General features: G+C 33.8%; 96 protein-coding genes and 12 pseudogenes (1 of these 108 cut by a window edge). 77 read left to right on the forward strand and 31 right to left on the reverse strand.

Annotated features, from left to right (window positions below; translation table 11 throughout):
* Positions 1-168: 168 nt before the first annotated feature.
* The 7 genes from P5P87_RS00545 to P5P87_RS00575 all read left to right on the forward strand — a co-directional run bounded on the left by P5P87_RS00545 (position 169) and on the right by P5P87_RS00575 (position 5,238).
* Positions 169-966 (forward strand): TonB-dependent receptor, encoded by a 798-nt coding sequence (locus P5P87_RS00545; RefSeq protein ID WP_278021142.1) that lies wholly within the window; start codon positions 169-171, stop codon positions 964-966.
* Positions 935-2,476 carry a TonB-dependent receptor domain-containing protein gene (locus P5P87_RS00550; RefSeq protein ID WP_278021143.1) on the forward strand — a complete coding sequence of 514 codons (1,542 nt, stop codon included), beginning with the start codon at positions 935-937 and terminating at the stop codon, positions 2,474-2,476. Before P5P87_RS00545 ends, P5P87_RS00550 begins: the two co-directional genes overlap by 32 nt.
* Before the next feature lie 24 nt (positions 2,477-2,500).
* Positions 2,501-2,902 (forward strand): DUF4374 domain-containing protein, encoded by a 402-nt coding sequence (locus tag P5P87_RS00555; protein WP_278021144.1) that lies wholly within the window; start codon positions 2,501-2,503, stop codon positions 2,900-2,902.
* Positions 2,886-3,734, forward strand: a complete 849-nt coding sequence (locus tag P5P87_RS00560) for a DUF4374 domain-containing protein (protein WP_278021145.1) — start codon at positions 2,886-2,888, stop codon at positions 3,732-3,734. Before P5P87_RS00555 ends, P5P87_RS00560 begins: the two co-directional genes overlap by 17 nt.
* A 133-nt stretch (positions 3,735-3,867) precedes the next feature.
* Complete coding sequence (locus tag P5P87_RS00565) at positions 3,868-4,146, forward strand: PepSY domain-containing protein (RefSeq protein ID WP_278021146.1); 279 nt, start codon at positions 3,868-3,870, stop codon at positions 4,144-4,146.
* The gene (locus P5P87_RS00570; protein WP_278021147.1) at positions 4,124-4,312 is read left to right on the forward strand and encodes a hypothetical protein; all 189 of its coding nucleotides are present in this window, start codon (positions 4,124-4,126) and stop codon (positions 4,310-4,312) included. Before P5P87_RS00565 ends, P5P87_RS00570 begins: the two co-directional genes overlap by 23 nt.
* Positions 4,313-4,320: 8 nt before the next feature.
* Positions 4,321-5,238, forward strand: a complete 918-nt coding sequence (locus P5P87_RS00575) for a PepSY-associated TM helix domain-containing protein (RefSeq protein ID WP_278021148.1) — start codon at positions 4,321-4,323, stop codon at positions 5,236-5,238.
* An 84-nt stretch (positions 5,239-5,322) separates the two neighbouring features.
* On the opposite strand, the gene P5P87_RS00580 is transcribed toward P5P87_RS00575, so the two are convergent.
* Positions 5,323-6,261, reverse strand: coding sequence for an alpha/beta hydrolase (locus P5P87_RS00580; RefSeq protein WP_198857977.1), 939 nt, complete (start codon positions 6,259-6,261; stop codon positions 5,323-5,325).
* A 407-nt stretch (positions 6,262-6,668) separates the two neighbouring features.
* Between P5P87_RS00580 and P5P87_RS00585 the strand changes: the two are divergent.
* The 8 genes and pseudogenes from P5P87_RS00585 to P5P87_RS00620 all read left to right on the forward strand — a co-directional run bounded on the left by P5P87_RS00585 (position 6,669) and on the right by P5P87_RS00620 (position 16,647).
* A pseudogene (locus P5P87_RS00585) lies at positions 6,669-8,139 on the forward strand (MFS transporter).
* Positions 8,140-8,237: 98 nt separating this feature from the next.
* Entirely contained in the window at positions 8,238-9,077 is an 840-nt protein-coding gene (gene kduI / locus P5P87_RS00590; RefSeq protein WP_111377125.1) for a 5-dehydro-4-deoxy-D-glucuronate isomerase, read from the forward strand.
* Position 9,078: 1 nt separating this feature from the next.
* Positions 9,079-9,871 (forward strand): annotated as a pseudogene (locus tag P5P87_RS00595) (gluconate 5-dehydrogenase).
* A 24-nt stretch (positions 9,872-9,895) separates the two neighbouring features.
* Positions 9,896-11,296, forward strand: a complete 1,401-nt coding sequence (uxaC, locus tag P5P87_RS00600; RefSeq protein WP_198857982.1) for a glucuronate isomerase — start codon at positions 9,896-9,898, stop codon at positions 11,294-11,296.
* Positions 11,297-11,408: 112 nt separating this feature from the next.
* A pseudogene (locus P5P87_RS00605) lies at positions 11,409-12,433 on the forward strand (PfkB family carbohydrate kinase).
* Positions 12,434-12,445: 12 nt separating this feature from the next.
* Positions 12,446-13,114 carry a bifunctional 4-hydroxy-2-oxoglutarate aldolase/2-dehydro-3-deoxy-phosphogluconate aldolase gene (locus P5P87_RS00610; protein WP_111425578.1) on the forward strand — a complete coding sequence of 223 codons (669 nt, stop codon included), beginning with the start codon at positions 12,446-12,448 and terminating at the stop codon, positions 13,112-13,114.
* 221 nt (positions 13,115-13,335) lie between these two features.
* Positions 13,336-14,785 (forward strand): annotated as a pseudogene (locus tag P5P87_RS00615) (tagaturonate reductase).
* Positions 14,786-15,024: 239 nt separating this feature from the next.
* A complete protein-coding gene (locus P5P87_RS00620) occupies positions 15,025-16,647 on the forward strand; it encodes a UxaA family hydrolase (protein ID WP_278021149.1) in 1,623 nt (540 codons plus the stop codon).
* Positions 16,648-16,952: 305 nt separating this feature from the next.
* Here the strand turns inward: P5P87_RS00620 and P5P87_RS00625 are convergent, their stop codons facing one another.
* Positions 16,953-17,981: a LacI family DNA-binding transcriptional regulator gene (locus tag P5P87_RS00625; protein WP_278021150.1), complete on the reverse strand. Its 1,029-nt coding sequence runs from the start codon at positions 17,979-17,981 to the stop codon at positions 16,953-16,955.
* Positions 17,982-18,269: 288 nt separating this feature from the next.
* Here P5P87_RS00625 and P5P87_RS00630 point away from each other — a divergent pair, with 288 nt between their 5' ends.
* From P5P87_RS00630 to P5P87_RS00705, 17 genes and pseudogenes are all read left to right on the forward strand, one after another.
* Positions 18,270-19,709, forward strand: coding sequence for a glycoside hydrolase family 28 protein (locus P5P87_RS00630; RefSeq protein ID WP_278021151.1), 1,440 nt, complete (start codon positions 18,270-18,272; stop codon positions 19,707-19,709).
* A 30-nt stretch (positions 19,710-19,739) separates the two neighbouring features.
* Positions 19,740-20,177, forward strand: coding sequence for a carboxypeptidase-like regulatory domain-containing protein (locus tag P5P87_RS00635; protein WP_278021152.1), 438 nt, complete (start codon positions 19,740-19,742; stop codon positions 20,175-20,177).
* 13 nt (positions 20,178-20,190) lie between these two features.
* On the forward strand, positions 20,191-21,234 hold the full coding sequence (locus P5P87_RS00640) for a TonB-dependent receptor plug domain-containing protein (RefSeq protein ID WP_278022838.1): 1,044 nt from the start codon (positions 20,191-20,193) through the stop codon (positions 21,232-21,234).
* Positions 21,212-21,898 (forward strand): TonB-dependent receptor, encoded by a 687-nt coding sequence (locus P5P87_RS00645; protein WP_278021153.1) that lies wholly within the window; start codon positions 21,212-21,214, stop codon positions 21,896-21,898. Before P5P87_RS00640 ends, P5P87_RS00645 begins: the two co-directional genes overlap by 23 nt.
* Positions 21,855-22,871, forward strand: a complete 1,017-nt coding sequence (locus P5P87_RS00650; protein ID WP_278021154.1) for a SusC/RagA family TonB-linked outer membrane protein — start codon at positions 21,855-21,857, stop codon at positions 22,869-22,871. Before P5P87_RS00645 ends, P5P87_RS00650 begins: the two co-directional genes overlap by 44 nt.
* A gap of 44 nt (positions 22,872-22,915) precedes the next feature.
* Positions 22,916-24,571 (forward strand): RagB/SusD family nutrient uptake outer membrane protein, encoded by a 1,656-nt coding sequence (locus P5P87_RS00655; RefSeq protein ID WP_278021155.1) that lies wholly within the window; start codon positions 22,916-22,918, stop codon positions 24,569-24,571.
* A 99-nt stretch (positions 24,572-24,670) separates the two neighbouring features.
* Positions 24,671-24,931, forward strand: coding sequence for a hypothetical protein (locus tag P5P87_RS00660; protein ID WP_278021156.1), 261 nt, complete (start codon positions 24,671-24,673; stop codon positions 24,929-24,931).
* Between the two features lie 2 nt (positions 24,932-24,933).
* Entirely contained in the window at positions 24,934-25,431 is a 498-nt protein-coding gene (locus P5P87_RS00665; protein ID WP_278022839.1) for an alpha/beta hydrolase, read from the forward strand.
* Positions 25,385-25,609 (forward strand): hypothetical protein, encoded by a 225-nt coding sequence (locus P5P87_RS00670; RefSeq protein WP_278021157.1) that lies wholly within the window; start codon positions 25,385-25,387, stop codon positions 25,607-25,609. Before P5P87_RS00665 ends, P5P87_RS00670 begins: the two co-directional genes overlap by 47 nt.
* 49 nt (positions 25,610-25,658) lie before the next feature.
* The gene (locus P5P87_RS00675; RefSeq protein ID WP_278021158.1) at positions 25,659-26,882 is read left to right on the forward strand and encodes a glycoside hydrolase family 88/105 protein; all 1,224 of its coding nucleotides are present in this window, start codon (positions 25,659-25,661) and stop codon (positions 26,880-26,882) included.
* A gap of 22 nt (positions 26,883-26,904) precedes the next feature.
* A pseudogene (locus tag P5P87_RS00680) lies at positions 26,905-28,130 on the forward strand (glycoside hydrolase family 88/105 protein).
* 163 nt (positions 28,131-28,293) lie between these two features.
* On the forward strand, positions 28,294-29,052 hold the full coding sequence (locus P5P87_RS25680) for a glycoside hydrolase 43 family protein (protein ID WP_340696605.1): 759 nt from the start codon (positions 28,294-28,296) through the stop codon (positions 29,050-29,052).
* 125 nt (positions 29,053-29,177) lie between these two features.
* Complete coding sequence (locus P5P87_RS25685; RefSeq protein WP_340696606.1) at positions 29,178-29,882, forward strand: beta-xylosidase family glycoside hydrolase; 705 nt, start codon at positions 29,178-29,180, stop codon at positions 29,880-29,882.
* Between the two features lie 439 nt (positions 29,883-30,321).
* Positions 30,322-31,101, forward strand: a pseudogene (gene pelA / locus P5P87_RS00690) (pectate lyase); the annotation flags it as partial.
* Between the two features lie 60 nt (positions 31,102-31,161).
* Positions 31,162-32,121: a pectinesterase family protein gene (locus tag P5P87_RS00695; RefSeq protein ID WP_278022840.1), complete on the forward strand. Its 960-nt coding sequence runs from the start codon at positions 31,162-31,164 to the stop codon at positions 32,119-32,121.
* Between the two features lie 262 nt (positions 32,122-32,383).
* On the forward strand, positions 32,384-33,739 hold the full coding sequence (locus P5P87_RS00700; RefSeq protein WP_278021159.1) for a glycoside hydrolase family 28 protein: 1,356 nt from the start codon (positions 32,384-32,386) through the stop codon (positions 33,737-33,739).
* 674 nt (positions 33,740-34,413) lie between these two features.
* Positions 34,414-35,157: a rhamnogalacturonan acetylesterase gene (locus tag P5P87_RS00705; RefSeq protein WP_278021160.1), complete on the forward strand. Its 744-nt coding sequence runs from the start codon at positions 34,414-34,416 to the stop codon at positions 35,155-35,157.
* A gap of 48 nt (positions 35,158-35,205) precedes the next feature.
* Here the strand turns inward: P5P87_RS00705 and P5P87_RS00710 are convergent, their stop codons facing one another.
* On the reverse strand, positions 35,206-35,376 hold the full coding sequence (locus tag P5P87_RS00710; protein ID WP_278021161.1) for a hypothetical protein: 171 nt from the start codon (positions 35,374-35,376) through the stop codon (positions 35,206-35,208).
* 548 nt (positions 35,377-35,924) lie between these two features.
* Between P5P87_RS00710 and P5P87_RS00715 the strand changes: the two genes are divergently transcribed.
* From P5P87_RS00715 to P5P87_RS00790, 16 genes are all read left to right on the forward strand, one after another.
* Complete coding sequence (locus tag P5P87_RS00715) at positions 35,925-37,361, forward strand: hypothetical protein (RefSeq protein ID WP_278021162.1); 1,437 nt, start codon at positions 35,925-35,927, stop codon at positions 37,359-37,361.
* Complete coding sequence (locus P5P87_RS00720; protein WP_278021163.1) at positions 37,339-37,686, forward strand: hypothetical protein; 348 nt, start codon at positions 37,339-37,341, stop codon at positions 37,684-37,686. Before P5P87_RS00715 ends, P5P87_RS00720 begins: the two co-directional genes overlap by 23 nt.
* Positions 37,671-37,904: a hypothetical protein gene (locus P5P87_RS00725; protein WP_278021164.1), complete on the forward strand. Its 234-nt coding sequence runs from the start codon at positions 37,671-37,673 to the stop codon at positions 37,902-37,904. Before P5P87_RS00720 ends, P5P87_RS00725 begins: the two co-directional genes overlap by 16 nt.
* Positions 37,882-38,175: a hypothetical protein gene (locus P5P87_RS00730; protein WP_278021165.1), complete on the forward strand. Its 294-nt coding sequence runs from the start codon at positions 37,882-37,884 to the stop codon at positions 38,173-38,175. Before P5P87_RS00725 ends, P5P87_RS00730 begins: the two co-directional genes overlap by 23 nt.
* 37 nt (positions 38,176-38,212) lie before the next feature.
* Positions 38,213-38,446, forward strand: a complete 234-nt coding sequence (locus P5P87_RS00735; RefSeq protein WP_278021164.1) for a hypothetical protein — start codon at positions 38,213-38,215, stop codon at positions 38,444-38,446.
* On the forward strand, positions 38,424-38,717 hold the full coding sequence (locus P5P87_RS00740) for a hypothetical protein (protein ID WP_278021166.1): 294 nt from the start codon (positions 38,424-38,426) through the stop codon (positions 38,715-38,717). Before P5P87_RS00735 ends, P5P87_RS00740 begins: the two co-directional genes overlap by 23 nt.
* On the forward strand, positions 38,695-38,988 hold the full coding sequence (locus tag P5P87_RS00745) for a hypothetical protein (protein WP_278021167.1): 294 nt from the start codon (positions 38,695-38,697) through the stop codon (positions 38,986-38,988). The genes P5P87_RS00740 and P5P87_RS00745 overlap by 23 nt, the downstream gene beginning before the upstream one ends.
* Positions 38,966-39,259: a hypothetical protein gene (locus P5P87_RS00750; protein WP_278021168.1), complete on the forward strand. Its 294-nt coding sequence runs from the start codon at positions 38,966-38,968 to the stop codon at positions 39,257-39,259. Before P5P87_RS00745 ends, P5P87_RS00750 begins: the two co-directional genes overlap by 23 nt.
* A complete protein-coding gene (locus tag P5P87_RS00755) occupies positions 39,237-39,794 on the forward strand; it encodes a hypothetical protein (RefSeq protein ID WP_278021169.1) in 558 nt (185 codons plus the stop codon). Before P5P87_RS00750 ends, P5P87_RS00755 begins: the two co-directional genes overlap by 23 nt.
* A 677-nt stretch (positions 39,795-40,471) precedes the next feature.
* Positions 40,472-41,416: a hypothetical protein gene (locus P5P87_RS00760; protein ID WP_278021170.1), complete on the forward strand. Its 945-nt coding sequence runs from the start codon at positions 40,472-40,474 to the stop codon at positions 41,414-41,416.
* 184 nt (positions 41,417-41,600) lie between these two features.
* Entirely contained in the window at positions 41,601-42,206 is a 606-nt protein-coding gene (locus tag P5P87_RS00765; protein ID WP_278021171.1) for a hypothetical protein, read from the forward strand.
* A gap of 14 nt (positions 42,207-42,220) precedes the next feature.
* Positions 42,221-43,699 carry a PKD domain-containing protein gene (locus tag P5P87_RS00770; RefSeq protein ID WP_278021172.1) on the forward strand — a complete coding sequence of 493 codons (1,479 nt, stop codon included), beginning with the start codon at positions 42,221-42,223 and terminating at the stop codon, positions 43,697-43,699.
* Between the two features lie 36 nt (positions 43,700-43,735).
* Entirely contained in the window at positions 43,736-44,341 is a 606-nt protein-coding gene (locus P5P87_RS00775) for a hypothetical protein (RefSeq protein ID WP_198857479.1), read from the forward strand.
* A 264-nt stretch (positions 44,342-44,605) separates the two neighbouring features.
* Complete coding sequence (locus P5P87_RS00780) at positions 44,606-45,889, forward strand: T9SS type B sorting domain-containing protein (RefSeq protein ID WP_278021173.1); 1,284 nt, start codon at positions 44,606-44,608, stop codon at positions 45,887-45,889.
* A gap of 29 nt (positions 45,890-45,918) precedes the next feature.
* Positions 45,919-46,836 (forward strand): PorP/SprF family type IX secretion system membrane protein, encoded by a 918-nt coding sequence (locus P5P87_RS00785; RefSeq protein ID WP_278021174.1) that lies wholly within the window; start codon positions 45,919-45,921, stop codon positions 46,834-46,836.
* A gap of 20 nt (positions 46,837-46,856) precedes the next feature.
* On the forward strand, positions 46,857-48,830 hold the full coding sequence (locus P5P87_RS00790; RefSeq protein ID WP_278021175.1) for an OmpA family protein: 1,974 nt from the start codon (positions 46,857-46,859) through the stop codon (positions 48,828-48,830).
* Between the two features lie 58 nt (positions 48,831-48,888).
* On the opposite strand, the gene P5P87_RS00795 is transcribed toward P5P87_RS00790, so the two are convergent.
* From P5P87_RS00795 to P5P87_RS00815, 5 genes and pseudogenes are all read right to left on the reverse strand, one after another.
* On the reverse strand, positions 48,889-49,926 hold the full coding sequence (locus tag P5P87_RS00795; protein ID WP_278021176.1) for a helix-turn-helix domain-containing protein: 1,038 nt from the start codon (positions 49,924-49,926) through the stop codon (positions 48,889-48,891).
* Between the two features lie 33 nt (positions 49,927-49,959).
* Positions 49,960-50,940, reverse strand: coding sequence for a helix-turn-helix transcriptional regulator (locus P5P87_RS00800; protein ID WP_278021177.1), 981 nt, complete (start codon positions 50,938-50,940; stop codon positions 49,960-49,962).
* A 78-nt stretch (positions 50,941-51,018) separates the two neighbouring features.
* Positions 51,019-51,171, reverse strand: coding sequence for a hypothetical protein (locus tag P5P87_RS00805; RefSeq protein ID WP_198857473.1), 153 nt, complete (start codon positions 51,169-51,171; stop codon positions 51,019-51,021).
* Between the two features lie 172 nt (positions 51,172-51,343).
* Positions 51,344-52,672: a sigma-54-dependent transcriptional regulator gene (locus P5P87_RS00810; RefSeq protein WP_278021178.1), complete on the reverse strand. Its 1,329-nt coding sequence runs from the start codon at positions 52,670-52,672 to the stop codon at positions 51,344-51,346.
* 7 nt (positions 52,673-52,679) lie between these two features.
* Positions 52,680-53,770 (reverse strand): annotated as a pseudogene (locus P5P87_RS00815) (sensor histidine kinase).
* A 355-nt stretch (positions 53,771-54,125) separates the two neighbouring features.
* Between P5P87_RS00815 and P5P87_RS00820 the strand changes: the two are divergent.
* From P5P87_RS00820 to P5P87_RS00830, 3 genes and pseudogenes are all read left to right on the forward strand, one after another.
* Positions 54,126-54,659, forward strand: coding sequence for a YcxB family protein (locus P5P87_RS00820; protein WP_278021180.1), 534 nt, complete (start codon positions 54,126-54,128; stop codon positions 54,657-54,659).
* A 149-nt stretch (positions 54,660-54,808) separates the two neighbouring features.
* The gene (locus P5P87_RS00825; protein ID WP_278021181.1) at positions 54,809-55,270 is read left to right on the forward strand and encodes a hypothetical protein; all 462 of its coding nucleotides are present in this window, start codon (positions 54,809-54,811) and stop codon (positions 55,268-55,270) included.
* 723 nt (positions 55,271-55,993) lie between these two features.
* Positions 55,994-56,171: pseudogene (locus P5P87_RS00830) on the forward strand (histone H1).
* A gap of 293 nt (positions 56,172-56,464) precedes the next feature.
* Here the strand turns inward: P5P87_RS00830 and P5P87_RS00835 are convergent.
* Positions 56,465-57,220, reverse strand: coding sequence for a response regulator transcription factor (locus tag P5P87_RS00835; protein WP_278021182.1), 756 nt, complete (start codon positions 57,218-57,220; stop codon positions 56,465-56,467).
* Positions 57,221-57,433: 213 nt separating this feature from the next.
* Here P5P87_RS00835 and P5P87_RS00840 point away from each other — a divergent pair, with 213 nt between their 5' ends.
* On the forward strand, positions 57,434-57,709 hold the full coding sequence (locus P5P87_RS00840; protein WP_278021183.1) for a hypothetical protein: 276 nt from the start codon (positions 57,434-57,436) through the stop codon (positions 57,707-57,709).
* On the forward strand, positions 57,675-58,613 hold the full coding sequence (locus P5P87_RS00845) for a serine hydrolase domain-containing protein (RefSeq protein WP_278021184.1): 939 nt from the start codon (positions 57,675-57,677) through the stop codon (positions 58,611-58,613). Before P5P87_RS00840 ends, P5P87_RS00845 begins: the two co-directional genes overlap by 35 nt.
* Before the next feature lie 86 nt (positions 58,614-58,699).
* On the opposite strand, the pseudogene P5P87_RS00850 reads toward P5P87_RS00845, so the two are convergent.
* Positions 58,700-59,741 (reverse strand): annotated as a pseudogene (locus tag P5P87_RS00850) (GntR family transcriptional regulator).
* A gap of 386 nt (positions 59,742-60,127) precedes the next feature.
* Here P5P87_RS00850 and rhaT point away from each other — a divergent pair.
* The 21 genes and pseudogenes from rhaT to P5P87_RS00955 all read left to right on the forward strand — a co-directional run bounded on the left by rhaT (position 60,128) and on the right by P5P87_RS00955 (position 89,783).
* The gene (gene rhaT / locus P5P87_RS00855; RefSeq protein ID WP_278021185.1) at positions 60,128-61,177 is read left to right on the forward strand and encodes an L-rhamnose/proton symporter RhaT; all 1,050 of its coding nucleotides are present in this window, start codon (positions 60,128-60,130) and stop codon (positions 61,175-61,177) included.
* Positions 61,178-61,207: 30 nt separating this feature from the next.
* Positions 61,208-63,353 (forward strand): annotated as a pseudogene (locus P5P87_RS00860) (bifunctional aldolase/short-chain dehydrogenase).
* 202 nt (positions 63,354-63,555) lie between these two features.
* Positions 63,556-64,830, forward strand: a complete 1,275-nt coding sequence (locus P5P87_RS00865; protein WP_278021186.1) for a sugar isomerase — start codon at positions 63,556-63,558, stop codon at positions 64,828-64,830.
* Positions 64,831-64,968: 138 nt separating this feature from the next.
* On the forward strand, positions 64,969-66,330 hold the full coding sequence (locus P5P87_RS00870) for an FGGY-family carbohydrate kinase (protein WP_278021187.1): 1,362 nt from the start codon (positions 64,969-64,971) through the stop codon (positions 66,328-66,330).
* Positions 66,331-66,426: 96 nt separating this feature from the next.
* The gene (locus tag P5P87_RS00875) at positions 66,427-67,167 is read left to right on the forward strand and encodes a (Fe-S)-binding protein (RefSeq protein WP_111425602.1); all 741 of its coding nucleotides are present in this window, start codon (positions 66,427-66,429) and stop codon (positions 67,165-67,167) included.
* 164 nt (positions 67,168-67,331) lie between these two features.
* Positions 67,332-68,732 carry a lactate utilization protein B gene (locus P5P87_RS00880; protein WP_278021188.1) on the forward strand — a complete coding sequence of 467 codons (1,401 nt, stop codon included), beginning with the start codon at positions 67,332-67,334 and terminating at the stop codon, positions 68,730-68,732.
* Positions 68,725-69,312, forward strand: a complete 588-nt coding sequence (locus tag P5P87_RS00885) for a LutC/YkgG family protein (RefSeq protein WP_198857460.1) — start codon at positions 68,725-68,727, stop codon at positions 69,310-69,312. The genes P5P87_RS00880 and P5P87_RS00885 overlap by 8 nt, the downstream gene beginning before the upstream one ends.
* 423 nt (positions 69,313-69,735) lie before the next feature.
* Positions 69,736-73,668, forward strand: a complete 3,933-nt coding sequence (locus tag P5P87_RS00890) for a two-component regulator propeller domain-containing protein (protein WP_278021189.1) — start codon at positions 69,736-69,738, stop codon at positions 73,666-73,668.
* A 637-nt stretch (positions 73,669-74,305) separates the two neighbouring features.
* Positions 74,306-75,481 (forward strand): cadherin repeat domain-containing protein, encoded by a 1,176-nt coding sequence (locus P5P87_RS00895; protein ID WP_278021190.1) that lies wholly within the window; start codon positions 74,306-74,308, stop codon positions 75,479-75,481.
* Complete coding sequence (locus P5P87_RS00900; protein ID WP_278021191.1) at positions 75,366-75,704, forward strand: hypothetical protein; 339 nt, start codon at positions 75,366-75,368, stop codon at positions 75,702-75,704. The genes P5P87_RS00895 and P5P87_RS00900 overlap by 116 nt, the downstream gene beginning before the upstream one ends.
* Before the next feature lie 250 nt (positions 75,705-75,954).
* Positions 75,955-77,166 (forward strand): TonB-dependent receptor plug domain-containing protein, encoded by a 1,212-nt coding sequence (locus P5P87_RS00905; RefSeq protein ID WP_278022841.1) that lies wholly within the window; start codon positions 75,955-75,957, stop codon positions 77,164-77,166.
* Positions 77,135-78,784 carry a SusC/RagA family TonB-linked outer membrane protein gene (locus P5P87_RS00910; protein WP_278021192.1) on the forward strand — a complete coding sequence of 550 codons (1,650 nt, stop codon included), beginning with the start codon at positions 77,135-77,137 and terminating at the stop codon, positions 78,782-78,784. Before P5P87_RS00905 ends, P5P87_RS00910 begins: the two co-directional genes overlap by 32 nt.
* 11 nt (positions 78,785-78,795) lie before the next feature.
* On the forward strand, positions 78,796-79,407 hold the full coding sequence (locus tag P5P87_RS00915; protein WP_278021193.1) for a RagB/SusD family nutrient uptake outer membrane protein: 612 nt from the start codon (positions 78,796-78,798) through the stop codon (positions 79,405-79,407).
* On the forward strand, positions 79,352-80,398 hold the full coding sequence (locus P5P87_RS00920) for a RagB/SusD family nutrient uptake outer membrane protein (protein ID WP_278021194.1): 1,047 nt from the start codon (positions 79,352-79,354) through the stop codon (positions 80,396-80,398). The genes P5P87_RS00915 and P5P87_RS00920 overlap by 56 nt, the downstream gene beginning before the upstream one ends.
* Position 80,399: 1 nt before the next feature.
* Positions 80,400-82,037, forward strand: a complete 1,638-nt coding sequence (locus tag P5P87_RS00925; protein ID WP_278021195.1) for a glycoside hydrolase — start codon at positions 80,400-80,402, stop codon at positions 82,035-82,037.
* Between the two features lie 235 nt (positions 82,038-82,272).
* Positions 82,273-83,856 carry a glycoside hydrolase gene (locus tag P5P87_RS00930; protein WP_278021196.1) on the forward strand — a complete coding sequence of 528 codons (1,584 nt, stop codon included), beginning with the start codon at positions 82,273-82,275 and terminating at the stop codon, positions 83,854-83,856.
* A gap of 80 nt (positions 83,857-83,936) precedes the next feature.
* On the forward strand, positions 83,937-85,901 hold the full coding sequence (locus tag P5P87_RS00935) for a glycoside hydrolase family 2 TIM barrel-domain containing protein (protein ID WP_278021197.1): 1,965 nt from the start codon (positions 83,937-83,939) through the stop codon (positions 85,899-85,901).
* Positions 85,849-86,310 carry a DUF4982 domain-containing protein gene (locus P5P87_RS00940; RefSeq protein ID WP_278021198.1) on the forward strand — a complete coding sequence of 154 codons (462 nt, stop codon included), beginning with the start codon at positions 85,849-85,851 and terminating at the stop codon, positions 86,308-86,310. The genes P5P87_RS00935 and P5P87_RS00940 overlap by 53 nt, the downstream gene beginning before the upstream one ends.
* A gap of 166 nt (positions 86,311-86,476) precedes the next feature.
* Positions 86,477-87,373, forward strand: a complete 897-nt coding sequence (locus P5P87_RS00945) for a glycoside hydrolase family 27 protein (protein ID WP_278021199.1) — start codon at positions 86,477-86,479, stop codon at positions 87,371-87,373.
* Positions 87,328-87,846 carry an alpha-galactosidase gene (locus tag P5P87_RS00950; RefSeq protein ID WP_278021200.1) on the forward strand — a complete coding sequence of 173 codons (519 nt, stop codon included), beginning with the start codon at positions 87,328-87,330 and terminating at the stop codon, positions 87,844-87,846. Before P5P87_RS00945 ends, P5P87_RS00950 begins: the two co-directional genes overlap by 46 nt.
* Positions 87,847-89,783 (forward strand): annotated as a pseudogene (locus tag P5P87_RS00955) (glycoside hydrolase family 43 protein).
* Between the two features lie 75 nt (positions 89,784-89,858).
* Here the strand turns inward: P5P87_RS00955 and P5P87_RS00960 are convergent.
* From P5P87_RS00960 to P5P87_RS00970, 3 genes are all read right to left on the reverse strand, one after another.
* On the reverse strand, positions 89,859-90,191 hold the full coding sequence (locus tag P5P87_RS00960) for a YegP family protein (RefSeq protein WP_278021201.1): 333 nt from the start codon (positions 90,189-90,191) through the stop codon (positions 89,859-89,861).
* Between the two features lie 145 nt (positions 90,192-90,336).
* Entirely contained in the window at positions 90,337-90,483 is a 147-nt protein-coding gene (locus P5P87_RS00965) for a DUF1349 domain-containing protein (protein WP_278022850.1), read from the reverse strand.
* Positions 90,467-90,997, reverse strand: a complete 531-nt coding sequence (locus P5P87_RS00970; RefSeq protein WP_278021202.1) for a DUF1349 domain-containing protein — start codon at positions 90,995-90,997, stop codon at positions 90,467-90,469. The genes P5P87_RS00965 and P5P87_RS00970 overlap by 17 nt, the downstream gene beginning before the upstream one ends.
* Before the next feature lie 226 nt (positions 90,998-91,223).
* Here P5P87_RS00970 and P5P87_RS00975 point away from each other — a divergent pair, with 226 nt between their 5' ends.
* Positions 91,224-91,703: a hypothetical protein gene (locus P5P87_RS00975; protein ID WP_278021203.1), complete on the forward strand. Its 480-nt coding sequence runs from the start codon at positions 91,224-91,226 to the stop codon at positions 91,701-91,703.
* Positions 91,648-91,968, forward strand: a complete 321-nt coding sequence (locus tag P5P87_RS00980) for a response regulator transcription factor (protein ID WP_278021204.1) — start codon at positions 91,648-91,650, stop codon at positions 91,966-91,968. Before P5P87_RS00975 ends, P5P87_RS00980 begins: the two co-directional genes overlap by 56 nt.
* Before the next feature lie 75 nt (positions 91,969-92,043).
* On the opposite strand, the gene P5P87_RS00985 is transcribed toward P5P87_RS00980, so the two are convergent.
* The 17 genes and pseudogenes from P5P87_RS00985 to P5P87_RS01065 form a co-directional block, all read right to left on the reverse strand.
* A complete protein-coding gene (locus P5P87_RS00985; protein ID WP_278021205.1) occupies positions 92,044-92,574 on the reverse strand; it encodes a DUF2911 domain-containing protein in 531 nt (176 codons plus the stop codon).
* A 159-nt stretch (positions 92,575-92,733) separates the two neighbouring features.
* A complete protein-coding gene (locus tag P5P87_RS00990) occupies positions 92,734-94,134 on the reverse strand; it encodes a glycoside hydrolase family 2 protein (protein WP_278021206.1) in 1,401 nt (466 codons plus the stop codon).
* The gene (locus P5P87_RS00995; RefSeq protein WP_278021207.1) at positions 94,109-94,516 is read right to left on the reverse strand and encodes a hypothetical protein; all 408 of its coding nucleotides are present in this window, start codon (positions 94,514-94,516) and stop codon (positions 94,109-94,111) included. Before P5P87_RS00995 ends, P5P87_RS00990 begins: the two co-directional genes overlap by 26 nt.
* Positions 94,517-94,718: 202 nt before the next feature.
* On the reverse strand, positions 94,719-96,173 hold the full coding sequence (locus P5P87_RS01000; RefSeq protein ID WP_340696701.1) for a glycoside hydrolase family 2 TIM barrel-domain containing protein: 1,455 nt from the start codon (positions 96,171-96,173) through the stop codon (positions 94,719-94,721).
* The gene (locus P5P87_RS01005) at positions 96,073-97,047 is read right to left on the reverse strand and encodes a glycoside hydrolase family 2 protein (RefSeq protein ID WP_278021208.1); all 975 of its coding nucleotides are present in this window, start codon (positions 97,045-97,047) and stop codon (positions 96,073-96,075) included. The genes P5P87_RS01000 and P5P87_RS01005 overlap by 101 nt, the downstream gene beginning before the upstream one ends.
* A 154-nt stretch (positions 97,048-97,201) precedes the next feature.
* Positions 97,202-98,395, reverse strand: a complete 1,194-nt coding sequence (locus tag P5P87_RS01010) for a glycoside hydrolase family 88 protein (RefSeq protein WP_278021209.1) — start codon at positions 98,393-98,395, stop codon at positions 97,202-97,204.
* Between the two features lie 255 nt (positions 98,396-98,650).
* The gene (locus P5P87_RS01015) at positions 98,651-99,040 is read right to left on the reverse strand and encodes a RagB/SusD family nutrient uptake outer membrane protein (protein WP_278021210.1); all 390 of its coding nucleotides are present in this window, start codon (positions 99,038-99,040) and stop codon (positions 98,651-98,653) included.
* Positions 99,027-100,172, reverse strand: coding sequence for a RagB/SusD family nutrient uptake outer membrane protein (locus P5P87_RS01020; RefSeq protein ID WP_278021211.1), 1,146 nt, complete (start codon positions 100,170-100,172; stop codon positions 99,027-99,029). The genes P5P87_RS01015 and P5P87_RS01020 overlap by 14 nt, the downstream gene beginning before the upstream one ends.
* Positions 100,173-100,184: 12 nt before the next feature.
* Positions 100,185-103,187, reverse strand: a complete 3,003-nt coding sequence (locus P5P87_RS01025; RefSeq protein WP_278021212.1) for a SusC/RagA family TonB-linked outer membrane protein — start codon at positions 103,185-103,187, stop codon at positions 100,185-100,187.
* Positions 103,188-103,403: 216 nt separating this feature from the next.
* Positions 103,404-107,495, reverse strand: coding sequence for a two-component regulator propeller domain-containing protein (locus P5P87_RS01030; RefSeq protein WP_278021213.1), 4,092 nt, complete (start codon positions 107,493-107,495; stop codon positions 103,404-103,406).
* A 241-nt stretch (positions 107,496-107,736) separates the two neighbouring features.
* Positions 107,737-109,365, reverse strand: coding sequence for a hypothetical protein (locus P5P87_RS01035; RefSeq protein WP_278021214.1), 1,629 nt, complete (start codon positions 109,363-109,365; stop codon positions 107,737-107,739).
* A 240-nt stretch (positions 109,366-109,605) separates the two neighbouring features.
* A pseudogene (gene uxuA / locus P5P87_RS01040) lies at positions 109,606-110,792 on the reverse strand (mannonate dehydratase).
* A 78-nt stretch (positions 110,793-110,870) separates the two neighbouring features.
* Positions 110,871-111,287: an SDR family oxidoreductase gene (locus P5P87_RS01045; RefSeq protein WP_278022843.1), complete on the reverse strand. Its 417-nt coding sequence runs from the start codon at positions 111,285-111,287 to the stop codon at positions 110,871-110,873.
* Complete coding sequence (locus P5P87_RS01050) at positions 111,181-111,726, reverse strand: SDR family NAD(P)-dependent oxidoreductase (RefSeq protein ID WP_278021215.1); 546 nt, start codon at positions 111,724-111,726, stop codon at positions 111,181-111,183. Before P5P87_RS01050 ends, P5P87_RS01045 begins: the two co-directional genes overlap by 107 nt.
* Before the next feature lie 33 nt (positions 111,727-111,759).
* A complete protein-coding gene (locus P5P87_RS01055) occupies positions 111,760-112,038 on the reverse strand; it encodes a beta/alpha barrel domain-containing protein (RefSeq protein WP_278021216.1) in 279 nt (92 codons plus the stop codon).
* A complete protein-coding gene (locus P5P87_RS01060; RefSeq protein ID WP_278021217.1) occupies positions 112,016-112,423 on the reverse strand; it encodes a bifunctional 4-hydroxy-2-oxoglutarate aldolase/2-dehydro-3-deoxy-phosphogluconate aldolase in 408 nt (135 codons plus the stop codon). The genes P5P87_RS01055 and P5P87_RS01060 overlap by 23 nt, the downstream gene beginning before the upstream one ends.
* A gap of 3 nt (positions 112,424-112,426) precedes the next feature.
* Positions 112,427-112,876: a NanQ anomerase/TabA/YiaL family protein gene (locus tag P5P87_RS01065; protein ID WP_278021218.1), complete on the reverse strand. Its 450-nt coding sequence runs from the start codon at positions 112,874-112,876 to the stop codon at positions 112,427-112,429.
* Positions 112,877-113,103: 227 nt separating this feature from the next.
* On the opposite strand from P5P87_RS01065, the gene P5P87_RS01070 reads away from it, so the two are divergent.
* Positions 113,104-114,066, forward strand: a complete 963-nt coding sequence (locus P5P87_RS01070; RefSeq protein WP_278022844.1) for a substrate-binding domain-containing protein — start codon at positions 113,104-113,106, stop codon at positions 114,064-114,066.
* Positions 114,067-114,366: 300 nt separating this feature from the next.
* On the opposite strand, the gene P5P87_RS01075 is transcribed toward P5P87_RS01070, so the two are convergent.
* Positions 114,367-115,343: the 3' portion of a DUF4861 family protein gene (locus P5P87_RS01075; protein WP_198857435.1), read on the reverse strand. The gene runs 187 nt beyond the window's last position; only the last 977 of its 1,164 coding nucleotides appear in the window; the start codon falls outside the window, past its right edge; the stop codon is at positions 114,367-114,369.

Below are 115,343 nucleotides of genomic sequence, written 5' to 3' on the forward strand. Positions count from 1 at the left end.
AATAATCCGTTTTTCCCTATCTTTTTTGAAGACGTTGATGGTACTTTTGCAGCAAAGTTATTTATAATTAGTCTAATTAAAGATATGTCAACTCAAAAATTTTTATTTGCCAGTTTATTTTTTCTATCCACGTTCTTATCATTTTCCCAGCAAAATCAAGGTTTTGCAGTGACTGGTCAAGTCGCTGAAAAATCTGGAGCAACGATTCCGTTTGCGACAGTATTTATTGAAAAAACGAATTTAAGTATGATTTCCGACGAAAACGGGAACTTCACTTTCAAAAATGTTCCATCTGGAAAACACACTTTGAAAATTTCTGCAATAGGATTTTCAACTTTAAAAAAAGCGATAGAAGTTTCTGGCAATCCTGTCAATGTTTCCATTCATTTAGAAAGCGAATTAAATGAATTAGAAAGTGTTACAGTGATGGGCCGTACTGCAACCGATAAAGTAAATAAACAAGCCTATAGTGTTACTGCAATTGATGCTAAAAAACTTCATAATACAACATTAGATCTTTCGCATGCTTTAGACAGGGTTTCGGGAGTTCGTGTTCGTGAACAGGGTGGAGTAGGTTCTCAGTCAGAACTTTCTATTAATGGTTTCTCTGGAAATCAAATTAAGGTCTTTATTGACGGTATGCCGATGGAAAACTTTGGTTCTTCTTTTCAGCTAAACAATATTCCAATCAACCTTGCTGATCGTGTAGAAGTTTATAAAGGTGTAGTGCCAATCTGGCTTGGAGGCGATGCTTTGGGAGGTGCTGTAAATATTGTTACAAACACAAAACCAAGAACCTATTTTGATGCTTCTTATTCATTTGGATCTTTTAATACGCATAAAACTGCTATCAATGCTGGGTATACTGCAAAAAGTGGTTTTACAACTGAGATTAATGTTTTTCAAAACTATTCAGATAATAATTACTGGGTAAATGTTGAAGCGAGCAGATTTAAAAACGGGTGAATATTTTCCAAATGCAAGACTAAGAAGGTTTCATGACACCTACCATAACGAAACTGCAATTGTAAATATTGGTATCACTGGAAAAAAATACGCCGATAAATTAATGATTGGTTTTACAGGAGGACAAAATAAAGCAGATATTCAGACCGGTGCTAGAATGAAAGCTGTTTTTGGCGACCGTTATAGACAAGGTAATATCTTAATGCCTACTATTAAATATCAAGTAAAAGATTTGTTTACAAAAGGCTTAAATGTAAACGTTAATGGTAATTACAATTTTGGTGAAGAACAAACTGTAGATACTGTATTTATCAAATATAATTGGTTTGGAGATTACATTAAATATAACGGAGAAGGAGGTGAAAAGCAAAGAACCTTAATGAAAATGCGTGATCATAATGGTATTGTAAATGCTAACGCAACTTATAGTCTAGGCGAACGCCACTCTTTTATGCTTAATAACACTTTTACGACTTTTGATCGTAAGCAGGAAGATGAATTAGTGCCTGAATCTATTGCTTATCAGCAGCCTAGAAAAACACAGAAAAATATTTTAGGTCTTGGTTATAAGTTCGATTATAACAAAAAATGGAGTACTTCTGTGTTTTTAAAAAACTATGATTTATATACCAAATATTCAAGAAGTTATAATCCAAGTGGAAATGCTGGAGATATAGCGTATCAACAATTTGAAGATAAAACTTCTACGCTAGGATATGGACTTGCAAGTAGTTATTACTTAAAACAAAATTTGCAGGTAAAAGCTTCTTTCGAAAAAAGTTATCGTCTTCCAAACTCTCAAGAACTTTTTGGAAGTCCAAACGATAATATTGCGTCAAATATTGATTTAAAACCAGAATCTAGCTACAACTATAATTTAGGAGCTAGCTACCAGACGAACTTTAATAAAGTGAATGCATTAACATTTGACATCAACTTTATGTATCGTGATGCCAGAGATTTTATTCGTAACACATTGTTTACAAATCAGGTAGATAGTTATTCTGTAAATCTTGGAAAAATGACCAATTACGGTGTTGATGGAGAGATAAGATATTCGTACAGAAAAAGGTTTACAAGTGGTTTCAATATGACGTATCAAAATTTGCGTAATATGACTAAATACGAGCCAGAACAAACAATTGTATCTTGGTTTTATAAAGACAGAATTCCAAATATACCCTATATGTTTGGTAATGTTGATGCTACCGTATTTTTTAACGATGTATTCAGACAAGGCAATAATTTATCTGTTGGGTATAATCTACTTTATGTACATACCTATTATTTGTCATGGCCAAGTATGGGAACAAAGGACGGAAAATTAGAAATTCCAGTGCAGTATAATCATGATCTTAATTTAGTTTATACAATGGCAGATGGTAAGTATAATATCGCTTTAGAATGCAAAAACGTCCTAGATAATAAGCTATACGATAATTTTTCACTACAAAAACCAAGCAGAGCTTTCTATATAAAATTCAGATATTTTTTCACCAAATCAAATTAATAAAATTTTAAATCCATAATAATTATGAAAAGAGGTAGCAAATTAGCTTTATTCGCAGCTTTTATAGCTTTTACAACATTCTCATGTAGCAGTGACGAAAATTCAGGAAACGGAACTGGTGGCGGAGTTGATACTGGTAAAACGAAATATATCATTACAGCAACTACTGGAGCGGTTGGAATTGCAGATTATTTATTAACTGCAGACGATGTAACAACAGGTACAGTAAGTACAATTGGTAATGGTATTGAACAAGACGGAACTTACCGTTATTATATTACAGCTGAAAATAACTTTTTTAGTTTATTATACGGACAAGGAAATCCAGGTGCTGTTACTACTTACAACTTAACCGCTGAAGGTAAATTGCAGAAAAAATCTGATTTTCAGGCAGAAACTGTACATGTTTTTGCAGACTGTAAATAAAGATATCTTAACCGTAAAAGTTCCAAGAAGCGGGGCTGCATCTATTGCTCAAATGTATAAAATTGATGCTACAAAATCACTAATTACAGGTGAGGCTCAACAAGATACTAAAATATTGGCTGGAAACGGAGAAAGGGCTTTCTTTACTTGGGCAACTCAAGTAGGAGACAAAGTATTTATGCCTTATATGAGTATTAAAGGAGACGGACTTGATAACTTCGGGACAGCAAATCCAGACAGTACTTGGGTAGCAGTTTACAACTATCCAGAACTTAAATTAGAGAAAGTAATCAAAGATAACCGTACAAGTTATTTAGGTGCTTACTTTACAAACGGATTATTTCAAGATGAAAATGGAGATGCTTACGGATTCTCTGGAGCAATTGCAACAAGCAATACTGTGATGACTTCTACAAAACCATCTGCAGTTGTAAAAATCAAAAAAGGAACTACAGAGTTTGATAAATCTTATTTCTTTAATGTTCAAGAAAAATCAGGAGGATACAAAATTTCTTCTACAACTTACATTTCTAAAGGTAAATTCTTATTGTTAATGTATGGAAACGTTGGGAAAAATAATGGCGCAGTTAAAATGGCTATTGCTGACGTTTATAACCAAACTTTTACATGGGTAACAAATACGCCTGAAACATTAACTTCTGTTACAAGTCGTTACAACATTACTACAGAAGATGGAAATTCTGCTATTATTGGAGTTAATACTCCAGAGGGAAGCTGGATTTATACTGTTAACGGTACTACTGCTGTAGCAACAAGAGGTATGAAAGTTGAAGGAGGTCAAATTACTGCAATTCAGAAATTAAAATACTAATTTTTTTGCCGTAAGTCCTCATTTTATGAGGGCTTGCGGTTTTTTTATTTATCCTATTTATCTATCCAATTATGTTTTCTTCTTCAAAACCAAATAATAAGAAAAAAGTAAAAAGTCGCTTTTTAAGCGTATCATGGCCTGGCTGCATTTGTGGCTTGGTTTGGCATCAGGAATTATTGTAGTTATTGTCAGTCTTACAGGTTGCATTTATGTTTTCGAAAATGAAATCAAAGATTTTATTGAAGATTGGCGTTTTGTAAAGCCTCAGAAAGAGGCATTTTTACTTCCGTCTCAATTGGTTTCGATTGCAGATAAAAAAATGAAAGATAAGAAAGCTACAAGTGTAACTTTTGGTGCAAAAGATGAAGTCTGCGATTGTAGGTTATTTTGTGGAGAAAAAAGAAGAAGGTGAAGGAGGCAAAGGTGAAAGAGGAAATAAAAGAGGTGAGCATAAAAAAGATTTAGCTCAAAATCAGGAAAAAGCAAAATCTGATTTGAAGCCTCAAGGGAAAAAAGGTGAAAAGGGTAAGGAAAAGGAAAAAAAGGTAAAGGAGGAAGAAGATCTGGAACTTTTATAAGCGTTTACATGAATCCGTATACTGGAGAAATATTAAATGTAAAGACTTTTTCGAGAGGAGATTCGCCAGATTTTTTCAGATGGATTTTAAACGGACACCGCGCATTATGGCTTCCATATGATATTGGAAGACCAATTGTTGGAGTTGCTGTTTTAATTTTTGTCGTATTATTAATATCGGGCATCGTTTTGTGGTGGCCAACAAAATGGATTAAATCCATTATTGATAAAAGTTTTAAAATTAAATGGGATGCTAGTTTTAAACGTGTCAATTATGATATGCATAACGTATTCGGTTTTTACAGCCGCATCTTCCTGTTTTTTATTGCCATAACTGGTTTAGTATGGAGCTTTGGATGGTGGAGTAAATCTTTATATTGGATTACATCTGGAGGAAAACCGTTGACAGAAAGTCGCGAATCTCCAAAATCGGATACAACCAATGTAAAAACATTCAATATCACTACAGCTGATAAAGTTTTATTGAATTTAAGAAAAGAAAATCCTCAAGTCGCAGGAATTATGATTAGTATTCCAGGAAAGCCGGCAGATCCAATTGGTGCTTTTGTTTACAAGCAAAGACACACTTTTTATAATATGGATAGATATAGTTTTGATCAGCAGAGTTTGAAAGAAATTTCGATTAAAACACCTTTTTCAGGAAAGTATATTGAAGCGAATATTCCAGACAAAATCAGACGTATGAATTACGATATTCACGTAGGAAGTGTACTGGGGCTTACAGGGAAAATTATTGCATTTTTGGCTAGTTTAATTTCGGCCAGTTTGCCCATTACAGGATTTATTATTTGGTGGGGAAAACAGAAGTTTGGTAAAAAGAAACCTGCCGCAAAACCAAAAGTGGCTAGTAAAGCAATTCCCGTTCCTAAACTGAAAAATACAGCAGAGCAAGAAATCACTGCTTAAACATATAAAATTGGTTTTTATAATTCCTTTTTTGTTTTTTTTTGATAAAAGGCAAAACTTGTAAAAGTTTTGCCTTTCTTTTTTTTAATTATATCCGTTTGCTTTTAGCCATTCAGCACAATCTCTAGTCCAGAATTTATTGGTGTCGCTTACACCTAAACCAAATCCGTGGCCTCCTTTTTCATAGATATGCATCTCTGCCGAAACTCCATTCTTCTTTAAAGCTAAATAGTAATTAATACTGTTTTCTGGTATAACAACAGTATCATCTGTAGCATGAATTAAGAAAGTAGGAGGCGTTTTAGAAGTCACTCTCTTTTCGTTTGAATAAGCATCTATTAACTCTTTTGAAGGATTGTTTCCAAGTAAATTGGTTTGAGAGCCTTTGTGGGTAATTGCATTTTCCATTGAAATTACTGGATAAATCAACAATGAAAAATCGGGACGAGCACTAACCTTATAATCAGATTCATAAACTTTATCGTCATAATGAGTCGATGCGGTCGAAGCCAAATGCCCTCCAGCTGAAAAGCCTAAAATTCCAACCTTGTTTGGATCAATATTCCATTTTGCCGCATTTTGCCTTACATAGCGAATAGCCTCCTGTGCATCTTGCAATGGTCCAACGGTTTTATTTTTCATGGTTAAATCAGTTGGTATTCTGTATTTTAAAACAAATGCAGTGATCCCTAAACTATTAAACCATTCAGCGACTTTTGTTCCTTCTTTATCAAATGCTAAATGTGTGTAACCTCCGCCTGGGCAAATTACAACTGCAGTCTGATTTGGTTTTGTTTCTTTCGGAATAAAAATGCTTAAAGTAGGAACAGAAACCTGACTTGTACTTTGCATTTTTCCATCTTTTAGTTCTGGCTTTTCTTTATACTCTGGTGCTTTTATTTCGTCTGGAATTTTATTCCAAAGCGCAATCACTTGATTTTGTGCATTCATAGAAAATAGTCCTGAAAAAAGAAGAAAGCTAGTAGCGATTCTTTTTAACGATTGTGTTTTTATTGTTTTCAATTTTACTTTTAATTAATTGTTTTACAGTTGGTTATTTGGTTTTATGATAGAAATTCAATATTTAGAATTTAAAAGATAAAAATAAGGAGAAATATAATTGCAAAACATGTGTTTTGGGACAATTTTACCCCATAAAAAGGATGAATTTTACCTATTAGCTTTTAACAAATATATTGTTTAATGTGTAATTTTGTATTCTTTTTTTATGTATTATGTTTATTTTAGAAGCTAAAATATTTTTTTACATAATATTATTTGGATTATACAGATTAAAAACTATATTTGTGCAATCGATTACATTATTTCTTTTTAAAGGTGTTAATATATTGATTGTATTATTTTTAGAAAGCAGTAAATATAGTCTTTTAAGATTACCAAAAATTACAAAACTATAATACCCACTTACTATGAATCAAACCGAAACTGTTGCTGTAAATCAAGGCATCAAAACAACTGGAAAATACCGTTGGAGTATTTGTGCATTGCTATTTTTTGCAACTACAATTAATTACCTAGATCGACAAGTACTGTCGTTAACATGGAGCGATTTTATTGCGCCAGAATTTCACTGGACCAATAACGACTACGGAAATATTACCGCTTTGTTTTCTATCTTTTATGCAGTGTCATTATTATTTGCAGGTAGATTTGTAGATTGGTTGGATACTAAAAAAGGATTTCTTTGGGCAATCGGAATCTGGTCAGTTGGAGCCTGTCTTCATGCTTTCTGCGGAATTGCAACTTCAGGAATTATTACAGGAGAATGGTTTGTAGGCTTTCATGGTTCAAAAGAAATAATTAGTACAGTAAGCGATACAGCATTGGTTATCAATGTAAGTGTTGCTTTATTTATTTTTGCTCGTTTCGTTCTAGCAGTTGGAGAAGCAGGAAACTTCCCTGCAGCGATTAAAACTACAGCAGAATACTTTCCTAAAAAAGACAGAGCTTTTGCAACTAGTATTTTCAACGCTGGAGCAACTGTTGGAGCTTTAGCAGCGCCAATTACAATTCCTTTTATTGCAAAATCATTCGGATGGGAAATGTCATTTATCATCATCGGAGCCTTGGGATTCGTTTGGATGGGATTCTGGATGTTTATGTACGATAAACCAGAAAGACATTCTAAAGTTACATCAGAAGAATTAGCTTATATTCAGCAAGACGATATTGCAGACAGCAAATTGGTTGGTTTTGTACCAGAAACAAGCACAAAAGTTTCTTTGGCAGACTGTTTTAAGTACAAACAAACATGGGCTTTTGCATTTGGTAAGTTTATGACAGATGGTGTTTGGTGGTTCTTCTTATTCTGGACTCCAGCGTATCTAAGTTCTGTATACGGAATGGATTCTACAGAAGCAAGCATTCCCATTATTTGTACTTTATTTAATTACATTATTATCAATTATCGGAGGTTGGCTACCAACTTATTTTGTAGAGAAAAAAGGAATGAATCCTTACGAAGGAAGAATGAGAGCGATGTTGATTTTTGCTTTTTTTCCATTGTTGGCCTTAATCGCGCAGCCATTAGGATATATCAGTTACTGGGTTCCAGTAATCATTATCGGAATTGCTGGTGCGGCACACCAATCTTGGTCGGCAAATATTTTTACAACAGTAGGAGATATGTTTCCTAAAAAAGCAATTGCAACAATTACAGGGATTGGAGGATTAGCAGGTGGAGTTGGTTCAACATTAATCAATAAAGGATCAGGAGTTTTGTTTGATTACGCTAAAGATACAAATATGGCTTTTATGGGATTTAAAGGAATTGAAGCAGGATATTTTATTATTTTCTCAATTTGTGCAATTTGTTACTTGACAGGTTGGATTGTAATGAAATCATTGGTTCCTAAATATGCTCCAATAACAGATCTTTAAAGAAAAATTAGCATAATTGAAATATTTTTCTCGTTTCAATTATGCTATTTAAATATAAAAATATAATTTTGTGCAATCGATTACATTAATTTAAAATTATGACAAAATATAGTTCAAGATACGCGTCAAGCCCCGAAGCTGTAAAAAAATATGATACACAGCAATTGAGAGAAGAATTCTTAATTGATGACTTAATGCAGGAAGATGAAGTTGTATTGGTTTATTCGCATTACGACAGATACATTGCAGGTTCTGCAGTTCCTGTAAAAGGTGATTTAGCTTTAGAAACGATCGATCCTTTAAAAGCGCCTTATTTTTTAGAGCGTAGAGAATTAGGAATCATCAATGTTGGAGGAAGCGGTTCTGTTGTCGTAGAAGGAACAACTTATGAGTTAGGTTTTAAAGATGCTTTGTACATCGGAGCTGGAAATAAAGAGGTGGTTTTTAAAAGTGATGACAAAAACAATCCTGCAAAATTCTATTTAAACTCTGCACCAGCTCACACGACTTACCCAACTAAGAAAGTAAGTTTAGCTGAAGCTAATAAATTACAATTAGGAACTATGGAAACGGCAAATCACCGTACCGTAAACCAAATGATTATTGGAAGCGTAGTAACAACTTGCCAATTGCAAATGGGAATGACAGAATTGAAACCAGGAAGTGTTTGGAATACCATGCCAGCTCACGTTCACGATCGTAGAATGGAAGTCTATTTTTATTTAGATATTCCACAAGATCAGGCAGTTTGCCACTTCATGGGACAACCACAGGAAACAAGACATATCTGGATGAACAATCATCAGGCAGTAATTTCTCCGCCTTGGTCTATTCACTCTGGTTCAGGAACCAGCAATTATACTTTTATCTGGGGAATGGCTGGTGAAAACTTAGATTACGGAGATATGGATGTTTGTAAAATCACTGATTTAAGATAAGATGACAAATTTATTTGATATAAAAGGAAAAGTTGCCTTAATAACAGGAAGTACACACGGACTGGGAATGGCAATGGCAAAAGGATTAGGTCAGGCGGGTGCAACAATTGTTGTGAACGGAAATTCTTCTCAAGAAAAAATTGATAATGCTGTAGCTGAATTAAAAAGTGAAGGTATTAATGCAGTGGGCTACAAATTTAATGTAACTGAAGAGCAGGAAGTAAAAGAAGCAGTTGCTAAAATTCAGAACGAAGTTGGACCAATTGATATCTTGATCAACAATGCCGGAATTATCAAAAGAATTCCGTTGCTAGATATGGAAGTATCAGATTTTAGAGAAGTAGTTGATATCGATCTTGTAAGTCCGTTTATAGTTTCTAAGCATGTTGCAAAAAGAATGATTGAAAGAAGACAAGGAAAAATCATCAACATTTGCTCTATGATGAGTGAATTGGGAAGAAATACAGTTTCTGCTTATGCTTTGCGCAAAAGGTGGTTTGAAAATGCTAACTAAAAATATGGCAACAGAATGGGCAAAATACAATGTTCAGATCAACGGAATCGGCCCTGGATATTTTGCGACAGAACAAACCAAACCAATTAGAGTTGATGGGCATCCATTTAACGATTTTATCATCAGCAGAACGCCAGCCGCAAAATGGGGAGATCCAAGCGATTTGGCTGGAGCGACAATATTTTTATCATCTAAAGCGAGTGATTTTGTAAATGGACACATTTTGTATGTTGATGGTGGAATCCTTGCGACAATCGGAAAACCTTCAAACGAAGAATAATTTTCAAATTATATTTTAAAAGACATGAGCCAGAAATTCATACACGATAATTTTTTATTAGAAAATAAATATGCTGAAGAGTTATACCACAATTACTCTAAAAATCAGCCCATTATTGATTACCACAATCACTTAAATCCGCAGTTTATTGCAGAAGATAAAATCTTTGACAATATCACGCAAGTTTGGATTAATGGTGATCACTACAAATGGCGTGCAATGCGTACTTTAGGAATCAACGAACAGTTTGTAACAGGAAATGGTTCAGATAAAGATAAGTTCTTAAACTGGGGAAAAACTGTTCCGTACACAATGCGTAATCCGTTGTATCACTGGACGCATTTAGAATTGGCTCGTTATTTTGATATTTATGATTTATTGAATGAGAAATCTGCAGAGAAAATTTATATCGAAACTTCTGAGAAAATAAATTCTCAAGCGTACAGCACACAAAACCTTCTTAAAAAAGTAAACGCTGAATTAGTTTGTACTACAGAAGATCCAATCGATTCTTTAGAATTTCACCAAAAATTCGCAAATAATTCGACTGGAATTAAAATGAGTACAGCTTTCAGACCTGATAAAGCCATCTTAATTGCTAATGATGGTTATAATGCATATCTGGACACATTAGGGGATGTGTCCGGTATTGCAATTAACACATATGCTGATTTACAGTCTGCTTTAAGAAAAAGAATCGAATTCTTTAACGCAAACGGATGTAAATTAAGTGATCATGGATTGAATCAAATTGATTTTGAGAACTATACAGAAAGTGAAGTAAATGCTATTTTCAAAAAGAAAAGAGAAAATGGCGAATTATCTCCAGAAGAAGTTTTAAAATTCCATAGTGCTATTTTAGTTTTCTTATCAGAAACTTATCATGAGTTTGGATGGGTGCAGCAGTTTCACTTAGGTGCATTGCGTAACAATAATGCTCGTATGCACAGAATCTTAGGTCCAGATACAGGATGGGATTCTATTGGAGATTATCCGCAAGCGCAAAAATTATCAGCTTTCTTAAACGCTTTAGACAGTAAAGATAAATTGACTAAAACGATTATCTATAACCTAAATCCTGCTGATAACGAAGTTATGGCAACGATGATTGGAAACTTCAACGACGGAAGTGTTCGCGGAAAAGTACAATTTGGCTCTGGATGGTGGTTCTTAGATCAGAAAGATGGAATGACAAAACAATTGAACGCGCTTTCAAACATGGGCTTAATTAGCTGTTTTGTTGGAATGCTTACAGATTCTAGAAGTTTCTTATCGTTCCCAAGACACGAATATTTCAGACGTATTTTATGTAATCTTTTGGGAGACGAAATCAAACGTGGTGAACTTCCAAATGATATGGAATGGATTGGAAAATTAGTTTCTGATATTTCATACAACAACGCTAAAGAATATTTTAAGTTTTAAATAAAAAATTAACCGCAATCCCGATAGCTATCGGGAGTAAAGATTACGCAAGGCTCGTTAAATGAAATCCTTTTTAATCATTGTAATCTGTGGCAAAAAATATATATAAATAATGAGTAGAGTAGTTGCATTTGGAGAAATCATGCTTGCGTTTATCGACAGAAAGACATTTGCGTTTTTCGCAATCTACAGCATTTGGTGCTACGTATGGTGGCGGTGAATTTAATGTATGCGTTTCGTTGGCTAATTATGGCGTAAATGCTGAATTTGTTACCAGATTACCTGAAAATGAAATTGGTTTTTCTGCATTAAAAGAAATCAGAAAGATGAATGTCGAGTCTAAAAACATTGTTTATGGAGGAGAACGTTTAGGAATCTATTTCTTAGAAACTGGAGCAGGAACTCGCGGAAGCAATGTGGTTTACGATCGTGCGCACAGTGCCATGTCGACCATAGCAAAAGGACAGGTTGACTGGGATAAAGTTTTGGAAGGTGCAGAATGGTTTCATTGGAGCGGAATTACACCAGCAATTTCTGAAAGTGCGGCTGAAGCTTGTTTAGAGGCAATTAAAGTCGCTCATAAAAAAGGAATTAAAATTTCATGCGATTTAAACTATAGATCAAAACTTTGGCAATACGGAAAAACTCCAAGTGAGGTTATGCCAGAAATGCTAAAATACAGCAATGTGATTTTGGGAGATATAGATACGGCGTATTTCATGTTAGGAATCCCGAAAGTAAATCCGAATTATCAGGACGAAAAATCACTTCCAGCAGTTTATGATAAATTGTTTGAATTGATTCCGAGCTTAAAAATTGCGAGCAACGACACTTCGTTATTCTGTTAGTGCATCTCACCAGAGAATCGGCGGAATTTTATATGACGGAAAAGCGATTTACAGTGCAGCCGTAAAAGAAGTTACTCCAGTTGTTGACCGTGTAGGAAGTGGTGATGCCTTTATGGGTGGATTAATTTATGGTTTATTAGAATATCAAAATAATAATCAAAGAGCATTAGATTTTGCAGTTGCGACTTGTTGTTTAAAACATACAATTGCAGGAGATTATAACTTGGTTACTTTAAAAGAAGTTGAAAATATGATTGATGGTGATGGTTCTGCATTAGTATCAAGATAATTTTAAATAAAAATGGCAAAATATTCAAGAATAGAAGTAGCTCAGACAATGAAGGAGAACGGTATGGTTCCGTTGTTTTTTCATTCTGACATTGAGCTAAGTAAAAAAGTTTTAAAAGCATGTTATGACGGAGGTTCCAGATTAATGGAATTTACTAGTCGAGGCGATTTTGCTCACGAGGTTTTCGGAGCTTTAAACAAATATGCTTTGGCAGAACTTCCAGGAATGATTCTAGGAGTTGGTTCTATTACAGACGCAGCTTCTGCTTCATTATACATGAGTTTAGGAGCAAATTTTATTGTAACACCAGTTTTTAGAGAAGATATAGCTATAGCTTGTAATCGCAGAAAAGTATTATGGTCACCTGGTTGTGGTACTTTGACGGAAATTGCTAGAGCCGAAGAATTAGGCTGTGAAATCGTAAAATTATTTCCAGCTGATACTTACGGGCCAGAGTTTATTAAAGCGATAAAAGGTCCATGTCCGTGGACGAATATTATGCCTACAGGTGGTGTTTATCCAACAAAAGAAAGTTTGAGTTCTTGGTTAAATGCGGGAGCAACCTGCGTTGGTTTGGGCTCACAGTTAATTTCAAAAGACATACTAGACAATAAAGACTTCGACGGACTTACTGCAAAAGTGAAACAGGTTCTTGACATTATAAAAGATATTAGAAAATAGATTAAGGGGTAATCATGCCTAACTCCTTATTTTATAAGTTTTTTTAGATTTTTAGAGATTGTAATTGAACATTACGCTTGAAAAATTTAGCTAGCCATTCCTCACAGCCGGCTTTATTTTACTCAATCGGGTGTAATGTTTCATTTACAATTTAAAAGGCAGAAATAACGAAATAAGGTTTGTAAATGGTTATTTATAAAACAATAAAGTAGAAAATCAAAATGGAAAAAATAAACAGATCAAACGCAGGACTTACAGAAAAACTTCCAGTTAAAATCGTACAATTTGGAGAAGGAAACTTCTTGAGGGCTTTTGTTGAATATGCAATCCAAAAATTAAATCAAAATACTGATTTTAATGCTGGTATTGCAGTAGTTCAGCCAATTGACAAAGGTTTAGTAAACATGATCAATGCGCAAGACGGATTGTATACTTTGTTTATGAAAGGGGTTAAAAAAGGTGAGGAAATTCAAGAAAAAGAGTTGATTACTAATATTGTAAGAGCGATTGATCCTTATGCTTCTTTTCAAGATTATTTAGCTTTAGCTAAAGAAGAAGAATTGGCTTTTATTATTTCTAATACAACTGAAGCTGGTATTGAGTACATCGCTTCAGATTTGCCAACAATGCAGCCGCCGGTTTCTTTTCCTGCTAAATTGACTGTTCTTTTGCATGAAAGATTCAAACACTTTAAAGGTGCTGCAGATAAAGGTTTAACGATTATTCCTTGCGAATTAATCAATTATAATTCAGATACTTTAAAAGAAATTATTTTGAAGTATTGTGTAGATTGGAAATTGGAGCAAGAATTTATTTCTTGGTTATTAAATGACTGTTCTTTCCACAATACTTTGGTAGATAGAATTGTTCCAGGTTATCCGAAAGATCAAATTGAAGAATACAATGCACAGCTTTCATATAAAGATGATTTGATTGTAAGTGCAGAAACTTTCTTCTTATGGGTTATTGAAGGAGATGATGAATTAAAAGCAAAACTTCCATTTCATAAAACAGATTTAGATGTAAAAATCATTTCTGACATGCAGCCGTACAGAACTCGTAAAGTTAGAATCCTTAACGGAGCACATACAGCAATGGTGCCATTTTCTTTGCTTTACGGAAACGAAACTGTAAAAGAAACGGTTGATAATGCTTTTACTGGTGATTTTATCAATAAAGCATTATTTGAAGAAATCAATGAAACTTTAAATATGGATAAAGCAGAATTGGCTAGTTTCTCTGAAGAGATTTTAGACCGTTTTAGAAATCCATTCGTGAAGCACTTATTGTCTTCGATCGCTTTAAATTCAATTTCTAAATTTAAAGTTCGCGTATTACCAAGCTTAACAGGTTATGTTGATGTTCACGGAAAACTTCCTGTTCATTTAACTTTCGCTTTTCTCTGCATTAATTCGTTTTTATAAAGGAACTTGGAACGGACAAGATTTACCAGTTAATGACAGTGAAGATATTACAACATTCTTCAACGGGCTTTGGAAATCTGATGATTACGAAAAAATCGCTCGTTTAACATTACAAAACAAAGGTTTTTGGGATGAAGATTTGACTGAAATTCCAGGTTTAACTAAAGCGATCACGATTGCTTTAGAAGAAATAGATTCAAACGGAGTTGAAGCTGGTTTTGCTAAGTTTCAAGAAAGAATAAAATAAATTCATTTTGGGGATTGGACTAAGAAATAGTTTGATTCAATAAATAAAAATCTAATTAAATCTGCTAAAATCTTTTGAAATCTGCGTGAAATTTTTTTGCGTATTGATTTTCACGCAGATTTATACAGATGAAAGCAGATTTGCACAGATTTAAATCTAAGCTCATGAGTAAAATTTAATTTTACTCAACGGCTTGAAAATAAGAGAAAAACAAAAAGAACAAAGAACAAAGGTTAATTATGGCAACGCAGAAAAAATTAATAAAAGTTCATCCTACAGATAACGTAGCGGTGGCTTTGGTAAATCTGACCGCAGGCGAAGTAATTGATTTTGAAGGACAATCAATTACCGTTGAGTCTGATGTGAAAATGAAACATAAGATTGCAATGGTTCCTTTTAATGTAGGAGACAGAATCATTATGTATGGTGTTTTGGTAGGTAAGGCGAGTGCAAGAATCGAAAAAGGAGGATTGCTTTCTACTGCAAACGTAAAACACGAAAGTGATAAAGTTACGGGTAAAACTGAAACTATCGGCTGGACGGCTCCAAATGTTGACAAATGGAAGGACAGAACGTGGCAGGGCTATCATAGAGAAGATGGACAAGTTGGAACAGAAAATGTTTGGTTGTTTTTTCCACTAGTATTTTGTGAAAATAGAAACATCGAAATCTTAAAAGATATTTTTGAGAAAGAGTTGATGAAACCTAAAGAAAACGATTATCAATTATTGTTGCGTTCTTTAGTGAAATCAGAAACGGGTGGCGCAGGAAATCAGGAAGCTTCAAACGACGCTAACTTATTCAATAATATTGAAGTAAAATTCATCACACACCAAGGTGGTTGTGGTGGAATTCGTCAGGATTCTCACAGTTTAGCGAAGCTTTTGGCGGGTTATGTAAATAATCCGAATGTTGCTGGAGCAACTGTATTGAGTTTAGGATGCCAAAATCTTCAAATTTCAATTTTCAAAGAAGCTTTAGATGCAATTAATCCAGAGAGTAAAAAGCCTGTTTTAATTTACGATCAGCAATCTATAGGAACAATTGAAGCGATGTTGAGCAGTGTTGTAAAAGATACTTTCGAAGCTATTAAAAAAGCAAATGAAATTAAGAGAGAGCCAGCTCCATTATCTAAATTAAGAATTGGTTTGGAGTGTGGTGGATCTGATGGATTCTCTGGAATTTCTGCAAACCCAACTTTAGGAGTATTGTCTGATAAGTTGGCGGCATTAGGTGGAACAACAATTCTTTCTGAATTTCCAGAATTGTGTGGTGTAGAGCAGGAATTAGTAAACCGTTGCGTTGATGACGAGGACGGAAAACGTTTCTTGGATTTGATGAAATGGTACGAGAAAACAGTTGTTGATGCAGGTTCAGGATTTGATATGAATCCTTCTCCAGGAAACATCAAAGACGGTTTGATCACTGATGCTATGAAATCTGCTGGAGCGACTAAAAAAGGAGGAACATCTCCAATTGCGGGTGTTTACGATTATGGAGAGTATATTAACGAGCCAGGATTAACATTGCTATGCACGCCAGGAAATGATGTTGAGTGTACAACCGCAATGGTAGGCTCAGGAGCTAATATGGTATTGTTTACAACAGGTTTAGGAACTCCTACAGGAAATCCAATTGCGCCGGTTGTAAAAATATCTTCTAACTCAGAGTTAGCGGCAAAGATGTCAGATATTATAGATATTGACACTGGTGGAATCATCAAAGGTGAAAAATCTATTGAAGAAATGTCTGATGAAATGCTTGAATTTATTATAGATATTGCTAGCGGAACTGTTAAAACTAAAGTCGCAATTTTAAATCAGAACGATTTTATTCCTTGGAAAAGAGGAGTTTCACTTTAGTTTTTTAGGTACAAAGGTACAGAGATACAAAGTGGCAAAGGTTTATATGTAGAGACGCACAGTAGTGCGTCTCTTTTTTTGAGAAAGCTTCGGAGAAGCAAAATATTTATAGCAAAAGATTAATCGGTTACAATATAAAGCTCCAGAGGGGCGACATATATTTAGGTTGTGAAAAAATATGTGTCGCCCCTCTAAAGCTTTATTCTCGATGACTAATTTTGATCTATAAATATTTCGCTTCTCCGAAGCTTGCATAAAAAAAGCCCATTCTAAAATGGACTTATATAACTTATATGGTAAAAAAATTAAAAATTAGTTCTTGTAGAAGATTTTCGAATATGTAATTCTGGTGCAAGGACTACCTTTTTTTCGATTTTAATTGTATCTGTTTTATCAACCTGTTCTAAGAAAACACGGGCAGACATTTTACCCATTTCTAGTGGAGACTGATCGACAGAAGTGATTGATAATTCCATGAATTTGGTAAAAGGCTCGTTACTAAATCCTGCCACGCAAAACTCATTTGGAATGCTGATATTTCTATTTTGAAGTTCCTGAATTGCTCCTAATGCGGCGAAGTCACTTGAAGAGAATATGGCATCTGGCGGAGTTTGTAAAGCTAATAATGCACTTGCTGCTTCTTTACCAGCTTCGACGCTACTTTTTACATGAATAACATATTCTTCATTAAATTGAAGCCCACTATCTAATAAAGCTTGTTTGTAGCCTAAAAACCTGTTTTTGAAGATATCTAAAGACTGATCTCCAGAAAAATGAGCAATATGTCGGCAACCTTCATGAATTAAATGTTTGGTAGCTAAATAACCTCCTTTAAAGTCATTAATGGTAACAGAACTTACACCATCAATATGCTTGCTTCTATCAAAAAATATTAGAGGCACATTTTTTTCCAATACATTTCTGAAAGCACTGTCATTTTCATCTGAAATACCAGTAACCGACATCATAATTCCGTCAACTTGTGCGTCTACTAATGTATGAAGGTTTTCGTTTTCTCTTTTTATGCTTTCGTGAGTTTGACAGATGATTACCTGATAACCGTGAGGATAAAGTTCTTCTTCGATTCCTCGAATAACAGAAGCGAAAAAATTGCTGTCAATACGCGGTACAATAACTCCGATATTATTACTGCGACCGCTTTTTAAAGCTAGCGCCAATTTATTTTGCTTATAGTTCATTGCAGCGGCAGTTTTGATTACCAACTCGCGCGTCGCTTCCTTTATTTTAGGATTATTGTTTAACGCTCTGGAAACAGTTGCAGCTGTGATGTTTAATTTTTCAGCAATATCGTAAATAGTTACTTTTTCACTCATTCAAAAAAAGTTTATCGGGATTATTTTAGACAAAAGTACATTTTTTTTTATTATGTAATAAAAATTGTTATCGATTACCATATCAAAAAACTAAAACGTTTTAGGTTCTACAATGATAATAAATTGTCAATATTTTTGCATTAAATGTAATTAAAATTTCTAATAAAAATTAAATATATAATTTTTTTCTAAATTAATTTGGTCTCGTAGAACTATTTTTCTATTTTCGTGTAATCGATTACATAAATCGTTATGTTTTTGACATTCAAACAAGAAAAATCTGTACAGATGATTGCAAATAAGATGGTCACATTTAAAAAGATTCTTTTTTTAGTCGCTTTTGGGCTCTTTACTGTATCATGTGCAAAACATTCCACTTCTAGTTCTTCAGATAATCCATGGGAAAAAATGGATTTGGTTGTAAAAAGTATTCCTCAGACACATTTTGAAAATAAAGTATACAGTATTAATGATTTTGGTGCTGTTGCAGATGGCAAAACCTTAAACACTTTGGCTTTTCAAAAAGCAATTCAAGAATGTGCGACAAACGGCGGAGGTCAAGTGTTGGTTCCGAACGGAAAATATTTGACTGGCGCAATTCATTTAGAAAGTAATGTGAATTTGCATTTAGATGATCATGCTGAGATTCTGTTTAGTTTAAATCCAAAAGATTATCCAATTGTTCATACTTCTTTTGAAGGAACAGAATTAATGAACTTTTCGCCACTTATCTATGCAAAAAACAAAACAAATATTGCAGTTACAGGAAAAGGAACTTTAAACGGTCAGGCAGATAGCACTAATTGGTGGATTTGGTCTGGAGGAAAAGATTATGGTTGGAAAAAGGGAATTCCATCTCAAAACGATCCAACCAATCGTGAGGTTTTGGTTGATATGGCAGAAAAAGGAGTTCCGGTTTCTGAAAGAGTTTTTGGCGAAGGACGTTACTTAAGACCAAACTTTATTGAATTTTTTGAATGTAATACAGCTTTAATAAAAGATGTAAAAATCATTAATTCTCCTTTTTGGATTTTACATCCAATAAAAACAAACAACATGATTATTGATGGAGTAACGGTTAATAGCCATGGCCCAAATAATGACGGTTGTGATCCAGAATATTCACAAAATATTCTAATTAAAAACTGCACTTTCAATACAGGTGACGATTGTATTGCAATTAAAGCTGGCCGCGATGGTGACGGAAGGAGAGTCGCAATACCAAGCAAAAATATCATTGTGCAGAACTGTAAAATGATTGACGGACACGGAGGTGTTGTAATTGGAAGTGAAATTTCGGCAGGAGTAAATAATGTTTTTGTTGAAAATTGTGTAATGGACAGTCCGCATTTGGATCGTGCCATTCGTATAAAAACCAATTCTAAAAGAGGCGGAGTTATTGAAGATATCTATGTGCGAAATCTGGAAGTGGGGACTGTTAAAGAATGTGTTTTAAAACTAAACATGTTTTACAATGTCTACGGATCTCAGACAGGCAACTTTGTTCCAGTTATCAGAAATGTAAGCTTAGAGAATGTAACTGTAAAAAACGGCGGAAAATACAGCGTTTGGGCAGAAGGTTATAAGGAATCTCCAGTGGAAAATATTACGCTTAAAAATGTAAAAATCCAAAAGGTAGATTCTGTCTATTTATTAAAAAACGTAAAAAACATAAATTTTATAAATACCTATATCAATGAGAAAAAAGTAGCATCTATTAAAAACTAAACACTATCAATTAACCAAACTTTAAACCACATGAGTATTAAACAATTATCTAAGAAAAAAGATAAATACGGTTTTGTATTTTTCTTTTTCCTGAATTTTTTGCTGTGCAGTTCTATAAACGCACAGACAACAATAGAAGGGAAGATTACCGATGCGACAGGTATGTCGCTGCCAGGGGTAAACATTAATGAAAAGGGAACAAAAAACGGTACTTCGACAGATTTTGAAGGAAGTTTTAAAATTAATGTATCAAACAGTAAGGCAACTTTAATAATTAGCTATTTAGGATTTCAGACACAAGAAGTAAGTGTGGCTGGAAAAACTAAAGTAAATGTAAGTTTAGCAGAACAATCAAACGCATTGACAGAAGTTGTGGTTGTTGGTTACGGTTCTGTAAAAAAGACAGACCTAACAGGATCTGTTAGTACAATCAGTCGTCGCAACTATTACAGAAAGAAATACGATTAGCCCATTAGAAGCTATTCAAGGTAGTACGCCTGGGGTTCAGATCTCATCATCAACAGGACGTGCAGGAGACGGATTTAAAGTGGTAATTAGAGGAAACAATTCTCTAATTGGAGATTCAAGTAATCCAAGTTTGGTAGGATCTTCACCATTATATGTTGTAGATGGCGTTCCGATGGACGGAATCGATTTTTTAAATCCGCAGGATATCGCTAGAATGGACGTTTTAAAAGATGCTTCTTCTGCGGCTATTTACGGTTCTAGAGGATCAAATGGGGTTATTATTGTAACAACAAAAAGCGGAACTAGTGCAAAAGCAGGTATAAGTGTAACTTTTGATACTTCTTATGGAAATAAAGTAGCGACTAGATTGCCAAAAATGATGTCTGGAGAAGAATGGTGGAAATTTCATCAGGTGGCTTATATGAGCGCAACGCCTCTTACGCAAACTCCTTCACAATTAGCGACTTTAGCTGGAAATCAGAGTCCTTTATTGGTTTCTCGTGCAAATAGCGGTTATAATTTTGACTGGTATGATGCGGTACTTCAATCGGGAATGACAGAGAATAATTATTTAAATATTTCAGGACGCTCAGATTCAGGATTAAGCTATAACATAGGATTCGGAATTCAGAGTGATCGTGGTCTTATAGAAAATGATGCAACAGATAAATACTCTTTCAAATTAGGGTTAAATCATAAAATAAACGACAAATTTTCTACTGGTGTAAATGTTACAATTGCAAGATTAAACAATCAATTAGGTAGTGATTTAGCAATGCAGGACGCTTTTAGATTAAGCCCGCTAATGTCTCCTTGGGCAGTTGATGCGCAAGGAAATGAAAAAGTTGGAACTTTATTTTTTCTTCCGGGCAAGCTAACTTATCCTGATGGATCTTGGGCAATTAATAAGACTTCTACAGTCAATCCGTTAATGGAAATTGCGAATTCTTCGCAGACAGAAAACACTTGGCAAACAGTTGGAAATGCATATTTTCAATATCAGCCTTTAAAATGGCTTTCGTTTAAAACTACTTTTGTCTGCAGGAATTATGAATAGTAAAGATTCGTCTTCTTACACTGCACAAACTAATGCTGGGGTAACTTTAAACGGAAAAAATTCTGCAACGCTAGAAAGTTCAGACAATTTCAATTATACATGGGACAATCAAATCGATTTGAAACATACCTTTAATGAAGTGCATGATGTTAGTGTATTATTATTGCAAAGTTTGTATTCTAATGTAGACGAAAGCTCATACATGTATTCTAATAATCAGCCTTTTGATGTTGGAACAGATAACATGGGGTCTGGCGCGCAAACGAGTTATGTTATAAAATCTGCTTATGCAAAAAACACTTTGAACTCGTATGCAGTACGTTTAAACTACGCATTTAAAGATAAATACTTGATTACAGCTTCTACTAGATGGGATGGTTCTTCTGTTTTATCTGAAGGTAATAAATGGGAAAGTTTTCCATCATTGGCGTTAGGTTGGAAACTTAGTAAAGAATCATTTTTAGAAAATAGTGCCGTTGTTTCAGATTTAAAATTACGTGCGAGTATTGGTTATACAGGAAACGATAACGTAGCAGACTTACACTTCTCAAGCGCTTTTAAACCAACAGACATTTTATGCACAAGGCTCAAATGTAGTTCCAGGATGGCAGTCAGAGAATTTGGCAAACCCAAATTTAACTTGGGAGAAAACAAGAGAATATAACTTAGGTGTAGATTTTGGATTCTTAAAAAATAGAATTACCGGTACTGTCGATGTGTATGACAGATTATCAGACAATTTAATTTACAAACAGCAATTGCCAGCAGAGTCAGGCTGGAAAAATACATTTGCAAATGTTGGATCTGTTAGTAATAAAGGTATAGAAGCTTTATTGACGACAAAGAACATTAAATCTGGAAAAGTAACGTGGGAAACGACTTTTACATTTACTAAAAACGTAAATAAATTAGAGTCAATTTACAATCAGGATAAAGTAAGCGATATTGGAAACAAATTAATACTTGGCGCGCCATTAAACCCAAATTACAATTATGTTTATGATGGAGTTTGGCAAGAAAGTGAAGCAGCTCAAGCAGCATCTTACGGAATGGCTCCTGGTCAGGCAAGACCAAAAGATTTAAATGGCGATGGTAAGTTTAATCAAGATGATAGAACGGTAATCGGAAATCCAAATCCAGAATGGCAAGGAAGTTTTTATTCTAAATTAGTTGTTGGCCAATTTGATTTTAATTTTTCTGTCTTAACAAGTCAAGGGCAAACTGTTTTGAGTACTTTTCACCAAAACTTTGCCGATGTAAGTGACCGTGGACGTCAGAAATTAGCAATGGATTACTTTATTCCAACTAATGGTGCAGGTATAGAAGCTAATGCAAATACTACAAACCCTAGACCTGGACCAGTTGCAACAGGTGCAGGTGCGTATTGGACATCTTTATTTGGATACTACAGAGACGTGTCTTACGTGAAAATCAAAAATATATCTTTAGGTTACACTTTAGATTCTGAATTATTGAAAAAACTAAAAATCTCTAATTTCAGAATTTATGTGAATGTTTTAGATCCGTTTGTGTTTACAAAATTCGACGGTTATGACCCAGAATGGGCAGCTTCTCCTTTTGGAGTAAACCGTCCGGCAGCAGTAACTACACAATTAGGATTAAGTGTTAAATTTTAATAAAGATATTCAAATGAAAAAAATACTAGTAATAATAGGAATAATTGTCTGCAGCTGTAAGCTCTTGCAGTAATTATATTGAAGAAGATAGCCGTTCTTATGTACCGGCAGACGCGACATACAAAACAGCCTCAGGATTTCAATTATTGGTCAATACAAATTATGCTTGGCTGAAAGGAATTTATGGAGGAAACCCGTGGCTTTTTGAAGCAGGAACAGATATGTACGCTGAAGGACGAACTCCAGAACCAGCAGGATTGAGCCAGTATACACTGCTAATACCTTCTTCAGACAATGTAGCAGATTTGTATAATTCTTGTTATCAGCAAATTCAAGCAGTAAACAAGACCGTATATTATTCTACAGTTACAGAACAAACTGCAAATATAAATACACTTGTTGGAGAAGCACGTTTTTTAAGAGCAAATGCTTATTTCTTATTAGTGCAAACTTATGGCGGTGTTCCAATTGTTTTAGATAACATAACAACTCCAGTTTTATCTTTTACCAGAAACACAGCAGAAGAAGTATATGCACAAATTATTGCAGATTTAGATTTTGCTTTGACCAATGTAGGAACATCTGCTTACAGTGCGTCTGGAAAAGTAAACAAAAGAGCAGTAAACGATTTATTGGCAAAAGTGTACTTAACAAGAGGATATGAAACTTTTGGTAAAGCCGATGATTTTTCAAAAGCGGCTGCTTATGCTGATGCTGCAATTGCAGGACAGGCCTTAAATATTCCGTTTAATCAATTATTTGTTACAACAGCGACAGGTGATAACGATTTGAATGCTGAAACTATTTTTTCAGTACAGTACGATAAGGCTTCAACAAGTACAGATCCTACAAAATTGGGTAACAACCAGTTTTACTATTTCAGTTCTTATTTAGGAGGAGCAGAAACAGGAGCGCCTTTAAGAAGTTATAATTTGTGTCCAACAGATTATGCTTTAGGTTTATACGAAAAAGGTGATGCAAGATGGAATGCTACTTTTATGACTGAAATTGTAGAAGGACCAGAAACAACAAACGGAGTTACAAAGACAATTTTATATTATCCGTACTACAGAAGTTCAAATCCAGCCTCATTAAAAGTAAGACATTTTTATGAGCCAAAATGGTTTACCGCAGCAGATAAAGCAGATTGGATGACTGCTAATGCTTCTAGATTATCTTCGACATTTGTATACCACCCTTGGGGAGAATATTCGGCAGCACATACTTTAATTAAAAACCTAGATTGTTATACTATTCCAGTTAAGAAATTTGATGATGCAAATCCGACAACTCCTTCAAGTACAGGGCCAGTAAGCACAAGAGATATTATTGTTTCGAGACTTGGAGAAACTTATTTAATCGCTGCAGAAGCTTATTTAAAAGCAGGAAATCCAGGAACAGGATTAGACCGTTTAAATGAAGTAAGAAGAAGAGCAGGAGTTGCCAATGCAACTTTAGCTCAATTTAATATCGATTATATCTTAGACGAAAGAGGAAGAGAACTGTTAGGAGAATACAAACGCTGGTTCGATTTAAAACGTACAGGAACATTGGTAGCAAGAGCTTCAGCTCATAATTATAAAATAAAAGAAGCAAATTTTGTTGGTGTTGATGGAAAGCTTAAAATTTTAAGACCAATACCACAAACAGTTTTGGATTTAAACCAAAATAAAGATTTTCCTCAAAATCCTGGTTATTAGTAATTTGTTAGTTTTTTGAGAACTATGTTTTTTGAAGTAGTTAAAAAGGAGTTTGACTATAGGTCGAACTCCTTTCTTAACTAAAGAATTAAAGAAAAAATGAAAAAAGTAAAATTAATTATAGTATTGTTTTTGAATGTGTTTGTAATGCAAAGCCAGCAGTACAAAGTAGATACGTCGTACAATATTAAAAGCACTTTTACTAAATTAATTAAGAAATATCCGTTTATTACAATTCCAGAAATAAAAGCAAATCCAGAGGTTAAAGAAACATTTGATTTAGTTTACAATAAAGAACAAAATCGTGTTTTGCACTTTGATGCTTTTATCAATACAAAAAAGAAAAAAATCCAGCAGTGATTATGATTCATGGCGGAGGTTGGAGATCGGGAAATAAAAATCAAATGCAGTTTATAGGAAAAGAAATTGTTGCTAAAGGTTATTCTTGTTTTGCAATTGAATACAGATTGTCATTAGAAGCAAAATATCCAGAAGGAGTTATTGATGTCAAGAACGCTATAAAATTTATAAAAGACAATGCGGCAAAATTTAATGTAGATCCAAACAAAATTGCGATTTTGGGCTGTTCTTCGGGAGGGCAAATGGCAGCTTTGATTGGTACAACAAACAATAATCCGCTTTTTGAAGATAAAGAATTTAAAAGCCGTTCTTCTTCAAAAGTTCATGCCATCATAGATGTAGATGGAGTTTTAGCATTCAAGCATCCAGAATCGTCAGAAGGAGATATGGCGAGCATTTTGGTTAGGCGGAAAATCAGACGAAATACCAGAAAACTGGAAAAACGCTTCGGCGTTGAGCCATACAGATCAAAATACGCCACCAGTATTATACATCTGTAGCAGTATTCCGAGATTTCATGCAGGAAGAGACGATATGATTAAAATCTTGAACAGTTATAAAATTTACAATGAAGTACAAACCATTCCAGATTCTCCGCACTCATTTTGGTTTTACGATCCTTGGTTTACACAAACAATCTCGTACAGCGTACAATTTTTAGATAAAATTTTTAAATAACTTAGATAAACTATTAGAAACCGCTAAATAAAAAGTAAAATTTATTTTTATGTGTAAATCTCTTTCAACAAAGATTAATCTAAAAAAAACAGTATTTGTTTTATTGATGCTTTTTGGTTTTAAAACTATTGGGCAGACTCCAAATGATGGAGAAGGAAAAGTTATTCCTTATGATTTAAAATGGTCAGAAAGAACGGCTCTTTCAATTTTAAATAAGTATCCGCAAGCATGGCAGCTTGACGGAAATGAAAAGCCTAAATGGGATTATAAAATGGGGTTTGTATTGTCTGGTTTTGAAAAACTGTACCAAAAAACAAACGATAAAAAATACTTAAACTACATAAAAGAGTATGTAGACGGAATGATTGATAGTACTGGAAACATTAAGAAATATGATATTAAAGAATACAATATCGATTGTTTGAATCCGGGAAAACTGCTGTTTAATTTGTATGGCATAACAAAAGATTCGCGCTATCTGAATATTATTGGACAACTTCGAAATCAGTTAGAAAGTCAGCCAAGAACAGCAAGCGGAGGATTTTGGCACAAGCAGATTTATCCAAATCAAATGTGGATTGACGGTTTGTATATGGCAGAACCTTTTTATGCACAGTTTACTGTTAAATACGAAAAAGGAAAAAGTTTAGATGATATTGCTAAACAATTTGAATTGGTGCAAAATCATATTGTAGATAAAAAAACAGGTTTGGTATACCAAGCTTGGGATGAAAGTAAAGAGATTGCGTGGGCAGATAAACAAACAGGAACATCGCCAACAATTTGGGGAAGAGGAATTGGATGGTATATGGTTGCTTTGGTTGAAACGTTAGATTATTTTCCAAAATCACATCCAAAATATAAAGTTTTGGTAAGCTACTTGAATCAGATGGCAAAAAATGTGAATCAATATAAAAGCGAAAATGGACTTTGGTATCAAGTTGCTGACAAGCCAGAATTGTACGGAAATTACGTAGAGCCATCAGCGTCTGGAATGATCATTTATGCTTTTGCAAAAGGAGCCAATAAAGGTTATTTATCGTCAAGCTATAAATCAACAGCAAAAAAATCATTTGACAGTTTTGTAAAAGAATTTGTGAAAGTAGATAAAAAAGGTGAAGTAAATGTTTTGAATGTTTCATCAAATGTAGGTTTGGGCGGAAAACCATTCCGTGATGGAACAAACACGTATTATCTTATTTCCAAAACAAAAGAAAACGGTGCAATAGGCCTTGGAGCATTTTTATTAGCCGCAATTGAATTAGAAAAATAGTAGAATTTAAATATATTTTGAAATGAAAAAGAGTAGAAAGCAAAGTTATTTTATGTCGATTTTGATGGCTTGTTTTATGACCATTACAAGTTGTAAAGTAACATCGCAAGAGCCAGCAAAAACAGATATTGTAATAGGAAAGAAGCTGAAATGGTCTGATAAGATGGCCTTAACATTGATGAAACGCCATCCAGAATCCTATATGCTAGACGATGCTAAAAAGCCAAAGTGGGATTATGTTCACGCTTTAGTTTTGCATTCAATAGAAGAATTATACAAAAAAAATCCAGATCCTAGATATAAAGCTTATGTTAGAGGTTATGTAGATATTTTAGTTCAAGCTGATGGAAGCATTAATACTTACGAATTTGACAAATATAATATTGATTTAGTACTGCCTGGACGCTTGCTTTTTGATGTTTATGCAACTTCAAAAGAAGATAAATATTTAAAAGCATTGCAATTAATACGTAAACAGCTTTCAGAACAGCCAAGAACACAAAGTGGCGGATTCTGGCACAAGCAAATCTATCCAAATCAAATGTGGTTGGATGGCTTGTATATGGGAGAACCTTTTTATGCTGAATACACCGCTAAATTTGAAAACGGAAAAAGCTTTGATGATATCGCAAAACAATTTGAAGTAATTCAATTAAAAGCAACAGATCCAAAAACAGGATTATTGTACCACGGATGGGACGAGAGCAAACAAATGCCATGGGCTAATAAAGAAACAGGAAACTCTCCAAACTTTTGGTCTAGATCTTTAGGTTGGTACGTAATGGCTTTGGTTGATGTTTTAGATTACATGCCAAAAGATCATCCAAAAGAAAAAGAGCTGATTCAATATTTAAACAATGCTTCAGAAGCAATTCTTAAATTTCAAGATAAATCATCTGGTTTATGGTATCAAGTTACAGACAAAGGTGGCGAAAAAGACAATTACTTAGAAGCTTCTGGATCTGCAATGTTTTCATACGCCTTTGCAAAAGGTGCAAACAAAGGATATTTGCCAGCTAAATTTAAGAAAGCGACCAACAAAGCTTTTGACGGATTAACTACCGTATTAATTAAAAAGGTTGATGAAGATGGCGGAATCACGCTAACAAACTGCTGTCAAGTAGCTGGTTTAGGTGGAAATCCGTACCGTGATGGTTCTTACGAATATTACGTAAACGAAAGAAAAAAGACAACGATCCTAAAGCAACAGGACCATTTATTTTGGCTGCGATTGAGCTAAATAGATAATTTTTTAGAAGTTATGAGTTTTGAGTTATGAGTGATGAATGTTCAGCTTTGTCTTGCTGAGCGAAGTCGAAGCATCGCAAAGAAACTCCTCAAAGAAAAAGTAAGTTACAAACCCGACAGGTTTAAAAAAACTGTCGGGTTTAAACAAAAAGTATAGTTAAAAATGAAAAACATAAAAATCATCCTATTCCTCTTCTGTATTATTCCTTTTCAGAAGAATACCGCACAAGTTTGGACATCAGATAATGGAGATGGAACTTATACCAACCCGATTCTCCATGCCGATTATTCAGATCCAGATGTTGTTCGCGTAGGCGATGATTATTATATGACAGCTTCCTCTTTTAATTGCATTCCAGGTCTTCCTATTTTGCATTCTAAAGATTTGGTAAACTGGAAAATTATTGGTCATGCTTTGGTAAAACAGCCGCCATTTGAAACGTACGATAGAGTACAACACGGAAATGGAGTTTGGGCGCCAAGTATTACTTATCATAAAAATGAATTCTACATTTACTATCCCGATCCCGATTTCGGAATTTATATGATTAAAGCTAAAAAGGCAGAAGGTCCGTGGTCTGAACCGCTTTTAGTAAAAGCAGGAAAAGGATTAATAGATCCTAGTCCGCTTTGGGATACAGACGGCAAAGCCTATTTAACTCATGCTTTTGCAGGAAGTCGTGTGCAAATTAAAAGTCTCTTGGTAGTTTGTACCATGAATCCAGAAGGCACCGTTGTCAATAATGATGAAGTAATGGTAATTGACGGACACAAAGACGAGGAAACAATTGAAGGCCCGAAATTTTATAAAAGAAATGGCTATTACTATATTTTTGCTCCTGCAGGAGGTGTTCCAACAGGTTGGCAGACTATTTTAAGATCGAAAAATGTTTTCGGACCTTATGAAAAAAGAAGGTTCTAGAACAAGGTTCGACCGCTATAAATGGTCCGCATCAAGGCGCTTGGGTTACCACTCAGACAGGTGAAGATTGGTTTTTTCATTTTCAGGATAAAGATGCTTATGGACGAATTTTGCATCTCCAGCCAATGAAATGGGTAAACGACTGGCCAGTAATGGGCGAGGATTATGATAAAAACGGAATTGGTGAGCCTGTTACTACTTATAAAAAACCAAATGTTGGTAAAAAATATCCAATAGAAGCTCCAGCAGAATCGGACGAATTTAATGAACCTAGATTAGGCTTGCAATGGCAATGGCAAGCAAACAGACAAATAAATTGGGGATTTCCGACAAGTTTAGGTTACTTAAATTTGTTTTGCAATACAACTTCTCAGAATATCTTTAATGCGCCAAATTTATTATTGCAAAAATTTCCGGCAGAAGAATTCACCGCAACAACAAAACTGACTTTCAATCCGAGATTGAATCGCGAATCGACAGGTTTGATCGTAATGGGGTTAGATTATAGCTTTCTAAGTTTTAAAAATAATGAAGGAAAATTATACCTAAGTCAGAAAACAGGAACATTTGACAAAACAGTTTCAGAAAAAGAAACCACTCCAACACAAATAGATAACAACACGATTTACTTGAGAGTAAAAATTGGTAAAGGAGGAATGTGCGACTTCTTTTATAGTTTAGACGATAAAAATTATCAAAAAATCGGAAATGAATTTAAAGCAAAAGAAGGAAAATGGATTGGAGCTAAAGTCGGACTTTTTGCTTTAGGCGAAGAAGTAAAAAATGATTCTGGGAATGTTGAAGTAGATTGGTTCCGAATCACGAAGTAAAAGTGCAAAATATAGAAAAAACGTATTTTTTGATTTTTTTCGAAAAAACGGTTTTCATATTTTGATTCTACCGGACGAATTTTAAAAAGCAATATCAAAAGACATTAGATTATAAAAAGATGTCTTAAATATATTATTAAGAGATTTTTCTTACAATGAAATAAAGGAATAGCTTGTTTTTTGACTTTTAGAAGAAAATAAGCCATTCCAAAAAATAAAAGGGTTAAAACAGATTAAAATGGCGCAATTAAAAAAAACTGCTTTATTGCTTATTACATTTTTAAGCATTGGACTTCAAGCTCAAACGTCTTATAAGCGATGGCCTGAAATTATTCGTAAGAGTGATCTTGCTTGGTTTGCATCTGCAGATGCAAAAAGAATAGCCGAAAACGTACTGCTTTACCAAAGAGACATTGGAGGATGGCCAAAAAACATTCAAATGCAGGAAGAACTTACAGAAAAACAGAAAAAAGATTTAATTACGCTTAAAAAAACCGCTGTAGAAACCACTACCGACAATGGAGCAACATGCCAAGAAATGCTTTTTATGTCTAGAATGTATGCGCAAGTCAAAGACGAGCGTTATAAGGAATCTTTCTTAAAAGGATTAAATTACCTTCTAGAAGCGCAGTATGATAATGGTGGATGGCCGCAGTTTTATCCGTTAAAAAAAGGCTATTATACACATATTACCTACAACGACGACTCAATGGTAAACATTATGAATGTGATAAGAGCAGTCGCAGATCAGACAGATTATTACAGTATAAAACCTTCAGCAGAAATTGTCGAAAAATGCAAAAAAGCTTTTGATAAAGGTATCGACTGTATTTTAAAAACACAATATAAGCAAAACGGAGTTTTAACAGCTTAGTGCGCACAGCATGACGAAGTTACATTGGCTCCTGCAAACGCAAGAGCTTTTGAACTAGCATCTTTAAGTGGTTACGAATCGGCTAAAATTACACTCCTTTTAATGTCAATAAATAAGCCTTCGAGAGAAATTGTTACTGCAGTTAAAAGTGCTCAAGCATGGTTTGAAAAAACGAAAATCACCAATTTAGAAGAAAAAAGAGTTCTTAATGATGCTGGAAAAATTATAGACAAGAAGATGATTCCTTCCGTAAATGCTAAACCAATTTGGGCAAGATTTATGGACTTAGAAACCAATGAACCATTCTTTTGCGATCGTGACGGAATCAAAAAGAAAGCTATAGATCAGATTGGAGAAGAGCGAAGAAATGGCTATTCATGGTATTCTGATGCACCAGAAGAAGTTTTGAAAAAATATCCAGAATGGGCGGTTAAAAACGGCACAAAAGTAGGAGCGGTAGAAAAGAAAAACGTAAACTATATCACAGTAGCTCAAGACGGTTCTGGAGATTATACCAAAATACAAGATGCTGTTTATGCTACTCCCGCATTTCCGTATGAGAAAGTGACAATTTTTGTAAAAAACGGAATTTATAACGAAAAAGTCCGAATTCCAGAATGGAACAATAATGTTATTTTGCAAGGAGAAAGTAAAGAAAACACGATTATTACATATGATGATAATTTTTCTAAAATTGGTTTAGGAAGAAACAGCACTTTTTATACTTACACTCTTTTGGTAGAAGGAGACGACTTTTCAGCATCAAATCTTACCATCAAAAACACCTCAGGCGAGCACGGACAGGCAATTGCATTATCTGTAGTAGCAAACCGCGCCAAAATTACCAACTGCAACCTTTTAGGAAATCAGGATACTTTGTACCTATCTGGAAAAGATACTAAACAATATTTTAAAAATTGCTATATCGAAGGAACTACCGATTTTATATTTGGAAGAGCAACAGCTTTGTTCGAAAATTGTACGATTCACAGTATAAAAAGCTCCTATATAACAGCCGCTTCAACTCCAGAAGGAACTCCTTTCGGATTCGTTTTTAAAAATTGTAAACTCACGGCAAATCCAGAAGCAAAGGATGTTTATCTAGGAAGACCGTGGCGCATTTATGCCAAAACAGTTTTTATTGACTGCGAGATGGGGAAACAAATTAAACCAGAAGGATGGGAAAATTGGTCGAAACCAGAAGCAGAAAGAAACGCCTTTTATGCAGAATACAATTGCAGCGGAGAAGGATTTCAACCTTCAAAAAGAGTAAAATGGTCGCATCAGCTTTCTAAAAAAGAGGCTGGACAATATACAATAGAGAACATTCTAAGAGATAAAATTGCAAATTGGTACTTAAAGTAAGTCGCGGTTTTCAGTCACAGTCTCAGTCACAGTCTCAGTTTACACTGAATACTGCAACTAAAAGCTAAAAAAGAAGGCATACAAAAACAAATAAAAAAAATCTGCATAATCTGCTAAATCAGCGAGAGTAAAATTTTCACGCTCCCGATAGCTATCGGAATAAAAGATCAAAGCAGATTTAAAAGGTTTTTTGAGAATTAAATCTGCGCAGATCAGCTAAAATCAGCACAATCTGCGTGAAATAAAAAAACGCAACATAAAAATGAATCTAAAATACCTTTTCTTAATACTCATCGCCAGTACTTGTTTTGCACAAAACAGCGATTTTCCGTCAGTAAAAGTCGATTCTATTGTAAACAGAATAAAGCTTCCAGAAATTCCTTCTTTTCAAATCAATGTATTAAAATTAGGAGCAAAAGGAGATTCTGTTTCAGACAATAAAAAAGCTTTTGATAAAGCAATGGCTTTGTGTAAAAAGAATAACGGAGGAACAATTATAGTTCCTAAGGGAATTTATAAAATCAACGGACCAATTCATTTTGTGAGTAATGTAAATCTTAAAGTAGAAAAAGGAGCTAAAATTAAGTTTAGCGACAATCCCAAAGACTATCTTCCAATGGTTTTAACAAGTTGGGAAGGAACAATGCTCTACAATTACAGTCCGCTTATTTATGCAAATAACTGTACAAACATTGCTATTTCGGGTGAAGGAACTATAGATGGAGAAGGCGGAAAGATATGGAAAACCTTTAAAGGAAAAGAAAACGAAGGCAAGAATCGAAGCCGTGAAATGAATCATAATAATGTGCCGTTAAACGAAAGAAAATTTGGAGAAGGCTACTTTTTAAGACCACAGATGATTCAGTTTCTGAATTGTAAAAACATATTAGTAGAAAATATCAGAATAGAAAATTCTCCATTTTGGTGTCTTCACCTTTTAAAATCAGAAAGCATAACAGTTCGAGGTATTAGCTACAAATCACTAAACCATAACAATGACGGAATCGATCCAGAATACGCTAAAGACGTTTTAATTGAAAATGTAAACTTTGATAACGGAGATGACAACGTTGCCATAAAAGCGGGAAGAGATCATGAAGGAAGGTCTAATACCGAGACTCCAAGCCAAAACATTGTCATTAGAAACTGTAATTTTAAAGGACTGCATGGAGTAGTAATTGGAAGTGAAATGTCGGCGGGTGTTCAGAATGTTTATGTGGAGAATTGCAAAACAGCAGGATATCTAAAGCGGGGAATTTATCTAAAAACGAATGCAGATCGTGGAGGATATATTAAAAATATATTTGCTAATAACATCCAATTGGACCAAGTAGAAGATTGCTTATACATTACAGCAAATTACCACGGAGAAGGCAAAGGGTATCAATCGGATATATCAAATGTATATTTCTCCAATATTACCTGTAACAAAGCATCAGAATCTGGAATTGTAATTCAGGGTTTCGCAGACAAAAAAATTAAAAATATATCATTAAAAAACATAGAAATCAAAGAAGCGAAAAACGCCCTGTCAAACGAAAATGCAGAAAATGTCTTGATGACAGATGTGTTTATAGGTAAACGAGCAACAGTGCCAACAGCGGTTTCGAAACATTAGATTTTTTAGGTTCAAAGTAACAAAGGAACAAAGGGACAAAGGTTTTCTTTGCGGTTAATTTGTAACGCAAAGCACGCAAAGGTTTACTCAAAGTGCACAAAGTTTTTATAAAGGAGGCAAAGTTCGCAGAGATTTTCACGTAGAGACGCACCGCAGTGCGTCTACACAAAGAATATCCATAAAGCTTTGTGTCCTCTTTGACAGAGAATATAAGTAAAATATAGAAAAAAACTTAGTGACCTTTGCGTAACCTTAGCGCACTTTGCGTTTAATTTTTACGCGCTTTGCATTTAATTTTTACCGCAAAGCACACAAAGAAAACGCAAAGTTCGCAAAGGTTTAATAAAGAAGGCAAAGAAAGCAAAGCATATCGCCAAAGCTTTGTGCCCTTTAAACAAAGAGTATAAAAAATATAGAAAAAAAACTTAGCGAACTTTGCGTAACCTTAGCGCACTTTGCGTTTAATTTTTATGCGCTTTGCATTTAATTTTTACCGCAAAGAACACAAAGAAAGCGCAAAGTTCGCAAAGTTTTTATTCTTTATGTGCTTAGCCAAAGAAGGCACAAAGCTTTGTCTCTTTGCCTTCTTTATTAAACCTTTGTGCACTTTGCGTATCCTTAGCGTACTTTGCGGTAGAAAAAAACTTCGCAGTAAAAAACAAAAATAAAAGAAAATGAAAAAATACATCATCCTAACACTTTTAATTACGACAGTTAGTTTCGCACAAAAAACTACTTTATACTGCATTGGCGACTCCACAATGGCCAATAAAAAAGACCCCGAAAAAAATCCAGAACACGGATGGGCACAGGTATTGCAACCATTCTTCAAAGAAAACATAACAGTAATCAACAAAGCATTAAACGGACGAAGTACCAGAAGTTTTATAAACGAAAAACGTTGGGATTCCGTTTATAATAAACTTAAAAAAGGAGATTACGTTTTTATAGAGTTTGGGCACAATGATCAGAAAATAGAAGACTCTGCACGTTATACAAACCCACATACAGCATACCGATACAATCTAATTAAATTTGTAAAAGAAAGTAGAGACAAAGGCGCTATTCCTATTTTACTGACTTCAATTTCTAGACGTAATTTTAACGAAAAAGGCGTTTTGGTGCCAACTCATGACGATTACCCTTTAGAAACTCGATTGGTGGCTCAAGAATACAATGTGCCTTTTATAGATTTAGAATATTACACCGAATTATTGGAACAATCTTATGGTCCAGAAAAATCAAAACAGCTTCATCTTCATTTTAAAGCAGGAGAGAATGCCTTTTATGATAAAGACAAAGCTGATGATACGCACCTTTCATTGTTAGGAGCAAATAAAATTGCTGAAATAGTAATTAACCAAATTAAGCTTTCTAATGATCCTTTGTTAAAAAATCTTAAAAACGGAATTAAGTAAAACGTTTTTAAATTTTAATCACGGCAGATGGATTCCAACCTGTGTTGTCTAATTGTATTTTATAGGATAACCCACATTTTGAAACTGAAACAAAGGCATTATATAATTTTTGTCGACGCCAATTGCAGTAGCTGTAGCAATTGCTTTTAGTTTAGAATCTTTTTTGACAGCATGCAATAAGGCATTTATTTGTTCGTAAAGAGCTTCTTCACTCCTCATTAGCGGAAGCTCCTTTTACAATATCGTCCAATTAGTCAAAAAAGATTTCAGGTTTTCCCCATTTTGTTTCTCCTTTTTACCGTTAGTAGTTGGTGAAATAGATTTGGTTTTGGTCTAATCTGTTGTTTTTGATTTTCCATCGTAATCGCTTAACGAGTACAAACCAATTTGATTAATCAAAGGCTTAGTTTTATTCTAAACTTTCATTTTTTTCAAATTTTAAAACATATTTATATTATATCATAGTAGGATAAAAAAGAGAGGAATAATTCCTCTCTTTTTAATTTGAACCTGGTTCCTGTCTTTTTATTGTTCTTTAAAATGCCAGTTAAAAAAAAGTACAATGATTTTTTAAAAATTATAAATATTTGATATAGAGTTATTTTTCTTGTATTAAGTAGAGGTGTTGTAAGAATGTCTTAATCTAGCACATTAAAAACTTTTAGAGGTTATTGAAAAGTGATTTTCAAAATAATTTCGTGCATTTAAAATATTGTCGTTTTAATCTTTTTTTAAAGAGATAATTAAACGTGTAATTAACTTAATGTATGAAAAATAAATTACTCCCTCTGTTTGTTATTTTTGGAGCTTATTCTGCTTATTCTCAAGTCGGTGTTGGGACATTGGAACCCAATAAATCTGCACAATTAGAAGTTTTTTCAAATGATAAAGGTATTTTAATTCCAAGAGTTAAATTGAAAAGTTCGACTGATAGAGTTACGGTTACTAATGGAAATACGGGTTACGAAGATAGTTTGTTAGTTTTTGCGATCGACACTATCGACGATATAAAACCAGGTTATTACTATTGGTATAACGAAAAATGGAATAGAATAGTGGTCTCTGGAGAAATTCCTGCAACTACCGGGACAGTTATTTACAATTCTACTACAAATCAATTTTCTTATATGGATAATGCGGGTAACTTAAAAGTTATCGATATGGAGGAAATTGTAAAGACTAACCAGACAGTAACAAGAATAATTAATAACGGCTCAGGCAGCTACACATATAAGAATGAAGCTGGAGATGAAGTGACTATTAATGTTATCAATGACGTTGCGGACAACTTCCAGACGATTGTCAATAATAGGGACGTAAAGCGCATAATAGAAAATATTGTCAATAAGACAGAAGGCAATATAAGCTATAATGCCGAAACGACTGAGTTTACCTATACCGATAAGAATGGGGACAGTCAGTTTGTGGACATCAAGGAGATTGTAAAAGCCAATGAGACTGTAACGGAAATCGCCAATAACGGTTCGGGCAGCTACACATATAAGAATGAAGCTGGAGATGAAGTGACTATTGATGTTATCAATGACGTTGCGGACAACTTCCAGACGATTGTCAATAATGGGGACGTAAAGCGCATAATAGAAAATATTGTCAATAAGACAGAAGGCAATATAAGCTATAATGCCGAAACGACTGAGTTTACCTATACCGATAAGAATGGAGACACTCAGATTGTGGACATGAAGGAGATTGTAAAAGCCAATGAGACTGTAACGGAAATCGCCAATAACGGTTCGGGCAGCTACACATATAAGAATGAAGCTGGAGATGAAGTGACTATTGATGTTATCAATGACGTTGCGGACAACTTCCAGACGATTGTCAATAATGGGGACGTAAAGCGCATAATAGAAAATATTGTCAATAAGACAGAAGGCAATATAAGCTATAATGCCGAAACGACTGAGTTCACCTATACCGATAAGAATGGGGACACTCAGATTGTGGACATGAAGGAGATTGTAAAAGCCAATGAGACTGTAACGGAAATCGCCAATAACGGTTCGGGCAGCTACACATATAAGAATGAGAAGGATAAAGAATTTACAATCGATGTTGTCAATGACGTTGCGGATAACTTCCAGACTATTGTAGACAACCAGCAGGTAAAAAGGATAATTGAGAATATCGTAAAGAAAACTGAAGGGAATATTCTTTACGATGCTTGCAACAACAGAATTTAGCTATACGGATTCCAACGGAGACACTCAGATTGTCAACATGGGAGATATCGTAAGGGCCAATGAGACCGAAACAAAAATTGTAAACAACGGCTCAGGCAGCTATACTTATAAGAATGAGAAGGATAAAGAATTTACAATCGATGTTGTCAATGACGTTGCGGATAACTTCCAGACTATTGTAGACAACCAGCAGGTAAAAAGGATAATTGAGAATATCGTAAAGAAAACTGAAGGGAATATTCTTTACGATGCTTCGCAACAACAGAATTTAGCTATACGGATTCCAACGGAGACACTCAGATTGTCAACATGGGAGATATCGTAAGGGCCAATGAGACCGAAACAAAAATTGTAAACAACGGCTCAGGCAGCTATACTTATAAGAATGAGAAGGATAAAGAATTTACAATCGATGTTGTCAATGACGTTGCGGATAACTTCCAGACTATTGTAGACAACCAGCAGGTAAAAAGGATAATTGAGAATATCGTAAAGAAAACTGAAGGGAATATTCTTTACGATGCTTGCAACAACAGAATTTAGCTATACGGATTCCAACGGAGACACTCAGATTGTCAACATGGGAGATATCGTAAGGGCCAATGAGACCGAAACAAAAATTGTAAACAACGGTTCAGGGAGCTACACATATAAGAATGAGAAGGATAAAGAATTTACAATCGATGTTGTCAATGACGTTGCGGATAACTTCCAGACTATTGTAGACAACCAGCAGGTAAAAAGGATAATTGAGAATATCGTAAAGAAAACTGAAGGGAATATTCTTTACGATCTTTGCAACAACAGAATTTAGCTATACGGATTCCAACGGAGACACTCAGATTGTCAACATGGGAGATATCGTAAGGGCCAATGAGACCGAAACAAAAATTGTAAACAACGGTTCAGGGAGCTACACATATAAGAATGAGAAGGATAAAGAATTTACAATCGATGTTGTCAATGACGTTGCGGATAACTTCCAGACTATTGTAGACAACCAGCAGGTAAAAAGGATAATTGAGAATATCGTAAAGAAAACTGAAGGGAATATTCTTTACGATGCTTGCAACAACAGAATTTAGCTATACGGATTCCAGCGGAGACACTCAGATTGTCAACATGGGAGATATCGTAAGGGCCAATGAGACCGAAACAAAAATTGTAAACAACGGTTCGGGGAGCTACACATATAAGAATGAGAAGGATAAAGAATTTACAATCGATGTTGTCAATGACGTTGCGGATAACTTCCAGACTATTGTAGACAACCAGCAGGTAAAAAGGATAATTGAGAATATCGTAAAGAAAACTGAAGGGAATATTCTTTACGATGCTTGCAACAACAGAATTTAGCTATACGGATTCCAACGGAGACACTCAGATTGTCAACATGGGAGATATCGTAAGGGCCAATGAGACCGAAACAAAAATTGTAAACAACGGTTCGGGCGACTATACTTATAAGAATGAGAAGGATAAAGAATTTACAATCGATGTTGTCAATGATGTTGCGGATAACTTCCAGACTATTGTAGACAACCAGCAGGTAAAAAGGATAATTGAGAACATCGTAAAGAAAACTGAAGGGAATATTCTTTACGATGCTTGCAACAACAGAATTTAGCTATACGGATTCCAACGGAGACACTCAGATTGTCAACATGGGAGATATCGTAAGAGCCAATGAGACCGAAACAAAAATTGTAAACAACGGTTCGGGCAGCTATACTTATAAGAATGAGAAGGATAAAGAATTTACAATCGATGTTGTCAATGACGTTGCGGATAACTTCCAGACTATTGTAGACAACCAGCAGGTAAAAAGGATAATTGAGAATATCGTAAAGAAAACTGAAGGGAATATTCTTTACGATGCTTGCAACAACAGAATTTAGCTATACGGATTCCAACGGAGACACTCAGATTGTCAACATGGGAGATATCGTAAGGGCCAATGAGACTTTAACAAGCCTTATTTTTGATAATTTAAGTAAAAAGCTGACTTATACTGATGAATCAAAAGTTTCCAATCAAGTAGATCTTAGTGGATTAGTAACTGGAGCGGAGACAAAAATTAATGAGGGAACATACGTATCTATTACAGGAACTGGAACAACAGATAGTCCATACGTAATCAATGCAATATCTACAGCAGATAATTTGGGAAACCATACAGCTACTCAGGATTTAAACATGAGTACTAAAAATATAGTTTCAGCAAATAATATTACAGCTGGCGGAAAAACAGCTACCCAGACTGCATCTATTGCTACAGGAACAGATGGTTCTGTACCAGCAGCAGGTTCAATTGTCTGCCTCTTTGGATGCAAACGGGAATATTGTTTGGAAAAGCCCATCTTCAATAGTTGTTGCAAATCAGGTGCAATCAGATTGGAACATATCCACAATAACAGATCCTGCCTATATTAAAAATAAACCTGTAATTCCTGTTGTTACGGGAGCGGAGACACAAATTGAAGCAGGAACAAATGTATCAATATCAGGAACGGGAGCAGCAGGTAATGCTTATGTTATCAATGCAATATCTACAGCAGATAATTTAGGAAACCATACAGCTACTCAGGATTTGAATATGAGTACTAAAAATATAGTTTCAGCAAATAATATTACAGCTGGCGGAAAAACAGCTACCCAGACTGCATCTATTGCTACAGGAACAGATGGTTCTGTACCAGCAGCAGGTTCAATTGCTGCCTCTTTGGATGCAAACGGGAATATTGTTTGGAAAAGCCCATCTTCAATAGTTGTTGCAAATCAGGTGCAATCAGATTGGAACATATCCACAATAACAGATCCTGCCTATATTAAAAATAAACCTGTAATTCCTGTTGTTACGGGAGCGGAGACACAAATTGAAGCAGGAACAAATGTATCAATATCAGGAACGGGAGCAGCAGGTAGTGCTTATGTTATCAATGCAATATCTACAGCAGATAATTTAGGAAACCATACAGCTACTCAGGATTTGAACATGAGTTCTAAAAATATTACAGCGACAAATAATATTACTGCAACGGGTAAAACAACTACTCAGACTGCGACAATTACAAAAGGCACAGATGGTTCTGTACCAGCGGCAGGTTCAATTGTCTGCCTCTTTGGATGCAAACGGGAATATCGTTTGGAAAAGCCCATCTTCAATAGTTGTTGCAAATCAGGTGCAATCAGATTGGAACATATCCACAATAACAGATCCTGCCTATATTAAAAATAAACCTGTAATTCCTGTTGTTACGGGAGCGGAGACACAAATTAAAGCAGGAACAAATGTATCAATATCAGGAACGGGAGCAGCAGGTAGTGCTTATGTTATCAATGCAATATCTACAGCAGATAATTTAGGAAACCATACAGCTACTCAGGATTTGAATATGAGTACTAAAAATATAGTTTCAGCAAATAATATTACTGCAACGGGTAAAACAACTACTCAGACTGCAGCAATTACAAAAGGCACAGATGGTTCTACACCAACAGCAGGAATGGTCGCTACAGCAGCAGATAGTGCTGGAAATATAAAATGGACAACTATTGCAGCCAGCCCTGAACCTTGGTTTAGTACTGCTACAGATGCTGGAGCTACTTCAAATACGGATAATATTTACATAAATGGATGGGTAGGAATTGGTGTAAACAGACCATCAACTGCTCCAAGTGAAAAATTAAGAGTAAACGGTGCAATTACAACAGTAAACTCCTATTATGCGGATTATGTTTTTGAAGACTATTTTAAAGGATTCTCAGAAATTAAAAAAGATTACAAATTTAAATCTCTTGCGGATGTGGATGAATTCATTAAAAAAAATAAACACTTACCAGGAATTACATCAATTAACGAATTAGAAAGAACTGATGAAGGCTATTCATTTAATGTTTCAGAGTTATCTATTCAATTGTTAGAGAAAACAGAAGAATTGTATTTACATGTGATAGAACAGGAAAAAGAATTAATTAATAAAAATCAGGAAATAAGTGATTTGAATGAAAGGCTTAAAAAACTGGAAGAAATAGTATCGGCTATAAAACAGTAAAATGTAGTATCGAAAGCAAGAAATAGAGTATAACTAAAAAAGGTATAGTAAAAAAGCTAAAAAACTAGACGTTAATAAATTTGAATAGTTAATTAATGAATTGTTTTTTAACCTTTTCATGATTCTGAGTACTGTAAAGCCAAAGAAAATATCGTTTGAACTTAGGTTGATAAAAATAATTAAAATGAAAAATAAATTAAATATAAATGCTGTTGTATTTATTGTCCTATTTAGTTTGTGTTGGAATACTTTCTCTCATGCACAGACAGGAATAAATACCAAAACTCCAGATGCCAGTGCGGCACTTGAAATAAAGTCGCTTAGTAATAATACAGGTTTATTAATGCCTCGTATGACTAAAGTGCAAAAAGAAGCCATTTCAAACCCAGCGACAGGATTAATGGTATATGATTTAACACAACGTTGTGTTTCTCAAAATGCTGGTACCACAACTTCTCCAAATTGGGTATGTTTGGCTAAAGACGTAAATACGTCCTTTTTTTATATGCCCTCTATAGCAGTAGATGCGTCTGTTGTTGGAAATGGAAAGACATTGAACTTATATCAGACATATAAGGATCAGTTTTCAAATCCTAAAAAAGCCAGTACAGGTGCACCTTCTTCGATCTCTTATTTTTTAAACCCTACAGATTTATATTATTATATCACCGCATGTGATACAAGTGTTATCAGATTAACCAGTATAGATGCGAATGGAGTTTTAACTTATGATATCATAAAAGCGGCCGATTATGGATCATTTATGAATGTTGTTTTTGTTGTTAAGTAAAATTGAGAGATTTCATGAAAAAAATAATATTATTTGTATGTTCCATTTTTATTATGCAGTCGGTATATGCACAAAAAGAGACTTATAATTGGGTATTTGGTCAAGCTACCGGATTAACCTGGAATTCGCTTCGAGATGTAAATGCCACAGGTTTAGGAGGAGGAGTAACAGTTGGTTCAAGTACAACTCTCAAATCATTACCTGTTGAATTAATAAGCTCGATAAGTACACAAGAAGGATGTTTTACTTTATCTAATAGTACAGGTACTATGCAGTTTTATTCAGACGGTATGAATATTTGGAAAAATGATAATAGCCTTATGACCAATGGGACAGGATTAAATGGAGATAAATCTTCAGCACAATCAGGGATTATTTTTCCTTATCCTACGAGTACTACTAAATATGTAGCTGTTTCTGTTGGTTTAAATTTAGCAGATAACGTTTCCTATAATATAATAGATAATAATGTTGTGACATCTAAAAATATTAGATTAAATGGTGCATCAGGTAGTACGGGAGAAACAGTTACGTCTATTCGCCATGCAGATAATTCAAGCTACTGGATTATTGCTTTAGGAAGAGGTACAAATTCCTATTTGAATGCTTGGAAATTTACTTCTACAGGTCTAGTTGCTACACCAGTCGTCAGTTTGATTGGAAATTATACTCTTGGGAACGGAGCTTGCGGTTACTTAAAAATAACACCAGATGGTAAACATTTTGTGATGACTACTTTCCTTGATAAGAAAATTGTTTATGGTGATTTTAATAACAGTACTGGAACGTTTTCAAATATTAAAGTTGTTACAGCTTTACAAAATTCTCCATACGGGGTTGAATTTTCTCGTGACCAAAGTTTGGTATATATATCAAGTAGTACAGGAATTATGGTCTACAAGGCAGATGAATTATTTTCAAAACCTAATATTAATGATGTAACTCAAAAAACATACAGTTTGGTTAACGATGGTATTGGCTCTCCTGGTGCTTTACAAATAGGACCTGACGAAAGGATATATTGGGCGAATTATAATACAAGAGGACTTCGTATTATTGACAATCCTAATGATTTTGATAACCCAATGATATACAGTGTGAGTAATCTTTTTATAGCAAATAATTTTTCATTTCAAGGATTGCCCTCGTTTGCAGCAAACTGGTTTCAGGGAAATTCAGAAGTTAAGAGAACCGTGTGTTCAGGTTATGATAGTAAATTTACCGTTACTGTTAGTGATTTAGAAGGAAAGCTTGCAACTTCTTTAAAATGGGATTTTGGTGATGGGACTATCATTGATCAGCCTATAACAACAGGAAAAACCAGCTACGACATGAATCATACGTATACTGTTCAGGGAACTTATAGAGTAACAATTACTCCTGTAAAGTCAAATGGTAGTGCTTTGACGTCAAGAAAAGTTTCGGCATCTACTTTAGATTGTGAAATTAAGACCAATAGAATGATTAGGGTTGATCTCCAAAATGGACAATAACATAATGGAGTAGTATTCGGAATAATTTAATTACTTATGAAAACATTATTTAAAAATGGCTATAAAGCAATTGTCTCTTTGCTATTGATTTTTATTACGCTATCAAAAACATCAGCTCAAACTGGAATAAATACAATTACTCCTGATGCTAGTTCTGCATTAGAAATAAAAAGCACAAATAAGGGGCTTTTAATACCAAGACTTACTCAAGCTCAAAAAAATGCTATTTTGAGTCCAGCAACAGGTTTGATGGTATATGATATTACTACAAATTGTATTTCAGTAAATATAGGAACTCCTTCTGTTCCAGAATGGAATTGTACAACATTGTTGAACAGAAAATTTTTTTATATGCCATCTATAAATATTTCTACAAAAATTGGGCTTATAGGTATTCCACAGACAAAAGATCTTTATAGAGAATATGCAGATGAATTTACAGCTCCTAAAATGGTAAGTGCTGGTGCCCCATCAATTATTCCAGTTATTGCAAATGCGCAGGAACTAAATTATTATGTTACTTATTACGATCCATCTCTAATTGAAATTAGTGGGATAGATGCAAATGGAGTTATGTCTTATAAAATACTTAAGCCAGCAAATTTTGACTCTTACATAAATATAGTCTTTGCACCTAAATAAAGAAAAAAGATGTAAATATAAATTTTTAAGATTTGTAAGAAAAGGAACGAAACAGTTGAAACAGCTGTTTCGTTTTTTTTATGTGTTGATAAAGAAAAATTTAAACCAATATTAGTTATGAGATGATTCTTGAGATATTAAATGATTGTAATATTTAATCCTATTTTAATACACTTATGACTTTAGGAGGTTATTCGAATTTTATTCTGAAAGTATTTTTGCGTTTCGAGTTGATAACCGTGTTAATGTTAAATAAAGATCGATATGATAAACATTGCTTCATATATAAATAAGGTAATAACAATTAATTCAATAGTGAAATATTATTTATTAATAGGACTAAGTCTCCTCAATTTTCAAAAGGGACGTGCTCAATTTACAAATGCAGGTGAACTTTCGGTTAAGGACGGAGGAATACTTTCGATTTACGAGGATTACATGAATAAATCTTCAGGAAGTTTTATAAATGATGGAGATGTCTACGTTTTTAAAGATTGGAAAAACGATGGTAATGTAAGTTTTAATAAAACTTTTAGTAATGGAAAAACCTTTTTTATGGGGACTTCCGGACAGTTTATAGAAGGGGATGGAATTTCGGATTTTGAAAATATTATATTTTCTAATAACAGCGAAAGTGCCCCTTTTTATTTAGGAGCTACTATTTCTGTAAATAACATAGCAGAGTTTGACAAAGGGATTATAAATGCAGTTGATTTAAATGGTTTGATAATTTTCAATGAAAATGCGACCCATCAAAAAGTGCATGATGGAAGTTTTGTCGATGGCAGGGTTCAAAAAAATGGTAAAAAAGATTTTCTGTTTCCTGTTGGGGCAGTAAACTATTTAAGACCTGCTTTTCAAGAGTCAATTTCTGAAAACAATAGCTATACAACTCAATATTTTTTTAAAAATTCAGATGATGCGACTCATTCTCATCTACAAAAAGAAGAATCTATTCTTAAAATTAATAACAAAGAATATTGGGAAGTGGAGCAAACTCTAGCAGGAGAAAATATAGTGTTAACTCTAACTCTCGACCAAGATACTACCCCAGAAGAATTTCTTTCTGAGAAAGGAGATACTAAAGTAGTCATAGTTCGCTGGGATGAACAATTGAAGAAATGGGTAAATGAAAATGGGGCTCTTAGTGACGCAGTTTCAAGTGAGGGATATTCAAATTTATTGACGACCAAGGTAAAAGGATATGGCTTGTTTACTACTGCAATAGTAGAAAAAGAAAAAGATGAATTAGTAGTATATAATTCAATCTCTCCAAATGGAGATGGTCTGAATGACAAGTTTTACATTAAAGGAATTAGCAAATACCCTGACAATAAAGTGGAAATTTATAATAGATGGGGAGTTAAAGTATACGAGACTAAAGGCTATAATGAAACAGATAATATGTTTGAAGGTTATTCTGATGGACGTGCTACAATTAGTAGAAATGAAAAACTTCCTGCAGGAACTTATTTCTACATATTGAATTATAATGACGGGAAAAAAGCCAGAGAAAAAACAGGCTATTTGTATATAAATAGTCAATAAAATTTAAAAACAAATTTAATTTATAAGTAATGAAAAATTATCTGTGTACAATGATAATATTGTTGATAGGGATTCTGAAAGTTTCAGCTCAGCAAGAATCTCAATACACCCAATACATGTACAATACAATGACAATAAATCCGGCTTATACTGGTACGCGTGCAGTACCTAGTATATTTGGACTATACAGAGCGCAATGGATTGGATTTGAAGGAGGACCAAAAACAGCCAACTTTTCTGTTGAACTACCTATTACAAAAAGCGGACAAGGTTTAGGTTTTTCTATAATGAATGATAAAATAGGGCCTTCTAGTGAAACGAATGTTACCATAAGCTATTCTTATCCTATTCAACTTTCAGCAGATTTACATATGTCTTTGGGAATTAGCGGAACTGGCAATTTTCTTAATGTTGATTATACAAAACTAAAAGTTTTTGATCCAAATGATCCATTTCTTACGGGGCAATTATCGAAAATTTCTCCAAATGTGGGAGCGGGAGTATATTTTCACACACCAAAATGGTATGCAGGTTTATCTGTACCTATGATTCTGGAAACGAAGTTTTTTGATGATATCCAATCCTCAATGGTCTCAAAAAGAATGCATTTTTATGCTATGGGAGGGTATGTATTTGATTTGAATAGTGATTTGAAATTTAAACCAGTTGCAATGATAAAAATGGTTGAAGGAGCGCCATTAGCAGTTGATGTTTCGGCTAATTTTCTTTTTAATGATAAGTTTACTCTTGGCGCAGCTTACAGATGGGATGCAGCATTAAGCGGAATGGCGGGATTTCAGGTAACACCACAAATTAATATTGGATATGCTTATGATCTTGAAACGACAAGATTAAGAAACTATAATTCAGGATCTCATGAAATTTTCCTTCGTTTTGATTTGTTTACCAATACAAAATACAGATTAGTAACACCAAGGTTCTTTTAATTAAAAAACAATATAATAAGATGATAACTAGGAAATTAAATTCACTTTATTTTTTATTTTTTATCAGCTTTGTTCACATAGTTAGTGCACAGGCTCAAAATAAAAAAATTGAAAAAGCAGATGACTTTTATAACAAATTTGCTTTTTTGGAAGCAGGTAAGTTATATCAAGATATTGTAGATAAAGGAAATACATCTGTAAAGGTCTTTATTAAACTTGGAGATTGCTATTATTTTAATGCTAGTTATGCAGAGGCATCAATGGCTTATTCAAAGGTTCTAAATTCAGGAATTACCGTCGATCCAGAGTACTATTTTAGATTTGCTCAATCTTTAAATAATCTTCAGAAATACAAAGAATCTTATGAGATCATGAGAAAGTATTTTAATGTTATTGGGAAAATAAAAGAAAGTGATAACTGGGATGATAAGAAACTTTTGGAAGAAATTAAGAGAGAATCAGGTCGATATATTTTGAAAAATGTTGAAATTAATAGTTCTTTTTCTGATTTTGGAACAGGATTTTATGGGAAAGACATGGTTATTTATGCTTCGGCAAAAGATACAGGTATTGTAATTAAACGTAAGCATAGTTGGAATGAAAAATCTTTTTTAAAACTTTACACTGCTAATATTACTGTAGATGGAGGGTTAACAAATTCAGAAACATTAAAAGGAGATGTCAATACAAGATACCATCAAAGTAGTCCTGCTGTTACTAAAGATGGGAAGTATATGTTTTTTACCAGAAACAATTATTATGACGGGAAATTAAGTGGTGATAAAAATGGAACAAATTTTCTAAAAATTTATGTTGCAGAAAATGTAAATGGGGAATGGAAAAAAGTAAAAGAACTTCCTTATCCAATAAATAGCGATGGATTTTCGTCGGGGCATCCAGCATTAAGTCCAGATGAAACCCAGTTATTTTTTGCTTCAGATCGTAATAATAAATTTGGTAATTCAGATTTATATGTTGTTAGTTTAAAAAAAGGTGGTATTATAGGTAATGACGTAACTAAACTTCCAGAAGAAATTAATACTCCTGGACGTGAAACTTTTCCTTTTATGGATGATAACGGAATTTTGTATTTTGCTTCAGATGGCCACCCTGGATTAGGTGGATTAGATGTATTTGTCGCAATTAAAGATGAAAAAGGAAAGTATCATGTAATAAATGTAGGAGATGGTGTAAATTCGACTTTTGATGATTTTGCTTATGTAATTAAGAAAGACGGTAACGGTTTCTTTTCATCAAATAGATATGGCAACGATGATATTTTTGGTTTTAAGGAAACCAAACCTGCAAATTTTGATTTTGACATACATGCTTCCATCTTCGGTACAATTACAGAAAATGGCACACCTGTAAAAGATTTAGACGTTGATATTCTTAATTCCGATAATGAGATCGTTGCTTCTATTAAAACAGATGATGATGGTAAATATTTTGTTCCTTTAGCTCCATTTTTAGCATTTAAAGCTTTTTATCATAAAGTTGGATTATCGAATAAAACAATTGATATAGCACAATTAAAGCCTTTAGAGAAAAAGGAAATTTCTATTGAACTTGTAAAGGAATTGGAGGTTATTGTTGATGGAGAAAAAAGAAAAATTAAGGAAGGGGATAATTTAGCTGAGATATTAAATCTTAAGCCAATATACTTTGATTTTAATGGTTATAATATCCGTACATCCTCTAAAAAAGAATTGGATAAAGTTGTTAGTATAATGAAAGACAGACCAAATGTTATTATTAAGGTCAATTCTTATACAGATAGCCGTGGACGTGATGAGTTTAATATGGCATTATCTAAAAATCGAGCAAAATCCACAGTTGAGTATATAGTAAATGCTGGAATTGACAGAAATAGAATTACTGGCGAAGGTTTTGGAGAAACACACCTATTAAATCATTGTTCAAATGGCGTTGTATGTTCAGAGAGTGAGCATGAAGTTAATAGACGCTCAGAGTTTATAATTAGCATTAAATAATAGTTTATTTTTTAAGTCGCTGTTCAATGAAAATATTTTCAGCGACTTTTTTTTTGAATTATTTGAAACAAAAAGTTTTGATAATAGACTTGTTGGAATCTTTTTTATGAATTTTTTTTATGAAATCATCAATCGGTCTAGTTTTTAAAAGTTTAAAATACTTGGTAGAAAAATAATTTAGTTTGGTATAGTTGAGTTCATACATTACAGAAGTTAAAGTTGAGTATTGGCCACTTTTTAAAAGCTTTTGCGCTAAAATCATTTTTTCTTCAATAAATAAATTTTTAGGTGTGTTATTATAACGTCTTTTGAAATAATTTTTATATTTAGAAGAAGACATTCCAGCCATTCCAGATAGAAAAACAAGAGAAGGAAATGGTCCGTAAAGATTATTTATTAAGTAGTTTTTTGTTTTCTCCAATGCTTCGTTTTCAATTTCAGTTAGCGGCTTATTTTGTTGGTTGGTATTGTAAAATTTATTGAAAAAGTTCCCTAAAATTTTTAAAGAGATGCCTTTAATAAAAGAGTCATAAGATAAATCTTTAACAGATTTTGTTTTTAAAGACTGAATTAATAGTATGCTATTACTATCAATATTTCCGTAATGATAAAATGCCTTTTTATTGTTTTGTGTTTCTGTAAAAGCATTTTCTTCTAATGTGATTTTTTGAATAAAATCGTGAAGTAGTTTTTTATCTATTAAAATTCTTAACGCGATGGTTCTTTCATTTACAGCGGGTTTAAATGAACTTTCGATTTGGTTATCAAGAATTGCTAAATCCAACTGATTAAAGGAGCCAATTTCATAATCAATGTTATTGATTTTAATAAGATTGATATGCTCACTTAAATCAAAGTGAAAAATATACAATTGATTGTCAGATTTTAGACGTGTAATTTTTAAAGGTTCATTGGCAACCAGATCAGCATAAACTACAGAAATTCCATCCATAATTTGGGAAAAGTAAAAAAAACCTTTTCCAATTTCTTTAGGAATCATCATCAATTTGTTATCTATTAATTCGGTATTTAACTGCTCTGCTACATTCACTTGCCATTCTGGTGTTAAACTATAGTAATGAGTAATTTTTCTCATAAGCGGCTTATTTAATTTTATTTACTGCAATTATTATAATTGGGTATTAAATGCTTTTGGTGAGAGTCCGAAATGTTCTCTAAATTTTGAAGCGAAATATGAATTATTGGTGAAATGAAGCTGATCTGAAATTTGAGAAATAGTAAGTTGCTTTTTTTCTAGGAGTTCCTTAGCTAATAATAGTTTATTGTCCATGAAAAAAGCATTGGGAGTATTGCCAGTTATTTTTTTGAATAATGTTTTAAATTTTGATTCAGACATGTTTGACATTTTTGCCATGTCTGTTATACTTGGAAAATGATCTTCGAGATGACTAACTAGATACATTTGCATGTTAATGATATGATTTAAGTCATTTTCATTTACAGTTTGGATAATTAATCTTTTTGTAGCGATTTTTTTTAAATAATTAGAAATTAGTAAATGAACGGTACCTCTTAAATTTAAGTCAAAAACAGCACCTCCAACTTCCAGCTTTCGTAGATCATTTAAAAGATGGAAACTTTCGTTGCTCATTCTATCAAAACGTACGATCGTATTTACTTTTGAGTTAACAACACTATCTATGTTTTGAATAACTATATTATTTTTTTTTGCAAAAGCTCTGATTGTACTCTTTTTGATAAAAATGCATAAGGCAAAAGTTTTACTTCCTTTTACAACATTATATTTTGAATCAAGAGATCCGTCGATTACTGCTAGATTGTATTGCCATCGACCAATATTGTACATAAAATGAATATTACTTACAGATGCTTCGCCTTCTGTGAGATTATAATAAAATCCGACAAAATCTTGATTCAGATTTTTTTGTATAAGTTGGAAGTTTCTATGATATTCAACATTGATATAGTAAGCAATTATACCATCACCACAATCTAAAACGTATCTTGTGCCAGTTTGGGAGTCTTGTGGAAGAATAATAAAATTTCCTTCAATTTTTCCGCCAATTTGTGCAAGATAGTGCTTAACCCAATTCAAGTCAGCACTGTAATGATGTTCAATTATTTTCATATGTAATTGAATTTTATATTATAAAGTTAAGTTATTTTTACTAAATAAATATTTTTTTTAATTGTAAGTTGTTGATTTTTAGCAAGGTGTGGTTTGTGTTGTGACTTTTGATAAAAAATCAGTTACTTGTGTTGCGAGAAAAAAATCGGACAAGGCAATTGTATAAGGTTTTAAAGTAGTCTGGTTGGCTGTAGATTCTATTGGAGTATCAGTTAAAGAGGAGTAAGTCATAATCTGTTTTTTGTCTTATTTTGATTTATTTTAATATAATTTAGACTTCTACAGGCAAAGAATATGCCTTGTTTTTTATATTGCTGTAAATCAATACATTGTGATGTAGGTTTGTTTTTAGGACAAAAAAAGTTTAGGTAGATTATGTTATGTTGTGGAGAAATTCCTCTTTTTATAATATTTTTTGATTCAAAGTTTTGCGATCAATTTGAAGTATTTGAGTCGCTTTGGTTTTATTATTATTGACATAGGACAATACTTTAAGAATTTGTTCTTTTTCGTATTCTTTTAAAGATTTAAAAGTATCGTTTGAAGTTGAAATGTGATATTTTAAATGCTCAGGAACCTGATTCAATGTAATTTGGTCATCGCTCATAATAACTATTCTCTGAATCATATTGTCAAGCTCCCTTATGTTTCCAGGCCAGTTATACCGCATTAAAATGTCAATAACTTTTTCATTAACTTCTATATTGGACTTTTTATATTCTAAGGTATATTTTGCTATAAAGGCATTTATCAATAAAAGCAAATCATCTTTGCGATCCCGTAAAGGTGTAGTTTTAATATTGATCACATTAATTCTGTAATACAGGTCTTCTCTAAACAAACGTTTTGCAACCATGTCCTCTAGATTGCTGTTTGTAGCAGAGAGAATTCTAACATCAATTTTTTCTGGTTTTGTAGCACCAACTCTTAAAATTTCTTTTTCTTGAAGTACACGTAAAAGTTTAGTTTGTACCATTAAGGGAGCGTCACCAATTTCGTCCAAAAAAATTGTTCCGCCATTTGCTGCCTGAAATAAACCTATACGTGTTTCAGTTGCGCCAGTAAATGAGCCTTTAACATGTCCAAATAATTCAGATTCAATTAAGTTTTCAGGTATCCCTCCGCAGTTTATAGCAATGAAAGGTTTATCGGCAAGTTTGCTTGTGTAATGAATAGCTCTTGCAATTAATTCTTTTCCTGTACCGCTTTCGCCTTCAATAAGTACATTTGCTCTAGTGTCTTTGACACGTTCAATGATTTCTATTAGATCTTTTAATTGATTTGAATTCCCAATTATCTCACCGTAAAAATTTTCGGTTTTTGAATTTGATAAATGTTTAGAAGGTCTTGCAATAAATTTATGTTTTTCAAGTAAGCTTAAAATTGCTTTATGGAGTTCATCAGATGTAAATGGTTTAGTTAAATAATCTAATGCACCAGATTTCATGGCATTGACAACTATATGTACGGTTGGAATACCTGAAATAACTAGTTTTGGTATATCGGGATAATGCTCTTCTGCATATTTAAGCAATTCGATGCCATTAATGTCTGGCATATTTAAGTCGCTGATTAAAACACTGATATCGGCATATTTTAAAATTTCTATGGCTTCATTAACAGATGAGGCTTTATATGTACGATAATTAAAAGCTTTTAATTGTCTTTGAACTAAATCGAGCATATCGTCATTATCATCAACAATCAATATGTTTTCTTTTTTAAAAGTCATTTTGTTTTTAAGATAGGGGGATCTTAATTATAAAAATTGATCCATTTGGAAAATTGTTTTGGAGAATAATTTCTCCTTTATGATTTTTGATTATGCCATGTACGACGCTAAGGCCTAATCCGCTACCATAACTGGTAGGTTTGGTAGAAAAAAAGGTTCGAATATTTTATCTTTTATTGTGTCTGGAATACCACTTCCTTGGTCTTTAATTTTAATATATAAATTGGTTTCATCATTTTCTATAATAATCTTAATAGTGCTTTTTTCAGGCGATGCATAAATAGCATTGATTAATAGATTAAAAAAAACTTGTGTTATTTGAACAGAATCTATCTTTGCAGTTATATTTTCATCTTTAAAAATGAGCTCATATTTGATATTTTTTTTTTGAAAGTTTGATTTTAAAAATGACAAGGCAAAAACGATAATTGGTTTAATTTGCTGTACTTCTAGTTTTTGTGGCATTTCGCACGAGAAAAACATTAATTTTTTTACTATCTCACGAGAATAGATTACGGAATTAATAACAATCGAAATATCTGAAGCAATATTTGGATCTGAATTATGATCTTTAATAAGTTCTGCAAAACCTAAAATGTTGCCTAGAGGAGTATTTAATTCATGTGCGATTCCTGCTGTCATTTCTCCGAGAAGAGTAAGACGTTCCATGCGCTCAAGAGTTTTTCTCAAAAGAGCTTTTCTTTCTAATATTTGATGTTTTTCAATGTAATTTCCAATTTCTAGTGCGATTGTATCTAATAGTTTTTGTTCATCTGAGCTAAAATCCTCAAGAGTATATTTAGATGATGGGTAGTGCACTTTTATATTTCCGCAATCAATCTTGTTTATAGATATAATGCTATATTGAAAAATACTTTTTTCTATCTGTTCAGATGTTGAAAGATGGTAATTAGTCGTATGAATTTCTACTACAGCATCGCTAGAAAAACGCCAAGCATTTTTTGTACTAATAATAATATCATGTAAGGTCTGAATATTAATAGAGTCTGCGTTAGAAATTGTTTTTAGAATTTCATAAAGAGAAGTAAGTTCTCTCACTTTTTCTCTTAAATTTTCTTCAGTAGACGGTAAATTCATTGTAAGAAAAAAATATATAATTAATTTTAAAAAGCACCAAAAGTAAATAAAAAAATACTATTATTGTATAAAATAGTATTTAATCTTAACTATTTGAAAACGAAATAAATAGTTGGTTGTATTATGTCTTATTTTGATGTTTTTATAGCTTTTAGAGGTAAGTTCTGAATAAGGTTTTTTGTAAAAAAAATGTCAGAATTTTTTATTGATTATTTTGACTTTTAGTTGACTCTTTTTGAAAAATGTAGAATTATGAATTAAGTCCTATTTTAATAGTTTTAAAGCTTTTCCGTCCATTTTAAGAGTTTACTTCGTGATACCTTTGTTTCAACAATATTGAACAAAAACAAATAACATGAATACCGCAAACTTTTCATTAGAATTTCAATTGAATGTTTCGGAAATAAAAATGCTTAATGATATGTATTTTAAGCATTTATTTAAAGATCGAATCGTATTTGGTCTCCTTATTGTTTTGTCTTTAATGATACTAATTGATTTTAGTCTAGAAATAGACTATCTTGATTGGTTAATAAGAAGTCTACTTTTGGTTGTTTTTTTTGTAATGATTCAATTTTCTCTTATAGATGTGATTTCTAAAGCGATTTTTAAATTGACAAAAAAAATTATTGGGTTAAATAAATCTTCCAATAAATATAAACTCTCTTTTACTCATTCTAATATCTGTGTCAAATCACCATTGGGAGAATTAACCCATAAATGGTCAAAAATTGAAAAAGTTATTCAAACTAAAAACTTCTTGTTTCTATATGTAAAAGAACAAAATAGTTACATAATATCAATTTCCAAGAAAGAAAGCAATTCTAAGAAAATTGAGGAATTACTGTCTTTTGTAGAAAAAAATGTTATTCATGTTGTCAAAGTTTAAGGCCTATTATTTGTTTTCCTGGAAGGCTACAATCTATAAAACTTATTAAAAAATGCCTTATTATAATCATTTTATGGCTTATTGGGGGAGGTAAAGAACAAAGTTTAAATATAATTTTGGGTATACTCTTAATTGATAATTGTTAAGAAATGAATTTTTATTATAGATCTAAAAAGATGAGAATGAAAAAGGAGAAAATTTTAGTCCGAGATAATAAAGGAATCTTTTTGAAAATGTTTAAGAGAAAATTGAAAACTGATTTTGATTTTTTTGAAAAATCATTTTTTGATAATAGTGAAGACAAGATAAAAGAATATGATCGTATTATTTATGTAGTCTACGATAGAAATGAACTGCTTGGCTTTTTGCAGGAGAATAGAAATAGAAATGTATTGGTTTGTTTATTTGACAAGCAGTTTTATGCAAGTTTGTCATTTTTAGAAATAATGAACAATTTGGTGCTGTTTGATGAGTATAAAACTAGAAGAGAAATTTTTAAAGAAATAAAGGCTTTTTTTAAAAAGAAATTAGAATCAACAACTGAGAAAGTTTCTTCGCAATCTAATATTCCGTTTCCTGACTATTACAAGGCTATGTATTATTTAATGTAATTTATTTTATTTTTTATGTTTTTGCAAAGACAAAATTTGAGTGAAATTGTGCCTTTTATATGCAGGATAATTGTTGTTCATTATCCTGCATTTTTTTTAAACAATATGTAAACTCTTTAAAAGAGAAAATTTTCCCACTTAGAAATGCTTTCGTGGTTATGCTTTGCTGATTGATAATAATATAAAACGACTTGGAATTTTAGGAAATAATACCGTGAATAATGTCGAACAAACAACTTTTAAAAAGGAACAAATTCCTACTTACTATATAATCAATTTAGCCGAACAGCTTTCTGTTAAAATAAAAATTGAGATTAAATAATTGTAATAGAAAAATCGATTCTTTGTTATTAATGATCTGTAAACTTTTCCTTTTTAATAAAAACTCATCTGAGCAGAACTACCAATTGAGTATTTTTTTCCTTGTTTGGGGAATTTTTCCATGCAAAAATTAACAAATAGGAGCGTTTTAAATGCTTGTTTTAAATTAAAACCCCTTGTCTATGATACTTTCTACAAAGCATTAAAACAGGTGTGGTAAAAACACTTTTACAAATAAGTATTTGACTTTAAGCTGGTTGTGTTTGTTGGGTGTTGTCAAAAAATAGAAGTCAATTTATTGTAAAGAAAATGAATGAAAAACTGCATTAAATTTAACAGCAAAATTGTTGTAACTATCACACAAACTTTTATTTTTGTGGCTTAATTTAACAATATATAAGCATGAAAGATTTATTAGTAAAAATCAACGCCGAAATTGAAACATTCAAAGCTGAAGCTGAATCTTTGACTGAAAAAGGAATTAAAGCTCGCTGGACCAAGAGCACGTAAATCAACTTTAGAAATTGAAAAACTTTTAAAAGAGTTTAGAAAAGTTTCTATCGAAGAATCAAAAAAATAATACAACTAAAACCTCGTCAATCGGCGAGGTTTTTTTATGCCTTTGGTTTCTTACTAAATGTGTGTGATTTTAACGCAAAGCTCGCAAAGATTTTTATTGTATTTTTTGCGAGAGTTTAAAGTTCGCAATGCTTTGTGCTTACTTTTTGGATTTAGTGCTTTGCGGATTTGTAGAAGTGTCTATAAAAAAACTTAATAACTCTGAGAAAATCATTAGCAACTTCCGGGATACAAAACGCAAAGAAAAAACTTAGTATCTCAGAATCTCAGAACCTTAGCATCTTAAAAAAAAAATCATATCCACTTTAGTTTTGTTGCAATAGAACAAGCTTCGGCAGTATTGTTGACTTTCATTTTCTCTAGAATATTTTGTCGGTGTCGGCTTACGGTATTGATGCTAATAAATAATAGTTGCGCAATTTCTTTACTTTGTTTTCCTTCTTGAAGCATTTTAAGGATTTCTTTCTCTCTTGTAGAAAGAAAAAAATTACTCTCTTTTTCATTTTGCTTAATGATATTTCCAGTCGCTGTATTAATAATGGCGCCTTCATATTGTGGAGTCAAAGAAAAATCAAAATTATAGAGACATAGTGCCAGTTCTATATCTTCGTATTCATTTGAAAAGTAAAACATTTTATGTAATAAAGATTTTTCAGCTGTTTTATCGTTCATTCTCAGTTTGCTAATCACACAAAAATCTTTTCTTTCTTCTACAGAAACCGTTTTTATAAACTGAAAAAAGTGAAGCTCTAAAAGGTATTTTTGCAATACATCATCAGAATTTAACTTGCCAAAAAGCTCTTCTTCCCAGATGCTCTCAATTTCTTGGACTTGATCTTTTTTAAAAATCTTAAGTTCTTCTGAAATTTTGCCTGAGTAGATATAGCTTTTGTTTTTGTACAAATCGCTTAGAACGGCAATACCATTTTCTAAATCAGCGAAATTCTGAGCAATTTCTTTACAGGTTTTTAAAACCTTTTTATTATTTAAGTTTCCTGAGTTTTTTTGCTCTAAAAGCTGCTTGCTCAAATCATCTTTTATGCTTTTCATAAAATGGTTATTTATAAGTATTGTCTTATGGTTTTAAGCCGAATATATTTGTATGATTATATGACCTGAAATATAATAAAAAATGGGATTTAAAATAATTATAAAATTCTTAATCATTTTACTTGACTTATTATCAAGTTGTTTTGGCTAAATTTATTGCTAGAAATACTTGGCGAAAGTATAATGATTGTCAATGCTTAATAAATTAAAATCATGAAAAACCTTCTTTTAATTGTTTTTTTTATAAGTATAAATTCTCTTCAAGCACAAAATTCTGCCATAAAAAGGCTTGATGGGAGTACAATTTCAACAGATAGTTTAACAGCAACAATTGAAAACTTAATGGGTAAAGCCGATGTAAAAGGGCTGGCTGTAGCTATCTTTAACGCTAAAAAGCCTGTTTATATGAAAACTCTTGGCTTTAGTAATGTTGAAACCAAAAAAGAAGTTAGAGTTGCAGACCAATCTTTATGGTGCTTCTTTAAGTAAAGCCGTATTTGCTGTTTTGGTTATGAAATTGGTAGAAGAGGGCTTGATAAGTTTAGATAAGCCGCTTCAGGATTATCTGCCCAAACCTATCTATGAATATGATTTTAAAGTATGGCATGAAGATTTTAGAGAATTAAAATCATATCCAGAATATAAAAAGATAACAGCAAGAATGTGTCTAGATCATACATCTGGATTGCCTAACTGGCGCTGGTTTGAATCTGACGAAAAACTGAAAATTAAGTTTGAGCCAGGAACTAGATACAGTTATTCTGGCGAAGGACTCACTTATCTTCAGGTTGTTCTAGAAAAAATCACGGGGAAAACTTTAGAAGAAATGGCTCAGGAAAAAATATTCAAACCGTTGAAAATGACAAATTCGAGTTATCGCTGGCAAGAAAAATTCGAAAAAGATTATGCATACGGGTATGATGAAAACGGAAAAATGCAGGAAAAAGACAAAGACAATGCACCAAGAGGAGCAGGAACACTAGAAACTACAATAGAAGATTACAGTAAGTTTATAACAGCAATTTTGAATAAAAAAATACTAAATGCTAAATCGTATAAAGAAATGTTTGGCCCACAGATTCGAATTCGTTCTAAAAACCAGTTTGGTCCAGGTGCATTAGAAGACGGAAATTGGAATGATAAAACAGAACTTTCCTATGGTTTAGGATGGGGATTGGTAAAAACGCCTTATGGTTATGGTGCATTTAAAGAAGGTCAGGGTTCAGGTTTTCAGAATTATAGCATTGTTTTTTCAGACAAGGGCATTGGCATGCTGATTATGTCTAACAGCTACAAAACAGGAGCAATAATGAAGTATTTACTGGAAACAGGAATAAAAGATACCTACACGCCATGGGAATGGGATCAATATATTCCATATGATAAAAAATGAGTTTCTAAGTTTCTGAGAGGCTAAGCTTCTAAGACGCTAAGAAAAAAACTCAGAATCTTAGTATCTTAGAAGCTTAGCATCTTAGATTAGATTGAATTTCTATCAATAAAATTAAAAGGAACTTTTACCTGACCTTTTTCTTTATTCAAGATCATTCTGGCTCGCAGTTTCTCCCATTACATTAAAATCGGTTGACATTACAGTAATGCCAAGCAGGTCTTTTAAAGGAGTGTCGTTATAAGAGATAACGCCAATATCTTTTCCTAAAACAAATTCTTCATCGCGAATTTGTTTTACTAAATTCACTAAGTCAGATTCTTCAATCGTGATAAATAAATCTCCTTTTTTAAGAATCATATCATCATAAACTTCACTTAGAATTTCAAAATTGATTTCGTGTTCTACGCAGAATTTTCTAAATCCGTGTAAAATTCGTCTCGGGTAAGGATAAACGGCTTTGTCTGGATAAACTAGAATTAAACGTTTGTATTTCGATATTTTAGAAAGCCCTTCAATTAGAGCATTATATATGTCATTTTCAAAATCCTGATAAATTTTGATTACTTCATCTCCAGCTCCAAGTTTTATATTATCTAAAATAACCAGCTTTTCTTGCGGAATATTTTTAATAGCATTTACAACATTGTCTGTAAAACTGGAATGTTTTAATTCTTCTGTTTTAAAATGCGTTGTAATGACATAATAATCGTAAGCGCCTTCAAACTTATCTAAGATGTTTAAAAATAAGGTTTCGTCGCAGTGGTAAATTTGAAGGTCAACATGTGCATTTGCTCCAAGAGTATCAATAAACGAACTGTATGTTTTCATTTTATACGAACTCAATTTATTGGTCAGGAACAGAATATTAACCTTAGATTCAAGCTTTGTTCGGGTTATGTAATAGCCTTTTCCTCTAATAGAAGAAATGATTTTCCGCTCTTTTAAAATATTGTAAGCTTTCTCAACAGTATCACGAGACATATAAAATTCTTCGCTGAAACTATTTATAGATGGAATTTTTTGATTGATTTTTAAATTTCCGTTGGCGATGTTCTGAAGAATAGAGTCAACAATTTGTTTGTATTTAGGAACTCGTGAATCTTCGTCTATTTTAATAAGCTTAATCATGTTCATTGTTAGGAAATTTGTTTGGCATTTCAGCAAAACTCTTTTTAAATTCTAAATAATTTTAAAAAAATCTCTTTTTTAAAAAAATCTGTTGCGTAGAATCGTTTTAGGCAAGAAAAAGAGAATTTGACAAGGCTTGTAATCTTTTTTTATAATTTATAAATTTTAACCCGAATGAGGAATCAATAATTACGAAATCGATTGCTAAAGTAGCCATTTTAAATTTATTTACCCAATAATTACAGATTGTTATTTCTAATATTCTTTAGTTTTAACAAAAAATATAAAATACGTAAAGGATAGTACAGGACAGTTTTGTTTTTGACATTCTCTTATTTTACAAAACCAAATCACTATCTAACAAACCAAAAACTAAAATTTATTAAATGGAATCATTATTAGGAATCATTTTTCATTCTATCGGAGGATTTTCTTCGGGTAGTTTTTATATGCCTTTTAAAAAAGTAAAAGACTGGGCTTGGGAAAGCTATTGGCTAGTAGGAGGATTTTTCTCTTGGCTTATTGTTCCACCAATTGTCGCCTATTTAACGATTCCGCATTTTGGTGAAATTATAGTCGCAACTTCTCCATCAATAAAAACGTTTACATTTTCAATGGGACTTGTTTGGGGAATTGGCGGTTTAACTTATGGTTTAGGCGTTCGCTATTTAGGAATGTCTTTAGGAAACTCAATCACATTAGGATTTTGTTCTGCATTTGGAGCTTTAGTTCCTTCAATTTATTATGATTTTGTTCCAACAGAAGGAAAAATTTCATTCTCTCACATGCTTTCTAATTCTGGCGGACAGTTGGTTTTATTAGGTGTTGTAGTATACCTAGTTGGAATTGCTATTTCTGGAAAAGCAGGAATGCTGAAAGAAAAGGATTTTGCAACAGGCCATGAAGATAAGGATAAAGACTTCAATCTGGTAAAAGGTTTGATTGTAGCAGTGATTTCTGGAATTTTAAGTTCATTTTTTAATTACGGAATCGAAGCTGGAAAACCAATGGCAGAACAGGCTTTAATAAATGGAGCAAATCCGTTGTTCCAAAACAATGTGACGTATGTTGTCTTGCTTTGGGGAGGATTAACGACCAATTTCATCTGGTGCCTTTATTTGAATTTTAAAAATAAATCAATCAAAAATTATACTGATAAATCTACTCCAATAACAAAAAACGTTTTGTTTTCTGCTCTTGCTGGAACCATGTGGTTTTTACAGTTTTTCTTTTACGGAATGGGGGAAAGCAAACTTGGAAATGGTGCTAGTTCATGGATTTTACATATGGCGACCATTATTTTAACAGCAAACTTTTGGGGATTTTACTTGAAAGAATGGACAGGAGTTTCTAAAAAAACAATGAGAACTTTTTTCTGGGGAATTGGGCTTATTATGCTTGCAATCGTTTTGGTAGGAATTGGTAACTCATTATAAAATAATTCAAGAAATAATTTTAAATACTATATGTCGAATACAAACACAATTAATAATATGAATTTTAAGCATGTAAGCTACCTTTGGGATGAAGCTAAGGCAGCAGAATTAGCAGGTGATGAAGTAGCGCTTTTTATTTATCGTTCTAACTTGTTAGGAGCTGATTTAAGATTAACCAACTACGGCGGTGGAAACACTTCTGTTAAAATTACAGACAAAGATCCTCTTACTGGAGAATCTTCTGAAGTAATGTGGATTAAAGGTTCTGGCGGTGATATCGGAACGTTGACAAAATCTGGTTGTGCGGCTTTGTATTTAGATAGACTTCGTAATCTTGAAAACGTTTACAGAGGTATTGAGTTTGAAGACGAAATGGTAGAATTATTCAACCACTGTATTTTCGATTTAGCTTCAAAAGCACCTTCTATTGATACACCTTTACACGGATTTCTTCCATTCAAACATATTGATCACTTACATCCAGATGCGGCAATTGCAATCGCTGCTGCGAAAGATGGAAAGAAAATCACAGAAGAATTATTCAACGGAGAAATCGGTTGGGTAGGCTGGCAACGTCCAGGATTTGATCTTGGTCTTCAATTGAGAGCTTGTCTAGAGGAAGCAGAAAAAAACGGTAAAAAACTACGCGGAATCATGTTAGGTTCTCATGGTTTATTTACTTGGGGAGATACTGCGTTTGATAGTTATATCAATACGCTGGAAGTAATAGAGAAATGTGCTTCTTACTTAGAAGATAATTACGGAAAAACACGTCCAGTTTTTGGAGGTAAAAAAATCGACAGCCTTCCAGAAGCAGATCGTAAATTAAAAGCGACAAAAGTAGCTCCAATTTTAAGAGGTTTCTGTTCATCAGAACGTCAGATGATTGGTCATTATACAGACGATGCAAGAGTTTTAGAATTCATTAATTCTAATGATTTAGCAAAATTAGCTCCATTAGGAACATCTTGTCCAGACCACTTCTTGAGAACTAAAATCAGTCCTTTGGTTTTAGAATTAGATCCAAACGAAGACTTATCAGATGTTGCGGCTGTAAAAGCAAAATTAGCTCCAGCATTCGAAGCATATCGTGCAATGTACAAAGACTATTACAATGCATGTAAAAAATCAAATTCGCCAGCAATGCGTGACCCAAATCCAGTGGTTATTTTATATCCTGGAGTTGGTATGTTTACTTTTGCTAAAGATAAAACAATGGCGCGTTTGGCATCTGAATATTATATCAATGCAGTAAACGTGATGAAAGGCGCTGAAGCAGTTTCAGAATATACTTCTTTACCACACCAAGAAGCTTTTGATATCGAATATTGGTTACTAGAAGAAGCAAAATTACAGCGTATGCCAAAACCAAAAGCATTATCTGGAAGAGTAGCTTTAATTACAGGTTCTGCAGGCGGAATTGGTAAAGCTATCGCTAAAAAATTCGCTCAAGAAGGTGCTTGTGTAGTAATCAACGATATTAACGAAGAGCGTTTAGAGGGTGCAACTGCTGAGTTCATCAAATCATTTGGAAAAGATGCCGTTTCAAGCACTTTATTGAATGTTACTGATGAAGTAAGCACAGAAAAAGCATTAGACGAAGCTTGTTTAGCCTTTGGAGGTGTTGACATTGTGGTGAATAATGCTGGAATTAGTATTTCAAAATCTATCGCAGAACACACTCTTGAAGAGTGGGATAGATTATATGATATCTTGGTTAAAGGACAATTTATTGTTTCTAAAGCCGGAATCGAAGTAATGCGCAAACAAGGTTTTGGAGGAGATATTGTAAATATCGTTTCTAAAAATGCTGTTGTTGCTGGTCCAAATAACCCAGGTTATGGTTCGGCTAAAGTCTGCTCAAGCGCACTTAACACGTTTAATGGCTGCAGAACTTGGAGCAGATAAAATTCGTGTAAATACAGTAAATCCTGATGCTGTAATTTCAGATTCAAACATTTGGTCTGGAGGATGGGCAGAAGGTCGTGCAAAAGCATACGGAATTACAGTTGAAGAACTTCCGGCTTACTATGCAAAACGTACGTTATTAAATGAAATCATATTGCCAGATGATATTGCCAATGCTTGTTATGCTTTTGTTGGAGGTTTACTAGGTAAATCTACAGGAAATGCCTTAAACGTAGACGGTGGCGTAGCCATGGGCTTTTATAGATAAAGATTGTTTAGGTTTTTTATATAAGTTTGTTTAAGCAAAAGTGGTTTTTTGTGGTCTAGCGTTCGAAGTCTTTCGAACGTTAGATTTTTTAGCATATAACAATTCGCTTTAACAAAGAAAACTTAACAAAAAAGTGAAGTAAAACGGGAGTTCACAGCGTATAAAGTTATATATTGTAAACTCTATTAAAATATCAATAACTATGTTAATCGGATCAAACCACATCGAATCTCATAACGAAGATTTATTAAAAAAACACCAAAATAAATTAGTTTTTACAGCATCAGAAATAAATGATACAGAAGCTATTATTCAAAAATTAATCGATTTTCAAATTGCAATTCCATCTTGGGCTTTAGGGACAGGAGGAACAAGATTCGGACGTTTCGCTGGTGGAGGAGAACCTCGTTCATTAGAAGAAAAAATTGAAGATGTTGGTTTGCTTCACAAATTAAATAATGCTTCTGGTGCGATTTCACTTCATATTCCGTGGGATATCCCGACAGATTACAAAGCAATCAAAACACTAGCAAATCAGCACGGATTGAAGTTTGATGCGATGAATTCGAATACGTTTCAAGATCAAGCAAGTTCTGAGCACACTTATAAATACGGTTCTTTACAAAACGTAAACAAAGCAGTTCGCAAACAAGCAATTGCCCATAATATTGAAGTTATTAAACACGGGATCGAGTTAGGTTCTGAGTCTTTAACAATTTGGCTGGCAGATGGTTCTAACTTTCCAGGACAGTTAAATTTCAGAAAAGCGTATCAAAATACATTAGAAAGTTTAGAGGAAATCTACGATGCATTGCCTTCAAACTGGAAATTATTTTTAGAATATAAATGTGCTGAGCCTAACTTTTATTCTACGACTGTAGCAGATTGGGGGCAGTCTTATTCGTATGTTAAAAAGTTAGGCGATAAAGCGCAGACTTTAGTTGATTTAGGTCACCACCTTCCAAACGCTAATATTGAGCAAATCGTTTCTTTATTATTGATGGAAAACAAACTAGGAGGTTTCCACTTTAACGATTCAAAATACGGCGACGATGATTTAACAGCGGGAGCTTTAAAACCATATCAATTATTCTTAATTTTTAATGAATTGGTTGAAGGAATGGATGCAAGAGGAATGAATCACGCCAAAGATTTAGGCTGGATGATCGATGCTTCTCACAACATCAAAGATCCGTTAGAAGATTTATTGCAGTCTGTTGAAGCGATTATGATTGCTTATGCGCAAGCACTTTCTGTAGACAGAAAAGCATTGGAACAAGCACAAGAAGAAAATGATGTGGTAAAAGCGCAAGAAATTCTTCAAAACGCATTCCGTACAGATGTTCGCGCATTAGTGGCAGAAGCTCGTCTTCGTTCTGGAGCGGCATTAAATCCCGTAGAATTATATCGTTCACTTCAGGTTAGAGAAAACCTAGTTGGCGAGAGAGGTTTAAAAACAATGGCCACTGGGTTGTAGTTATAAGTTATGAATTATGAGTTATAAGTTGAGTCTTTTTGTGTTTTGTACTAAAAACATAAAAAGACTTAGCTTAAACATAAAAAAACATAATTCAAGAACTCATAACTTATAACTCATAACTCATAATTAGAATAAATGAATGTAGTTGCGATTTTTGATATTGGTAAAACAAACAAAAAGGTTTTTTTATTTAACGAAAATTATAAAATTGTCTGGGAAAAATCGGTAAATCTGGAGGAAACCACAGACGAAGACGGATTTCCGTGTGAAGATATCGAAGTGCTTAAAAATTGGATTTTAGATCGATTATCTGAAATAAAAGAGCTTAAAGATTATGTTTTAAAAGCCATCAATTTTAGCACTTACGGAGCAAGTTTTGTTTATATAGACGAAAACGGAAAAGTTTTAACTCCTCTGTATAATTATTTAAAAGATTATCCAGAGGATTTAAAAGCTGATTTCTATGAAAAATATAAAGGAGAAAAAAAGTTTGCTGTAAAAACAGCTTCTCCAGTTTTGGGCAGTTTAAATTCGGGAATGCAGATTTACCGCATAAAAGAACAAAAGCCCGAAATATTTGAAAAAGTAAAATACTGTCTGCATTTGCCTCAGTTTTTAAGTTTTCTTTTAACGAATGAAGCATACGCTGATATTACAAGTATTGGCTGCCACACCAATTTGTGGAATTTCAAAAAAATGAAATACCATAAATGGCTGAAAGAAGAAGGTATTTCAGATAAAATACCGCCAATTCATTTTGGTAAAGATGTCATTATGACCCGCGAAAATATTGCAATTGGAGTTGGTCTTCACGATAGTTCATCGGCAATTATTCCTTATACAATCAATTTTACAGAACCTTTTGTTTTATTGTCTACAGGAACTTGGAGTATTTCTTTAAATCCGTTCAACAACAAACCTCTAACGTTTGACGAATCGCAAAACGACTGTTTGTGCTATATGCAATATACTGAGAAACCTGTAAAAGCGGCTCGTTTATTTGCAGGAAACGAACACGAAGTGCAGACCAAACGCTTGGCAGAACATTTTAAGGTTCCTGTTGATACGTACAAAGAAGTTTATTTTGATAAAAAAATAGTAGCCAATTTACGCGCACTTAACTATCAGATTTTCTATCCAAAAAAATACAATTTTGATATCCTGAAAGAATGCCCTTTTCAAAAAAGAGACCTTTCACACTATAAAAATTACGAAACCGCTTATCATCAATTAATGTTAGATTTGGTAGAACAGCAGGTTTTTTCTACCAATTTGGTCATTCATAACAGTCCAGTAAAAAAGATTTTTGTGGATGGAGGTTTCAGTAAAAATTCGATTTACATGAATTTATTGGCAGAAGCTTTTCCAGATGTAGAAGTTTATGCGGCCTCGATGGCGCAGGCAAGTGCTTTGGGAGCTGCGTTGGCAATTCATGATAATTGGAATCCAAAACCAATTCAGAACGATTTAATTGACTTGAAATTCTATAAACATTAGGTAAAAACGGTCTGTATGTTGTAAATTTGCTGAGAAACGTATTTTTTACATTTTTACAGTACACGCCTAAATGAACAACACACTAAATACTACAACATGAAAATTGGACTTTTTATACCTTGTTATGTCGACCAATTTTATCCAAAAGTAGGAATTGCAACCTACGAATTGTTACAAAAATTAGGTTGTGACGTCGAATTTCCGATGGGACAGACCTGCTGCGGACAACCAATGGCAAATAGCGGTTATGCACATTTAACGAAAGGATGCGATGCCAATTTTATTGCCAATTTTTCTGGATTTGATTACATAGTCTGTCCTTCTGGAAGTTGTGTTTTGCATGTAAAAGACCATTTGCATGACGAAAAACAAGAAGAGAAGGCAACGGCAATTAGAAATACAGTATATGAACTTACTGAGTTTATAACCGATGTTTTAAAAATTGACCATATAGATGGAAGATTTCCGTATAAAGTCGGAATGCACGTAAGCTGTCACGGTCAGCGCGGTTTAAAGCTTTCGCAGATGTCAGAATTAAATGCACCATTTTTTTCTAAGCCAGAACAATTATTACATGGTATAAAAGATCTTGATTTGGTTGCTTTAACGAGAAAAGACGAATGTTGTGGTTTTGGAGGTACGTTTTGTGTGACCGAAGAAGCAGTTTCTGTAAAAATGGGACAAGATCGTATTAAAGATCACGAAAGTCATGATGTGGATTATATTACAGGCGGAGACATGTCTTGCTTGATGCATTTAGACGGAATTCTAAAAAGGCAAAAAAGCAGAATCAAAACCATTCATATTGCCGAAATATTAAATTCACTCGAAAACTAATATAGATGTTGAGTATAAAATTTAACCGCAAAGTGCGCAAAGTTTTACGCAAGGTTCGCAAAGTTAATTTTAATCTTTGCGAACTTTGCGCTTTTTCCTTTGCGAACTTTGCGGTTAAATAAATCATTATAAACATTTCAAAATTGACTTTTAAATAATTAAAAATGTCATCAGAAAAAATAATACAGCACAGCGAAGCCATGACCAAGTTTAACAAAGATGTAGAGCGTGTCAATTGGCATGATGAAACACTTTGGTTTGTGCGTGCAAAAAGAGATAAATCAGCACATCAAATTGAAGATTGGGAACTGTTGCGTGAAACCGCTTCTCAAATCAAATTCAATGTGCTTTCTAATATTCATGATTATTTAGTTGAATTTGAAGCGAATGCGCAACGAAACGGAATAATTGTACATTGGGCAGCAGATGCCAAAGAACACAACGAAATTGTGCATTCTATCATGGCTAAACATGATGTAAAGCAAATGGTGAAATCCAAATCGATGCTTACAGAAGAATGCCATTTAAATGATTATTTAGCCGAAAAAGGAATTGAAGTAATCGATTCTGATTTAGGTGAATATATCGTGCAGCTTCGAAAAGAACCGCCAAGCCATATTGTACTTCCGGCGATTCACTTAAAGAAAGAAGATGTAAGCGAAACTTTTCACGAACATTTAGGTACAGAGAAAGGAAATTTCAACCCGCAATATTTGACAGAGTCAGCGCGTCATAGTTTGAGAAATACTTTCTTGACTAGAAAAGTGGCTTTAACAGGAGTCAATTTTGCTGTTGCAGAAACAGGAGAATTTGTGGTTTGCACCAATGAAGGAAATGCCGATATGGGTGCGCATTTAGCAGACGTTCATATCGCTTGTATGGGATTTGAGAAATTGATTCCGAAAAGAGAACATTTAGGTGTTTTCTTGAGATTATTGGCAAGAAGCGCAACTGGACAGCCAATTACTACTTTTTCAAGTCATTTTAAAAAGCCAAGAGACGGAAAAGAAATGCATATCGTAATTGTAGACAACGGAAGAAGTACACAATTAGGAAGAGAAGATTTTAGAAATTCCTTGAAATGTATTCGTTGTGGTGCGTGTATGAACACTTGCCCAGTTTATAGACGAAGTGGTGGACACAGTTATCATAATGCTGTTGCAGGACCAATTGGTTCTATTTTGGCACCAAATTTAGATATGAGCAAAAATGCCGATCTGCCTTTTGCCAGTACGCTTTGTGGTTCTTGTACTAACGTTTGTCCAGTAAAAATTGATATTCACGATCAATTGTACAAATGGCGTCAGGTTTTGGTAAAAGAAGGACATACTCCGACAGCCAAAACTGTAGCGATGAAAACGATGGCAACTGTTTTAGCCAATCCGACAGTTTTTAATATTGCTGGAAAATCAGGACGATTTGTAATGAAGAACATTCCAGGAATGGTCAATAATAAGATGAATAAATGGTACGATCAGCGCGAAATGCCAGATGTTCCAGAAGAATCTTTTAGAGAATGGTACAAGAAAAATTCGCGAGAATCTAAAGAAAAAGGAAATGAGTAGTAAAGGCGAAATTTTAAAAAGAATAAAAGCAAATCAACCAGAATTGGTTTCAGAACTACCAGATTTAAATCTTTTAGGTTCAGAACAATTTGATGTATTAGAAACCTACAAAACGGTTTTAAAAGGAATTGGTGGTGATCCTGTAGAAGTTGCCGATTATAACGAAATCATCAATTACATCAAATCCAATTATAATCTCGAAAAACGATTAATTACAACGCTTCCAGAGCTTTCTGAAATTGCTTCTTTAGATTGGAAAGCAGTAGATCCGCATTCGCTTCAAGATGTTGAATTAACGGTTGTAAAAGCACATTTTGGCGTGGCAGAAAACAGCGGACTTTGGGTTACAGATGATATTTTAGGACAGCGTGTTGCGCCTTTCATAGCACAATATTTAGCGATTATAGTTCATAAAAAAGATCTTGTGCCAACCATGCAGCAAGCGTATCAAAGAATCGGAAACATGGAATACGGTTTTGGAACTTTCATCGCTGGTCCGTCAAAAACGGCTGATATTGAGCAGTCTTTGGTTCTCGGAGCTCATGGAGCAAGAGGTTTGATTGTGTTTATATTGGATTAATAAAAAATAATAGAAGGGGAGCCTGTCTCATTTTTTGAGACGGGCTCTTTTTTTATGCATCATTCTATGATTTTTTAAGGACCATAGCCAATGGTTTCAATCATTGGAATGTAATATAAGACCTAATACAAAATTCAAATGATTGAATCTTTGGACTTTATAAGCATAGAAAAGAGGTAAGAATTAATTTATCAAAAACAACATATCAGAATAAAATCCTGCAACTTCGGTGCAGAAATATGCTTTTGGTCTAAAATTTAAGGAATCTAAGCAAAATTATCTTATAATTGTGCTTATTACACAAACCAGAAAACCAAACTCATTTTGAAGCCTTTTGTTCTATATTTTCTATTCTTATTAGGGTTTTCTTCTTCCCTACATGCACAAGATTACCCCATCAAATTCCTTGACATATCAGACGGTTTGTCTAACAATTCCATAATTACAATTTACCAAGATAAAGAAGGGTATATGTGGTTTGGAACCTACGATGGCTTAAGTCGATATGACGGTTATAATTTTAAAGTTTTTAGAAACAGAATAAACGATAAAAAATCACTTTTGTTCAATACAATCTACAATATTGAAGGTGATTCTAGAAATAATATTTGGGTAGGAGGAACAAGCGGAATCTGTATTTACGATAAAACAAAAGCGTCTTTTCATACCGTTAAGTATACGTTGTGGGATGATAAACCAAAAGTGCTTCAAGATATTATACATCAAATGCGTTCGGTTTCAGATAACTTAGTTTTAGTCGCTTCGCAGAAATTAGGTTTACTGGCTTTTGAAAATGGTTCTTTTATAGGGAAACATATTCCTTTAAATGCATTAGGAAATAGAATTACGATTTCTAATTACGATGCCATTGCAATTCAAGAAAATAAAGAGAAATCGGGATGTTGGATATACGTTCGCAATGTTGGAGTTTGTACTTATGATTATAAAGCAAAAGACTTAAAAATTGTTTTTCCGCTTTCGATAGGAGTAAAAGCGATGAAACTTTCTTCTGATGGAAATCTTTTATTAGGAACCGACGAAGGACTTTTTTTATTAAACACAAAATCGGGTTCGATTTCAGAAAATTATTTTTCGAATAAGTGTAGCGTTACTGATGTTTTGGTGGATAAAAAAGGAATAACTTGGGTGACGACAGACGGATGCGGAATATTTTACATTAATCCAAATACTAAAAAACTTCTGCCTTATAATGAACAATTAGCCAAAAGCAATTCGGTTTGGAGTCTATATGAAGATAAATCGGGTAACAAATGGTTTGGCTCGCTTCGTGGCGGAATAAGTATGTTGAGCGATACTCCAAAGTATTTTAAAAGTATTCGATATAATGCTAAAGATCCTGCCGACAATTTTATTTTATCTTTTTGTGAAGACGAAAAAAAGAATGTTTGGGTAGGTACAGACGGCGCAGGTTTAAAATATTGGGATAGAAAAAACAATTCGTACACCAATTATGGAAATTCGCTTTCCAGTCCTTTTATTACCGGAATTGTTCGCGATAATAATAACGACATTTGGGTTTCTACTTGGGCGGGAGGAATCAATAAAATAAGCAAGAATACGAATAATGTAAAACACTATTCTTGTTATAATTCTCATACAAAGCAAACCGAGAAAAATATCTGGTTTGTATTTAAAGATTCAAAATCAAATATTTGGGCAAGTGCTACAAATGAAGGTTCGTTGTACCTTTTAAATAGAAATAAAGATGCTTTTGAACTTTTTGATAAAAGGATTGATAACCTGCAATGCATAACCGAAACTTCAGATGGAAAGTTATGGGCAGGAAATTACACTTCACTTTTGTCAATTGATAAAGAGACTAAAAAAATCACTAAAAAAGCGATTGGAAATCCTATTAGATGTATTTATGAAGATAAAAATAAAAATCTCTGGATAGGAACTCAAGAAGGAGGTTTACTATTATTTGATAGAAAAACAAATACTTTTAAAAGACAGACTATTGACGATGGTTTGCCTTCTAATACTATTTTAAGATTACTAGAAGATAATGAAGGCAACTTGTGGATGAGTACTTATAATGGAATATGCAGATACGATAAAAGAAGTAAAACCTTCCGTAATTTCTCTGTGAATGATGGACTTCAAAGCAATCAGTTTAGTTTTAATGCCGGAATCAAACTTTCATCTGGCGAATTTCTTTTTGGAGGGATTAACGGATTTAATATTTTTTACCCTAAATCGATAAAAGGCTTCAATCAAAAGAATACTATTTTACTGACTGATTTTTATGTCAACAATCAGTTGATTGAAGAAACGAATGCAGAAGTTGCTACCGATTCTGATAAAATTAAAGAGGTTAGTTTAGAATACGATCAAACGACTTTATCATTAGAATTTGTTGCTTTAGATTACAACAATGCAGACAAGATAAATTACGCTTACTTTTTAGATGGTTGGGATGAGCAATGGAATTATGTGGGACAGACCCGAAAAGCAAATTATTCAAGACTTCCTGAAGGAAAATATACTTTTAAAGTTAAAACAACCAATTTTAAAGGAGGTTGGAATAAAGAGGTCAGTCTCATTTCAATAGAAGTTTTGCCGCCTTGGTACAGAACCTGGTGGGCCTATACTTTATATCTTTTAGCAATTGGCGGATTATTGTTTTTATATCTCGATTACAATAAAAACAAAGAAAAATTAAAATATAAGGTCAAAATCGCTGAGCTTGAAAGCAAGAAAGAAAAAGAGATTGCAGAAAAGCAGTCGTCTATGTTTACTTATATTTCGCATGAATTTAGAACACCACTTTCATTAATCATAAATCCGTTAAAAAAAGCAGTACAGAAAGAAAATGTCGAGAACGGCTCTTCTGGAAGCGATTTGGCTATTGCGCATCGAAATGCCAGAAGATTATTGAGTTTGGTAGATCAACTGCTTTTATTAAGAAAAGCCGAAAATGATGCTGATGCTTTGCGTTTATCTCCAATTAATGTAAATAATCTTTCTAATGAAGTTTATCAATGTTTTGTGAATCAGGCAAAAGATAAAAACATCAATTATAATTTTAGAATTCCAAATCATGAAATTACTATAATTGGAGATTATGAAAAGATAGAAATTTCATTATTCAATTTAATGTCAAATGCTTTTAAATACACACCAATTGGAGGCGAAATCAATCTGACTTTGACAGAAAACGATGAAAAGGTTTTTCTAGAAATATCGGATAACGGAGACGGAATTGATAAGAAAGACATTGATGTTATTTTTGAAAAATTCAAACAGATTAATTCAAAAGTTTCTGTTGGAACCGGTTTTGGTATTGGACTTTATATTGTTAAATATTTTGTTGACAAACATAAAGGATCTGTAACTTGTAGCAGTGAAGCTGGAAAAGGAAGCACTTTTAAATTGGCATTTTTAAAAGGAAACAGTCATTTTGAAGATGTAGAAATTACCAATGAAAAACCGCAAAGAAGCCAATTATTTGACGAATTAATTCCTGATGAAATAGAAGAGCCAATTTCGACAGCAACAACTTCAATTGCAGATAGCGATTTCAAAAAGACAATGTTAACCGATAAACGCACTGTTTTAATCATTGATGATAATGCAGAAATTCGAGCTTATCTAATTAAGCTTTTTGCTGATAGTTACATTGTTTATAGCGCAGAAAATGGCGAAGAAGGTTTAAAAATGACTAAAAAACATATGCCAGATCTTGTCATTAGTGATATTACTATGGAAGAAATGGATGGTTTAGAATTATGTCGAAGAATAAAAGAAGACAACACCTTATCGCATATTCCAGTTATTTTATTGACAGCATCTAAAAACCCAGAAACGCATTTGCAAGGAATTAATGAAGGTGCAGATGATTATATCACCAAACCTTTTGACGATGATATTCTTACGGCTCGTGTTGAATCTTTACTAAGAAATCGTCATAATCTACGCACTTATTTCTTAGACAGTATTACATTAAAAGAAAACACGCAGAAAGTTCCGGTCGAATATCAGCAGATGCTTAAAAAATGTATCGAAATTGTTGAAGCTAATATTCATAAAAAAGATTTTACAATTCGAACTTTCGCCCTAGAAATGGGAATGAGTCATAGAACGCTTTATACCAAAATCAAAATTATTTCTGGGCAAACTTTAAATGCTTTTATCCGTTCATTGCGAATTAGAAGAGCAGCGATGTTGATGTTGACTGAAGATATGAACATCACACAAGCAAGTACAGAAGTTGGATTTGAAGATCCAAAATATTTCAGACAGCAATTCGTAAAACTTTTTGGGATGACTCCTTCAGAATATATAAAAAAGTATAAAACGTCATTTAATTCTGACTTGAATATTATCAAATAATGCAACTAACATTATTTTATTACTGCATTATTTTCTTGTTTTTTTTAAAATCAATTAAAATCTTCTATTCAACTTAAACGTTTTAGCTGAAAAAATGCTGTTTTTTCAATAATTATAAATTTCTCAAAAATACTGTCTTATTTTTTAATAGTCTTTAAAATTTATTTCAAAATAATAGTTAATTGCAATTTTGACCTCCTTTTTTTCCAATTTACCCCTCCTTAAAAGTGTTATTTAAACATTTCTTTGCGGTAATAGCAATCACGAATTAGATTATTGCTGTTAGTTATAAGTGTTAATATCAAGATAGTTTGTTATCTGTTTAAAGAGGTGAGCACTCTTTAAATTTTAGATCAGTAATGATTGGTTTGCGTTACTTATCAGCCCGCAGTTTAAAAAAAATAAACTGCGGGTTAATTAAAAATGACACTTATATAACCTGAAGTAAAATCAAAAAAAAGGAAATATCTAACAATTAACCAAACTCAATAGAATATGAAAATGACCACTTAATTATGTAATGCTGTTTTTTTTCTGCCTCAGACAAAAAATAGTAAAACCTTGAATAACCTACAAAATTAAAACAAGCTTTCATTTTAGAAAGAAAACTAACTAACCTAACCTTAAAACTAAAGAAATGAAAAAAAATGTATTTTTATTTTTTCTTGCCCTTTTTGGCTTTCTTGTAACCGGATGTCAAAATAATGAATCAGGATTTCCAAGTTCTGATAATCCTACGGTGGTAGTTTCTACAAAAGAGATTTATGGAGCTCCGAGTAGAAAATTTGAAATCAAAGCCGCACTTGCAGACGATTTAGGATTAAAAAGTGTAGAAATTCAAATTCCAGAATTATCACTAGATAAAGTAATTAGCTTTAAAACAGATCCGCTTTTAAAAACTTACGATTTAAGTTACTTTTTTGAAGTTCCTGCAAATAGAGGAACTTCTGAATCTTTTAAAATAAAATTGGTAATTACAGACGTTTCTGGAAATGTTGTAAACGAAGAAATCAATTTACGCCTTGATGGTGAATTTGCACCGCCAAGCATTACAATGATAACACCAAAAGAAGGTGCAGTTATCTTGTTGTCTACAAGTAATGAAATGCCAGTAAATTTTGTCGTAAACGACGATTCAGGAATTGATTATATACAAGTAAAATGTGAGGCTCTTGGCATTGACGAAATGATACAGTTAACAGATTCTCCTCAATCTTATACTTTCAACAAAACTTACACTTTGCCTGTAACTGCTGCAGATTATGTATTAACGATTACTGCAAAAGACAAATTTGCAATTCCGAATACAGGATCATTAAACGTAAATATTGTAGCAACAAACGAATATCCTGCAATTTATTTATGCGATCAGCCAAAGGGAACAAACCTAACGACAGATGCAGTGGGAGTTCCAATGTATTTCCATGAGAAAGACGGACAAGATTTCGAATTTAAATATTATGCTGACAAAGACAACAAAGAAGTTTATTTCTTAGGTCAAGAATCAGATTTTGCACCGCATTGTTTTGGTTTAAATGCAGCTGGAGAATTAGTAGATGATGTGACTTCAACAGCAATTATTTTACCTACAAAAGGATATTATAAGATTAAAGTAAATCCAAATACACTAAAATATACTGTAGAAAAATATACACCAACAAGCAAAGTTTGGGCAGATGTTGCAAACGGTTTATGGCATGATGATGCTTGCACAAAGAAAACCATTCGTAAGTGTTTGTGGTGGCGGAATCGACGGTGCAAACTGGGATACATGGAATGCTTGGGTAGTTACAAAACTTCATCTAGCAAATAATGCAAGCAATCCATATCAATTAGTTGGAGAATATACTTTGACAGGAACTCTAGAAGCAACTTTTACAGGACAATGGTGGGATCCATCTTGGAGGTTAATCAAAAATGGTATTGCAACAATGTCGCCAGGAGAAAACGGAAATGCTAAATATCCTGCAGCGCCTGGAGTTTACAAAGTAGTTTTAGATACTGAGTTGGAAAGAGTATTTATAACAAAAAAATAGTTGGTTATAACCTTGTTGTAACATTTAACAAATAAAACAGCTTAATATGAAATTTAAATATATAGGATTTTTTATTGCCCTTTTGTGTACTGCTGTATCTTTTGGACAAATAAAAATAAAAGGTACTGTTAAGGATAAAGCCAATGTGCCGATTCCGGAGTGAATGTAATGGTGAAGGGAACTTCAACATCTGCAAGCAACTGATTTTGATGGAAATTATGTAATCAATGTTCCAAATAAAAATGCACAAATCGAATTTTCATTCGTTGGTTTTACTTCTCAAGTTGTACCAGTTGGAGATAAAACAGAGATTAGTGTAGTAATGCAGGAAGCTAGCCAAGCATTAGATGAGATAGTTGTGGTAGGTTATGCGGCGGTTAAAAAGAGCGATGTAACGAGTTCGATATCTTCTGTAAAAGGAAAAGAATTGCAAACTATGACTGTTGGTAACGTTGCCGAATCACTTCAAGGAAAAGTTTCTGGGGTGCAAGTAACAGGACAAGGTGGTCCAGGTGCACAGCCAAGAGTTTTAATTCGTGGTATTTCGACTTTAAACTTAAACACAGATCCGCTTTACGTAGTTGACGGAATTCCGATGGGAACGAGCATTAATTTCTTAAGCAATAACGAAATTGAATCTTTGGAGGTTTTAAAAGATGCTTCTGCAAGCGCAATTTATGGTTCTCGTGCTTCGAATGGAGTTATTCTGATTACAACTAAAAAAGGAAAAGTTGGAAAAACTAGATTCAACTTTGATTTGAGCTCTGGTATGCAGATAATGAATAATCCTTACAATATGGCAGACGCCGAAGGTTATGCAAGAATAATGAACACGGCTTATAACAATTCAGGTTATTCAGATTATCTTCCGAATCCTTCTCAATACAGAGGAAAAACAACAGATTGGTGGAAAGCAGGAATTAGAACTGGAACCCCTGTTACAAATGCTTCATTAGGTGTAACTGGAGGTTCTGATAAACACACTTACGCTATAAGTTTAAACTATTACGATTCTGATTCAATGTATGGTGTTGGAGGTTGGGAAAGAGTTACAATGAGAATCGCAAATGATTTTAAATTCACAGATAAATTCTCAGCAGGAATTACTTTAAACCCTCGTTATGAAACTTGGGGAGCGCCAAACAATTGGGCAGATTTTGATAAAATTGATCCAATTACGCCAATTTACAAACCAGCAGACCAGTTAAGCGGAACTGAAAATGAATACAGCATTTATGCAAGATCTCCTTCTTACGTATGGAATCCAGTTGCTGCCGTAAAACGTTATGATGATTATACCAATAAGTACAACTTAAATACGAACGGATATTTACAATACGAACCAATCAAAGGTTTAGTATTTCGTACACAAGCGTCTATTGAAGTTGGAGATGAAACAAGAAATAAATTTACGCCCGATTTTGTAATTGATGCAAGCACACGAAAAGCAAGAAATCAATAGTGTTGAAAAATGGAATACTACAAATGTTGATTGGACTTGGCAAAATACCATTACCTATTCTAAAAAATTTGCAGAAAAACACAACGCTTCTTTGATGATTGGTAACACAATGGAAGAATACAATGGAAATAATCTTTGGGGTTACGGTGAAGGTGTTCCAAACAATTCAGATTCAATGAGAGAGCTAAATGCGGCTACTAAAAACAAAGACAGTAAAGGTAACAGCTGGTCTAGTTCGTTGATGTCTTATATTTCTCGTTTTTCTTATAACTACGATGGTAAATACTATTTCACAGGAACATTTAGACGTGATGGTTCTTCTAAATTCATGACCAATAACAAATGGGCAAATTTCCCTTCGGCATCGGTTTCTTGGAGAATTTTAAACGAAGGTTTTATGGAATCTGCAAAAGATGTGGTTAGTGATCTTAGATTAAGAGCTGGATGGGGTAAAGTAGGTAATCAAGGTTTGCCAGATGCGGTTTACCAATCTAATATCGGACAAAATTATTATACAATTGGTGGCGAAGTAGTAGATACTTCTTATCCGTCTTCAATGGCAAACAAAGACATTAAATGGGAAACGGTAGAAGATATGAGTTTCGGACTTGATTTCGGATTTTGGAAAAATAAAGTTTCAGGTTCATTGGAATATTATCAAAAAGAAACCCACGATATGTTGTTCTTAAAACAGTTTCCAACTTACAGCGGATTTCCAGGATATTCAACTATGTGGACAAATGTTGGTTCTATGAGATCAAGCGGTATCGATTTATTGCTTTCTTATAAAGATAAAAAAGGCGATTTCTCGTATGGTGTAGACTTGACTTTTACAACCGTAAATGTTGAAATGCTGACGCTTTCTGCTGATGGCGAGAAACTATACGGATCTGGAAACAGAACTTTGACTGTAAAAGGCGATGTGCCAGGATATTTCTACGGATATGTTGCCGATGGATTATTCCAAAACCAAACAGAATTAAACTCGCATACAGATCAACACGGAACCAAATTACAGCCGTATGCACAAGTAGGAGATGTTCGTTTTAAAGATGTAAACGGTGATGGAAAAATTGATGAAAAAGACAGAACAAAAATTGGTTCTCCTTGGGCAGATTACAATGTAGGTCTGAATTTAAACTTTGGTTATAAAAACTTTGATTTAGTTGCTAATTTCTATTCTAGCATTGGAAACGAAATTGTAAACCAAAACATTTCAGATTTATATAATGGAGCAAGTCTAACAAACAAAGTTAGCGGATTAGAGCAAATGGCTTGGCATGGTGAAGGAACTTCAAATTACATTCCGCGTTTATCAAAAGATGATAACAACGAAAACTTTACCAAATTCTCTTCTCTTTATGTTGAAGACGGTTCTTTCGTTCGTATGAAAAATTTACAGTTAGGATATTCTTTCTACAACAAATTTGGTTTAGATAAATTAAGAATTTCATTGTCTGGACAGAATTTATGGACATGGACAAAATACACAGGAGTTGATCCTGAAGTAGCCGGAGGAGATCCTGATAAAGGAGACAGAGTAAAAGGATCAGGTTTTGGAGGATGGAACTATCCAGTACAGCCAACAATCTTGATGGGGCTTAATGTTGCATTTTAATCAAAACGATCATGAAAAAAATTATAGTATCAATCATAGCTTTCTCTTTGTTTTCAGCTTCTTGCAGTGATTTCATCGAAAAAGAGCAAAGAGGAACCCAGACTTTAGAGAACTATTTTCAAACAGTACAAGAGTGTGAAAATTATACCAACGAATTAACAAAAAGGTTATTGCTTCCTAACGACTGGTGGACATTAGTAGCACCAAGAGTAACGAACGAGATGTCAACCGATGACGCTTGGATGGGAAATACCGGACAGGACAGTGGTGCGCACAGACCTGCTTCACAGTATCTAATTACTCCCGATAATATGGGAGATATGAACAGTATCTACACAGCACATTATTACACCATTCAATCGGCAAATATTGGTTTAGAGAGAATGGCTTCATCGCCACTTACAGATGCGCAGAAAAACCAATATATGGGAGAATCCTTATTCGTACGTGCTTATTGCTACTACGAATTGGTAAATCTTTTTGGAGGAGTTCCCTTGTATACAAAATCTTTAGGAACAGGAGATTTAACTTTAGAGAGAAGCTCTGCGGCAGACGTATATGCGCAAATTGAAACAGATCTTAAAGATTCGGCAACAGAAATTAGAAAGCGCTCCTGTAAATAAAGATGGTAGAATAAACAAATGGGCAGCTTATGCTTTATTAGCTCGTGTTTCATTGTTTCAAGAAAAATGGGCTGAAGCTAAAACATATTCAAACAAAGTAATCACTGAAGGACCTTTTGCGCTTGAGGCTGATTTCTTAAATATCTGGAATGTAAACAACCATAACGGAATTGAATCGATTTTAGAAGCACAATCTTCATCAGTTCAAAATAGAGATTTAGGTTCTGCATTACCAACTTTAGCGGGAGCAAGAGGAGAAGACAAAAAGAATTTTCCAAGTAATGATGCCGCTGATGTTTTAGACGGATGGGGATGGTGTATGCCAACGAGCGATTTAGAAAATGCTTATCTTTCTGAAAATGACGTAATTCGTCGCAGAAGTACCATTACAAAATGGGGAGAAGTCGCTTACGGAGATGAGGTTTTAAATCCAACTCATAAATTCAGTTTAAACGATAACAAATCAGGACGTATTTGCCGTAAATATTACATTCCAATTGCAACACGTCGTTCATTAGATAAAAAAGACGGTCACTTGCCATTAAATATTCCGTTGATTCGTTTAGCAGAAATGTATTTGACAAGAGCAGAAGCAAATTATCACTTAGGAGGAGATGCTTTAACAGATATCAATGTAATTAGAGCTCGTGTAAAATTAGATCCAAAAACAGGAATTTCTGGACCAACTTTATTGAAACAAATCTACAAAGAGCGTCGTTTAGAATTGGCTTTTGAAGGGCTTCGTTTATTTGATATCCGTCGCGAAAAAGATCCAACAACAGGAAGACCAGTTATCGAATCTTTAATGGGACCAAACGGAACCTTTGTAAAGTATAATTTGAGTTCTACTGACCCTTATGAAACAACCAATTTGAGAGAACCGCAAGACAAAGGAATCAACTTTGACCCTTCTAAGCACTTATTATGGCCAATTCCACAATTAGAAATTGACTTAAGCGGTAATTTAATCAAACAAAATCCTGGTTATTAAGATGAGCATCTTTAAAGGAAATAAAGTAAGTCTGCTGTGTGCAGGCTTGCTTTCTGCAAGTTCGCTTTTTATGAGTCGCGATTCTGATAAATCTGATAGCTCGAGTTCAGAAAGTGGCACAGCAGCATTGAATATTAGTTTAGATATGAATCTTCAAACAATGGAAAGTTTTGGAGCTTCGGATGCTTGGCAATGTAATTTCATTGGAAAAAATTGGCCTACTGATAAAAAGAATAAAATAGCAGATTTATTATTCAGTCAAGGTGTAGATGCAGACGGAAATCCAAAAGGAATCGGTTTATCATTATGGCGTTTCAATCTTGGAGCAGGAAGTGCAGAACAAGGCGAAGCAAGTGATATTACCGACGAATGGAGAAGATCGGAATGTTTTACTACAGATGGAGTTTCGTATAATATGACAAAACAAGCGGGTCAGGTTTGGTTTATGAAAGCCGCAAGAGAACGTGGCGTAGATAAACTTTTAGCTTTTGCCAACAGTGCTCCAGTTTATTTAACTCAAAATGGAAAAGCACATGCTACAATCAAAGAATTTTACAATTTAAAAGATGGCAAAATGCCCGATTTGGCCGATTTTTGGACAACATCTTTAGATAAGCTAAAAACAGAACACGGCTTAACAATCGACTACGTGAGTCCGTTTAATGAACCGCAATACGAATGGGATGGAAGCGGGCAGGAAGGTTCTCCGTCGACAAATGCCAATATTTACAGTTTTGTCAATATCCTTTCTCCAAAATTACAAGCGAAAGGACTAGAAGCCAAGATTGTAGTTGGAGAAGCAGGAGCTTACGAACCATTATACAAGACTGTTTCAGGAAAAGAAAGCAGATCCAATCAGATTGATTACTTTTTTGCAACCAATTCTACTAAAAACATCGGCAGTTTAAGCAATGTAAAAAAGACAATTTCTGGACACAGTTATTGGCAGGCATGGCCATTAAGTGAAATGATTTCATCAAGACAAGCTGCCGCTGCGAAAATTCAGTCTGTTGGTGGAGTTAGTCTTTGGTCATCTGAATATTGCGTTTTAGAAAGTCCGGGAACTGCAGAACTTCCAGGCGGTGCTGGTTCAGGAAGAGATTTAGGAATGTCATTGGCACTTTGGACAGCTCGTATTATTAGTACCGATATTGCCGTTGGAGGTGTAACGTCTTGGCAATGGTGGACAGCAATTAGTCGTGGCGATTACAAAGATGGTTTAATTCATGTTGATGATGGAGCAAGCAATGGAGCAGGAAATGCAGATTACTGTAAAAATGACGGTTACATCAGAGATTCAAAAACACTTTGGGCTTTAGGAAACTTTTCTTTTTTCGTAAAACCAGGAATGGTGAGAGTTCAGATTCCAAGCATCGATAATTCGACAGCATTAAATGATGTAATGCTTACAGCTTATAAAGATGCTACAAATAAAAAATTGGTAATTGTTGCGGTAAACATAAGTAAATCAGCAAAAGCTTATAAATTGAATCTTGCAGGCGGAACAGTAACAGACAACAAATTAACCCCTTATATTACTTCTGAAACAATGAGCTTGAAAAAAGGAACAGCGGTTGATATTTCTGGCCTTGAAATTCCAGCCAGATCAGTAGTAACTTATGTTGGAACATATAAATAAGTTGCTAGATTCTAAGTTTTGAAAGATAAGTAGTATTGTGTGCAAACTTTGTCAAAGTTTTAAACTTTGACAAAGTTATTAACCACAAACTTGTCATCCCGACGGAGGAGGGATCTCCACAAATAACTCGACAAAGTAATGAGGGCTTGGTTGATTTATTTACGAAGATTTCTCTTTCGGCGAAATGGCAAAAGACGATAACAAAAATTACGTCAACACGAAAAATAATAATTAAATGAGAAAAATATATATCTCGCTTTTATTGGTAACAACTTCAATGTCATTTGCACAGCGAACGGTTACTATTAGCACAGATAATGTAGTGCAAACCATGGATGGTTTTGGAGGCTCTGATGCTTGGAGAACACAGTTTGTGGGGAAAAATTGGCCTGAACAGAAAAAAAATGCCATTGCAGATTTGCTTTTTAGTAAAGAAATAGATGCACAAGGAAATCCAAAAGGAATCGGACTTTCGATCTGGCGATTTAATCTTGGCGCAGGGAGTACAGAACAAGGAGAAAACAGTAAAGTTTCTGACGAATGGAGAAGAAGCGAATGTTTTCTGAATGCTGACGGGACTTATGATTTCTCAAAACAAGAAGGACAAAGATGGTTTTTGCAGGCGGCTAAAAAACGTGGAGTAGAAAAGTTTCTTATTTTTACTAATAGTCCTCCAGTCTATATGACTAATAACGGATTATCTTTTGCCTCTCAAAAGAATAAACTGAATCTAAAAGATGGTGCAATTCCAAAATTTGCCGATTTCTTAGTTCAAAGTATTCAAGGATTGGAGAAAAAAGAAGGAATCAAATTCGATTATGTTAGTCCGATTAATGAACCGCAATGGGAATGGATGCCAAAACACGGAGATACAAATAGTCAAGAAGGAACACCAGCAACCAATCAGGAAATATATAATTTGACCAAATCACTTTCAGAAAAATTGAAGGCTAAAAAAATGAGTACTGAGATTGTAATTGCAGAGGCCGCTCAAATCGATTATTTGTATGAAAATGTAAATTCAGAAAACCGTGACAATCAAATCGATTATTTCTTTGGAAATACCAAAACGAATGTGACCAAGTTTTCAAACGTAAAAAATGTAATTCTCGGGCATAGTTATTTTACAACATGGCCAGTTGAAAGACAGGTTTTAAGCCGAAAATTAATTGCTAAAGAAGTCAAGCAAAAACCGGGATTAAAATATTGGCAATCGGAATACTGTATTTTAGAAAACCCAGGAGAAGCTGAAATCCCTGGCGGTTCTGGCGGCGGAAGAGATTTAGGAATGCAGACTGCTTTGTTCGTTGCTCGTTTAATTCATAATGATATTGCGGTTGCCAATGCAGCTTCTTGGCAATGGTGGACATCAATAACAAGAGTAGATTACAAGGATGGTTTAATTTATTTAGACGATGGAAAAAGTAACGGCGGAACTGCTCCAGATTATGTAAGAAATGATGGAGAATTTCACGATTCAAAACTGCTTTGGGCCTTAGGAAATTATTCGCTTTTTGTTCGTCCAGGGATGTTGAGAGTTGATATTCCAAACCAAAACGAATTAGACAAAGCAAATGATGTGATGCTAACAGCTTACAAAGATATTCAAAGCAAAAAACTGATTGTAGTAGCAGTAAACTGCGGAAAATCGGCGCAAGAATACAAATTTGATTTATCAAAAGGAACTTTAAAAAATAACGAGTTCACACCTTACGTAACTTCTGATACATCAAATCTAAAAAGAGCCGAAGTTCAGAAAAATGGAAATCTAGAAATTCCTGCAAGATCTGTAGTGACGTTTGTTGGAGAGTTGCAATAAACTTGAAACAAAAAAAATAATTAAATAAACAAAAGAAGCTTAGACTCTCAGAATCTTAGCATCTTAGAACCTTAAAAAAAATGATTACAAAGAAAACCTTAATCCCCGTATTACTCTTTTCGTGTCTATCTGCAAGCAGTCAAATATCGTTTGGAGATTCTAAGAAAATAAATGACAACTGGAAATTCAATCTTCAGGAAACTCCAGAAGCAAAAAATAATGTATTTGATGATAGTAAATGGCAACAAGTAAATGTACCGCACGACTGGAGCGTAAAAGGCCAGTTGAGTCCAACATTAGCAAGTTGCACAGGTTATTTGCCTGGCGGAATTGCTTGGTATAGAAAATCAATTAATATTCCGCAAACCAAATCTGGAGAAAAAGTCTATTTGTATTTTGAAGGAGTTTATAATAGAAGCGAAGTTTTCATCAACGGGCATTCTTTAGGAAAACGTCCAAACGGATATATTTCTTTTGCTTATGATGCAACAGAGTTTGTAAAATTTGGTGGAGAAAATACAATTTCGGTTCGTGTAGACCACAGCCAAAGCGCCGACTCAAGATGGTACACTGGATCTGGAATTTATAGAAATGTGTGGTTGGTTTATGCCAATCCGGTTCATATTGCACAATGGGGCGTTTACGCTTATCCAGAGGTTAAAAAAGGAGCAGGAACTTTGAATGTTGAGGTTGATGTAGAGAACGGATCTTCATCAAAATCTGCTTTAACTGTTGTAAATGAATTATTTTCAAAAGACGGAAAATCGGTCGCAAAATCATCTTCAAAAGTTGATCTCGTTGCAAAACAAAACGGGAAAATTTCAACAAAATTAAATGTCAAAAATCCGCAATTATGGGACTTAGACAATCCGAATTTATATGAACTGAGAACAACAGTTTTAAAAGACGGAAAAGAAATTGATAAAACAGTAACACAAACAGGTTTTAGAAACTTCACATTCGATCCAAACAATGGTTTTGCCCTTAACGGAAAATGGATGAAAATGAAAGGAGTCTGTTTGCACCACGATGCTGGAGTTTTAGGATCTGCAGTTCCAAGAGAAGTTTGGAAAACGAGATTAAAAACGCTGAAAGAAATTGGTGTAAATGCCATTCGCACAAGCCACAATCCGCAAGCGCCAGATTTCTATGAACTTTGCGACGAACTAGGATTGTTGGTTTTAAACGAAGCGTATGACGAATGGGAATTTCCAAAACGTAAATGGTTAGAAGGCTGGAACTATGGGACACCGGGATTTGAAGGTTCATTTGATATTTTTGCAGATTATGCCGAAAAAGATCTTGAAGATTTTGTACGTCGTGACAGAAATCATCTTTCTGTATTTGCATGGAGTATTGGTAACGAAGTAGATTATCCAAACGATCCGTATTCTCACCCAGTTTTAGATAAAGGAAAAGACGGTTTTGGGCAAGCGACTTACGGTGGTTATAAACCAGATGCGCCAGATGCCATGAGACTTGGAGCAATTGCAAAACGTTTGGTCGCTGCAGTAAAAAAATACGACAAATCAAGACCGACAACTGCTGGTTTGGCTGGAGTTGCCATGTCTAACGAAACAGAATATCCAGGAGCTTTAGATATTACAGGATATAATTATACCGAAAGCAAGTACAAATCAGATCACGAAAAGTATCCAAAAAGAGTGATTTATGGAAGTGAAAATGTTCATGATATGGAACCTTGGTTGGCAGTAAAAAACAATAAGTTTATTTTCGGTCAATTTCTTTGGACAGGAATCGATTATTTGGGAGAATCAGGAAGATGGCCTTCAAGAGGATTTTATTCTGGTTTAGTTGATTTTGCTGGAGTTATCAAACCCCGTGGTTATTTCCGTCAATCATTATGGTCAGATCAACCAATGGCATATTTAGGAACTTATCCTTTGACAAACGAAAAAGACATTTCTAAAGATGCTTGGGCAATTTGGAATTATGAAAACGGACAAAAAATTCGTGTGGTTTGTTATACCAATGCTTGCAAAAGCGCGTTTAGAATTAAACGGAAAAGTAGTGGGAGAAACTAAATTGTATGACGAAAAAACCGGAATTATCTATTGGGATATTCCGTTTGCTTCAGGAAAATTAGAAGCAGTTGGTTTAGATAAAAACGATAAAGAAGTAAGCCGTTTCGCCATTAATTCAACACAACAGCCAGTTGAATTAACAATTGCTGATAAAGACATTACAATTAGCAAAGACAAAGGCGTAGCGAAAATTATGGTTCAGGTAAAAGACCAAAACGGCCTTCCGGTAATGCTTTCAGACAATGAAGTTACTTGTACGATTAACGGTGCGGCAACTTTGTTAGGATTAGAAGCAGGAAATAACAGCGACATGACTGATTACACAGATAACGTACAGCGTGTATTTCACGGACATATTGCAAGCATATATTCAGGCAAATGGAGATTCTACAGCGCCTATAAAAGTTAAATTTACAAGTCAGTGGTTAAAGCCTGTTGAGGTTACTATTAATGTGAAATAAAGTATCAATCTAAAAACCTAACAAGTTTTTAAAAACCTGTTAGGTTTTCTTTACGTTGGTAACAATAAAATTTCATTATATTTAAAGTGTAAAAACCACACATAACCAAACACAATGAAAATTACAAACTTACTTACGGTAACAATAGGAGCTTTTTTTCTATCTGTTGCAACTAACGCGCAAAAGAAAACGTTTCAAAAAGAAGAATTCAAACAATGGGCTCAAACCCCGCCAATGGGCTGGAATAGCTGGGATTGTTACGGACCAACAGTTGAAGAACATGAGGTAAAAGCCAACGCCGATTATATGGCAAAAGAGTTGAAGAAATTCGGTTGGGAATACATCGTAGTCGATATCAGATGGTTTGTTGAAAATGATAAAGCAGGAGGATACAACCAAACAGATCCACGTTACGTAATGGATCAGTACGGAAGATATTTGCCAGCTGTTAACCGTTTTCCTTCAGCAAAAGATGGACAAGGTTTTAAGCCTTTGGCAGATTATATTCATAAAAAAGGATTAAAATTCGGAATCCATATTATGCGTGGCATTCCTAAAAAAGCAGTCGAAGATAAACTGCCAATTAAAGGAGCAAACGGAATCACTGCAGATCAAGTTTATTCTACAGCATTACAATGCGAATGGCTGAGAGACAATTATACTGTTGTAGCAGACAAACCAGGAGCACAAGAATATTATGATTCTATTTTCGAATTGTACGCGCAATGGGGAGTAGATTTTATAAAAATAGATGATCTATCAAGACCATATCACGAAGGCGAAATCAACTTAATAAGAAACGCAATCGACAAATGCGGACGTAAAATTGTTTTAAGTACATCGCCTGGAGAAACACCAATCGAAGCAGCGCCTCACGTAACTACACATGCTAATATGTGGCGTATGGTTGATGATGTTTGGGATACATGGCCTCATATTACGCATTTAATGGATGTAGCTCAAAAATGGTATCCGCACATTGCACCGGAACATGGCCAGATTGCGATATGATTCCGTTAGGACGTATTTCAATTAGAGGAGAAAGAGGTGAAGACCGTATGACGCGTTTGACAAAAGACGAACAATATACTTTGATTACATTTTTTAATATTTTCAAATCGCCATTGTTTTTTGGAGGAGATTTGCCAAGTAATGACGCTTTTACATTATCATTATTGACGAATAAAGAAGTCGTAAAAATGCACAATCAAAGTACTGATGTAAAACAGCTTTTTCAAAAAGACGGAAAAATTGCTGTCACTTCAAAAAATCCAAAAGATGGCAGTGTTTATCTGGCTTTATTTAATATTTCTGATAACGGTTCACAAAAAGTTTCAGTAAACCTTTCTGATTTAGGAATTTCTGGTTCGGCTGAAGTTTTGAATATGTGGACAGGCGAAAAATCAAAAACTACATCAAATGAAATTGGAACTGATTTAAAACCTCACAGTTCTATTTTATATCAATTAAAAAGTAAAAAATAAATGAAAAGAATATTTTTTTGTCTGATATCATTACTAAGCCTTTCCACTTCTATACAAGCCCAGAATTCAGCAAAAGGAGTTCCGCCTGTTATTGCCGAAAAAGATTTAACAGCTTATTTATTTGTTTATTTTATAGGGAATAAAGTCGAAGAAGAAGCAGTTAATTATGCTGTAAGCAGTGACGGATATCATTATTACGCGCTTAACAATAATAAACCAATTTTAGATAGTAAAGCAATCAGTTCGACAGGAGGAGTTCGCGATCCGCATATCTTACGCGGAGACGATGGCAAAACATTTTACATGGTTCTGACCGATATGACTTCTTCAAAAGGTTGGGACAGCAACCGTGCAATGGTTTTATTAAAAAGTACTGATTTAGTAAATTGGAAAAGCAGTATTGTCAATATCCAAACTACATTTCCAGGAAATGAAAACTTAAAACGTGTTTGGGCGCCACAAACTATTTACGATGCAAAGGCTGGAAAATACATGATTTACTTTAGTATGCAACATGCTGGAGGTCCAGATAAAATTTATTACGCTTATGCGAATAAAGATTTTACTGCCTTAGAAAGTGAGCCAAAATTATTGTTTGTTCCAAAGTCAGGAAACGCTTGTATTGATGGTGATATCATTGAAAAAGATGGAGAATATCACCTTTTTTATAAAACAGAAACCAATACGCCTGGAATCAAAGTGGCAGTTACAAAAGATTTGACTTCTGGAAAATGGATTGAAAATGATAATTATCTGCAACAGACAAAAGATGGAGTAGAAGGTTCGAGCGTTTTTAAACTGAATAATTCAGATGAGTATATTTTGATGTACGATGTGTACACTAAAGGAAGATATCAATTCACAAAAACGAAAGACCTAGAGAGTTTCAGTGTAATTGATAATGATATTTCAATGGATTTTAATCCGCGTCATGGAACTATTTTACCGATAACTCGTTCTGAATTAAAAAGAATTACTGATAAATGGGGAACACCTGCAAAACTTCCAAAAGTAAATCATAACCCAGTTCTGGAAGGCTATTATGCAGATCCTGAAATTTTGTATTCTAACAAAACAAAAAAATATTACATCTATCCAACAAGCGACGGATTTGATGGCTGGTCTGGATATTATTTCAAAACCTTTTCTTCAGATAATTTAGTGGATTGGAAAGATGAGGGGATTATTTTAGATCTAAAAAAAGATGTTCCGTGGGGAAATAGAAATGCTTGGGCGCCTTGTATTGTTGAGAAAAAGATAAAAGGAAAGTATAAATATTTCTACTATTTCACAGTTGCGCAAAAAGTTGGAGTTGCCGTTTCTGACAATCCAACAGGACCTTTTAAAGACAGCGGAAAAGCAATTGTAGCAACAAGACCAGAAGGAATACACGACGGACAAGAAATTGATCCAGATGTTTTCACCGATCCTAAAACAGGAAAAAGCTATTTGTATTGGGGGAATATGTATATGGGAGTGGCTGAGTTAAATCCTGATATGGTTTCTTTAAAACCTGGAACGCAGAAAGTTATTGCTGTAAATCCTTCATTTAGAGAAGGAACTTATGTAATCTACAGAAACGGAAAGTACTATTTCTTTTGGAGCGAAGACGATACGAGGAGTCCAAAATACAAAGTGAGATACGGAATTTCAAATTCTCCGACTGGACCGCTTGAAATTCCAGAAAACAATATCGTAATTCAAGGAAAACCGGAAGAAGGCATTTATGCAACAGGACACAATTCGGTTTTACAAATTCCGAACAAAGACGAATGGTATATTACGTATCATAGATTCTCTTATCCAACCGAATAAAAATGGGAGACGCAGGAGGTTTTCATCGCGAAGTCTGCATCGATAAATTAGAATTTAATGCAGATGGAACCATCAAACAAGTTGTTCCAACTCATGCTGGAATTGAGGCTTTGAAGAAGTAATTTCAAAATTTAATTTTCAATAAAAAAGCTGTTTCTAAATTAATAGAAACAGCTTTTATCTTTTATAAATATGTCTTAAGCCGTTTGATCGTCAATAGTAGCTTCAGGAGCATTTTTCTTTACAGATTCAATTCCGTTTTCTCTAGCAACTACACTTTCGTACATTTCGCTAGAACCAATAATCTGACCGTTTCCAGCTTTTAAATTGAAATAAGGTTTTCCGTTTTTAGCTTCTTTTCTGTCGTAACGATTATCGTCAGTTGCGTTATTTTTTACAGATTCAATTCCATTATTACATGCCGCTTTTGTAGTGTAGCCTTCGCTTGTTAAAATAGTCTGGCCATTACCAGCTTTTAAATTGAATTGAAACTCACCGTTGGTTCTAGTAGTGATTACAAATTTTCCCATGTAGTTTATTTTTAAAGTTAGGTAATATTAATTTTGCTTTAGATAAAAATACAAAACTTAGTAATATAAATCATACGTCAATTTGAAAAAATAATTACTTTAATGATAACAATTTGTTTTTATTAAAGAACTTAAAATAGCAAACTTAGATTCCTAAACGAAAATCAGAAACACTTTTTTCTTCCAGATTAATTTCCTCAAAAATACTTTGAGTTCCTTTATCTACAGGACATTGAGTGCTAATTCCCATCCAGATTTCTTTTGGGTAGTTGTTTTTATACAAACGAACCATCTGCCAGTTCTTTTTTATCTAACGAATAATAACTTGCAACCGTTTTAGTGTCAGAAGAGATTTTCATGTAAACAGAAGGCTGTTTTACCACATCATGATTGTTATCATCAGAAGTTGTCATTGTGCGAACCGTTACAATTCTGTGATTGCCTCTTTCGTCTTGCTCAAAACAAAATTTTTGATAGAAACTGTCATTGACATAAATATATAAAACACCAGCATTATACAAACCTTTTTCTGTAAACTCAGGCGTAACTTTTGCGGTAAGCGTAAAAGGTTTTGTATTGTCTACTTTAGATAAAAGCATTGGCGCGCTAGTATTAGACAATTTTCCGTCTGGATCAGAAAAGTAATCTGATTTTTCACCAGCTTTAAAAATTACTTTTTCATTTGCTTCAGTCTTAATTAGCGAGTCAGCACCATTTACTGCTTTTGTAAAATGGATAGAAGATAATTTGATATCACACGGCGAACCATTTACAAATGCAGAATCTGTTTTTGTTTCTTCTTTCATTGTTGTTTTTGCAGTTTCATTTTTAGTATTGCAGACTCGTTAAAGCCGAAAGGCTAAGGATAATAATAGCATTGTAAAAAAATGTTTTCATAGATTATTTTTTTGGGATAGAAAGTAATATTTTTAATTTTCCAAAAATAGAATTGCTTCAAAGAAGGGGCAATACGTAAAATTAACCAATTATACTTTCTAAATGCCACAGAATTCTTCGATCGAAAACCAATTAATGACTACATTTTTAGAACAAAAATTTGAAATTGGAGAATCTAATGATATCGAAATGTATAAACAATTCGTCATCAATTATGTCAAAATAGAACAATGTGTAGCTGTTTTATCCGATTATCAATCCGACAAAAGTTATATCTATGCAGGTAGTTTCGGTTCGATTTTTGGACTTCCAGACGAAAATTCTGAAATCGATTCTGCTTTTGAAGAATGTATTTTCACTAAAATCAATTCAGAAGATTTGGTGGAACGTCATGTTTTAGAACTCAATTTTTATCAGTTTTTAAAAGAGATTCCGAGAGAAGAATATAGCAATTACAGCACTTTGAGCCGTCTTAGAATGAAAGATTCTATCGATAAAATTACCTATATAAATCATCGAACGATTTATTTAAACACGTTTAATAACGGAAGTATTTCGCTTGCATTATGCTTGTATCTGCCATCAACAGATTTGCAGACCTCGTACAGGAATTGAAGGAAAGATTTTTAATATTAGAACAGGTCAAGTAATTGAATCTGAAAAGTATAAAAACAATACTGAAAATATACTTTCAAAGAGAGAAATAGAAGTTTTGACCAGCGTTGCAAAAGGAAACAAAAGCGAACAAATTGCGACCGAAATGCACATTTCGGTTTATACTGTAAGACGACACAGACAGAATATTATCGAAAAATTGAAAGTAACCAATACGGCAGAAGCAGTTCAGACTGCTTTTGTAATGGGAATTATTTCGCTGTAAAAATTATTGAAGAAGCTATAAACAAAAAAAGAGACATCTTGCAATGTCTCTCTTGTATTTAAAATATTCGATTTGTTATTTAATCGTAATAGGTAATTCAACTGTTGTTTTATCCCAGCCAATAACTAAATTAGCAATATTACCTTGAGCTGTAAATGCAATAGATAAAGCTTCAATAGTTTCGCTTACAGATTTAACAGGAACAGAAACTCTCACTACATCTTTGCTTTCGTCATAAGCATAACTACCCCATAAATCTAATTCTTTATTGATAATGATAGTCCATTTGTCTTTTTCAGGAATAGCAAATAAACTATAGTATCCTGCAGGAACTTTTTTACCGCCAATAGTTACCTCTTTGTAGAATTTGATTTCTGTATTTTCGTTAGCACCAACTCTCCAAACTTCACCAAATTTTACAACATCGCCAAAAATAGTTCTTCCTTTTGCAGTAGGTCTTGCATAAAGAACTTTGATAACCGGATTTGGATTATCTGTTTTTTTGAATTTAACTGCTTTGTTTGGGAAATAAGAAATATCAACAGGACTATTGTCTAATGGAGCAAATTTCACCACATCTTGAGCCTGAACTGTAAAGGCAGACAAATAGCGTAACTGCCAGTAAATAAAATTTTTTCATAGGATTACAATTTTTTAGAATAACTACAAAGTAAGTTAATAATGAAGAAAAATCATATAATTTACAGTCTGTTTTTTGTTAATGAATTGGTAATAGGCCATATAATTTATTATTCTTTTTTCTTCTTAGCGTACCAATTCTGCATAATATAAAATGCTTTCTTCTTTTTCGCCGTCATTCGAAATTAAACCTTTTCGATTGTAACCGTCCTGAATTCCTGGAAGCAATCTTTTTGGAGATCTGAAATCAACCAGAATCCAAGGGCTTGTTCCGCTGAGGTGTGGAATCTTTTCAATCATTTTTAAATTCTGAATGTATAAGTATTCCTGATATTCCTCTGTCCAGCGTTCGTTTTTTTCTCCGTGTAAACCAGCTTTAGCATCGCCTCCAAATTCAGAAACAACAATAGGTTTATTGTATTTAGATTTCCAAACTATTTTTTCAGCATCTTCTAGATTTCCGCCGTACCAGCCCAAATACTGGTTGAAAGCCACAACATCTAAAACTTCACCAATTGGATCGTCAATCGTTTCTTTTTTGGTCAATAAAGCCGCACTGATTAATCTTGTGTTGTCTAATGATCTAGTGTGTGAAGCTAAATTTTTAATGAATGTATTTCTGGCATCCGAAATTGGCGTTTCATTTGCCATTGACCAAATAATAATGCTAGCTCTATTTTTATCTCTAATGATAGAAGCCGTTAATTGATCTTCGGCATTTTGATAGGTATTTTTATTTGTAAATTCTACTGTCCAATACACCGGAATTTCTTCCCAAACCATTATTCCCATTTTATCGGCTTCGCGAATAATATTTTCGTTGTGCGGATAATGCGCCAAACGAACATAATTGCAACCTAATTCTTTTGCCCAATTTAACAAACGCAAGGCATCTTCGGGAGAATTAGCACGTCCGCCTTTTGCATTTTCTTCATGAATAGAAATACCGCGCAAAAAGATTGGTTTTCCGTTTAGCAAAATTTTATCTTCTTTGGTTTCGATAGTTCTAAAACCAATTTGATCTTTTAATTTTTGTCCGTTAAAATCAATCGTTACGTCATACAATTTCGGATTTTCAGGAGACCAGTACGAGATTTTTTTAGCAGGAATTTCGAAATTTAAAATTCCCTGAGCATTTGCTTTTTCTTTAAAATTGATTTTTAATTCTGGAATCGAAATCGAAACATTGTTTTGTGAAGCCTGTAAATTATTGATCTTGATAAAACCAGAAATAACATTTGAATTGCCTTTTTTCAGTTGAATAGTATAATCTTCTACAAAAGAAGCTTCTTCTTCAATTAAAGTTACATCGCGCGTTATTCCGCCATAATTCCACCAATCAGTATTCACCGTTGGAACATCTTCTTTATGGCGCGTGTTGTCCACTTTTATAACGAGATAATTGTCTTTTGGCTGTATAACAGAAGTGACTTCGTAATTAAATGGAGTAAAACCGCCTTCGTGCGTTCCTAGTTTTTTTCCATTTAAATATACATCAGCTTTATAATTGATAGCTCCCAAATACAAAAACAAACGCTTTTTTAGCTCCCAAATTATAATCGAAAGATTTTTTGAACCAGACATTTCCTTCATAATATTTCAGTTCTGTAACCTGCGAATTCCAATCGCCTGGGATATTGATTGTAGGCGATTTATCAAAATCATATTCTACTAATTCCTGTTTGTTTTGAGCATGGTAATTTGTAAAAAAAGCTCCTTTTGCTGGCTTTTCACTTTTGTCGTATTGGTCAAGGTGAAAACTGTAAAAGCCTGTTTGGTATGGATCTATAATATAATTCCAAACTCCGTTTAAAGAAGTGGTATTTCGGTTTGGTACATTCGAGATTAGATTTTGCGCAGACGCCAAAACGGAAGAGGTTAGGAGTAGTGCGGTTAATAGTTTTTTCATTTTTTGTATTAATTTGTTTTGTAATTGTATTTTTTTGGAATGAATACTTTATTTATAGCCACAGATTATAAGGATTAAAATGATTTTGTTTCACGCAGATTTAAAAAGATTTAAGCAGATCAAAATTAAATCTACTAAATCTGTAAAATCTGCGTGAAACAAAAAAACTTAGAATCTTAGTAGCTTAGCATCTTAGCAACTTTTATTCAACCGAAATCTTCAAATATTCTCCTTTAAAGCTCTGATTCAATGCTGTCATTTCGATCGGATTGCCAGAACCATCTGGAATTACTTCGATAGACGCTTTTCCATTTGCCATTCTGATGGATTCGCTTCCAGTTGGCGTTCCTTGATTTTTTAATGTTTTTCCTCCTTTTAAACATTGAAAATAAACACTTGCTTCATAATCTAAACAACGTAAATTATTATTATCAATAGCGATTGCAGTTACCAAATAATTTCCGTTTTTTAGTTTTTCTGATGACAATTGCAAAGAAACTGCCGTATCATTTTTATTGAAACGATAATTTACTTTTAGTGTATCAGAAACTGTTTTTCCATCTTTTGTTTTTCCAATAGCAATTAAAATATTTTCGCCTTTTGTAAAATTGACATCCCAAGTTAAACCATTTACAGGATAAAGAGCAAGATTTCGCTGTTTTTCTCCTAATGATTTTCCATTATGAGACAAAGTTACCTTATCGCAGTTGCTGAAAACGCTAATTGTTCGTGGTGTATTTTCAGGACCTTGACGTTCTGTCCAAGTATGCGATTCTATGTAAGCAAAAGGTTCTTTTGCCCAATAACTTTTAAAAACGTAATACGCATCTTTTGGAATTCCGTTTCTATCTGTAAGTCCTTTTTGATTCATGTACGGAATATCATCTTCTGGGCGTAACGGCGTTGCAAAATCCTTAAATGCCCATTGAACATTTCCCACAAACGTTGGATCATTCTCGGATATATGCAAATGCCAGTCAAACAAATCAACTATATAATTTTCGCTCCAATCGCCAATTTGAGCAATGTTTGCCACTTTGGTCTGAACAATGGCTTCTTCCCAACCTTCAGCTTTTATGATATTTTCTCCTGTTACAGGATTTTCGCTATGACGGCCAACATGGCTGTCTCCGCCATATTCGGCATGAATAAAATGCTTGTATTCTTTTTTATAAACATCAATTGCTTTCTGATAGCTTTTGTAGCTTCCAGAATACCAGCCTGACCAAATCGAAGGAGAGAATACATCTACAATATGCGAACCTTCATAATATTTTCTAATAGCCGTTTTTCTTGTTGGATCTAGTTGGTGTGCAATATCATTCAATTCGGTTAAAAACGCATTTGTTTTTTCTGCATTATCTCCGTCAGGAAAATCAGGAAGCCAGTTAATTTCATTTCCTAAAGACCAGATAATAATACTTGGGTGATTATAATTCTGATTGATGATTTCCGACAACATATTTTTGGTGTTAGTTTTCCAAGCATCATTTCCAATTCCGCCACGGCACCAAGGCAATTCATCCCAAACCAATAAACCTAATTCGTCGCAAGCTTTATAAATTTCTGGATCTTGCGGATAATGTGCTAAACGTACAAAATTGGCTCCCATTTCTTTTATCGATTTCATATCTGCCCAATGTTGTTCGTTTGTCATTGCAAGCACCAACTCCAGCTTGTTCTTCATGACGATGCGTTCCGCGAATTAACAGACGTTTTCCGTTAAGGTAAAAAGGCCCATGATCTTTAAACTCAAACCATCTAAAGCCTACTTTCTCTGAAACACTGTCTTTAATTTGATTTTTTTCTGATAAAACAGCAGAGAGTCTGTATAAATTAGGTTTTTCAGTATCCCAAAGTTCTGGATTTTTGATGTTTTCGAAAGTGATAGTCGAAGTTTTATCTGAAACCAAAACTGTTTTACTAGCTACTTTTTTCCCTTTCGGATTTTTTAAAGTTACCGTCAATGATAAATCTTTTGAATTATCAGGATTTACAAAAGAAGAAACAATTTGCACCGAAGCTTTTTTAGCAGAAACTTCAGGAGTGGTAATTTTTATATTTTCGATATGATTTTTATATTTCGAAACCAGCCAAACATCGCGCGTGATGCCTCCATAAATAAAAAAATCGCTTTTTTGAGACGGAATAACTTCGATATCGTAACTATTATCTACGCGAACAAAAATATCGTTGTTTCCTTCTTTAATTAATTTCGTAACATCGATAGAAAAACCAATATAACCGCCAATATGAGAACCCGCTTCTTTGCCGTTTACATAGACTTTAGTCGTTACGTTTGATCCTTCAAAATACAAGGAATAAACCTGATTTTGATCGATTTTAGAGATGTTGAGTTTCTTTTGATACCAACTTGCATCGCGGCGGTAACCGGGCATTAAATCGGTTGCATCTTCAGCATTCCAAGTATGAGGTAAATTTAGAGAAACCCAATTGGAGGCTTTTTGTGCTTCGTTGAGGTTTGGAGTATGATTTTCTAAATAAAGCCAATTGTCATTGATGTTTCTCATTGTCTGAGCAAAACTGCTCAGACAAATTTGAAACAAAACAAAAAGCGCAAAAATTGAAAAAGTTTTATTCGGTTTATTCATAGTTACAAAGGTTCATAGTTACAAAGGTTCAAAGGTTTTTTTGGCTCAAGGGTTCAAAGATTCAAAACCTTTGTTACTTTGAACCTTTGAGACTTTGCCTCTTTATTAATGCTTCCAAGAAATAATAATCGGCGTAAATTATTGGTTCATCAATTTCGTCGTGTTTTGGCCAGTTTCCAGTGCTGTGATCAAATAAGAAAGGCGCTTTAATTTGAGTATCCAAAATATATTTATCCGTTTGTACTGAAGCCATTACTTTATCGGCGAAAGCCAAATAACTTTTATTTTTGGTATAAGTATACAATTCGTATAACCCTGATGCCATAACCATTGCCGCAGAAACATCACGGGGAGCATTAGGAATACTTGGATCTTTAAAATCCCAATACGGAATTCCGTCTTCTGGAAGGTTTTTATTCGTCATAAAAAACTTTGCAGTCGCTTCGGCCTGTTTTAAATAAGCAGGATCTTTTGTGTAACGGTAAGACATAGTAAATCCGTAAACTGCCCAAGCTTGACCGCGTGCCCAAACCGAATCGTCGTTGTAACCTTGAAGCGTTGTTTTCTTTCTAACTTCGCCTGTTGTTGGGTTATAATCGATAACGTGATAACAGCTGTTATCTTCTCTAAACTGATTTTTTAAAGTTGTATTGGCATGTTGAATGGCAACATCGCGGTATTTTGGATTTCCTGATATTTTAGACGCTTCAAAAAGCAATTCTAAATTCATCATATTATCGATGATTACAGGATAATCCCAGATTTCTTTGTTGAAATCCCACGAACGAATCGATCCCACTTTTGGATTAAATCTTGTGCATAAAGTTTCTGCGCCTTTTACAATTACCGCTTCGTATTCTTTTTTGTTTTCCACTTTCAGCGCTTCTCCAAAACTGCAAAACACTTTAAAACCTACATCATGCGAATTACTATTGACACTTTCCTTTTTGCTGAAAGGAGTCCATTTTTGAGCTTGTTCTTTGTATTTTGAATCGCCTGTTAATCGGTACAATTGCCAAAGATTTCCAGCAAAAAAACCACTTGTCCAATCTCTAGACGGGACTTTACGAATTTCAAGCGTTTTGGTATTCATACTTCTTGGCATTGACATTGAATCGACCGGATAATCTAATAGCATTTTATAACGCGTTTCCAGTTTTTCAGTCGTTGCTGAAGTAGTTTTTGTTTGAGAATTAATCCCAGATTTGCATGCTGTTACCAGCGATGCAAACCCAAGAATTAAAGAAATGAAACTGACATTCTTCATAGTAAATATTTTGTAATCTTGATTTTTAGACTCGGATTGTACGGATTCGCTATCGCGAAGACATTGGTTTGCACGGATTTTTTTCTCTCGCAGATTTAGCAGATTTGGCTGATTTTTTACTTCACACAGATTTTTTAATTTAATCTGCTAAATCTGTAAGATCTGCGGGAAACCAATTATAAGTTAAGCAATAAAAAAATCCGTTTTATTCGTGTTTTTGCGATAGCAAACCAGTTTCATCCGCGTTCCATACTATTAATAACCAGGATTATTTGGTTTTAAATTCGGATTAATAGCCAATTCTGTTCCAGGCAATGGCCATAAATAATCTCGGTTTGGATCAAAATTAGCATGTGGTTCTAAACCATTTGGTCCAAATACTTCTGGTCCGATTTTTAATCTTTTTATATCATACCATCTTATATATTCAAAAGCCAATTCTAATCTTCTTTCGTCAATAACCATTTTTCTAAAATCGGTTTGAGAAAGTCCTGGAGTTACATTTGCTGGAAAAGAAACCAATTTCCCTGCTTTGTTTCTTGCTCTGGCACGAACTCGGTTTACATAACCATCAGCTTCTGTTGTTCCTGGATTAATCTCGTTTAAGGCTTCAGCAGCCGTCAATAAAACTTCAGCAAAACGCATTGTGATGTAATTGTGCTCGCGAAGTTCTTCCGTTGGCACCAGCTTTTCCAGGAAAACGGAAATACTTTGCAATATGCGGACGAGGCGCTTTCTCATTATCGCTTGAAGGATAAACTTGCAATGATCCGCCTGGACCGGTTTTCTTTCTGATAATCGTATCAAAACTTATGGCTCTTCTATAATCTCTCTGATCCCAAGTGTTGAATACTTTTAAAGATGGAACTGCAACCGAAAAACCTTGTCCGTAGCTGTAACTGTCATCTTTTAAAGATCCTGTAAAAAACGCCGTATAATCTTGACCGTAATTTCCTGATGTTAAGTTATTAAAATCAATTGTAAAAAGTGGCTCTTTTAATGAAGCTGTTTTTGTAGCGTTGAATAAATCCTGAAAATCGGCATCTAAACCTAAACCAAATTTTGCTTCGTTTGCAATTACATATTTCGCTTCATCATATGCTTTTTGGAAATTTCCTAAAGTCAAGTAAACAGAAGCTAAATATCCTGCAGCAGTACCTTTTCCGGGAACGGCTTTTACTTTTGGTTTATCATCTAACCACTGTTTTGCAAACTCTAAATCGGCAATGATTTTTGGATAAACATCTGCTTCTTTTGTTTTACTTAAAGAATTTACTTGCGATACATCATTCACAACAAAATCTACATACGGAATATCTCCAAAAAGGCGAACCAAATGATAATAAGCAAAAGCTCTTGCAAAATAAGCCTGAGCCACAATAGCGTTAACTTTTGCAGGATCTCCAGGTGTTTTTTTAGCACCTGCAATAGCCTGATTGGCAGCTGTAATAATCACATAAGATTGTGGCCAAAAATTTGCAACAAGCGCGTTTGTATCGTTCATAGACATGTCATTCACATCGATACGCGCTGCTTGAGTTGTTCTATCGCCAATATCGGCCATATCATCACGAAGCATAAGGGCAATTGTAAATTCTCTTCCCCAATAATTGTTGTGGGCAATATTAGCGAAAGCTCCATTTACAGCAGCCTGTAAATCGTCTGTATTATTGAAAAAGTTTTCTGGACGAATAATTCCTACTGGTTTTTCTTCTAGATCAGAACAGCTAAAAAAAGCAAGTGTTCCAAAGCAAAGAAGAGCTATATATTTTTTCATAGTTGTATTAGATTAAAATTTTAAATTGAATCCTGCTGTAAACGTTCTTACGTTTGGATATCCTCCGTAATCCAATCCTAAATAAGTATTACTTCTAGAGTTAGAGTCGTTTAAGTAATTTGTTTCAGGATCTGTTCCTGGATAATTGGTAATCGTCCAAATGTTTTGTGCACTGATGTAAAAACGAACTTTGCTTAATCCCATTTTTGAAACTACTTTTTCATCTAAACTATATCCAATAGAAATGTTTTTCAAACGGATATAACTTCCATCATAAACAAATCTTGAAGTAATTCTTTTTGTTCTAGCGGCATTTGCAGGAACATTTGTATCCGTATGAGTTGGTGTCCAAGCATCTAAAACTTCAGTTGTAGCATTATTGTTTCCAGAAGCCAACTCCATTAAAGTATAGTTTAAGATTTGACCTCCTTGCGAGCCTTGAAAGAAGATATTTAAATCAAGATTTTTGTATGTAAAATCGTTGTTGAATCCGAAGATGAAATCTGGATTTGGATTTCCGATAATTGTTTTATCCTGAGAATCTAACTTTCCGTCGCCATTTACATCTCTAAATTTTTCACCACCTGCAACAGTTTCAAAGTTTCCTGGCAGAACTGCTTCTCCTTGTTGAATTACACCATCATAAACAAATCCGAAGAAAGAACCAACAGGTTGTCCAACTCTTAAAATTTGAGATTCAGTTGCTAAGAAGTGTCCTGGAGCAGAATTGATTAAAAGATCTTTGTTATCTGCTAATTTCAACACTTTATTTTTATTCGAAGAAATATTAAAGTTTGTAGACCAAGTAAAATCTGCACCAATAAAGTTTCTAGTATTAATTCCTAATTCCCATCCTTTATTTTCTAATTCTCCTACGTTTTGAAGCTGAGAAGCAATTCCTGAAACTCCTGGCAGCGGTCTGTTGAATAACAAATCTTTAGTGATTGTTTTATAATAATCTGCTGTAATGCTGATTCGGTTATCAAATAAACCTAAATCAATTCCGTAATCCTGCTGATATGAAGTTTCCCATTTCAAGTTCGGATTATCCAAAGAAGTTAACTGAACTGCATTTGTAATTACATCGCCACTCACATAATAAATTTCAGAGAATCTAGAAAGAGTAGAGTAAGCACCAATCGATGGGTTTCCTGTAGCTCCGTAACTTGCTCTTAGTTTTAAATTGGAAACCGTTTTATTGTCTTTCAGAAAGTTTTCTTTACTAATGTTCCATCCAATTGCTCCAGAAGGAAAAGTTCCGTATTTGTAGTTTTTACTAAAGCTAGAAGAACCATCTCGTCTTGCGGTAAAGGTTAGTAAATATTTGTCGGCATAATCAAAATTCAACCTTCCGAAGGCAGAAATCAATTCTGTTTCAGATAAACCAGAATCAGGTTTTAAGAAAACAGTTCCAGCGCCTAAGTTTCTATACGAATTCGTATTTGTCAAAAATCCTCTTGAAGCGGCATACGAATTTTCGTTTTTATTTTTTTGGTATGAATATCCTCCAAGAACTGTCAGTATTCCTTTGTCGATAATTTCACGTTTGAAAGTCAGATAATTCTCTGTCAAGAAAGAAGAAAATCTAGTGTTATTGACAGAAGCTTCTCCCTTGATATTTTTTCCAGCAATTAAAGTAGAAGGAATAAATCTTCCTGTTTGCGAATTATTATCGGTTAAACCTAAAGTCGTTTTAAAATCAAGATCTTTAGTAATTTGATATTGAGCGAAGAAATTGCTTCGGTTTACGATAGAAACAGTTTCTAAAATATTTTCCATCGCAGTTGCGTACGGATTGTCGATATCGTCTCCAATTGGAGCAGTAGTAGTGTAAGTTCCATCAGCATTGTAAATTCCTTTATCTGGCATAAAACGGTAAGCAGAAGCAATTACACCCGCAGCACCCGTTCCTCCAGCACCTGTCTGGCTTACGATTCCTTCTTTGTTCTGTTTGCTTGTAAACGTGTTTAAACCCACTTTAAATTTTGGAGATAAATCGGCTTCAAGATTACCCACGATAGTATATTTATCAATTCCAGAATTAATTACAACTCCATTTTGGTTAAAATAAGTTCCCGAAACATAATATCTCACATTATCAGATCCGCCTGAGAAAGATAATTGCGTGTTCGAAATCATTCCTTCGCGATAGATAACATCTTGCCAATCTGTATTTGCAGGACCTTGCGTATGCGTAGTAAAACTTTTCCTGTAAGTCGCAAACTGGTCAGCGTTCAATAAATGCAATTTGTTATTTACAGATTGAATAGAAGTCGAGTTGCTAAACTCAATTACAGGTTTTCCTGCTTTTCCTTTTTTGGTTGTTACCATGATAACTCCATTTGATCCTCGAGATCCATAAATTGCTGTTGCCGAAGCATCTTTTAAAACTTCAATAGAAGCAATATCTTGAGGTGCTGGCATAGAAACACCTGCAAAACCATCAACAACAATTAAAGCGTCTCCACTCGCATTGATTGAAGTTCCTCCACGAACTCTGATTTTTGTTGGAGCTCCAGGTTCGCCACCATTATTAGACATTACCGAAACACCCGCAGCACGGCCTTGTAAAGCTTGTTCTGCATTTAAAACAGGATAAGCCGTCAACTCTTTTGCCGTTACAGAAGATACAGATCCTGTAATATCACTCTTTTTACGTGTACCATAACCAACAACAATAACCTCGTCAAGGGCTTTTGTATCTGGTTTTAAACTTACATTGATAACATTTTTGGTTCCAACCGGAACTTCAACAGTTTGAAATCCGACGAAATTAAAAACTAAAACAGCATTTTTCTCTCCTACAATTACAGTATAATTTCCGTCCATATCGGCAGAAGCGCCAACAGAGGAATTTTTAATATAGACATTGGCACCAGGAAGCCCGAGCAAATCTTCGCTGGAAGTAATTTTTCCAGTTACTTTTCGTTCCTGTGCGTGCATCACGATATTTACCAGTAAAAAAGATACCAGTAAACACCATTTAAACGATTTGTTTTTGTGGTTTGTAAACATTCATTTTTTGGTTTTAAGGTTAATAAGTTAGATAAAGTAGAAAAGCAATAAACTCATTCCGATTATGATAATGACAAACAAAATTTGGAGTAAAAGGAAGCTTGTTTTTTTGATTTTCATATCGCAAATGTAGAAGCCAAAAAAGAAATAGAAATACAAAAAAGGGTATCTAAAAATACAGATACCCTTTTTTAAGCCTTTAAAAACGCGGATTGTTTAAAAAACTGTCGAAGATTTGTAAAATTTGTCGGCGTATTGAGATGGAGTCTCGCCGTACTTTTTCTGAAAGCATTTGCTAAAGTATTTCGGATTGTTGAAACCGACTTTATAACTGATTTCTGAAACGGTTAATTTGTTTTGTTCTAATAATTGAGATGCACGTTTTAATCTGATTTCGTGAATGAATTCATTTGGCGTGCAATTGGTCCAAGCTTTAATTTTTAAAAATAACATTGTTCGGCTGACACCCAATTCTGAACAGAAAAACGGAATATCAAATTGTTCGTTTGAAATGTTTTCTTCCACAATTTTGAATGCTTTTTTCAATAATTCTTCATCCAAAGAAGAAACCGTTATTTCTGACGGAATAAAACTGTCTTCGCTTGAAAATTTGATTCGTAAACGTTCTGTTGTATTCAAAAGATTTTTAACGCGAAGCCTGAACTCCATTAAGTTGAAAGGTTTACTGATATAATCATCTGCACCGCTTTCTAATCCTTCAAATTTGTAAACCAATGAAGACCTAGAAGTCAGCAGAATGACTGGAATGTGGCTCGTTTTTATGTTTTCTTTGATTTTCGAACAAAGCTCAGTTCCAACCATTTCAGGCATAATGACATCGCTGATAATCAAATTCGGAACAAATTTTAAAGCTTTTTCAAAAGCGATTTTACCATTTTCGGCTTCAATAATGTTGTAGTCTTTTTTGAGAAGATTTTTCATGAACTTTCTCAAAACCTTATGATCTTCAACAATTAAAATGGTCTGTTTTTCTTCGTTTACAATTAAATCTTCAATATCTTCATTTTCAATAATTTCTGAAGTTTCTAATTGAGCCGAATATTGTTCAATATCGTCACTGATTTTAAAATCAGAAATAATTTCGCTGTCTAAAAGATGTTCGCGACCAAGAGGTAAAGTCACTTTAAAAATAACGCCACCTGTGGTTTTGTTCATAACATCGATTTTTCCTTTATGTAATTCTACAATATTTTTTACAATCGAAAGTCCAATTCCAGTTCCTTTATTGTAGTTTTTCTGAACTTGATTGTGCATTGGAATTTCAAAAAACAAGTCGAAAATCTTATCAATATGTTCTTCAGCAATTCCTACGCCCGAATCTTCGACCGCAATAAACAGATTCTGCTGATCGTGATTGATTGTAACTTTGATCGAGCCGCCTTTTGGAGTATATCTAAAAGCATTCGAAATTAAATTATAAAATACGCGTTCGAGTTTGTAACGGTCAAAATACACTAGAATTTCTTCATTTTCAGTTTCAAACGTGTAATCGTAGCCGCCGTCTTTGGCATATTCAATAAACGATAAAAAGATTTCTTTGGTAAATTTTACAATGTTTCCGTTTGCAGATTCTAGCGTAACTTGATGATTTTCCAGCTTTCTAAAATCCATTAAACGATTGATCAAACTTAGAAGATGATTTGCACTTCCTTCAATAACCAGAAGCTTTTTATACATTTCATTAGTTCCGTTATAATCGGCTAGAATTTGTTGTAAAGGACCTAAAATCAAAGTTAAAGGTGTTCTAAATTCATGCGAAATATTGGTAAAGAAATCTAGTTTTAATTTATTGTTTTCTTCAATTCGCTGCGTTTCTAGATATTCCAGTTCCAATTTTTGCTTCAGTCTCGCTTTCGATTTCATAATCCAAATCAAACCGTACAAACCCAAACCAATTACGATTCCGTATAATGAAAATGCCCAAATGCTGCGCCACGGAGCAGGATTTACAATAACCGTTAAAGTTGTTGGAGTTTGGTTCCAAACGCCGTCATTGTTAGCGCCACGAACTTCAAAAGTATAAGTTCCTGGATTCTGAATCGCAAAATTGGCCTCGCTGTTTTTGGTTGTTGTCCAGTTGTTTTCCAAACCAACCAAACGATAACTGTATTGATTGTTTTTGGATCGAATGTAATTTGGAATCGCAAAACTGATAGAAAAATTAGCCTTGTCATAATCCAAAGTAATGTTTTTGGTAAAACCAATGCTTTGGTCTAAAATTCCGTCTTTGTCATGCGCATTTACCGTTTCGTTTTTAATTTTCAAATCGGTAATTAAAACCTGTGGCGCATAATTATTTAAGGAAATTTTTGTGGCATCGAAAAAGGTTGCACCTGACGGACTTCCAAAATAAAACTGATTAGATCCTAATTTTAAAGCCGAATTATCGTTGAATTCATTACTCGCCAAACCATCTTTCTGATCATAAATGACAATTGCTTTTTTAATTGTATTGTACTTTATAATTCCTTGATTGGTACTGATCCATAAGTTTTTATCGTCATCTTCTAAAATCGAATGAATGGAAGTAATGACCGTATTTCCAATTCTGAGATTGATTCTAGTGAATTTTTTTCCATCAAAAACATGAAGACCTTTGGCTTTTGTTCCCACCCAAATTTTGTTTTGAGAATCTTCAAACAAAGTCAAAATATCATCGCCCGACAAAGCCGAATGATCATAAAAAAAATGCTGTATTTGGTATTTATTCGGATCAAAATTTCGAAGCGAAATGCGATTTAAACCATTTTGTGTTCCAAGCCAGATTGAATTTTGTTTGTCGATTAAAATACTGCGAACCATGTTATTGGTTAGAAAAACGGGTTTAGAAGTATCATTTCCAATAATTTGAAAGGTTCTATCTAATGTATTATAACGAATTAAACCTTTGCCAAAAGTTCCAATCCATAAGATTTTGTTTTCAGCTTTAAGCGAATAAACGCCGCTTTCTTTTAATAAATCGGTTAGATCTGTTGCGATTCTGTTGTCTTCAATTTTTTTAGAAATAGTATTGTAAGCTGATAATCCTTTAGAAAAAGTTCCAATCCATAAAATATTATCGTCTGCCAAACACATGGCTTTGATATCATTTTTATGAGTTTGTCCAGTTTTGCTATTAATGTAACTTACAGTTTCGGTATTTTTATTATAAATCGTGATTCCGCCACCTTCAGTTCCAAAATAAATGTTCCCGTTTTTGTCTGCAATAATCGAACTCACCACATCAAAACTCATCGGAATCTTTTTTGAATTCTGATTGTAATTAGAGAAATTGACATTTGAAACATCCCAAAGATTTACTCCTTTATAATAACAGCCAATCCAAATAGAACCTTTTTTATCCATAAAAACCGACTTTACTTTGTCGATTCCGTTGCTGTTATTGGTATTGTTGATTTTTTGAAGACTCTTATCTTGACCTAAGATATAAATTCCGTCATAAGCTCCAATCCATAAAGAACCTTGATTGTCAATTAGTAAAGAGCGAATGTCGCTATTAATTTCTCGATATTTTTCTGTTGGTAAAAACGAAACAAAAGCTTTTTCTTTTTGATCGAATTTTAGAAGACCTTTGTTTTTTGTTCCAATCCATAAACTGCCATCTTTGTCTTCAATTACCGATTGTACATTTAACAAATCAGTCGAATTTAAAGGATAATTTTTGAAAGTTAATTTGCCATTTTTTCTACTTGTCAATTGACACAACCCTTTCGTTGTTCCAATCCAAATTTCGCCTTTTTTGGTTTTTAAAATGCTCAAAATATTATTGCTCGGAAGGGTAGAAGCATCATCATCTGAATGGAAAACAGAAGAAAATAATCCTGTTTTTTTATTGTAAATCGTTAATCCTTTTGAAGTTCCAAACCACATTTCTCCGCCAATTTCTCTCATGCTCCAAACGGCATTATTGCTAATGGTATGATTGGCTTTGGTATGAAGATATCTCGTGAAACGATTTGAAATAGGATCATAACAATTTAATCCATTGTAAGTTCCGACCCAGATTTTTCCTGAATTGTCTTCTTCAATTGCTAATATATCATTGTTGCTAATCGAATATTTATCAGCAGTATCATTTCTGAAAATGGTAAATCGGCTTCCATCATATTTGTTTAAACCATCGCGTGTTCCGAACCACATCTGCCCAAATTTATCCTGATGAATGGCAATGACAGAACTCTGCGAAAGTCCATCGGTGGTAGAGAAATTTTTAAGGCGGTATTTATTTTGGGAAAACAGGTTTCCTGAAATAAAAAGCAAAACCAGAAAGACTATTTTGTATTTCATAGCGGTTAATTTTTTAGGTTCAAAGTTGCAAAGGAGCAGAGGTTCAAAGTTTTTCTCATTTTTGTCATTTCGACGAAGGAGAAATCTCCACGAGTAACTCTACAAAGATTGACGAAGTTCTATACGGAGCTACTTACGAAGATTTCTCCTTCGTCGAAATGACAAACTATACTTAATATTATTAAAAATGAACTCATAAAGCTTTGCTTTTTAGCGACTTTGCGAGATTAAAAAAAGAACTTTACTTCAATCTCTTTTTTAATTGATAATCGTAAATAGACGGAATTTTTTCAATTGGCGTATTTAAAAATTCAATATAAGGATCAATGTCGTATTTGATTTCAAATTTCGTATTGCCGTGAACACCAATAATTCTGGCTAAAGCACCATCTTTCATCCCGTACAATAAAACAGTTTTCGATGGATCTGGATTTTCAACTTGAACATTTAGATTCCAAAACGTACTGAAAGGCCCGTGTGAAGGTTTCCAGTAATCGGCTCCACCGCCGCCAAATAAAGCGTAACTATTGTTTTTATCGGCTTTTAAATGAACCGTAATATTGTCAAATAGATTTTGATGATTTGCCCCAGAATGCTGATCTAAAACAGGATCTGTAAAAATTTCACAGTTCTGATATACGTTTTTTGTTGCAAATGTGTTGAAACTTAAAGGATGAACAGCAGAATTATAGATTTTTAGATCTTTAACCAAAACATTATGAACGCCGCCTAAAGTTACCGTATAATGAGCCAAATGCGGTCCGTCGGTTGTAACATCTTGAATGGTTACATTAGAAACTTCTTCGGCTAAAATACCGCTGTCTGCATTGGTGATTTTGATATCTTTAACCCAACTATTAAAAAGACGAGTTAAGAAAATCCCGTTATTACCAGGTTCTACGTGATGTGCGACTCTCGGAATATCAGGAAAAGTAAAACGAAGATGTTCGATTCCAACTTCATTTAAATGTTTCCATTCTACTAATTGCGCCTGATAACTTGTTTTTATTGAAATAGTTAAAGGCGTTTTTAAAGTGATTTTAGAACCAGAAATTTTAGCAATTTCAACCTGCTGTCTTACAATGGGAAGTTTTGGAAATTTCCAATGATGCGAACCAGGTTTTACTTTGGCGCCTTGATATAAATCTTTGATGATTTCGCCGTTTTCGCCATCTTTATTAAACAATTGCAATTCGACAACATCACCAACTTTTAAACCTTTTACGTCAGAAACCGAAATAACATGTTCGCCCATTTTTCCCGAATTGACTTTCGCCAACGGATTAGACTCTGGTTCGTATTTGTCTAAATATGATTTTACGCGTTCGCCCGGAACCTGTGTCCAGATAAATCCTCCGGACCAAGCGTATTGAGAAAAAGGTAAATCAATATTATTTTCTGGTTCACGTTGTCTTTTATCAAAAGTGGTTAAGTATTCGCGAAGTTCAACCAAAACTTCAGAATCTTTAAGATACATCATTGGTCTTGGGCAGTAAATCTCAGTTCCGTTTTCGTTTGAACCTGCGCCTCGAAGTACAAAATTGCTTCTTTCGATATACAAAATATCGCTTAGAATAATTCGTCCGGCAGGCAATTGCAGAATTACATCTCCTTCAACGGCATTTGCCGCTTTAAAAGCTTTTAAGAGTGCTTTTGAATCGTCTAGATTATCATTTGCTTTTACACCAAAATCAGTAGCATTAATTACTTTTCCATTAGTTTCAGGAATTTGGCTTTCGCCGAAATGATATCCAGCATAACTAAAATCAGGAAGATAGTTGGTTTTGGAAGTAATGATTTTAGGTAATTCCTGCGCCAGTAAAGTATTCATGAAAAGACCGCAGGATATAAGAATGGTTTGGCGGATCATGGTTTTGTGGTTGTTTGTGGTTAGTTAGTTTTTTTTTGTTTTGCCGCTAAGGCACTAAGGCTCTAAGTTTTTTTAGCCACAGATTAAAAGGATTAAAAAGATTTTTTTTACACAGATTTGGCAGATTATAGCAGATTTTATTATGTATAAATTATCTGCGTTCATCTGCCTAAATTTTTTTAAATCTGCGTGAAACATAAAAAAAACCTCGTGTCTTAGTGCCTTCGCAAAGCAAACAAATTATAAAGATCGTTTGATCCCTAATTCAAGTCCTCGCAATTCTGCCAAGCCTCTTAAACGGCCAATTGCAGAATATCCCGGATTTGTTTTTTTCTTTAAATCATCCAACATTTGATGTCCGTGATCTGGACGCATTGGTAATTGGCTATTATTTCTTTTTTCAACTTCCAGAATTGCTTTTACAACTTCGTACATGTCAACGTCGCCTTCTAGATGATTTGCTTCGTAGAAACTTCCTTCTTCGTCGCGTTGTGTGCTTCTTAAATGAATGAAATTCATTTTATCGCCATGACGTCTTACAATTCCAGGTAAATCATTATCAGCACGAACCCCATAAGAACCTGTACACATGGTAAATCCGTTTGATGGAGAAGGAGCAAGCTGTTCATTAATTCGATCAAATCTTCTTCTGTACTTACGACTCTCGGTAAACCTAAAATTGGATAAGGAGGATCGTCTGGGTGAATTGCCATTACAACACCTTTGCTTTCTGCAACTGGAATAATTTCTTTTAAAAAGTGAAAAAGATTATTTTTTAAAGCTTGTCTGTCAATATGATTATAAGCACTTAAAGTAACCAAGAAATCTTCAACAGAATAAGCTTCTTCAGCACCAGGAAGTCCAGCCAAAATGTTCTGTCGCAATTTAACTTTGTCTTCTGAAGTCATGGCTTCAAAATAGCTTTTTGCTTTTTGTTTTTGTTCTTCAGAATATTCATTTTCTGCTCCTGGTCTTTTTAAAATATGCAATTCAAAAGCCGCAAAAGCATTAATGTCAAAACGCAAAGCTTTTGAACCGTCTTCAACCGTATAAGACAAATCTGTTCTTGACCAGTCTAAAACAGGCATGAAATTATAACAAACACATTTAATACCGCATAAAGCTAAATTGCGAATGCTTTCTTTATAATTTTCAATGTATTGCAGGTAATTTCCAGTTTGTTTTTTAATGTCTTCGTGAACAGGAATACTTTCTACAACCGACCAAGTTAATCCAGAAGCGCCTTTTTTAGGATCTCCGTTTTCGTGCTCAATTTCAACTTTTCGTTTAATGATTTCATCAATGCTCCAAACTTGCCCGTTCGGAATATGGTGTAAAGCCGTTACAATTCCAGTTGCTCCAGTTTGTTTGATGTCTTGTAAAGAAACAGGATCATTTGGTCCGAACCATCTTAATGTTTGTTCCATGTTTTATATTTTTTATTTCCTACAAGGTTTTTAAAACCTTGTAGGTATTTTTAATTTATAATAATCTACAATTTAAACCTACAAGGTTTTAAAAACCTTGCAGGAGAGAGGTTGATATTTTAAATACTCGTTGCAAGCAAATCCGCCGTCTACTTTTAATGTAATTCCTGTTACGAATTTCGACATGTCGCCGCATAAAAATAAAAGCGCGCCGTCAATATCTTCCGGAGTTCCAAATCTTCCCATTGGGGTATGATCGATGATTTTTTCGCCTCTTGGCGTTAGTTTCCCTTCTGGAGTAAGCAATAAAGCGCGATTTTGTTCTCCAATGAAAAAGCCTGGAGAAATTGCATTTACACGAATTCCTTCGCCGTATTTTTGAGCCAATTCAACCGCCATCCATTGTGTAAAGTTGTCGATTGCCGCTTTTGAAGCAGAATAACCCACAACTCTCGTTAAAGGCCTTTGTGCCGAAGCAGAAGAAATGTTGATAATATTTCCTGATTTCTGTTTCGCAAAAAGTGCGAAGAAAGACCTGAGAAGGAAGCATAGTTCCAATAATATTCAAATCGATTACTTTTTGCAAATCATCGCTTTTCATATCATAAATAGCTTGATCTGGCTGAATCGTTGCACCTGGCATATTTCCGCCAGCGGCGTTAATCAAGATATCAAGACGTCCGTATTTTTCAACGATAAAATCTTTAATTTTTTCTAATTCTTCTTTATTTAAAACATTGGCCTGAACCGCAAAACCTTTTCCGCCATTTGCTTCGATCGCTTTTACAGTGCTTTCAGCTTTTTCAAGTGACTGAGAAACGATTCCAACAATAACGCCTTGTTTTGCTAATACATTTGCAAAATTGCTTCCTAAAACTCCGGCACCTCCCGTAATCAGTGCAATTTTTCCTTCTAAGTTGAATATTGAATTCATGTAATTTTTATAATTGATTATTTTTTTGACTTCTTAACTTCTAATCGTTGCAATCAAATCTAAAACCCTTTTCGTTTCTTTTTCGATTGTTTCGTAAGCATCAAATTGCATTACTTCTTTACTGATTAATTTGCTTCCCATTCCAACCGCAGAAACTCCAGCATTAAACCAAGTTTCAATACTTTGTCTTGTGGTGTCAACACCGCCTGTAGGCATGAAAATTAAATCTGGAAAAATGTTCTTAATACCGCTCATAAAATCTGGTCCTAAGATATTTCCAGGAAAAAGTTTAATGAATTTTACAACCGGCATTTTCAGCAAGAATAATTTCAGTTGGAGTCATACAGCCTGGAGCATAGAGAACATCTTTTGGAATTAAAAATGAAGCGACTTCAGGAACAAATCCTGGACTTATAAAAAAATCTGCACCAGTTAAATAATAAGTTTCTGCTTGCACTAAATTTTTGATCGTACCAATTCCAAGAAGCATTTCTGGCATTTCAGCATTTCTTACTTCAACCATTTTTTTGAAGTTTGAAAGCGCTTCTGGGCCACGGCTTGTATATTCAACTGCTCTAATACCGATATTATATAATGTTCTTAAAACAGAAATGCTTTTATTTTCGTCGGCATTGAAATACAACGGAAGCATTCCTTGTTTGATTATGGCATCGATAGAATTCTGAATTGTACTCATAAGCTATATTTTTACTTTAATAACAATCTTTTTCAACGTTCCTTCGCCAATCATTGCAGTGTGAACATCTTCTGGAAACAAGATTGCAAATTGTTTTTCCTGCATTTCAAAAAAGGTATCTGGTGCATCATGAAAAAATCGAACATCTCTTTCGTCACTATATTCACCATTCGGATTCACACATTTTTCTCTTGGTTTCCATGCAAAAGTTTCTGGTTCTTTAATCGAAATCTGGATATCGATGTTTTTATCATGACATTCAAAACCTTTAACTGCTTCTTCTTTTGTATTTCCTTGTCCGACAATTACAATTAGTTTTAAACCTTCGCCAATTTCAAAAGCACCTTCTTCAAGATTGGCAATGTCATTTTGATTTACATAATCAAATGCTTTCTTGAAATTTGGATGTAAACCATAGTATTTCTGAGCATTATGTAATGAATCTAGTATCATTTTAGTCGTTTTATTTTTGTTTTTTGATGTTATGTGTATATTTGCGTGTGCGTACACGGTATTTTACAAATGTATGCAAAATGTGATGTAAAACAACTTATTTTTGATAAAATAAATTAATTTTACCGAACTGCTTTTATTTTTTTAACTTAAAAAGAATCAATATCATAACAATAAAAAAAATTGCCGAACTAGCTAATGTTTCTGCCGGAACTGTCGACAGGATTATACATAAACGCGGGCAAGTGGCGCAGGAAACCGTTGATAAGGTAAATGCAATAATTGAAGAATTTGGATATACCCGAAATATTTTGGCAAGTAATCTGGCTTTAAACAAAAAGTTTCATTTTGCTGTTTTCCTTCCAAAATCAGAAACTTTGGAGTATTGGAAAAGTCAGGTCGATGGAATAGAAAAAGTCGCTTTGGAATTTAGCAAATTCGGAATTGTTTTGGATTATTTTTTTTATGATTATAATCTAGTATCGTTCAAAGAATCTGCTCAGAGAGTACTAGAATTTGATTGTGATGGACTTTTATTTGCACCGATTTTCTACAAAGATTCTGTTGAGTTTTTAAAGGAATATGAAAAGAAAAATATTCCGATTGTAATGATCGATTCGAATATTTCTGAAGAAAACGAACATGCATATGTCGGTCAAGATGCTTTTCAGAGCGGATATTTAGCTGGAAGATTAATCAGTTTTGCTGTAAAAAATAAAAGACAAGTTCTAATTTTTAAGATTACTAGAGAAATCGAAAGTACTTCTGTGTATCAGCAACGCATAAAAGGTTTTTATTCGTATTTTGAAGATCATGACGAATTAACCAATTTCAAGTTTTCTGAATTTGCCTTAAAAGATTCAGGAATCGATCAGTTGAATTTGGAAATGTTTTCTGGCGTAAACAGTGTTTTTGTACCAAATTCTAGAGCTTATATTGTTGCTGAGTTTTTAGAAAAAAATAATATAAAAGGTGTTCGAATTATTGGTTTTGATTTACTAAAAGAAAACATCGAATATTTAAATAAAGGCGTAATAGATTTTTTAATCAACCAAAGGCCCGAAGATCAAGGTTATATGGGAATTAATTATTTGTATAAAAAGCTGGTTCTACAGGAAGAAACAGAAAAGACACATTATATTCCGTTGGAGATTATTTTGAAGGAAAATTATTTTCCTGTTAGAAGATAAATATATTTTTTCGCAGATTAAGCAGATGTAAATAAATTTTGAATATAGTTTTGTGATTTCGAGGAACGAGACTCGGACGTTAGTGAACTGATGAAATAAATCACACAAAGAATTCCGTCTAGTAAAGCCAATCTTTGTAGAGTTTCTAGTGCGATTTCTCGTTCCTCGAAATGACAAAACGCAATTTAAACATAGCCCGTGGTTTTAACCACGGGAAACGAATTGATATTATACATTGTGTTCCCGTGGTTAAAACCACGGGCTATGTTAAAAAAAACGTTGAGCCTTAGCACAAAAAAATCACTTTTTAACCTTCACAATCAAAGGATTATTTACCTTCTCAGCAAAAGAACTCAAATACTTTTCCCATTCTTGTTTGGTTTGAAACGGACTTCCTTTTTTCCATCCAAAACCAACATAATAAATAGCTTTGTTGTTTTTTACTGAAATATTTCCGTATAAGTTGCTTAATTCTTTTTCGTCAGTAACATGATTATCAAAACTAATTAACGAACCTTTTGGCGCAACTAAACCCATACCAATTTCAGAATCATCAATAGGTTCCCAATAACTTAACCAGCCTTCTTTTAAATTGGTGCCAATTGTTCCTTTTTTGTCATGAAGCGTTAAACCGGCTGCAATAGTTTTTGTTCCAGTAATATTGATTTCAAAACGAGAAAGCTGACTTCCATAATCTAAACTAATTAATTTCGATTCGGTTATTTTATTTCCTTTGGCATCCCAATCGGCATAAGTTAAAATAAAACTTGTTCTAATTGGACCAGTTGTAATCGTTTTCCAGCTAATGAAATTCTTGGAGAAATAATATTTTCCATCAACATTAACTGCAATTCCGCCCACGCCGCGACTGTCTCCAACTTGAAAATTATCCAGACCTTCGCCAGTATCTTTATGGTATGTTCCAGTTCCGGTTGTTGTTTTTTCGTACCATTTATTAATGATAGGATAATCGACTCTTTTTAGCCAAGCATCAATTCCGCTGGTTAACGTTCCGCCAGGAATATTATCTTCAACCATTTTTTGCGCTACAGGTCCGTAAGTTCTAAACGCTACTTTATTGTTTTCCCATGCATAATCGTCGGTGCGTTCTGGAACAAATCGAGAATAACAGCTCATTACTTTTGAAGCCGAAGGGTTTGTTCCAATCAAAACCTCAAAATCCTGTTTTGAAGAAGCTTTAATTTTGGGCTGAAATAAAAGCAAATCTGCATTTCCGTCTCCATCATTATCTACGGTTTGTGTTTCTAAAAAGGTAT

This window comes from Flavobacterium ginsengisoli, from assembly GCF_029625315.1.
GTDB lineage: Bacteria > Bacteroidota > Bacteroidia > Flavobacteriales > Flavobacteriaceae > Flavobacterium > Flavobacterium ginsengisoli.

Bases quoted from the DNA above. Each gene is read 5' to 3' on its own strand.
- P5P87_RS00610 (WP_111425578.1), top strand. From the start codon at position 12,446: ATGGCAAAATATTCAAGAATAGAAGTAGCTCAGACAATGAAGGAGAAC.
- P5P87_RS00930 (WP_278021196.1), top strand. From the start codon at position 82,273: ATGAGAAAAATATATATCTCGCTTTTATTGGTAACAACTTCAATGTCA.
- P5P87_RS01000 (WP_340696701.1), bottom strand. From the start codon at position 96,173: ATGACAAACGAACAACATTGGGCAGATATGAAATCGATAAAAGAAATG.
- P5P87_RS00950 (WP_278021200.1), top strand. From the start codon at position 87,328: ATGGTATCCGCACATTGCACCGGAACATGGCCAGATTGCGATATGATT.
- P5P87_RS00870 (WP_278021187.1), top strand. From the start codon at position 64,969: ATGAATGTAGTTGCGATTTTTGATATTGGTAAAACAAACAAAAAGGTT.
- P5P87_RS00555 (WP_278021144.1), top strand. From the start codon at position 2,501: ATGAAAAGAGGTAGCAAATTAGCTTTATTCGCAGCTTTTATAGCTTTT.
- P5P87_RS00810 (WP_278021178.1), bottom strand. From the start codon at position 52,672: ATGACTTTTAAAAAAGAAAACATATTGATTGTTGATGATAATGACGAT.
- P5P87_RS00925 (WP_278021195.1), top strand. From the start codon at position 80,400: ATGAGCATCTTTAAAGGAAATAAAGTAAGTCTGCTGTGTGCAGGCTTG.
- P5P87_RS00710 (WP_278021161.1), bottom strand. From the start codon at position 35,376: ATGAGGAGTGAAGAAGCTCTTTACGAACAAATAAATGCCTTATTGCAT.
- P5P87_RS00765 (WP_278021171.1), top strand. From the start codon at position 41,601: ATGAAAAATAAATTAAATATAAATGCTGTTGTATTTATTGTCCTATTT.
- P5P87_RS00825 (WP_278021181.1), top strand. From the start codon at position 54,809: ATGAATTTTTATTATAGATCTAAAAAGATGAGAATGAAAAAGGAGAAA.
- P5P87_RS01030 (WP_278021213.1), bottom strand. From the start codon at position 107,495: ATGAAATACAAAATAGTCTTTCTGGTTTTGCTTTTTATTTCAGGAAAC.
- P5P87_RS01060 (WP_278021217.1), bottom strand. From the start codon at position 112,423: ATGAGTACAATTCAGAATTCTATCGATGCCATAATCAAACAAGGAATG.
- P5P87_RS25680 (WP_340696605.1), top strand. From the start codon at position 28,294: ATGAAAAACATAAAAATCATCCTATTCCTCTTCTGTATTATTCCTTTT.
- P5P87_RS00790 (WP_278021175.1), top strand. From the start codon at position 46,857: ATGATAACTAGGAAATTAAATTCACTTTATTTTTTATTTTTTATCAGC.
- P5P87_RS00715 (WP_278021162.1), top strand. From the start codon at position 35,925: ATGAAAAATAAATTACTCCCTCTGTTTGTTATTTTTGGAGCTTATTCT.
- P5P87_RS00795 (WP_278021176.1), bottom strand. From the start codon at position 49,926: ATGAGAAAAATTACTCATTACTATAGTTTAACACCAGAATGGCAAGTG.
- P5P87_RS00660 (WP_278021156.1), top strand. From the start codon at position 24,671: ATGAAAAAAGTAAAATTAATTATAGTATTGTTTTTGAATGTGTTTGTA.
- P5P87_RS01025 (WP_278021212.1), bottom strand. From the start codon at position 103,187: ATGTTTACAAACCACAAAAACAAATCGTTTAAATGGTGTTTACTGGTA.
- P5P87_RS00960 (WP_278021201.1), bottom strand. From the start codon at position 90,191: ATGGGAAAATTTGTAATCACTACTAGAACCAACGGTGAGTTTCAATTC.
- rhaT (WP_278021185.1), top strand. From the start codon at position 60,128: ATGGAATCATTATTAGGAATCATTTTTCATTCTATCGGAGGATTTTCT.
- P5P87_RS01050 (WP_278021215.1), bottom strand. From the start codon at position 111,726: ATGAATTCAATATTCAACTTAGAAGGAAAAATTGCACTGATTACGGGA.
- P5P87_RS00770 (WP_278021172.1), top strand. From the start codon at position 42,221: ATGAAAAAAATAATATTATTTGTATGTTCCATTTTTATTATGCAGTCG.
- kduI (WP_111377125.1), top strand. From the start codon at position 8,238: ATGACAAAATATAGTTCAAGATACGCGTCAAGCCCCGAAGCTGTAAAA.
- P5P87_RS00665 (WP_278022839.1), top strand. From the start codon at position 24,934: ATGATTCATGGCGGAGGTTGGAGATCGGGAAATAAAAATCAAATGCAG.
- P5P87_RS00550 (WP_278021143.1), top strand. From the start codon at position 935: ATGTTGAAGCGAGCAGATTTAAAAACGGGTGAATATTTTCCAAATGCA.
- P5P87_RS00975 (WP_278021203.1), top strand. From the start codon at position 91,224: ATGACTACATTTTTAGAACAAAAATTTGAAATTGGAGAATCTAATGAT.
- P5P87_RS00565 (WP_278021146.1), top strand. From the start codon at position 3,868: ATGGCCTGGCTGCATTTGTGGCTTGGTTTGGCATCAGGAATTATTGTA.
- P5P87_RS00800 (WP_278021177.1), bottom strand. From the start codon at position 50,940: ATGAAAATAATTGAACATCATTACAGTGCTGACTTGAATTGGGTTAAG.
- P5P87_RS00865 (WP_278021186.1), top strand. From the start codon at position 63,556: ATGTTAATCGGATCAAACCACATCGAATCTCATAACGAAGATTTATTA.
- P5P87_RS00935 (WP_278021197.1), top strand. From the start codon at position 83,937: ATGATTACAAAGAAAACCTTAATCCCCGTATTACTCTTTTCGTGTCTA.
- P5P87_RS00755 (WP_278021169.1), top strand. From the start codon at position 39,237: ATGCTTGCAACAACAGAATTTAGCTATACGGATTCCAACGGAGACACT.
- P5P87_RS00780 (WP_278021173.1), top strand. From the start codon at position 44,606: ATGATAAACATTGCTTCATATATAAATAAGGTAATAACAATTAATTCA.
- P5P87_RS00735 (WP_278021164.1), top strand. From the start codon at position 38,213: ATGGGAGATATCGTAAGGGCCAATGAGACCGAAACAAAAATTGTAAAC.
- P5P87_RS00900 (WP_278021191.1), top strand. From the start codon at position 75,366: ATGATGATGCTTGCACAAAGAAAACCATTCGTAAGTGTTTGTGGTGGC.
- P5P87_RS00910 (WP_278021192.1), top strand. From the start codon at position 77,135: ATGCAAGCACACGAAAAGCAAGAAATCAATAGTGTTGAAAAATGGAAT.
- P5P87_RS00875 (WP_111425602.1), top strand. From the start codon at position 66,427: ATGAAAATTGGACTTTTTATACCTTGTTATGTCGACCAATTTTATCCA.
- P5P87_RS00705 (WP_278021160.1), top strand. From the start codon at position 34,414: ATGAAAAAATACATCATCCTAACACTTTTAATTACGACAGTTAGTTTC.
- P5P87_RS00725 (WP_278021164.1), top strand. From the start codon at position 37,671: ATGGGAGATATCGTAAGGGCCAATGAGACCGAAACAAAAATTGTAAAC.
- P5P87_RS00945 (WP_278021199.1), top strand. From the start codon at position 86,477: ATGAAAATTACAAACTTACTTACGGTAACAATAGGAGCTTTTTTTCTA.
- P5P87_RS00750 (WP_278021168.1), top strand. From the start codon at position 38,966: ATGCTTGCAACAACAGAATTTAGCTATACGGATTCCAACGGAGACACT.
- P5P87_RS00730 (WP_278021165.1), top strand. From the start codon at position 37,882: ATGCTTGCAACAACAGAATTTAGCTATACGGATTCCAACGGAGACACT.
- P5P87_RS00965 (WP_278022850.1), bottom strand. From the start codon at position 90,483: ATGGTTCGTTTGTATAAAAACAACTACCCAAAAGAAATCTGGATGGGA.
- P5P87_RS01020 (WP_278021211.1), bottom strand. From the start codon at position 100,172: ATGAAAAAATATATAGCTCTTCTTTGCTTTGGAACACTTGCTTTTTTT.
- P5P87_RS25685 (WP_340696606.1), top strand. From the start codon at position 29,178: ATGAAATGGGTAAACGACTGGCCAGTAATGGGCGAGGATTATGATAAA.
- P5P87_RS00915 (WP_278021193.1), top strand. From the start codon at position 78,796: ATGAAAAAAATTATAGTATCAATCATAGCTTTCTCTTTGTTTTCAGCT.
- P5P87_RS00840 (WP_278021183.1), top strand. From the start codon at position 57,434: ATGAAAAACCTTCTTTTAATTGTTTTTTTTATAAGTATAAATTCTCTT.
- P5P87_RS00835 (WP_278021182.1), bottom strand. From the start codon at position 57,220: ATGAAAAGCATAAAAGATGATTTGAGCAAGCAGCTTTTAGAGCAAAAA.
- P5P87_RS00720 (WP_278021163.1), top strand. From the start codon at position 37,339: ATGCTTGCAACAACAGAATTTAGCTATACGGATTCCAACGGAGACACT.
- P5P87_RS00575 (WP_278021148.1), top strand. From the start codon at position 4,321: ATGAATCCGTATACTGGAGAAATATTAAATGTAAAGACTTTTTCGAGA.
- P5P87_RS00940 (WP_278021198.1), top strand. From the start codon at position 85,849: ATGCTTGCAAAAGCGCGTTTAGAATTAAACGGAAAAGTAGTGGGAGAA.
- P5P87_RS00740 (WP_278021166.1), top strand. From the start codon at position 38,424: ATGCTTGCAACAACAGAATTTAGCTATACGGATTCCAGCGGAGACACT.
- P5P87_RS01005 (WP_278021208.1), bottom strand. From the start codon at position 97,047: ATGAGAAACATCAATGACAATTGGCTTTATTTAGAAAATCATACTCCA.
- P5P87_RS00995 (WP_278021207.1), bottom strand. From the start codon at position 94,516: ATGAAAAAACTATTAACCGCACTACTCCTAACCTCTTCCGTTTTGGCG.
- P5P87_RS00970 (WP_278021202.1), bottom strand. From the start codon at position 90,997: ATGAAAGAAGAAACAAAAACAGATTCTGCATTTGTAAATGGTTCGCCG.
- P5P87_RS01015 (WP_278021210.1), bottom strand. From the start codon at position 99,040: ATGCGTTTTGCTGAAGTTTTATTGACGGCTGCTGAAGCCTTAAACGAG.
- P5P87_RS00630 (WP_278021151.1), top strand. From the start codon at position 18,270: ATGATTGCAAATAAGATGGTCACATTTAAAAAGATTCTTTTTTTAGTC.
- uxaC (WP_198857982.1), top strand. From the start codon at position 9,896: ATGAGCCAGAAATTCATACACGATAATTTTTTATTAGAAAATAAATAT.
- P5P87_RS01035 (WP_278021214.1), bottom strand. From the start codon at position 109,365: ATGATCCGCCAAACCATTCTTATATCCTGCGGTCTTTTCATGAATACT.
- P5P87_RS00785 (WP_278021174.1), top strand. From the start codon at position 45,919: ATGAAAAATTATCTGTGTACAATGATAATATTGTTGATAGGGATTCTG.
- P5P87_RS01055 (WP_278021216.1), bottom strand. From the start codon at position 112,038: ATGCCGGTTGTAAAATTCATTAAACTTTTTCCTGGAAATATCTTAGGA.
- P5P87_RS00700 (WP_278021159.1), top strand. From the start codon at position 32,384: ATGAATCTAAAATACCTTTTCTTAATACTCATCGCCAGTACTTGTTTT.
- P5P87_RS00620 (WP_278021149.1), top strand. From the start codon at position 15,025: ATGGCAACGCAGAAAAAATTAATAAAAGTTCATCCTACAGATAACGTA.
- P5P87_RS00625 (WP_278021150.1), bottom strand. From the start codon at position 17,981: ATGAGTGAAAAAGTAACTATTTACGATATTGCTGAAAAATTAAACATC.
- P5P87_RS00820 (WP_278021180.1), top strand. From the start codon at position 54,126: ATGAATACCGCAAACTTTTCATTAGAATTTCAATTGAATGTTTCGGAA.
- P5P87_RS00805 (WP_198857473.1), bottom strand. From the start codon at position 51,171: ATGACTTACTCCTCTTTAACTGATACTCCAATAGAATCTACAGCCAAC.
- P5P87_RS01010 (WP_278021209.1), bottom strand. From the start codon at position 98,395: ATGAAGAATGTCAGTTTCATTTCTTTAATTCTTGGGTTTGCATCGCTG.
- P5P87_RS00895 (WP_278021190.1), top strand. From the start codon at position 74,306: ATGAAAAAAAATGTATTTTTATTTTTTCTTGCCCTTTTTGGCTTTCTT.
- P5P87_RS00635 (WP_278021152.1), top strand. From the start codon at position 19,740: ATGAGTATTAAACAATTATCTAAGAAAAAAGATAAATACGGTTTTGTA.
- P5P87_RS00880 (WP_278021188.1), top strand. From the start codon at position 67,332: ATGTCATCAGAAAAAATAATACAGCACAGCGAAGCCATGACCAAGTTT.
- P5P87_RS00775 (WP_198857479.1), top strand. From the start codon at position 43,736: ATGAAAACATTATTTAAAAATGGCTATAAAGCAATTGTCTCTTTGCTA.
- P5P87_RS00675 (WP_278021158.1), top strand. From the start codon at position 25,659: ATGTGTAAATCTCTTTCAACAAAGATTAATCTAAAAAAAACAGTATTT.
- P5P87_RS01065 (WP_278021218.1), bottom strand. From the start codon at position 112,876: ATGATACTAGATTCATTACATAATGCTCAGAAATACTATGGTTTACAT.
- P5P87_RS00745 (WP_278021167.1), top strand. From the start codon at position 38,695: ATGCTTGCAACAACAGAATTTAGCTATACGGATTCCAACGGAGACACT.
- P5P87_RS00885 (WP_198857460.1), top strand. From the start codon at position 68,725: ATGAGTAGTAAAGGCGAAATTTTAAAAAGAATAAAAGCAAATCAACCA.